At 58.7% G+C, this 115,343-nt stretch carries 93 protein-coding genes and 6 pseudogenes (2 of these 99 only partly in view); 47 read left to right on the top strand and 52 right to left on the bottom strand.

The annotated features are described in order from the left end of the window. Nucleotides 1-188, top strand: partial view of an Lrp/AsnC family transcriptional regulator gene (locus tag LRO94_RS14560; protein ID WP_179178985.1) — the end only. It extends 247 nt beyond the left edge of the window; only the last 188 of its 435 coding nucleotides appear in the window; the start codon falls outside the window, past its left edge; its stop codon occupies nucleotides 186-188. On the opposite strand, the gene LRO94_RS14555 is transcribed toward LRO94_RS14560, so the two are convergent. The 6 genes from LRO94_RS14555 to LRO94_RS14530 form a co-directional block, all read right to left on the bottom strand. Then, a complete protein-coding gene (locus tag LRO94_RS14555; protein WP_179178986.1) occupies nucleotides 185-4,780 on the bottom strand; it encodes a hypothetical protein in 4,596 nt (1,531 codons plus the stop codon). The genes LRO94_RS14560 and LRO94_RS14555 overlap by 4 nt on opposite strands. Nucleotides 4,781-4,927: 147 nt before the next feature. Next, the gene (gene xylB, locus LRO94_RS14550; protein ID WP_179178987.1) at nucleotides 4,928-6,388 is read right to left on the bottom strand and encodes a xylulokinase; all 1,461 of its coding nucleotides are present in this window, start codon (nucleotides 6,386-6,388) and stop codon (nucleotides 4,928-4,930) included. A gap of 16 nt (nucleotides 6,389-6,404) precedes the next feature. Beyond that, the gene (locus tag LRO94_RS14545; protein ID WP_099602468.1) at nucleotides 6,405-7,397 is read right to left on the bottom strand and encodes a LacI family DNA-binding transcriptional regulator; all 993 of its coding nucleotides are present in this window, start codon (nucleotides 7,395-7,397) and stop codon (nucleotides 6,405-6,407) included. Nucleotides 7,398-7,418: 21 nt separating this feature from the next. Next, nucleotides 7,419-8,351, bottom strand: a complete 933-nt coding sequence (locus tag LRO94_RS14540; protein WP_032887376.1) for an ABC transporter substrate-binding protein — start codon at nucleotides 8,349-8,351, stop codon at nucleotides 7,419-7,421. Nucleotides 8,352-8,385: 34 nt separating this feature from the next. Next, nucleotides 8,386-9,363 (bottom strand): ABC transporter permease subunit, encoded by a 978-nt coding sequence (locus LRO94_RS14535; protein WP_032887379.1) that lies wholly within the window; start codon nucleotides 9,361-9,363, stop codon nucleotides 8,386-8,388. Beyond that, entirely contained in the window at nucleotides 9,356-10,888 is a 1,533-nt protein-coding gene (locus LRO94_RS14530) for a sugar ABC transporter ATP-binding protein (RefSeq protein ID WP_122681016.1), read from the bottom strand. Before LRO94_RS14530 ends, LRO94_RS14535 begins: the two co-directional genes overlap by 8 nt. Nucleotides 10,889-11,136: 248 nt before the next feature. Between LRO94_RS14530 and LRO94_RS14525 the strand changes: the two genes are divergently transcribed. The 4 genes from LRO94_RS14525 (at nucleotide 11,137) to LRO94_RS14510 (ending at nucleotide 14,978) form a co-directional block, all read left to right on the top strand. After that, a complete protein-coding gene (locus tag LRO94_RS14525) occupies nucleotides 11,137-11,745 on the top strand; it encodes a hypothetical protein (RefSeq protein ID WP_233896796.1) in 609 nt (202 codons plus the stop codon). A 249-nt stretch (nucleotides 11,746-11,994) separates the two neighbouring features. After that, entirely contained in the window at nucleotides 11,995-13,353 is a 1,359-nt protein-coding gene (locus LRO94_RS14520; protein WP_032887384.1) for a sensor histidine kinase, read from the top strand. After that, nucleotides 13,338-13,721 (top strand): response regulator, encoded by a 384-nt coding sequence (locus tag LRO94_RS14515; protein WP_032887385.1) that lies wholly within the window; start codon nucleotides 13,338-13,340, stop codon nucleotides 13,719-13,721. The genes LRO94_RS14520 and LRO94_RS14515 overlap by 16 nt, the downstream gene beginning before the upstream one ends. A 9-nt stretch (nucleotides 13,722-13,730) precedes the next feature. Next, nucleotides 13,731-14,978 (top strand): EAL domain-containing response regulator, encoded by a 1,248-nt coding sequence (locus LRO94_RS14510; protein ID WP_032887387.1) that lies wholly within the window; start codon nucleotides 13,731-13,733, stop codon nucleotides 14,976-14,978. A 5-nt stretch (nucleotides 14,979-14,983) separates the two neighbouring features. On the opposite strand, the gene LRO94_RS27875 is transcribed toward LRO94_RS14510, so the two are convergent. The 3 genes from LRO94_RS27875 to LRO94_RS14500 all read right to left on the bottom strand — a co-directional run bounded on the left by LRO94_RS27875 (nucleotide 14,984) and on the right by LRO94_RS14500 (nucleotide 15,956). Next, nucleotides 14,984-15,118 (bottom strand): hypothetical protein, encoded by a 135-nt coding sequence (locus tag LRO94_RS27875; RefSeq protein WP_256583459.1) that lies wholly within the window; start codon nucleotides 15,116-15,118, stop codon nucleotides 14,984-14,986. Nucleotides 15,119-15,129: 11 nt separating this feature from the next. Further along, nucleotides 15,130-15,342: a hypothetical protein gene (locus tag LRO94_RS14505; RefSeq protein WP_179178988.1), complete on the bottom strand. Its 213-nt coding sequence runs from the start codon at nucleotides 15,340-15,342 to the stop codon at nucleotides 15,130-15,132. Nucleotides 15,343-15,410: 68 nt separating this feature from the next. Further along, nucleotides 15,411-15,956 carry a hypothetical protein gene (locus LRO94_RS14500; protein ID WP_032887390.1) on the bottom strand — a complete coding sequence of 182 codons (546 nt, stop codon included), beginning with the start codon at nucleotides 15,954-15,956 and terminating at the stop codon, nucleotides 15,411-15,413. A gap of 432 nt (nucleotides 15,957-16,388) precedes the next feature. Between LRO94_RS14500 and LRO94_RS14495 the strand changes: the two genes are divergently transcribed. Together LRO94_RS14495 and LRO94_RS14490 are read left to right on the top strand one after the other, a co-directional pair. Beyond that, nucleotides 16,389-17,798, top strand: a complete 1,410-nt coding sequence (locus LRO94_RS14495; protein ID WP_032887392.1) for a circularly permuted type 2 ATP-grasp protein — start codon at nucleotides 16,389-16,391, stop codon at nucleotides 17,796-17,798. 3 nt (nucleotides 17,799-17,801) lie between these two features. Further along, nucleotides 17,802-18,752, top strand: a complete 951-nt coding sequence (locus LRO94_RS14490) for an alpha-E domain-containing protein (RefSeq protein ID WP_032887395.1) — start codon at nucleotides 17,802-17,804, stop codon at nucleotides 18,750-18,752. Nucleotides 18,753-18,962: 210 nt separating this feature from the next. Here the strand turns inward: LRO94_RS14490 and LRO94_RS14485 are convergent, their stop codons facing one another. From LRO94_RS14485 to LRO94_RS14475, 3 genes are all read right to left on the bottom strand, one after another. After that, entirely contained in the window at nucleotides 18,963-23,405 is a 4,443-nt protein-coding gene (locus LRO94_RS14485; protein ID WP_233896795.1) for a carbohydrate binding domain-containing protein, read from the bottom strand. A gap of 217 nt (nucleotides 23,406-23,622) precedes the next feature. After that, nucleotides 23,623-25,878: an ATP-dependent DNA helicase gene (locus LRO94_RS14480; protein ID WP_179178990.1), complete on the bottom strand. Its 2,256-nt coding sequence runs from the start codon at nucleotides 25,876-25,878 to the stop codon at nucleotides 23,623-23,625. After that, a complete protein-coding gene (locus tag LRO94_RS14475) occupies nucleotides 25,875-27,524 on the bottom strand; it encodes a VRR-NUC domain-containing protein (RefSeq protein WP_179178991.1) in 1,650 nt (549 codons plus the stop codon). The genes LRO94_RS14480 and LRO94_RS14475 overlap by 4 nt, the downstream gene beginning before the upstream one ends. Nucleotides 27,525-27,711: 187 nt before the next feature. Here LRO94_RS14475 and LRO94_RS14470 point away from each other — a divergent pair, with 187 nt between their 5' ends. Further along, on the top strand, nucleotides 27,712-27,936 hold the full coding sequence (locus LRO94_RS14470; protein WP_032888446.1) for a YgdI/YgdR family lipoprotein: 225 nt from the start codon (nucleotides 27,712-27,714) through the stop codon (nucleotides 27,934-27,936). 426 nt (nucleotides 27,937-28,362) lie between these two features. Here LRO94_RS14470 and LRO94_RS14465 read toward each other — a convergent pair whose 3' ends face one another. The 8 genes from LRO94_RS14465 to LRO94_RS14430 form a co-directional block, all read right to left on the bottom strand. Then, nucleotides 28,363-29,787, bottom strand: a complete 1,425-nt coding sequence (locus LRO94_RS14465; RefSeq protein ID WP_095184798.1) for a polyurethane esterase — start codon at nucleotides 29,785-29,787, stop codon at nucleotides 28,363-28,365. Between the two features lie 40 nt (nucleotides 29,788-29,827). Continuing rightward, on the bottom strand, nucleotides 29,828-31,165 hold the full coding sequence (locus tag LRO94_RS14460; protein WP_179178992.1) for a TolC family outer membrane protein: 1,338 nt from the start codon (nucleotides 31,163-31,165) through the stop codon (nucleotides 29,828-29,830). Nucleotides 31,166-31,167: 2 nt separating this feature from the next. Then, nucleotides 31,168-32,469, bottom strand: a complete 1,302-nt coding sequence (locus LRO94_RS14455; RefSeq protein ID WP_032891488.1) for an HlyD family type I secretion periplasmic adaptor subunit — start codon at nucleotides 32,467-32,469, stop codon at nucleotides 31,168-31,170. Further along, entirely contained in the window at nucleotides 32,466-34,217 is a 1,752-nt protein-coding gene (locus LRO94_RS14450) for a type I secretion system permease/ATPase (RefSeq protein ID WP_032891486.1), read from the bottom strand. Before LRO94_RS14450 ends, LRO94_RS14455 begins: the two co-directional genes overlap by 4 nt. A 102-nt stretch (nucleotides 34,218-34,319) precedes the next feature. Beyond that, on the bottom strand, nucleotides 34,320-34,688 hold the full coding sequence (locus LRO94_RS14445) for an AprI/Inh family metalloprotease inhibitor (protein WP_179178993.1): 369 nt from the start codon (nucleotides 34,686-34,688) through the stop codon (nucleotides 34,320-34,322). 49 nt (nucleotides 34,689-34,737) lie between these two features. Next, a complete protein-coding gene (locus LRO94_RS14440; RefSeq protein WP_032891484.1) occupies nucleotides 34,738-36,171 on the bottom strand; it encodes a serralysin family metalloprotease in 1,434 nt (477 codons plus the stop codon). A gap of 367 nt (nucleotides 36,172-36,538) precedes the next feature. Then, entirely contained in the window at nucleotides 36,539-37,642 is a 1,104-nt protein-coding gene (locus LRO94_RS14435; RefSeq protein ID WP_179178994.1) for a DmpA family aminopeptidase, read from the bottom strand. A 9-nt stretch (nucleotides 37,643-37,651) separates the two neighbouring features. Further along, entirely contained in the window at nucleotides 37,652-39,016 is a 1,365-nt protein-coding gene (locus LRO94_RS14430) for an APC family permease (RefSeq protein WP_095184804.1), read from the bottom strand. 198 nt (nucleotides 39,017-39,214) lie between these two features. Between LRO94_RS14430 and LRO94_RS14425 the strand changes: the two genes are divergently transcribed. Then, nucleotides 39,215-40,000, top strand: coding sequence for a helix-turn-helix transcriptional regulator (locus tag LRO94_RS14425; RefSeq protein WP_179178995.1), 786 nt, complete (start codon nucleotides 39,215-39,217; stop codon nucleotides 39,998-40,000). 63 nt (nucleotides 40,001-40,063) lie between these two features. Here the strand turns inward: LRO94_RS14425 and LRO94_RS14420 are convergent, their stop codons facing one another. The 5 genes from LRO94_RS14420 to LRO94_RS14400 all read right to left on the bottom strand — a co-directional run bounded on the left by LRO94_RS14420 (nucleotide 40,064) and on the right by LRO94_RS14400 (nucleotide 44,525). After that, entirely contained in the window at nucleotides 40,064-40,528 is a 465-nt protein-coding gene (locus tag LRO94_RS14420) for a M10 family metallopeptidase C-terminal domain-containing protein (protein ID WP_122757294.1), read from the bottom strand. A gap of 222 nt (nucleotides 40,529-40,750) precedes the next feature. After that, nucleotides 40,751-41,830, bottom strand: a complete 1,080-nt coding sequence (locus tag LRO94_RS14415) for a polyamine ABC transporter substrate-binding protein (protein ID WP_179178996.1) — start codon at nucleotides 41,828-41,830, stop codon at nucleotides 40,751-40,753. 60 nt (nucleotides 41,831-41,890) lie between these two features. Beyond that, nucleotides 41,891-42,232, bottom strand: a complete 342-nt coding sequence (locus LRO94_RS14410; RefSeq protein WP_032891477.1) for a cupin domain-containing protein — start codon at nucleotides 42,230-42,232, stop codon at nucleotides 41,891-41,893. 27 nt (nucleotides 42,233-42,259) lie between these two features. Beyond that, on the bottom strand, nucleotides 42,260-43,666 hold the full coding sequence (locus tag LRO94_RS14405) for an NAD(P)/FAD-dependent oxidoreductase (protein ID WP_179178997.1): 1,407 nt from the start codon (nucleotides 43,664-43,666) through the stop codon (nucleotides 42,260-42,262). Nucleotides 43,667-43,715: 49 nt separating this feature from the next. Beyond that, a complete protein-coding gene (locus LRO94_RS14400) occupies nucleotides 43,716-44,525 on the bottom strand; it encodes a helix-turn-helix transcriptional regulator (RefSeq protein WP_179178998.1) in 810 nt (269 codons plus the stop codon). Between the two features lie 256 nt (nucleotides 44,526-44,781). Between LRO94_RS14400 and LRO94_RS14395 the strand changes: the two genes are divergently transcribed. Then, nucleotides 44,782-45,054: a DUF1652 domain-containing protein gene (locus tag LRO94_RS14395; protein WP_032891472.1), complete on the top strand. Its 273-nt coding sequence runs from the start codon at nucleotides 44,782-44,784 to the stop codon at nucleotides 45,052-45,054. Between the two features lie 11 nt (nucleotides 45,055-45,065). On the opposite strand, the gene LRO94_RS14390 is transcribed toward LRO94_RS14395, so the two are convergent. Then, nucleotides 45,066-47,513 (bottom strand): UvrD-helicase domain-containing protein, encoded by a 2,448-nt coding sequence (locus LRO94_RS14390; RefSeq protein ID WP_233896793.1) that lies wholly within the window; start codon nucleotides 47,511-47,513, stop codon nucleotides 45,066-45,068. A 219-nt stretch (nucleotides 47,514-47,732) separates the two neighbouring features. Between LRO94_RS14390 and LRO94_RS14385 the strand changes: the two genes are divergently transcribed. Beyond that, nucleotides 47,733-48,428, top strand: a complete 696-nt coding sequence (locus LRO94_RS14385; protein ID WP_095184810.1) for a pirin family protein — start codon at nucleotides 47,733-47,735, stop codon at nucleotides 48,426-48,428. Between the two features lie 62 nt (nucleotides 48,429-48,490). On the opposite strand, the gene pgm is transcribed toward LRO94_RS14385, so the two are convergent. The 4 genes from pgm to LRO94_RS14365 all read right to left on the bottom strand — a co-directional run bounded on the left by pgm (nucleotide 48,491) and on the right by LRO94_RS14365 (nucleotide 54,781). Beyond that, entirely contained in the window at nucleotides 48,491-50,134 is a 1,644-nt protein-coding gene (pgm, locus tag LRO94_RS14380; RefSeq protein ID WP_032891469.1) for a phosphoglucomutase (alpha-D-glucose-1,6-bisphosphate-dependent), read from the bottom strand. A gap of 96 nt (nucleotides 50,135-50,230) precedes the next feature. Continuing rightward, nucleotides 50,231-51,637, bottom strand: a complete 1,407-nt coding sequence (locus LRO94_RS14375; protein ID WP_032891468.1) for an aminotransferase-like domain-containing protein — start codon at nucleotides 51,635-51,637, stop codon at nucleotides 50,231-50,233. Then, nucleotides 51,634-53,052, bottom strand: coding sequence for a hypothetical protein (locus tag LRO94_RS14370; RefSeq protein ID WP_032891467.1), 1,419 nt, complete (start codon nucleotides 53,050-53,052; stop codon nucleotides 51,634-51,636). Before LRO94_RS14370 ends, LRO94_RS14375 begins: the two co-directional genes overlap by 4 nt. 706 nt (nucleotides 53,053-53,758) lie before the next feature. Next, nucleotides 53,759-54,781 carry a zinc-dependent alcohol dehydrogenase family protein gene (locus LRO94_RS14365; protein WP_032891466.1) on the bottom strand — a complete coding sequence of 341 codons (1,023 nt, stop codon included), beginning with the start codon at nucleotides 54,779-54,781 and terminating at the stop codon, nucleotides 53,759-53,761. A 247-nt stretch (nucleotides 54,782-55,028) separates the two neighbouring features. Here LRO94_RS14365 and LRO94_RS14360 point away from each other — a divergent pair, with 247 nt between their 5' ends. Beyond that, nucleotides 55,029-55,943 carry a LysR substrate-binding domain-containing protein gene (locus LRO94_RS14360; RefSeq protein ID WP_028616088.1) on the top strand — a complete coding sequence of 305 codons (915 nt, stop codon included), beginning with the start codon at nucleotides 55,029-55,031 and terminating at the stop codon, nucleotides 55,941-55,943. A 138-nt stretch (nucleotides 55,944-56,081) separates the two neighbouring features. On the opposite strand, the gene LRO94_RS14355 is transcribed toward LRO94_RS14360, so the two are convergent. The 7 genes from LRO94_RS14355 to LRO94_RS14325 all read right to left on the bottom strand — a co-directional run bounded on the left by LRO94_RS14355 (nucleotide 56,082) and on the right by LRO94_RS14325 (nucleotide 64,209). Next, nucleotides 56,082-57,416: an MFS transporter gene (locus LRO94_RS14355; protein ID WP_122753280.1), complete on the bottom strand. Its 1,335-nt coding sequence runs from the start codon at nucleotides 57,414-57,416 to the stop codon at nucleotides 56,082-56,084. A 54-nt stretch (nucleotides 57,417-57,470) separates the two neighbouring features. Continuing rightward, entirely contained in the window at nucleotides 57,471-58,232 is a 762-nt protein-coding gene (locus tag LRO94_RS14350; protein ID WP_095184814.1) for a 1,6-dihydroxycyclohexa-2,4-diene-1-carboxylate dehydrogenase, read from the bottom strand. Between the two features lie 10 nt (nucleotides 58,233-58,242). After that, on the bottom strand, nucleotides 58,243-59,265 hold the full coding sequence (gene benC / locus LRO94_RS14345; RefSeq protein ID WP_032891463.1) for a benzoate 1,2-dioxygenase electron transfer component BenC: 1,023 nt from the start codon (nucleotides 59,263-59,265) through the stop codon (nucleotides 58,243-58,245). A gap of 10 nt (nucleotides 59,266-59,275) precedes the next feature. After that, on the bottom strand, nucleotides 59,276-59,764 hold the full coding sequence (gene benB / locus LRO94_RS14340) for a benzoate 1,2-dioxygenase small subunit (RefSeq protein WP_095184815.1): 489 nt from the start codon (nucleotides 59,762-59,764) through the stop codon (nucleotides 59,276-59,278). Then, entirely contained in the window at nucleotides 59,761-61,137 is a 1,377-nt protein-coding gene (locus LRO94_RS14335; RefSeq protein WP_179179000.1) for a Rieske 2Fe-2S domain-containing protein, read from the bottom strand. Before LRO94_RS14335 ends, benB begins: the two co-directional genes overlap by 4 nt. A 107-nt stretch (nucleotides 61,138-61,244) precedes the next feature. Further along, nucleotides 61,245-62,192, bottom strand: a complete 948-nt coding sequence (locus LRO94_RS14330; RefSeq protein WP_032891460.1) for an AraC family transcriptional regulator — start codon at nucleotides 62,190-62,192, stop codon at nucleotides 61,245-61,247. Between the two features lie 208 nt (nucleotides 62,193-62,400). After that, on the bottom strand, nucleotides 62,401-64,209 hold the full coding sequence (locus LRO94_RS14325) for an ABC transporter ATP-binding protein (RefSeq protein WP_122757643.1): 1,809 nt from the start codon (nucleotides 64,207-64,209) through the stop codon (nucleotides 62,401-62,403). Between the two features lie 84 nt (nucleotides 64,210-64,293). Here LRO94_RS14325 and LRO94_RS14320 point away from each other — a divergent pair. Then, a pseudogene (locus LRO94_RS14320) lies at nucleotides 64,294-64,668 on the top strand (ATP-binding cassette domain-containing protein); the annotation flags it as partial. Nucleotides 64,669-64,708: 40 nt separating this feature from the next. Here the strand turns inward: LRO94_RS14320 and LRO94_RS14315 are convergent. Continuing rightward, nucleotides 64,709-65,644 carry a helix-turn-helix domain-containing protein gene (locus tag LRO94_RS14315; protein ID WP_179179001.1) on the bottom strand — a complete coding sequence of 312 codons (936 nt, stop codon included), beginning with the start codon at nucleotides 65,642-65,644 and terminating at the stop codon, nucleotides 64,709-64,711. 568 nt (nucleotides 65,645-66,212) lie between these two features. Here LRO94_RS14315 and oxdA point away from each other — a divergent pair. From oxdA to LRO94_RS14265, 10 genes and pseudogenes are all read left to right on the top strand, one after another. After that, a complete protein-coding gene (oxdA, locus tag LRO94_RS14310; RefSeq protein WP_099602447.1) occupies nucleotides 66,213-67,271 on the top strand; it encodes an aliphatic aldoxime dehydratase in 1,059 nt (352 codons plus the stop codon). Between the two features lie 83 nt (nucleotides 67,272-67,354). Beyond that, a complete protein-coding gene (locus LRO94_RS14305; protein WP_032891456.1) occupies nucleotides 67,355-68,221 on the top strand; it encodes a transporter in 867 nt (288 codons plus the stop codon). 180 nt (nucleotides 68,222-68,401) lie between these two features. Next, nucleotides 68,402-69,916: an amidase gene (locus LRO94_RS14300; protein WP_179179002.1), complete on the top strand. Its 1,515-nt coding sequence runs from the start codon at nucleotides 68,402-68,404 to the stop codon at nucleotides 69,914-69,916. A gap of 78 nt (nucleotides 69,917-69,994) precedes the next feature. Continuing rightward, entirely contained in the window at nucleotides 69,995-70,588 is a 594-nt protein-coding gene (nthA, locus tag LRO94_RS14295) for a nitrile hydratase subunit alpha (RefSeq protein ID WP_032891454.1), read from the top strand. A 63-nt stretch (nucleotides 70,589-70,651) separates the two neighbouring features. Next, nucleotides 70,652-71,314 carry a nitrile hydratase subunit beta gene (gene nthB / locus LRO94_RS14290; protein WP_032891452.1) on the top strand — a complete coding sequence of 221 codons (663 nt, stop codon included), beginning with the start codon at nucleotides 70,652-70,654 and terminating at the stop codon, nucleotides 71,312-71,314. Continuing rightward, on the top strand, nucleotides 71,311-72,567 hold the full coding sequence (locus LRO94_RS14285) for a GTP-binding protein (protein WP_179179003.1): 1,257 nt from the start codon (nucleotides 71,311-71,313) through the stop codon (nucleotides 72,565-72,567). The genes nthB and LRO94_RS14285 overlap by 4 nt, the downstream gene beginning before the upstream one ends. 18 nt (nucleotides 72,568-72,585) lie before the next feature. Then, nucleotides 72,586-73,584: pseudogene (locus LRO94_RS27930) on the top strand (PAS domain-containing protein); the annotation flags it as partial. Further along, nucleotides 73,585-73,869, top strand: a pseudogene (locus tag LRO94_RS28080) (methyl-accepting chemotaxis protein); the annotation flags it as partial. A 78-nt stretch (nucleotides 73,870-73,947) separates the two neighbouring features. Continuing rightward, a complete protein-coding gene (locus LRO94_RS14270; protein WP_179179005.1) occupies nucleotides 73,948-75,588 on the top strand; it encodes an AMP-binding protein in 1,641 nt (546 codons plus the stop codon). Between the two features lie 11 nt (nucleotides 75,589-75,599). Continuing rightward, nucleotides 75,600-76,175, top strand: a complete 576-nt coding sequence (locus LRO94_RS14265) for a TetR/AcrR family transcriptional regulator (protein ID WP_032891523.1) — start codon at nucleotides 75,600-75,602, stop codon at nucleotides 76,173-76,175. 57 nt (nucleotides 76,176-76,232) lie between these two features. Here the strand turns inward: LRO94_RS14265 and LRO94_RS14260 are convergent. After that, nucleotides 76,233-76,400 (bottom strand): annotated as a pseudogene (locus LRO94_RS14260) (DDE-type integrase/transposase/recombinase); the annotation flags it as partial. A 23-nt stretch (nucleotides 76,401-76,423) separates the two neighbouring features. Here LRO94_RS14260 and LRO94_RS14255 point away from each other — a divergent pair. Continuing rightward, nucleotides 76,424-76,813 (top strand): annotated as a pseudogene (locus LRO94_RS14255) (LLM class flavin-dependent oxidoreductase); the annotation flags it as partial. Nucleotides 76,814-76,925: 112 nt separating this feature from the next. On the opposite strand, the gene LRO94_RS14250 reads toward LRO94_RS14255, so the two are convergent. Both LRO94_RS14250 and LRO94_RS14245 read right to left on the bottom strand, forming a co-directional pair. Then, nucleotides 76,926-79,166, bottom strand: a complete 2,241-nt coding sequence (locus LRO94_RS14250) for a putative bifunctional diguanylate cyclase/phosphodiesterase (RefSeq protein WP_032891445.1) — start codon at nucleotides 79,164-79,166, stop codon at nucleotides 76,926-76,928. Nucleotides 79,167-79,458: 292 nt separating this feature from the next. Then, nucleotides 79,459-80,352, bottom strand: a complete 894-nt coding sequence (locus LRO94_RS14245) for a LysR family transcriptional regulator (RefSeq protein ID WP_032891444.1) — start codon at nucleotides 80,350-80,352, stop codon at nucleotides 79,459-79,461. Nucleotides 80,353-80,627: 275 nt separating this feature from the next. Here LRO94_RS14245 and LRO94_RS14240 point away from each other — a divergent pair, with 275 nt between their 5' ends. The 5 genes from LRO94_RS14240 to LRO94_RS14220 all read left to right on the top strand — a co-directional run bounded on the left by LRO94_RS14240 (nucleotide 80,628) and on the right by LRO94_RS14220 (nucleotide 84,300). Next, nucleotides 80,628-82,064, top strand: a complete 1,437-nt coding sequence (locus LRO94_RS14240) for a purine-cytosine permease family protein (protein ID WP_122753271.1) — start codon at nucleotides 80,628-80,630, stop codon at nucleotides 82,062-82,064. Nucleotides 82,065-82,103: 39 nt separating this feature from the next. After that, nucleotides 82,104-83,081: a carbon-nitrogen hydrolase family protein gene (locus LRO94_RS14235; RefSeq protein ID WP_032891439.1), complete on the top strand. Its 978-nt coding sequence runs from the start codon at nucleotides 82,104-82,106 to the stop codon at nucleotides 83,079-83,081. A 68-nt stretch (nucleotides 83,082-83,149) separates the two neighbouring features. Then, complete coding sequence (locus LRO94_RS14230) at nucleotides 83,150-83,302, top strand: hypothetical protein (RefSeq protein WP_177326467.1); 153 nt, start codon at nucleotides 83,150-83,152, stop codon at nucleotides 83,300-83,302. A 6-nt stretch (nucleotides 83,303-83,308) separates the two neighbouring features. Continuing rightward, nucleotides 83,309-83,611: a hypothetical protein gene (locus tag LRO94_RS14225; RefSeq protein ID WP_233896790.1), complete on the top strand. Its 303-nt coding sequence runs from the start codon at nucleotides 83,309-83,311 to the stop codon at nucleotides 83,609-83,611. A gap of 305 nt (nucleotides 83,612-83,916) precedes the next feature. Continuing rightward, on the top strand, nucleotides 83,917-84,300 hold the full coding sequence (locus LRO94_RS14220) for a VOC family protein (RefSeq protein ID WP_099602438.1): 384 nt from the start codon (nucleotides 83,917-83,919) through the stop codon (nucleotides 84,298-84,300). Between the two features lie 43 nt (nucleotides 84,301-84,343). On the opposite strand, the gene LRO94_RS14215 is transcribed toward LRO94_RS14220, so the two are convergent. Next, on the bottom strand, nucleotides 84,344-85,567 hold the full coding sequence (locus LRO94_RS14215; RefSeq protein WP_099602437.1) for a LysR family transcriptional regulator: 1,224 nt from the start codon (nucleotides 85,565-85,567) through the stop codon (nucleotides 84,344-84,346). Nucleotides 85,568-85,722: 155 nt separating this feature from the next. Here LRO94_RS14215 and galB point away from each other — a divergent pair, with 155 nt between their 5' ends. The 8 genes from galB (at nucleotide 85,723) to LRO94_RS14175 (ending at nucleotide 93,764) form a co-directional block, all read left to right on the top strand. Continuing rightward, nucleotides 85,723-86,457, top strand: a complete 735-nt coding sequence (gene galB / locus LRO94_RS14210; protein ID WP_032891429.1) for a 4-oxalmesaconate hydratase — start codon at nucleotides 85,723-85,725, stop codon at nucleotides 86,455-86,457. Then, nucleotides 86,454-87,170, top strand: a complete 717-nt coding sequence (locus tag LRO94_RS14205) for a 4-carboxy-4-hydroxy-2-oxoadipate aldolase/oxaloacetate decarboxylase (protein WP_032891427.1) — start codon at nucleotides 86,454-86,456, stop codon at nucleotides 87,168-87,170. Before galB ends, LRO94_RS14205 begins: the two co-directional genes overlap by 4 nt. 5 nt (nucleotides 87,171-87,175) lie before the next feature. After that, nucleotides 87,176-88,264 (top strand): 4-oxalomesaconate tautomerase, encoded by a 1,089-nt coding sequence (locus tag LRO94_RS14200; protein ID WP_233896789.1) that lies wholly within the window; start codon nucleotides 87,176-87,178, stop codon nucleotides 88,262-88,264. Further along, a complete protein-coding gene (locus LRO94_RS14195) occupies nucleotides 88,264-89,187 on the top strand; it encodes an NAD(P)-dependent oxidoreductase (protein WP_122765104.1) in 924 nt (307 codons plus the stop codon). The genes LRO94_RS14200 and LRO94_RS14195 overlap by 1 nt, the downstream gene beginning before the upstream one ends. A gap of 27 nt (nucleotides 89,188-89,214) precedes the next feature. After that, the gene (locus LRO94_RS14190) at nucleotides 89,215-90,099 is read left to right on the top strand and encodes a LysR family transcriptional regulator (RefSeq protein WP_032891421.1); all 885 of its coding nucleotides are present in this window, start codon (nucleotides 89,215-89,217) and stop codon (nucleotides 90,097-90,099) included. Between the two features lie 112 nt (nucleotides 90,100-90,211). Then, on the top strand, nucleotides 90,212-91,075 hold the full coding sequence (locus tag LRO94_RS14185) for an amidohydrolase family protein (protein ID WP_179179006.1): 864 nt from the start codon (nucleotides 90,212-90,214) through the stop codon (nucleotides 91,073-91,075). 54 nt (nucleotides 91,076-91,129) lie between these two features. Further along, entirely contained in the window at nucleotides 91,130-92,443 is a 1,314-nt protein-coding gene (locus LRO94_RS14180) for a dicarboxylate/amino acid:cation symporter (protein ID WP_050442880.1), read from the top strand. A gap of 91 nt (nucleotides 92,444-92,534) precedes the next feature. Further along, nucleotides 92,535-93,764, top strand: a complete 1,230-nt coding sequence (locus LRO94_RS14175) for an OprD family porin (protein ID WP_032891418.1) — start codon at nucleotides 92,535-92,537, stop codon at nucleotides 93,762-93,764. Between the two features lie 386 nt (nucleotides 93,765-94,150). On the opposite strand, the gene LRO94_RS14170 is transcribed toward LRO94_RS14175, so the two are convergent. The 3 genes from LRO94_RS14170 to LRO94_RS14160 all read right to left on the bottom strand — a co-directional run bounded on the left by LRO94_RS14170 (nucleotide 94,151) and on the right by LRO94_RS14160 (nucleotide 97,402). Then, complete coding sequence (locus LRO94_RS14170; RefSeq protein WP_095184831.1) at nucleotides 94,151-95,695, bottom strand: amino acid ABC transporter permease/ATP-binding protein; 1,545 nt, start codon at nucleotides 95,693-95,695, stop codon at nucleotides 94,151-94,153. A 50-nt stretch (nucleotides 95,696-95,745) separates the two neighbouring features. Beyond that, on the bottom strand, nucleotides 95,746-96,537 hold the full coding sequence (locus LRO94_RS14165; RefSeq protein WP_179179007.1) for an ABC transporter substrate-binding protein: 792 nt from the start codon (nucleotides 96,535-96,537) through the stop codon (nucleotides 95,746-95,748). 109 nt (nucleotides 96,538-96,646) lie between these two features. Further along, a complete protein-coding gene (locus LRO94_RS14160; RefSeq protein ID WP_032891414.1) occupies nucleotides 96,647-97,402 on the bottom strand; it encodes a class II aldolase/adducin family protein in 756 nt (251 codons plus the stop codon). Between the two features lie 176 nt (nucleotides 97,403-97,578). Between LRO94_RS14160 and LRO94_RS14155 the strand changes: the two genes are divergently transcribed. Further along, entirely contained in the window at nucleotides 97,579-98,475 is an 897-nt protein-coding gene (locus LRO94_RS14155; protein ID WP_179179008.1) for a LysR family transcriptional regulator, read from the top strand. A gap of 136 nt (nucleotides 98,476-98,611) precedes the next feature. On the opposite strand, the pseudogene LRO94_RS14150 reads toward LRO94_RS14155, so the two are convergent. The 3 genes and pseudogenes from LRO94_RS14150 to LRO94_RS14140 all read right to left on the bottom strand — a co-directional run. After that, nucleotides 98,612-98,773, bottom strand: a pseudogene (locus tag LRO94_RS14150) (DDE-type integrase/transposase/recombinase); the annotation flags it as partial. A 72-nt stretch (nucleotides 98,774-98,845) separates the two neighbouring features. After that, entirely contained in the window at nucleotides 98,846-100,039 is a 1,194-nt protein-coding gene (locus LRO94_RS14145) for a GGDEF domain-containing protein (protein ID WP_122753264.1), read from the bottom strand. A 108-nt stretch (nucleotides 100,040-100,147) separates the two neighbouring features. Then, nucleotides 100,148-100,630 (bottom strand): Lrp/AsnC family transcriptional regulator, encoded by a 483-nt coding sequence (locus tag LRO94_RS14140; RefSeq protein WP_122753263.1) that lies wholly within the window; start codon nucleotides 100,628-100,630, stop codon nucleotides 100,148-100,150. A gap of 164 nt (nucleotides 100,631-100,794) precedes the next feature. Here LRO94_RS14140 and LRO94_RS14135 point away from each other — a divergent pair, with 164 nt between their 5' ends. Continuing rightward, nucleotides 100,795-101,835, top strand: a complete 1,041-nt coding sequence (locus LRO94_RS14135) for a zinc-dependent alcohol dehydrogenase family protein (RefSeq protein WP_179179009.1) — start codon at nucleotides 100,795-100,797, stop codon at nucleotides 101,833-101,835. A 94-nt stretch (nucleotides 101,836-101,929) separates the two neighbouring features. Here the strand turns inward: LRO94_RS14135 and glyA are convergent, their stop codons facing one another. Then, on the bottom strand, nucleotides 101,930-103,195 hold the full coding sequence (glyA, locus tag LRO94_RS14130; protein ID WP_179179010.1) for a serine hydroxymethyltransferase: 1,266 nt from the start codon (nucleotides 103,193-103,195) through the stop codon (nucleotides 101,930-101,932). 83 nt (nucleotides 103,196-103,278) lie between these two features. Beyond that, nucleotides 103,279-104,574 (bottom strand): benzoate/H(+) symporter BenE family transporter, encoded by a 1,296-nt coding sequence (locus tag LRO94_RS14125; RefSeq protein WP_233896782.1) that lies wholly within the window; start codon nucleotides 104,572-104,574, stop codon nucleotides 103,279-103,281. Nucleotides 104,575-104,856: 282 nt separating this feature from the next. On the opposite strand from LRO94_RS14125, the gene pdxR reads away from it, so the two are divergent. Next, complete coding sequence (gene pdxR, locus LRO94_RS14120; protein ID WP_179179011.1) at nucleotides 104,857-106,353, top strand: MocR-like pyridoxine biosynthesis transcription factor PdxR; 1,497 nt, start codon at nucleotides 104,857-104,859, stop codon at nucleotides 106,351-106,353. On the opposite strand, the gene LRO94_RS14115 is transcribed toward pdxR, so the two are convergent. Continuing rightward, nucleotides 106,350-106,541: a hypothetical protein gene (locus tag LRO94_RS14115; RefSeq protein WP_233897100.1), complete on the bottom strand. Its 192-nt coding sequence runs from the start codon at nucleotides 106,539-106,541 to the stop codon at nucleotides 106,350-106,352. The genes pdxR and LRO94_RS14115 overlap by 4 nt on opposite strands. Before the next feature lie 214 nt (nucleotides 106,542-106,755). On the opposite strand from LRO94_RS14115, the gene LRO94_RS14105 reads away from it, so the two are divergent. From LRO94_RS14105 to LRO94_RS14075, 7 genes are all read left to right on the top strand, one after another. Then, a complete protein-coding gene (locus LRO94_RS14105) occupies nucleotides 106,756-108,012 on the top strand; it encodes a cystathionine gamma-synthase family protein (RefSeq protein ID WP_179179012.1) in 1,257 nt (418 codons plus the stop codon). Nucleotides 108,013-108,123: 111 nt separating this feature from the next. Beyond that, the gene (locus tag LRO94_RS14100; RefSeq protein WP_032891407.1) at nucleotides 108,124-109,548 is read left to right on the top strand and encodes an amino acid permease; all 1,425 of its coding nucleotides are present in this window, start codon (nucleotides 108,124-108,126) and stop codon (nucleotides 109,546-109,548) included. A 47-nt stretch (nucleotides 109,549-109,595) separates the two neighbouring features. After that, a complete protein-coding gene (locus LRO94_RS14095) occupies nucleotides 109,596-110,486 on the top strand; it encodes a LysR substrate-binding domain-containing protein (RefSeq protein WP_032891405.1) in 891 nt (296 codons plus the stop codon). A gap of 17 nt (nucleotides 110,487-110,503) precedes the next feature. Next, nucleotides 110,504-111,883 carry a threonine synthase gene (thrC, locus tag LRO94_RS14090; RefSeq protein ID WP_179179013.1) on the top strand — a complete coding sequence of 460 codons (1,380 nt, stop codon included), beginning with the start codon at nucleotides 110,504-110,506 and terminating at the stop codon, nucleotides 111,881-111,883. Between the two features lie 22 nt (nucleotides 111,884-111,905). After that, nucleotides 111,906-112,343 carry an Lrp/AsnC family transcriptional regulator gene (locus LRO94_RS14085; protein WP_032891403.1) on the top strand — a complete coding sequence of 146 codons (438 nt, stop codon included), beginning with the start codon at nucleotides 111,906-111,908 and terminating at the stop codon, nucleotides 112,341-112,343. A gap of 176 nt (nucleotides 112,344-112,519) precedes the next feature. Then, nucleotides 112,520-113,569, top strand: coding sequence for a homoserine dehydrogenase (locus tag LRO94_RS14080; protein WP_122681046.1), 1,050 nt, complete (start codon nucleotides 112,520-112,522; stop codon nucleotides 113,567-113,569). A gap of 4 nt (nucleotides 113,570-113,573) precedes the next feature. Further along, entirely contained in the window at nucleotides 113,574-114,986 is a 1,413-nt protein-coding gene (locus tag LRO94_RS14075; protein ID WP_179179014.1) for an aldehyde dehydrogenase family protein, read from the top strand. A gap of 60 nt (nucleotides 114,987-115,046) precedes the next feature. Here the strand turns inward: LRO94_RS14075 and LRO94_RS14070 are convergent, their stop codons facing one another. Beyond that, nucleotides 115,047-115,343: the 3' portion of an amidase gene (locus LRO94_RS14070; RefSeq protein ID WP_122681048.1), read on the bottom strand. Its footprint extends 1,152 nt past the window's final position; the window shows 297 of its 1,449 coding nt (coding positions 1,153-1,449); its start codon lies beyond the right edge, outside the window; the stop codon is at nucleotides 115,047-115,049.

Raw genomic sequence — 115,343 nt, 5'->3', positions numbered from 1 at the left:
AGATCCAGGCGATCCCCGAGTTCACCGAGTGCGACAAGGTGACGGGCGAAGACTGCTTTATCGCCCGTCTGCATGTACGCACCATGGACCATCTCGACACCCTCCTTGACCGCCTCAACGTCTATGCCGAAACCAACACGGCCATCGTCAAGAAAACCCCGGTAAAGCGGCGTTTACCGCCCCTCTAGGGTGCGCAGGGCGCCAGCCGTCGCCAAGGTTTGGCGCTGCCTGTGATGACCCAGTTCAAATCCGGCCGTTGGTTTTGCGTCCAGTGCGCCACCTCATAGTTGTAGCGGTCATACGAGACTTTCTCGTTGTTGACCGAATAGGCTTTGCTCGCCACCCACGGCGGCGCGCAATCCCCGGCTTGCTCCGGTGGGCTGATAATCACCGAATGACTGGCGCTGGCCGTGCGGTTGGCGGCGTCGGTGACAGTCAGCCCGATGCTTCGCGCGCCCGCAGTGGTGGGCGCGGTGAACGTTGGGCTGACTGTCACCGAAGCGGCCGGGGTAAAGCCCTCTGCCTGCCATGCGTAGCGTAACGAGAGCCCACTTGAGCCGGTCGCCGACAACGCCAGGGGTTTTCCCGCTTCGACCGTGGTAGGCCCACTGATCTGGGCGACGGGCCTGGCGGACGGTACGACGCTCACCGTCTTGCGCAGGTTCAGGCTGGCGTTCTTGCTGTCTGTGACGGTCAATGACACCGTGGCCGGGGTCACCACGCTGACCTGGGCCGCACGCAGTGTCAGCGACGGGCCATCGACCAGCGTACCCTCCAGTGGCGGCGAAATGGACCACGCGTACTTCAGTTCGCCGCCCGGCGGGTTCGAGGCGGCGTCGGTGGTGAACAGGATGGATGCACCGGTTTCTACGTCGTCCGCGCTGATGATTTTACCCACTGGCGGTAGCGGATCAGGCTCTGGATCAGGCTCAGAGCCGCTGGCCTTGACCAACACCGCGACGGCTTTTTTGACACTGTTGCGGGCCGCGTCAGAAACCGTCACCGCCACGGTGACCACTTGATCGGTGGTCACTTGCGGCACGGTCCAGGTCTGATCGGCGCTGTTGGGCGTGGCGCCGATCAATGAGCCTTTGACCCACGCGTAGTTCAAGGGATTGCCAACGGGCGAGGTAAACGCGGCCTGGTAACGAATGCTTTGGCCACTTACGACTTCCAGAGGGCCGTTCAGTTGACCTTGGGGTGGATTGGCGCCGGACGGCTCTCCAACAACCACGCGAGGCGTGTTGTAAATCACCGATCGAAGGCCGCCGTCGCTGACCGTGGCCTGAACCACCAACCCACCGTTATTACTCGACTTGACCGCCTTCACTCGGGCCATGGGCTGCTTGGGGTCGGCATCCAACAATTCGAAGCTGGCGGTGTTCACCCACCAGCGATAGCTCAGATCCCGGTCTTCAGGGTTATCAATGATCACCCGGGGCTCGAAGATGTCCCCCACGTTGACATGGTTAGGCAAGATCATGCGCCCGATCAAAGGAGGATATTCATACGCCTTGATCTGGATGGTTTTGTTCGGCAGCGATGCGAAGCCCACACCATCTCGGACCAACACCCTGACGTAACCATTCTTGTTAGCCATCAACTTAGGCGCCTTGAGGGTGATCTCCCGCTGATCGCTAGGGCCTATTACCGTCAAGGCGCCTTCGGGCGGCGATGTTACGGTCCATACGTAGGTCAGTTCACGATTGTGCGGGTTGCCGATTTCGACGTGCTGGGTGAAGGCCTGATCGCTCGGAACTTGCGTTTCGCCGACGATGGTTCCCCCGACCAACTGGGTATCTTTTTTGACGATTACGTTTTTGTGCAAATTCAGCGTTGCGCCGTTGCTGTCGCGTACGTCCAGGGCCAACTCAAGCGTCGTGTCAGCCGCGACCGGCGGTGCCGTGAGGGTCACGCTCGCGGTATTGCCCACCTGGCCCGTAAACCCAGGTGGGATCCGCCAGTCATACATCAAGGGCAAGTTGCCGGGGGAGTTGACCAAGGCCGTAAAGGTCGCGGTGGTTTTTTCCACCACCTCCGCCGGAGCGTTCAGCTCGCCTTCGGGCCCGCCTTGTCCCTGGCTGCGCACCACGACCACATGCTCTTCACGGGCCTGGAGCTGCCCGTCATCGACCCGAAGGGCCAAGGTGTACGGCGTCGGCGTGGTCACCGTCGGCGCGTTGAATTGCAGCCGCGCACCGTCGGTGTGTGCGCTGAGTTCGGGCGGTGCTTCCCACGTGTAAATCAGCGGGTTGGCGCCTGGGTTGATGGAACTCGAACCCGCGCCGTCCAGTTGCACGCTGTCACCACTGCTGGCCTCGGTGGGCCCGCTGATTACAATCATCGGCGGCATGGGCGGTGCGGTACCGGGCTGCCCTTCGCTGTCCATCACGTGGCCGACCACTTTCAAGGTGTCCGCGCCCGCATGGGCCAGCAGCAAACTGGCGTCCTGGGCAACGTTGCCGAAGCGGGTGTAAGTGACGGAGTTGGTCGGGATTTTTGTTTTGGTGATCAGACTCCCCCCCACGTTGGCCAGGAAATTACCGTAATCCACCGACGGGTTTACGGTGAAGTCGCTTGCAAGGGACAGCCCCACGGCCCCTTGGTAGTCAATGAACGCTTCCTTGAGACGGACCCAGGGCGTGCTGTCGTCGACACAGGCTTGCAACGTCACTGGCTGATCATTGCCGTTGTTGCGCACACACAGCTCCGGGGTATCCATGGCGTGCAGGCGTCCACTGCCATCGAGCAACCAGCGCGCCGCATTGGGCTCATGGCAAGCCTCCTGCGCCACCAACCTGAGGGGGTTGGCCGCGTCCTTGACCACGCAGTTTTTGGATTCGAACTCGATCGGGCGCAGGCGCCCCGCCGCTGCCGGCACGGGCCAGTCCATGCGTAGTTGCGCCAACAAATTGTGCAGCTGTTGCTGCAAGCCAACAGTCACCGGCGCGTCGCGGTTGACCCTTGTCCAGTGGTCCACCGCCGCCAGACGCTGCTGCAAAGTCCTTGCGTCGTCACAGGTCTTGAACAGCCGCCAGTTCATCGGCGCGACCAATCCGCTCCAGACGGCCGGTGCACGTCGCGCAGAACTACCGCTCGCAGGCACGATGAGACGGTACAGATTGCCTTGGTAGCTCACCGGCTGGCCGGGCACGGAATACACCTGCGCGGGGTCCCATGGCGCCACGTTTTCGCAAGCGTCCCCGAGGGTGCGCGGATACACGCGTACGCTGGCCACGGTGGTGTCCACGGCCCCCGTGGCATTCCTGACGGTGAGGCGAAAGCGATAGTCGGTGGGCACCTGGACTTCAGGGAAATGTGCAACGGCCATGTCCGACTGGCTGTTGTCGATCACAGCCGCCGGGGCACCTTCAAGCTGCGACCATTCGAATTGCAGCGCGTCCACGCCAGGATTGCGTGACGCCTTGGCATTGAGCGTGGCGCGCTCACCGGAAAACGGCAGGTCTTTTTGCCCCAACTCCACGAAGCCACTGGCGATGGGCGCCCCTGTTGGATCGGGAGGTGGGAAAAAGCCGGCGATTACCGAATGCCAGTTGTTGATGGAACGTACATTGTCATTCACGCCCTCCACCCCGGCGGGTAATCCCTGGTACGTCAATTGCGGATTGGAATAGACACCAATACGTACCGAGGACGGTGTGGCACCGCCGCAATACCCCATGAGGGTGTGCCAGTAAGGCAAGACGCTACGCTGGCAATAACCACGGGAATACGGATAGGGCGTCCCGGCATCTTCATGGTGTGCGCCCAATAAATGACCGACTTCATGGGCGTAGGTCTGGGCGCTGTGCATGGTCGCGTAGGCATGGCTCTGTCTCAGCGATGTAGGCCCTGCGGTGGACGCGAGGCCGCCATCGGTATCCAGCATTGCGATGACCACATGGGCCTTTAGTTGGGTGCGAATATCACTGCTTAACGTCCCGACCGGGCTCAGCAACCGATTCATGCAGGGCAAATCGCCCAGGCATTGCTTGGATGGCTGGTTGTAGTCGATGTGCGCCACACCTGCATTTTCAAACACCCCGGTCACCCCACTGAGCTGGGCCACCGTCTTGAAATACTCGAAGTGCTTGATGCCTTGTGCGACGGGATCAACCAACGCATCGCGAACATCGTTGCTATAGACCGTCAGGACACGTATCGGCTGCTGCACCGTGTCGCCGTTGCGCGCAACTGCCTGCACATCGCGTGCGTTCAGGGTGTCGACAAGTGGGGGGTCAGGAAGGTCGGCGTCTTGCCTGCGCGAGACGGCAACCTGGCCATTCTCCATGGGTAAAATTTCATAACTGACCCCGTCCACGATAACGGTGCCGGTGACACGCTCATCATGGGCCACCAGGATCGCCAGGTTCTTGGGGTCTATGGCCAGGTCATGGGACAGGTCAGTACCGGGAGAGATGTAACGACGCCCGGATGCGGAAGGTTGCACCTCACCCACCCACACCGTGGCACCGGACTGCTGGGAAACTCGAAGTTTCTTGACCCTGACCGTCACGCTCCGGTCCAACGGAATGTCCAGCCACTGCTGTGTATCAAGCAACAATTTTGCGTTACCACGGCCCAGGCTGGCGGGCTGGCCCAGCACGGTTTTCGGGGCACCACTGTCAAGGATGATCAGGGAGGGAGCATCGTCAGCCCGGGCGGTGCCGGTCGCAACAGTCACCCACACAAAGGCAATTAATACCAAGGCAGGTAATGCAAGGCGAAGCGCCCCTTTCTGCCACGTTGCAAGGGTGGAAGGATTTTTTTCGGAGCGCATCGTGCTTCTCCCTGAGTAGTCAATTACCCAGTTGCAGCAGCTGATTCCACTCGCTCCGAGACTGCGCCGGCGAAATGCCCGTGGCACAGTAAACTCGCAACTGACGCCAGATTTAACTGTAGTTCAATATGCGCGACAGGCAGCCCTTCAATCACGCAGCGCCTTGGCGGCGGGCAATAACTGCTTGAATTTGGCATAGCGCATTTCCAGTAACCCATGCTGAGCCAAATCAGGCTGATAACGCGCCTTCACCGGCATACCCGCCTGCAACAACTCCGCGCCCTGCCCCATCGCCAGAAACCCCAGCTTCGCCGCCCCAATGCACGCACTCAGTTCGCTGCCGTGCAGGGTATGGACTTCCCGCTGGAGGATGTTGGCCAGCAGTTGGGCCCAGTACTCGCTGCGCGCACCACCGCCCACCAGCGCACAGGCGCCAACACTGGCACCAGCGGATTGCACGGCGCGCAACGCATCCAGCAGGCCAAAGCCCACGCCCTCCATCACTGCATAACCGAGCATGGCGGGGTTGCAGTCGTGACCGAGGTTCATAAACCCACCCCGCAACAATGGATCGTTATGGGGCGTGCGCTCACCGGCCAGGTAAGGCAGAAACAGCGGCGTATCCAACGGCACCGGCTGTCCGATCGGGAATTGCGCCTGCACCTGATTCAACAGCGTTTGCTCATCCGCCGTCCCGGTGAGCCGAGTGACCCAGCGCAGGCAACTGGCGCCGGCGAGCATGGCGCCCATGGTGTACCAGCGGTTGGGCAGCGCATGGCAGAAACTGTGCACAGCGCTGGCCGGGTTACCGGCAGCGTGATCGGTGATCGCGACCAAGGCCGCGCTGGTACCAAGGGTGATAAACGCATCACCGGCATTGATCGCCCCCATACCCACCGCGGCCACCGGGTTATCGCCGCCACCACCGGCGATCACCACGTTTGTCGGCAAGCCCAGGCCACTGAGCGTCACGCACGCACTCGCGGCGCCGCCTTCCACCAACCGGGGCATCTGCGCAGGCGTGAGGCCCGTTGCATGCAGCATCGGGGCGAACCACTCACGTTGCGCCACGTCCAGCCACAGCGTACCCGCCGCATCGGACATCTCGCTGATCCGCTCGCCACTGAGCCGCAAACGCAGGTAGTCCTTGGGCGACAGCACACAGTCAATCGCCTTAAATACCTCAGGTTCGTGCTGTTGCAGCCACAGCAACTTGGGTGCAGTCAGCCCGGCCATGGGCAAACTGCCCGTGACCTCGGCAAAGGTCGGCCCCAACTGTTCGGCTTCGGCCACGGCGCGGGAGTCGTCCCACAGGATCGCCGGGTACAGCACGCGGTCGTCCTCCCCGAGTAAAACCGCACCGTGCATCTGCCCGGACAGCCCGATACAGGCCACTCGGGCAAACGCTTCATGCTGGCGCAATTGGTCCAAGGCCTGCAGGCACGCCTGCCACCAATCTTCCGGAGCCTGCTCGGACCAACCGCTGTGGCGCCGTGACACGCTCAAGCGCACGCCGGCATGGGCCAGTACAGCACCGCCGGTATCCATGAGGATGGCTTTGAGTTCCGAAGTGCCGAGGTCGATTCCGAGGGAAACAGGACTGTTCATACGTGCGTTATTCCAATCAATCACAGCCGCAGGAGTTACGTAATTGCAGGGTGGGTGCCAGTCGTACGCTCTGGGGTGGCGCGCCGGGCGCAGCCATGCGCTGCAGCAGCAACTCGACCGCGCGTGCGCCGAGGGCCTTGACCGGTTGCGCGATCAGGCTCAGACGCGGCACAAATAAATCCGCCCAATCGAAATCATCGAACCCCACCAGGGCCATTTGCCCCGGCACCTCGATCTGCGCCTCCCGCAGTGCCTGCATGGCACCAAGGGTCATCAGGTTATTGCCGGCCATGATCGCCGTGGGCGGCGCAGCCAAGCCCAGCAACTGAACGGTGGCCTGGCGTGCCGGCTCAGTGTTGGAGCCGCCGTCGACCAGCAGTTGCGGATCAAACACCAACCCCGCCGCTTGCAAAGCGGCTTTGTACCCCGCCACTCGCTCATCCGTGGTGCTGAATCCGGCACGTCCGGCGATGAAACCGATACGGCGATGCCCATGGGCAATCAGGTGTTCAATCAGGGCCTGGGTCGGTTGGGCATTCTCCACCCCGACTTGATCGAAGTGCTCACTCATCATGCGATCCACCAACACCGCTGGAATCTCGTTGGCCTGCAAATACGCCAGGGCCATCGAGCCGTTGGACGGCGCCAGGACAATCCCATCGACCCGTCGATGATGCAGCGCCGTGACCACCCGCAATTCCTGCTCCGGGTCATCATGGGTATCGACAAACAGCATCATGTAGCCGTGTTTGGCGCACTCGGTTTCAATCGCGTGCACGGTTTCGCTGAAGTAATGGTTGGACAACGCCGAGATCGCCACGCCAAGGGTGTTGGTACTGGAGCGGGCCAGCGAGCGCGCCAGGGTATTAGGGATATACCCCAACGCCTGGATCGCCCGCTGCACTGCCTGCACCGTGGCCGGGCTGACTTTGCGGGTGCCGTTCAACACGTGGGACACGGTCGACGTCGACACCCCCGCCCTGCTTGCCACGTCATCCATGGTGACCACGGCGCCGTTCCTCTCAATAGATCAATGTTTACTGGACCAACCGCTGTACGTACCGACGTTGTCGCGGGTGATCAGTTTGGGGGTCAGCAGGGTAACCGCTTCGGCCGGGGCTTTGTCATTGAGAATGTCATTGCCCACGTTCACGGCAGTCTGGGCCATGGCCCATGGGTCCTGGCTGGCGGACGCCTGGATCTGGGTGTCGGTCTTCAAGGCGTTCTCGATATCCGGCGCGCCGTCCACTGAGGTAATGATGATGCCGCTGCGCTTGAGCTGTTTGGCCGCCAGGTCGCTGCCGATGGCTTGCGGGTCGTTGATTGCGAACAGGCCGTCAATTTTGGCGAAGCGCGTCAGGTAACCCTGCATCACGTTCAAGCCGCCCTCGCGGGAGCCTTTGCCGTCCTGGTCGTCAGAGAGCACCTTGATCTCTGGCGCCCCGGCCAGTGCAGCCTTGCAGCCTTTGACGCGATCGGTCACAGCGGTCACTTGCGGGCCGTTCTGGATAATCACATTGCCTTTGCCCGAAAGCTTGTCCACCAGGTACTGGCAAGCGAGCTTGCCGGCTTCGACGTTGTCGGTCTGCACGGTGGCATTCACGCCTTTGGCGTCCACATCCACAGCGACCACGACGATACCGGCGTCGCGGGCTTTCTTGATCGCCGAGGCCATGGCGGACGGGTCGACGGCGTTGATCAGGATGAGGTCGACCTTGGACGAAATGAAGTTATCGATCTGCGAAAACTGCTTGCTCAGGTCATAGTCGGCCGACACCGAGGTGACCTTGACGTTGGGGTTGAGCTCCTTGGCACGGGCGGTTGCGCCGTCGGCCAGGGTCACGAAATACGGGTTACCCAGCGAGCCCATACTGATGCCAAGGGCTTTGAGCTCCCGGGCCTCCACGGCTTGCGACATCAGGGCGGCCAAGGCAATGACAGGAAACAGGTGTTTAAGCTTCATGGGAGTCTCTCTTGTGATTGTTGTATGAGTGAAATCAGGTCCGCGCACCGGACTGGCGATAACGATCCAGCGCCACGGCGCCAATGATCACGATGCCCTTGATGATGTACTGCCAGATATCCGACACGCCCAGCAGCACCAGGCCATTGGTGAGCACCGCGATAATCAGCGCACCGATCAGCGTGCCGCCAATGGTGCCCACGCCGCCGGTAAAACTGGTGCCGCCGAGGATCACCGCCGCAATCGCATCCAGCTCATAGGATTGCCCGAGTTGCAGGCCATTGGCGGCAAACAGGCGCGAGGCGCTCATCACCGCGCCAAGCCCGGCCAACGCACCGGACATGGCGTAGACAAACAGCAGCACTTTCCACACCTTGATCCCGGACAGCCGCGCGGCTTCTGGGTTGCCGCCCACCGAGTAGATCTGCACGCCCATCACGGTGCGGCGCAGGATGAACCACGACAACGCCACCACTGCCACGGCGATCACCACCAGCCACGGCACGCCAAGGATCGAATCGTTGCCGATAAACGCAAAGGGCAGGTCGGGGTTGAACACGGTTTTGTCATCCGCCAGCAACCGTGCGAGGCCGCGCATCGCGGTGAGTGCACCGAGGGTGACGATAAACGGCGGCAGGCGCATAAAGGCGATCAGCCCGCCGTTGACCAGCCCCAGCAACAGGCCAAAGCCAATCCCGGCGGCAATCCCGAACATACCGAACTGCGGCGACATTGACGCCTGCAATGCCACCACGGCGGACGCGGCTAGAATCGCCCCCACCGACAGGTCGATGCCCGCCGTGAGGATCACAAAGGTCATGCCCGCCGCGAGCACCACGTTGACCGAGGCCTGCTGGGTGATGATCGACAGGTTTTGCACCGTCAGGAAGTTCTCGCTGGCCAGGGCGAAGCCCACCAGCAGCAATATCAGCACCGGCAACATGCCGACCGTGCGCATCAGTTCGCGCACGCGCTCTGCCTTGCCTGTTGTTGCAATCATCGAATCAGCCATGGGCAACCACCTGATCGCCACCGGTGGCGAGGTCAATAATACGTTCCTGGGAAATAGCGTGGCCGGAAGCCCCGCCGACTTCGGCCACCAACTGGCCTTCGCGCATGATCAGCACCCGGTCGCAGGTGCCGATGATTTCCGGCAGTTCGCTGGAAATCACCACAATGCCCACGCCGGCCTGGGCCAGTTGATTGATGATGCGGTAAATCTCGGACTTGGAGCCGATGTCTACGCCCCGCGTCGGTTCGTCGAGGATGAGCACATGGGGCTTGACCTCCAACAGCCGTGCCAGCAACACCTTTTGCTGGTTGCCGCCGGACAACGCGCCGACATTGACCTTGCCCGACGCGACGCGAATCGACAGGGACTTGATAGCGTCATTCGAGCGCTGCGCCGCATGACCGCGATCCAGCAAGCCGCCGGCATGGGCATCCGGCACACAGGCGCAGACGTTGATGTTGTCGGCCACGCTCATATCCAGGAACAGGCCCTGGGCCTTGCGGTCTTCGGTGAGGTACACCACGCCGGCGCGAATCGCGTCCGCCGGGGTGCGCAGTTGGGTGACGGTCTTGCCCACCACTTCCAGGGTGCCGCTGGTGCGAGGGTCGGCAGCGAAGATCAGCCGCGCCAGCTCGGTGCGCCCTGCCCCCACCAGTCCGGCGATGCCCAGCACTTCACCGGCGTGTAAATCGAAACTGCAGTTGCGCACGCGTTTGCCATCGGCCATGTCGCGCACGCGCATCACCACGTTGCCGGGGTTGTAGGCGGCGTGTTCTTTCTTATAGAAGCCGGACAAGTCACGGCCCACCATCATCTTCACCAGCACCTCGGCCGACAGCGCATCGCGGGTGAGTTCGCCGATGTACTGGCCATCGCGCAACACCGAGACGCGGTCCGACAATTCATAGATCTCGGCCATACGGTGGCTGATATAGATGATCGCCAACCCTTGGCTGCGCAGTTGCTTGATCAGCGCGAACAGCCGGTCGGTCTCGCGGGACGAGAGTGGCGTAGTGGGTTCGTCCATCACCAGGATTTTGGCGTGGGCGTGCAAGGCGCGGGCGATTTCCACCAGTTGGCGCTCGGCAATCGACAGGCTGCTGACCTGAGTTGCCGGCGTGAACTCCGCTCCCAGGCGTTGCAGCACTTCGACGCAGCCGGCCTGCATGCCTTTGCGGTCGATGGTCCAGCCTCGGCGCAGTTCACGGCCCAGGTAGATGTTCTCGGCCACGCTCAGGTTCGGGCACAGGCTCAGCTCTTGATAGATCACGGCGATGCCGAGGGCTTTGGCAGTGGCGGGGTTGTAAGTGGCGATGGTTTGGCCGCTGATGCGAATTTCGCCGCCGGGGTCGGCCTGGTAGGCGCCGGAGAGGATTTTCATCAGCGTCGATTTGCCGGCGCCGTTCTCCCCCATCAAGGCGTGGATTTCGCCGGGGTAGACCTTCAGGCCGACACTTTTGAGCACGCGCAAACCGCTGAAGGTTTTACTGATGCCCTGCATCTCAAGCAAGGGTTCAAGGCTCATGGCTGAGCTCCTGGTTTTATTATTTTTGTGGTTAAGCGAGGCCGACTCTAATCCAGATACATTTTCGTACGCAAGCGCTTGCTTAGGCATTTTTGTCATTGAAGAAACGTTTCACCAAGCTGTTTGGTGAAATTTTGAGGGTAGCAGGATGGATTTGGTTACAACCCTATGCCCGTAGGGTAAGGGGCAAAGACAGATGACCTGACTAGAATGCGCGCCCCTCATTCACGCGGAAAAAATCGAAGACCATGCCCCTTTCCAGCGCCGTCGTTTATATCTGGTTTCCCGTATTTGCTAAGCAAGAGACAAACGTCGGCCACGCCGCCCTGTACATCGGCGACCCACATATCGGAAAAAATATAGAGCGCAATTACTACGCGTATGCAAATAGAGAGGCACGGCATGTCGACAGGGGGGCGATCGAGCATGTCAATACCAACTACGTGAGTTGGTGGCCGGAAAGTGACGCGCAGTGGTTAGGCAAGCAGCCGCAAGGACGCAACCTGTTCCTGGAGTCGGACATAAGCGCCGAAGGCAGCCCTCCCCATCTGGTCTATACAGTTTCCGGACTGGACGTGGCGAACATGCGGGCGGAATGGTTCAAAATCAGGAACAAAACCAACGCCCATTACGATCTGTTCCGCAAAAACTGCTCCACCATCGTTTTGCGAATACTCACGGCGGGCGGAGCCCTGAAAAACTTACCCACTGCCAAGCACCTATGGTTTTCCAACAACCTTTACGTCACGCCGAAAAACATCGCGCAGATTTGCAACGAACTGCGCAATCTCAACATGGCCGTTAAGGCCAGAAGCAGCAATTGCCCACAAAGAGAATTCATGTTCGGTCTGCGCTGAGGTAAACCAGCGCTGGCGCAGGTCGTTTATCCATGAGTGAAACGATTCATTAGCGACAAGCCTCAAAGGCACTCATATGAGTGCCTTCCAATCCGAAGAGATAGACCAAGACATCAAATCGCCATAATGTCTGCTATTGTCCAAGGACCTCATCTCCTCCTCGTCGCTTCATCGCGATCTTCTGTGAGCATGCTCTGCGCCCTCGCCCACTGACGATGGCGGGCCTTACGTTCACGGAACCCCACCACGATGGATAAAAGCTCAACCGACCACCCCAGCGAACCGCAGTCACGCGCTGAAAAAATCGTCGAATTCAAACGCCAGAAAACCCTGCTCAAGACCGGCGCCCTGCAAGACGCCATCTTCAATAGCGCTTATTTCTCCAGCATCGCTACCGATGAAAAAGGCGTGATCCAGATCTTCAATGTCGGCGCCGAACGCATGCTCGGTTATGCCGCTGTCGATGTGGTCAACCGCATCACCCCCGCTGACATTTCCGACCCTGCCGAGCTGATCACCCGCGCGGCGGCCCTCAGCGAGGAACTGGATACGCCGATCACCCCGGGGTTCGAAGCGCTGGTGTTCAAGGCCTCGCGCGGCATCGAGGACATCTACGAGCTGACCTATATCCGCAAGGACGGCAGTCGGCTATCGGCGATGGTCTCGGTGACGGCATTGCGCAATCGCAATGACACGATCATCGGCTACCTGCTGATCGGTACCGACAACACTGCGCGCAAACAGGAAGAAGCCGAGCGCAAAGGCTTTGAGCGCGCCCTGGAAGAAAAGAATCTGGAGCTGGAACACGCCAACCACATGAAGTCCGAGTTCCTCGCGACCATGTCCCACGAACTGCGTACGCCGCTGAACGCGGTGATCGGCTTTTCCGAGGCGCTGAAGGACGGGCTGGTGGGCGACATGACTGATGTCCAGCGCGAGTACATCGGCGATATTTTCACCAGCGGGCAGCACTTGCTCTCGCTGATCAACGACATCCTTGACCTGTCCAAGGTCGAGGCCGGGATGATGGACCTGGAACTGGAGCCGGTGGAGCTGGCGGGTTTATTGGCCAACAGCCTATTGATCGTGCGCGAAAAAGCCGCCCTGCAGCGCATCCAACTCAAACTCGACAGCCAGGACGACCTGGGCACGCTGATCCTGGACCTGCGCAAGACCAAGCAAATCGTCTACAACCTGCTGGCCAATGCGGTGAAGTTCAGCGCCCACGGCAGCGACGTGACCCTGGCGGTGCGTGAGGTCAGCCGCGATGAGGTGGGGCTGGTCGCCGGCGATTGGCCGGTGCATGGCTTTGCCCTGCAACCCAGCGCGCACCGCCGCTTTCTTGAGTTGAGCGTCAGCGACAGCGGTATCGGGATTGCCCCGGATGACATGGGCAAGCTGTTCAAAGCGTTCAGCCAGATCGACAGCAGCCTGGCACGCAAATTCGAAGGCACCGGCCTGGGCCTGGCGATGGTCAAGCAGCTCACCGATCTACAGGGCGGCAGCGTTGCCGTGGCCAGCCGCGAAGGCCTGGGCGCACGCTTTGTGGTGTGGCTGCCGCTGCATCGCGCCGCCGCTACTGTGGAGGCCACATGGCCAACATCCTGATTGTCGAAGACAACGAAGCCAACATGCGTCTTGCGCGCTTACTGCTGGTCAACGCCGGCCACATTGTGCTGTGGGCCGCCGACGCCGAGAGCGGCCTGACCATGGCCCGCGAACACCAGCCGGCTCTGATTTTGATGGACATTCAATTGCCAGGCATGGATGGCCTGGCAGCCACTCGCCTGCTCAAGCAAGACCCTCACACGGCTCACATCCCGGTGATCGCCCTCACCGCCATGGCGATGAAGGAAGACCGGGAAAAAGCCCGACTCGCCGGATGCGACGCCTACGTGAGCAAACCCCTGCGCTACAAGGAGCTGTACCAGGAGATCGACACCCTGCTGAACCCAACCCTCACACCTCCTGAATGAGTCCTCTCCATGGCCAGCTCACCCGCAACGCTGTTGATCGTTGACGACGAACCCCAGGTTCGCAAGCTATTGGAAACCCTGCTGCAACACGAGGGCTACCTGACCCTGAGCGCCTGCAGCGGTGAAGAAGCGTTGCAGTTGGTGGCGCAGCAACCACCGGATCTGATCCTGTTGGACATCATGATGCCGGGCATGGACGGCTATGAAGTGGCCACCCAGCTCAAGGGCAACCCGGCCACGGCGAACATCCCGATCATCATGCTTTCGGCCTTGAGCGACATCAGCGCTCGGGTCAGCGGTTTGGAAACCGGTGCCGAAGAGTTCCTCAGCAAGCCGGTGGAGCACTTGGAACTCTGGCTGCGGGTGCGCAACCTGCTGCGGCTCAAAGCCCATGGTGACCAGTTCAAACAACGCAGCGAGCAGTTGGAGCAACGGTTGCACCAGCACACCGTGCATACCACCCAGGGCAATGTGCATGATCTGGTCCGCGTAGACATGGAGAAGGCCTTGCGTGAGGCCATTGAGCGGGGCGAATTCGCCCTGCACTACCAGCCCAAGGTCGAGTTGGCCAACGGCAATATCTGCGCACTGGAAGCCTTGCTTCGCTGGGACCGGCCCGATTATGGCGCGGTGTCCCCGGCGGTCTTCGTGCCGATCCTGGAAAGCCTGGGCCTGATCGTACCGGTGGGTCGTTGGGTGATCGAGCAGGTGTGCCAGCAGATTGCCGAGTGGCAACGCAGTGACATCGGCGCGGTAGAAGTGTCGGTCAACGTGTCCGGCCATCAGTTAATCGAGGGCGACCTGATTGCCGATATCGCCCATAGCCTGGAGAGCACCGGGGTTGAGGCGCACTGGCTGGAAGTGGAACTGACCGAAGGCTCGCTGATGGAAAACACCCAGCACACCATCGCCAGCCTGCAACGCTTGCGCGCCATGGGCGTGAAGATCTCCATTGATGACTTCGGCACCGGCTATTCAAGCCTGGCGTACCTGCGCAGGTTTCCCATCGATACGCTGAAAATCGACATCGCGTTCATCCGCGAGGTCACTACCAACCCGCAGGATGCGGCGATCACCCGCACCATCATTGAACTGGCGCACAGTCTGAAATTGCGCGTAGTGGCCGAGGGCGTGGAAACCCAGGCGCAACTGGCGTTTTTGAAGGAGGCCGGCTGTGATCAGATTCAAGGGTATCTGTTCAGCCGGCCGTTGCCGGTGGTAACGCTGGAGCGGCTATTGCTGGAGCGTCTTAAGTAACGGGCTCAGTCCTGATCTTCGGTGTTGCCCAGATCGGCTGCTTCATCCAGATCATTAAGCGGGACTTCGGCATCATCCATCAGTGACCCGGGATCTTCATTGCCTGGGTCGTTAAGTTCTTCGTCGAGTTCTTTAGACATGACCTTCTCCTCTAACCGCCTTGGGTGTCGATATCTGCATCCGTTTGAGGCTTGGGCTCGCGCTCGGGCTTGAAATCAGGGCTGTAGTCGTTGTCCTTCGCCTTGGGATCGCTCTTGGCCTTGGGATCCTTGGGGGCGTCAGCGCTGGTGCCGGGGGCCGGTTCGCCGCGGTCAATCGCCGGATCGTTACGGTTACTGACTTGTGGATCGTTGGATGTGCTCATGGGTCACCTCTCACTGGGATCTGTAAGGTTAAGGCGCCGCGCTGCGCGTTGAAGTTCCGTCCAATTGCCTAGCGGATCGGATTGTCGACCTGGATATAAAACGCATAGATGCCCAGCAGCAACCAGAACACCATGAACAGCCACGGAGCGCGCATGGAGAACAGCAGCGACTTGCGGTAGCCCTTATGGGAAGACTCCATCTCGGAAAACAGCGGTGATTCGTCATAGGCCATGCCCATTATCGGTTCGCTGCGCAGCAACTCACTTTGCTTGAAGTGCCAGTGATCGATGATGTCATACGCAGCGCGGATGCCCGGCCAGGCGTTCAAGGAACTGAGAATCCCGAGCGCAGCGAGGAAAACCGGCACCACCAGGGTAAACAACTTGCCCCACTCGGGGTTGAGGTTGCCCATGCCGGAGACAAAGGCAATCACCAGAAACGACTGCGCTGTAAGATAGGCGTCGGTACGGTTGGCCAGGATTGAGGTTTCGTACTGAATTTCTCGACGGTAAAAGTCCAGGCGGTCCTTGGGCGAGCCGAAAATCTTGGCGGTGTGCTCGCTGTGATCGTCCAGGCTCGATTCGGGTGTGTCGGGTGAAATGATTCTGGGCACGGGCGTGCTCCACAAGGATTCGAGTTTCGTTAGAAGAACCGGGCGCGAATGAAGTTCAAGTTTGTTCATGCACCACACCAGGGCGCGCATTGCCTCTTTATGGTGAATGGGCTACGTCAGGAAGGGCTCGCTGCTGGGAGGGGCTGACTCGGCCAGCAGGCTTTATGGCGTTTAGGCGGGCTGTGGCGAGCAGGTTTGCCCGCTCGCCACAGCAAACCCAGTCACCTCAAGGGCATTCCGGCACACGCATTGCTTAACCCATTCATCTGCCCGGATACAGGAGCAATCGTTACCGCCCGACCCAGAGCCGACCCCATAAGAAAGTAAGGACCAGGCCTGCTGGCACTCTGCGCCACAGGCTCATAAAAACATGCGTTTTTTGAAGCGGCAGTGCCACCCCCACGCAACCCTGGGCACTGACAAGGTACTGGAATGGCTCTATCTTTCTTTGACGAAATGAATGACGCAAATGGCGTATGCCGTGCGCACTATCAGGATTTCTCCCGCTGGCTGGCCAACACGCCGCCGGAACTGCTGGCCCAGCGTCGCCGCGAAGCCGACCTGCTGTTTCACCGCGCCGGGATCACCTTTACCCTCTATGGTGACGAGCAGGACACCGAGCGCCTGATTCCCTTCGACATCATCCCCCGCAGCATCCCCGCCAGTGAGTGGAGCGTGATCGAACGCGGCTGTATCCAGCGGGTCAATGCGCTGAACATGTTCCTCGCCGATATCTACCACGACCAACGCATCATCAAGGCCGGGATCATTCCCGCCGACCAGGTGCTGGGCAACGAGGGTTATCAGAAGGCCATGGTTGGGCTGGACCTGCACCGCGATATTTACTCGCATATTTCCGGCGTCGACCTGGTGCGCGACGGCGACGGCACTTACTACGTGCTCGAAGACAACTTGCGTACCCCCAGCGGCGTGAGCTACATGCTCGAAGACCGCAAGATGATGATGCGCCTGTTCCCCGAGGTGTTCGCCAAGCAGCGAATCGCACCGGTGGACCACTACCCCAACCTGTTGCTCAAAACCCTCAAAAGCTCAAGCCGCCTGGACAACCCCAACGTGGTGGTGCTGACCCCCGGCCGCTTCAACAGCGCATTTTTCGAACATGCCTTCCTCGCCCGGGAAATGGGCGTGGAACTGGTGGAAGGCGCCGACCTGTTCGTGCACGACCTCAAGGTGTTCATGCGCACCACCGACGGCCCGAAAGCCGTGGACGTGATCTACCGGCGCATTGACGACGCCTTCCTCGATCCACAGGCCTTCAATCCAGACTCGATGCTCGGCGTGCCCGGCCTGGTGGCCGCCTATTGCGCCGGCAACGTGGTGCTGGCCAACGCCATCGGCACCGGCGTGGCGGACGATAAGTCGATCTACCCGTACGTGCCGGAAATGATCCGTTTCTACCTGGACGAGGAACCGATCCTGCAGAACGTACCGACCTTCCAGTGCCGCAAACCCGATGAGTTGTCCCACGTGCTGGCCCACCTGCCGGAACTGGTGGTCAAGGAAACCCAGGGCTCCGGCGGCTACGGCATGCTGGTCGGCCCCGCGTCTACTGCCGCCGAGATCGAGGACTTCCGTCAACGCATCAAAGCGCGGCCTCACGCCTACATCGCCCAACCGACCCTGAGCCTGTCCACCTGCCCGACCTTTGTCGAAAACGGCATTGCGCCCCGGCATATCGATCTGCGGCCGTTCGTGCTCTCGGGCAAGGAAACCCGCCTGGTGCCCGGTGGCCTCACGCGGGTGGCACTGCGTGAAGGCTCGTTGATCGTCAACTCGTCGCAAGGCGGCGGAACCAAGGACACCTGGGTGGTGGAGGGCTGAATCATGTTGAGTAGAACCGCCGCAGATCTGTACTGGATGTCCCGCTACCTGGAGCGCGCCGAGAACCTGGCGCGCATGCTGGAAGTGAGTTATTCGCTGTCGTTGATGCCCCAGGCCGGACGCAGCGATGGCCTAGACGAACTGGCCATGTCGCTGCTCAGCAGCGGCACGCTGGAGAGTTATCTGGAGCGCCATAAGCAACTGGACGCCGAGCGCATGCTGCACTTCTTCGCCCTCGACGAAGAAAACCCCGCCAGTATCTACAACTGCCTGCGCGCCGCACGGGGCAACGCCCACGCCGTGCGCGGACGCATCACCGCCGACATGTGGGAAAACCTCAACGCCACCTGGCTGGAAATGCGCAGCATCGCCGCCGGCGGCCTCGCGCGGCACGGCATCAGCCACTTCTGTGACTGGGTCAAGCAGCGTTCGCACCTGTTCCGCGGCGCGACCTCCGGCACCATCATGCGCAACGACGCCTATCGGTTCATCCGACTCGGCACCTTCATCGAACGTGCGGACAACACCCTGCGCCTGCTGGATGCGCGCTACGAAATGTTCGGCGAAGAGTCCGAAGAAGTCAGCGACCTCTCGGCACGCGGCTATTACCAGTGGAGCGCCCTGCTCCGCGCATTGTCGTCATTCGAGGCGTACACCGAGCTGTACCCGAATGCGCTGAATGCTCGGTCGGTGTCGGAGTTACTGCTGTTGCGCAGTGATGTACCGCGTTCACTGCATGCGTGTATCGAGGAGTTGAGTCATATCCTCGCGGACTTGCCCGGTAGTTATGGGCGTACGGCGCAACGCCTGGCCGCTGAGTTTGAAGCGCGGCTGAGGTATACGGGGATTGATGAGATTCTGGAGGATGGGCTGCATAGTCGGCTGACGGAGTTTATTGAGACGGTGAGGGAGTTGGCGGGGGCGGTTCATAGTTCTTATTTGGAGGTGGTGTGACACGCCCGGTTATTTTTGTATTTACAGGCTTGCCCAATAAGGCGGTATGCCCGATCAAAAAAAGCTGAATAGAGCCTGTGAACGCTTCCTTTTCTCTTACAAAAAATTTAGAAATCAGCACAGAGCGCATCACAACACAGAGACTAAAGTAGGAAGGCGGATATAAAAAAGGAGCGTATTTCTATACGCTCCCGTTTTTACGAGTCTCCTTCAAACTTGCACGATCGTAATATTATCAATGAAATGTGTGTCATCTAAATTGCCTAAAAGATGAATGGCAATGCGAACTGAGCCTGAGCTAACTGATGGAAATGGCAGCGTAAAATTAGCCCAGCCTCCCCCAGAAGAAAAGGTATCCCATGTCTTCTGACCATTTGCATGATAAACGGCGATTTGAAAACGCTGCATATATCCTCTAGAATTTCTTATATCAATACTAATCTTATAGTTTCGCCCTGGTACAAAAGAAGTGCTTGGATACACTTTCTCTAAGGTAGATGAATTACCACTCCTGCACTGAAGGAATTTAGAATAACCCTCCCCAACACCTTGTCCAAAACCATGAGTTATTAATGTACTCCCCGAAGCTACCCATCCATTATCACGACGATCGTCGAAGTGAGTGCGATCAATGATCACCTCCACTTTTCTTATGGTGTACTCCACCTGCGGAACGATAATGGCGTCAGCCTCCGCTATGCCAGGACCTAAAGCGGCTTTGAAGTCCAATGTCAGTTTCGTGTTGTGCCCTAACTCTTTCAAGTACGACGCATAGGTTATTCCACTTTGCCACCACCCCTGGCTGAACCAAGTAGCATTGACATTTGAAGCACCACCATTCCAGTGAGTGCGGTTGTGCGCCGCGCCTCCATTCTTGAAACCTCTGAACTCAATCCAAACCGGAGAACTAGTCGCAATGAAGGGCCAGTTGCCGACCCGGAGCGTCCTATTAGCCGTACCGCTCGATAGATCCAATACCTTGGTAGTTTGGTTCGCCTCAATCATTTGGATCACGGTTTTTGCCAACTCGGCTTGAGGAATCGGCGTCACCGTCACCGTTACCACCTGCGATGAACGCACGACTCCCGCACGCGTCACTTCATATTTAAGCGTGAACATCTTATTGATATTGCCAATGTTCGCGGCAATCGCAGTTACAGGAATAGCAAATGTCACCACGCCACTGGTCAATCCGGGCTTGGCTGCAATAACTGGCGAACCCGCACCGGCAGTCCCCACCATCGTGACCTTGATGCTGTCGGTGGTATACATCGGCATGTACTCCACCGAAACTGTACCGCCATTTTGTGCGCTCAAGGGCGCGAGGGTCACCGCCGCCCCCGTACCGGTTGCCTGGGTCAATTTGGGCGGCGGGAATTCGGCCGGAAGACTGGAGATCGTGTACGTCACCACAGGGAATACAATCGCATTGGCTTCGACGGTACTCGAACTGAACGTAGCTTTGAATTGCAAGGCCAGTTGGCTGTTGTGGCCTAATCCCAGAAGATATGAGGCAATCACTGTTTTCTCGTAAAAACCATTTGTGATCCAGGTCGAATTGACGGAAGAAACGCTCCCGACAAAATGGGTATGGTTGCTCGTTGTGTTGTCTGGTTTTTTTCCAGAAAGCTCCAACCAAACTCGGTGACCAACAGCAATAAACGGCCATGTACCGGTCTTTAGTTTTCCGCCATTGGTCACGGCAGCTAAGTCCAATACCCGCGTGGTTTGATTAGCCTCGTTGATTTGGTTGATCGTCTTTATCAACTCGCTTGCGGGTATCGGCGTCACCGTCACTGTCACCACCTGCGATGAACGCACCACTCCAGCACGCGTCACATCATATTTAAGCGTGAACGTCTTATTGGTATTGCCAATGTTCGCGGCAATTGCAGTTGCAGGAATAGCAAATGTCACCACGCCACTGGTCAACCCGGGCTTGGCTGCAATAACTGGCGAACCCGCACCGGCAGCCCCCACCATCGTGACCTTGATGCTGTCGGTCGTGTACATCGGCGTGTATTCCACCGAGACTGTGCCGCCACTTTGTGCATTCAAGGGCGCCAGGGTCAACACCGCCCCCGTACCGGTTGCCTGGGTTAATTTTGGGACAGGAAATTCGGCTGGCAAGGTGTTGACCCGGTACTCCATTATCGGAAAAGTCAGGGCCTCAGCTTCGACCTTACTGCTACTCACCGCCGCTTTGAACTCCATCTTAAGCACAGTGCCATGACCCAACCCTTGCAGGTAGGACCGCGGTAAATTGGGTTCCACTTTCCCATTAGCGATCCAGGTCGAGTTAACCGCCGAAGCCCCGGCCCCGTTGTACACCAAGCGATCATGGTCAACGTTGCTGGCTGTTTTGCCCAGCAACCTCAACCACACAGGGTAAGATGCCGTAATAAATGGCCAGATGCCGACCGTGCCTCTGGCGTCTCCAGAAAAGCTGCTCAAGTCCAGTACCTTGGTAGCATTATTGGCCTGGTTGATTTGCAGAACTGTCTTTACCAACTCGGCGAGGGGTATCGCCTTGACCGTTACCGTCAATATGTCTGAATGAACCGTTGCACCTGCGCGCGTCACCCCGTATTGGAATGCCACGGTGGTGTCCTGGTTACGAATGTTGGCGTGAATCGCCGCTTTGGTGATATCGAACTCCACCTTCTGCAGCGCTTCATTACCGGGTTTGGCCGGAATGGTCGGCGAGCCAGCATTGCCTGCACCGATCATGGTGACCTGGATGGAGTCGGTACCCCGCATGCCAAGATAGGTCACCACCAGTTTCGTGCCGTTCTGTACCTTGAGCGGTTCCAGCGTAGCGGTCCCTGGGCCGGTCACCTGTGCTTCCAGCAAGGTCGGCGACGGCAGCTCGCCCACACCCTGGCTCACCAGGACCTCGGTAATTTGTGAGTAACGCGGAATTTCATCGCCGCGCTTGAGCGTGTAGAACACCGTCACCGTTTCATTCAGGTTGCTGGTGACGTAGTAGCTTTCGATGTAATGCTCGGTGGTGGCACCGTCTACGGGCACCTGCACCGGCACCTCGATACGCGCCTTCGGCCCGACCCAGTGCATCCTGATCCAGTCATCGCGTTTTGTTTCTGCAAATGGTGCAAACACTTTGGCATAGGCGCCAATATCATCCGGATTCAACTGACCACTGATCGCCTTCTCAATGATAGGTGCAGGCATCGTGCGTTGAAGCTGGCCCACAACAACTTGCAACCGCAAGGATTCCTGCGGCCGACTGCCAGGACGTGTGTGGGCGTAGAACACTTCCACCAGGTGTCCGTCAAAACGCGAAAGCTCGTCAGGGTATACGATGAACTCCATGTCCCCGTCGGGATTGGCTGGAATATCGTCGACTTCGCGACCTACCCGATGCTCGATGGTGATATCGGGGCTGCTGACCCGGAAAATCACTTCCAGATAGCCGTTTGCCGGCCAAGTGGCTTGCAAGGGGAAATACACGGTTGCAGCGAAATCAGGCTCGATGTGGCCGCCCAGGTCCTCCTTGATCTGCGGCGCCGGCCATCTGACGATTTCGCCGACCACATCCAGGTAAAGCTTTTGAGAGGGCTGCTCAATCGTCCCTTGTTGAAACACGATATGCACGCTGACGGAGCCGTCGGCGATGGCAGCCACCAGCGCATTAGGCACATTGAATGTGTAGAGCCCTGCCGAATTCAGCGACCTGGTTTCTGTATAAGGAATTGAGTTCCCTTCGCGGTCCACACCCGCCCAGATCAGCGTCAGTATTGAATAGGCGACGACCTCTGCGCTGGTGATCCACGCTTGGATTTGTGCATCCAAACTGCCCAGTTCGGCCAGGTCAATCTCCGTGTCGGTGCCGGTGCCTGGAAATGCCAGCCACGGCGCTTCCGGGCGGATCTGATTCAGGTGCACATCAATCAGCGTTGTCGCCGACCAACGTGCCCATTCATCCGGCTGGTTACCCCCGGCGTCGCGGACCTGATAACCCACTCTTGTGTCCCGGCTGTTGCCTGCGGCACTGATAGTGGCGTAGTCAACGGTCAACGTAATATCACGGCCTACTTCGTTAGGCTGCACACGATGGAGTACCCGCTGAGACCCCCAGACCAGAATGATCAGGTCGTAGGCATGCATGTGAATCCAATGGCGGATGATGATATTGACCCCTGCCAATGCATCGACTTCGCTGACGCCATTCAACAATATGGAGGGTGGAACCACATACACCAGCCCCTGGTGGCCGGGCAATATGCTATTGGGGTCACGGTCCCCAGGACGCGTCAGGCTAACCCGGTACTTGGGCTCTTCGGTAAACGACTCATTGCCACTGGCACGTCTTAATTTGCCGAATACCGGGTTGGCCCAATATTGGACGACTTTGTGCAGAGGGACCGTCAAAGGGATACGGTCCAGGTGTTCCTCACCCTCGCGAATCTGGGTAGACGCTACGGGAACATTGCGGTTGCCCCAATAGAGATACGCAACGCTACCGGGGTTGACACCGTCTTTGGGGTTTCTGAGGTAAACAACGAAATCACCCTCCGTATGCCGAAGGCCGATACCACCGTGGGCGCCGTCAGGATCGCCTTCGAAGGGAGACTCCAAAAGCGACACTTCAATGGGGGGTAAGAGGGCTTTAGGTTTTTTTTTCCGGGTCATGGCAAAAGTACTCGCAGGGCGCCGTGAGGGAGGCTTACCTGCATCAAACGCTTCAAACCCTGGGTTGCCTACTGTCAGAACTAACAGGTGGCGACGGGTGGTAATGACCCGATGATTGAACAGTGCGCTCGCTATCAGCACCTGTTAATTCTGAATGAGCACGTAGTTGTGAGCGCTCTTACTATGCTTGGCGCCAACCATACGCCGGGTCTAACCATCAGCCGACTACCCACCATTTCGGCAACAACTGACGCACCCGCCCTTCCCCAAACCGATCATCCATCAACATCACCACTCCCCGATCGTGCTGGCTGCGGATCACCCTGCCCGCCGCCTGCACCACCTTTTGAATACCGGGATACAGGTACGTGTAGTCGTACCCCGCGCCAAAAATCGCGGCCATCCGCAGCTTCATCTGCTCGTTCACCGGGTTGAGTTGCGGCAGCCCCAGGGTGGCGATAAACGCGCCGATCAAACGTGCACCGGGTAAGTCGATGCCTTCTCCGAAAGCACCACCGAGTACGGCAAAGCCAATACCCTGGCTGTGTTCGGTGAACTGGTCGAGAAACGCCTGACGCTCGGTTTCGGCCATGCCCCGCGATTGCTGCCACAGGGTGATGTACGGGTGTCGTTCGGCGAGCAGTTGAGCCACCTGCTGCAGGTAATCGAAGCTTGAAAAAAACGCCAGGTAGTTACCCGGTTGCTGCCCGAACTGGCGGGCTATCAGCTCGACAATGGGGGCCAGCGAGGCCTCGCGATGCACGTAGCGGGTGGAAATTTCATCGATAATCCGCACCTGCAATTGCTCGGCCTTGAACGGTGATTCCACATCGATCCAGGCAGTGTCCGTCGGCAGGCCGAGCAGGTCGGCGTAATAGTGCCGAGGGCTAAGGGTGGCCGAAAACAGCACGCTGCTGCGGGCGGCGGTGAGCCGGGGGCGGATGAATTCGGCGGGCACCACGTTGCGCAGGCACAGGGTGGAACTGCTGCGTTTGCCGCCGAGCTGACGTTTGTGGATGTCGAAGATGAAGTGTTCATTGAACAGCTCGGCGACTTTGGCAAATTGCAGCGCTTCAAAGTAGAAAGCTTGCAGGTCACCGCTGAGGGCTTCGGGGTGGTCGTTGAAGTAATCGCCCAGGGCGCTGGTGCACAGGCTCAAGGCCTGGAGCAGCTTTTCCGGGCGCGCAGCGTAGGCCTGGTACGGCGCGAGCTGGTCTTTGTGAAGGGCATTCCATTCGCGATTGAGGCGCTGCAAGGGTTTCTTCAGGGGCTCGGGCGCTGTGTCGCGCAGGCCCTTGAGGCTGTACTGGTCGAGGCTTGCGCTGTACATGGAGCGTGCGCGTTCTACCAGGTTATGGGCTTCGTCCACCAGCACCGCGACGCGCCATTGGTTGAGTTGGGCCAGGCCGAAGAGCATGGCGCCGAAGTCGAAATAGTAGTTGTAGTCGGCGACGATCAAGTCGGCCCAGCGTGCCATTTCCTGGCTGAGGTAATAAGGGCATACGTCATGGGCCAGGGCGACCGCGCGCAGGTTGCGCTGGTCGAGCAGGCTTACCTTGGAGGCGGCAATGCGCGCGGCGGGCAAACGGTCGTAGAACCCCTTGGCCAAGGGGCATGAGTCGCCATGGCAGGCTTTGTCCAGGTGTTCGCAGGCTTTGTCCCGCGCCACCAATTCGAGCACACGCAGTTGCAAGCCGGGGCTGCTGGTGAACAGCACCTGCGATGCGTCGAGGGCAAGTTTGCGGCCCGGGGTCTTGGCGGTGAGGAAGTACACCTTGTCCAGTTGCTGCGGCGCAAAGGCCTTGAGCAGCGGGAAGATCGTGCCGATGGTCTTGCCGATGCCAGTGGGCGCCTGGGCCATCAGGCAGCGTCCGGTGCTGGCGGCTTTGTATACCGTCTCCGCTAATTTGCGTTGGCCGGGGCGAAAGTCAGCATGGGGGAAACTCAAGGCTTGCGCGGCGGTGTTACGCGCTTCGCGGTGCTGCATTTCCTGTTGAGCCCAGCCGAGGAACAGCGTGCATTGCTGGTTGAAGAACCTCTCCAGATCAGGCGCGTGGAAGCGTTGATTGAGCAGGGTCTCGCCCTCGCCAACGATATCGAAGTACACCAGCGCCAGGTCGATTTCCGTCAACCCTAGCTTCTGGCACATCAGCCAGCCGTACACCTTGACCTGGGCCCAGTGCAATTGCCGGTGGTTGGCGGGCTGGGCATCAAGGTCGCCGCGGTAGGTTTTGACTTCTTCCAGGCGATTGGCATCGGGGTCGTAGCCATCTGCCCTGCCCCGTACCTTGAGTTGTTGGTACTCGCCTTCCAGTGCTACTTCGTTTTGGTAGTGCGCACTGCGTCGCGACGCGACTGTGCGGTGGCCCACGATACCTTCCTGGGCGCTGGGCGACGGGGTAAAGCGCAGGTCCAGGTCGCCGACCTTGGCCGTGAACTCACACAATGCGCGCACGGCCACGTTGTAGCTCAAGCCGGTTGCTCCGCCCAGCGCACGTAGCAGACGGTGACCGGCATCTGGTTCTCGCCACAGAACTCCAGCCAGCGCAGTTGGTTGTCCTGCAGACGGTCGCCCGGACCTTTGACCTCGATCATGCGGTAGGACTTTTGCGCAGGCCAGAACTGGATCAGGTCCGGCATGCCCGCGCGATTGGCTCGGATGTCCAGGAGCAGGCGTTCAAACCAGTAGCGCAGGTGTTCGGCGGGCAAGCATTCCAGGGCCTGCTCTAACAGGTCTTCACTGAGCAGATTCCAGAATACGAAGGGCGATTGAATGCCCCACTTGGCGGCGTAGCGCTGGCGAATGAGGGCCTTGTACCGATCATCCTGCAGTTGCTCGAAACACGCGGCGAACAATGGCGCGCGGCGCTGGTGGAAGTCTTCGCTGTGCAAGTCGGCCGGGCCACGCTGGAACGGGTGGAAAAACGCTCCCGGCAGCGGTGCGAAGATCGCGTCCCAGCACAGCAACCCGAACAGCGAATTGATCAGGCCGTTTTCCACGTAATGCACCGGCGCATCGGGCGCGCTCAAATGAGCCTGGACGCAGTACTCCACCGACATCAAGGGTTCCGGCAGTGCCAGTTCCAGGTCCAGGCGCATGACTTCCCGTGGTCTGAGCCTGGGCAGCTTGGGCTCACCCAGCTTGCGACGCAGGCGCGGCATGACGCGCAGCAGGTGTTGCTGTTCGGCGGCACTTTCCGGCGCCTGTTGCGCGGTACTCGCCAGAACCAAGGCCTGGGCGTAGTCCTCCTGGCGCTCCAGCACGCGGATCAATCGCGCACGGGCGCCGGGGTAGGCGCAGGCACGGTAGATTTGCTCGGCCAAGGCCAACTCGGCGCTGCGCTCACAATACTGCCCCATCTGGAACAGCAGCTTGGCCCGGCGTTTTTCCAGCCAGGGGTTGTCGGTCGTCAGCGTGGCCACCTGCGCCAGCACGTCGTGCAGCGCGGTGCCGGTTTCAAACGCGTGCTGGCATTGGTGCAGGAACAGCACGCCGTGCACGTCGTCACGGCTGCGCAAACCCCGGGATTCAGCGCAGAACGCCACTTTTTCGTAGGTGTAGATACCGAGGTCCGCCAGCACGAATTCCGACCAGTCCTGGTGCAGATTGCCGAAGAACATCAACCGCAGCCGGTCACACAGGTCCATCACGGTGAGGCTGTACAGCCGTTCGGCAAGCTGCGGGCACCACTGGACAAAGCTGCGGGTTTCGCTGAACTGCGCCGCCAGGCCCTCAAGCCAGTCGGCCTTCTTGCCTTTGGGTTGGTCGATCCACGGCTTGAACGTGCTGAGGATTTCGCCTTTTTGCAGCAAGGCGAACACCTCTTCAAAGGCCAACAGGCATTGATCATCAACCCAACCCAATTGCCGCAATGGCGTTGCAGCCGCGTGGGTACAACCGACCTCCTGATAGCTGAGTTTCCCCGCGCGAAAGTGCACGCCCTTGCGCATTACCATGCGCACTAACAACGCCTGGGACGGCTGCGGCAAGCTGTCGAATTGCTGAATGAAATGCTGTTCGTCAGGATCCAGCAGATCGGCATAGCGCTGCCCCAGCCATTGCAGGACCTGGCGGAAGTTGTGCAGGTAATAGAGCGGGTCGTCGAGGGGGTTGGTCATGGCGCAAGCGAGTCAAATACTGGTTATGCATACAGAGTGCCGGTCCCGATGCTGTGTTGCAATCGGTAATAGATAAATGGCTCACGCAACTTTTTGTATAAAAGTGATCAGATGGTGGAGTCGATGGCGTAACATTTGCGGCCCGCAGCCGCACGCTGCGGGACTTTTCAGGGTTAAGGTAAGGGTTATGAACATGAAGAATTTGGGTCTGCCACTGGTTGCACTCACATTTCTGGTATTGGCCGGTTGCGCGACGCAAACCGTAGTGACACTGCAAAATGGCACGCAGTATTTGACCAAAGACACCCCAAACGCCAAGACCGCCGATGGCTTTTATGAGTTCACCGACATCGCTGGCAAACGCGTTCGTGTCAAAGCCGCCGATGTGGCGACGGTGCGCAAGGAAAAGTGAAGTGGTTCTTCAGTCGATATCTTTATTGACTGAGCCACCGCCATCGGGGGCAAGCCCCCTCCCACAGGGTTGACCGCGTTCCAATTTGACCAATAGCGTCCGCTGCCCACTGATGCGCAAGGAAGACGGATTCTCCGCTGCCAACACTGCCCAAATGTGGGAGGGGGCTTGCCCCCGATGGCGGGCTTCCAGTCAACATCTCCATTGACTGAGCCACCGCCATCGGGGGAAAGCTCCCTCCCACAGGGTTGACCGCGTTCCAATTTGACCAATAGCGTCCGCTGCCCACTGATGCGCAAGGAAGACTGATTCTCCGCTGCCAACACTGCCCAAATGTGGGAGGGGGCTTGCTCCCGATGGCGATCTTCCAGTCAACATCTCCATTGACTGAACCACCGCTATCGGGAGCAAACCCCTCCCACCGTTTTAACTGATGACAATCCCCTCCCCCGACAACCCAACCACTCCCACCAGCGTCACTGAATCCCCGCCAAAACTGATCACGGTATCTCCGCCCACCACCTTGGCGTGATCACGATAATCGCCACTGCTCTGCACGTCCGTAAACACCAATTTGTCCGTCGGCTGATAGCCAATAATCCGGTCCTGGCCAAACTGCCCGCTGAATAAAAACGTGTTGTGCCCGCTGCTGTCACGGATCGTGTCGTTACCCTTGCCGGCCTCGATAAAGTCCGCGCCCTTGCCGCCCTGGATCAAGTCATTGCCAGCGCTGCCAATGATGAAGGTGTCGCCTTTGTGGGGCTCGGCGTTGCGATTGAGGTCCTGCACCCACGTGTTGGCCCGCGCAGGGTCCGACAGGTTGGCGACAATAATCGTCGAGTCGCGAGTCATCACCTCATAGAACCCGGACTCCAGAACACGCGTCATGCCGTCGCCATATCCGGTGGGCAAATGGGAGATCCAAGTCGGCAGGTTGGTGATGGAAAACGGCAGCACGTTCCACAGCGTCGAGGCGTAATGGTCGTTGAAGCTGACGATATTGTCGGTGGTCGATTCATGGGGCTTGTCATGCACGCCCAACGACGACCAGTTGACGGATGAGCCGTCCAGCGCACGGAAAACCGGATCGTTTTCATAGCCGACATTGAGCACCTTGTCGCCGCTGCTCTGGGTCGGCGAGGCGTAGGCCACATAGTTGGCGTCCTTGAAGAAGCCCGCCCATTTGCCGTTGCTCAAGTCAGCCATGCTGTTCACCGCCAGGCCGCCCAGGCTGTGGCCGCTGACTACCACGTCGTGGCCGCTGAGGCCGTGGGCACTGGCGTAGTCGGCGATGTTCTTGAGCAAACCGCCGAAGGCTTCGCCGGCGTAGTTTTTCGCGTAATCCTTGGGCCCCAGGGCCGCGAGCAGATCGCTGACCAGATCGCCGATGGAGTCGCTGATCAGGCTTTCCCGTGGGCCTGAAGTACCACGAAAACCGATGCCGATTTCCAGCAGTTTGCCGGCGTCATCGTACTTGCCGAGCACTTCGACCTGGGCCGTGGTGTAGCCCGGTTTTTCGCCAAAGAAGGTGCCCCTGGCGTCGACCTTGCCGGTATAGCCCAGGGCGCTGGCGCTGATAGGTGTCCAGCCGGCTTGTTGCACGGCCTCCAGGGCGGCTTTTTCCGAGTCGGGGTTCCAGGGAATGCCGGGGATCACGCCCTGGGAATCACTGCTGCCCAACAGCGCGCCGACCAGGGTAGCCGGCAAGCCAAAGCCCAGACCGTTGTGCTGATAACCCACGGCAAAGCCGTTATCCAGGTTGTGGTAGGTGTACAGCGTGATCGCCATGGCATCGGCGAACAACGCTTTGGAGCCTTCGGCGCCCAGGTTTTTATAGTCGAATACACCCATGGTACTGCCTCTCTTTTGTTGGAGTTGTCGAGAAAGCTGGTTAACGCTGTGCGGGCCCGAACGCTTCGTCCACCTTGGCCAGATCGGTGTCGCGCAAGTTGCCGGCGTAGTAATGCAATTTGGTCCAGGCCATCAAATAGTCGTAGCGAGCCTGGGCGAGGTCGCGTCGGGTGCTGTACAGCTGCTGTTCGGCATTCAATGCATCGAGATTGACCCGTTCACCACCGAGGATGCTCTGCTTGGTCGACACCACCAGCGCCTCCGCCGAAGCCAGCGCCTTTTGGTACGCACGCAGCTTGCTCACGCCCGACAAACAGGCACTGAACTGCCGACGCAGTTCGATCAGGGTTTCCCGGGTCTTGCCCTCCAGCTCGTACTCTGCCTGCTCCATGGCGCGACTGGCCTGGCGAGTAGAGGCCGATATGCCGCCACCCGCGTACAGCGGCAGGCTGACTTCCACGCCAATGGTGTTGGTGTCATAGCGCTGGTTGTAGGTGTTGCCGCTGTCGGACTCCTGCTGGCGTGAACTCGCGTACGCCGTGACCTTGGGCAGATGCCCGGCGCGATTGCGCTCCACTTCGTAGCGCGCCACCTCCAGGGCCTGGCGTTGAGACGCGAGGGTGGGGTTATTACTGATTGCCAGTTCATGCCAAGTGTCGTAATTGGCCGGGGTCAGGGCGAATGCGGCGAAATCCTGGTTAAGCGGCGCCAAGTCGTGGATGTTGACGCTCTGCACGCCGATCAAGGCGCCCAATTCCCTTAACGACGCGTCTTGTTCGTCCAGCGCTTCGATCTCTTCGGCGGTGGCCAGCTCGTAGCGCGACTCGGCTTCGAGAATGTCAGTACGGGTGCCCTCACCCTGCTGGAATAGATGCTGGTTCTGCTGAAACTGCTGCTCGAAGGCCTTTTTCTTGGCGCGGGCGATGTCGATCTGGTCCTGGGCGAACAGTGCTTGGGTGTAGTAGGTCAACACCCGCACCAGCAGCGCCTGGCTCTTGTCACGAAAACTTTCGTCGGCAAACAACGCCTGGGCCACGCCTTTGCGGTAGTTGGCATAAGCCTCATAGTCAAACAGCGGTTGTTGCAGGCTGAAGGTGGAACCGTAGCTGTTGTAGTTGCGGTCGTCGTGATAATTGCCGCCGCGCCCGTCGGGCAAGGTGGCCTGGGAGTTGTTGCGGCCCTTGTTGTAGTTGTACGACAGCTTGGGCAGCAAGCCAGCACGGCCGATGGTGCGGTTTTCCAGGCCGGCGTCGCGCTCCTTGATCGCGCCAAGAAACACCGGGTCGTTGCGCAGGGCTTGCTCGTAGACATCAAACGGACCCATGGCAGCCTGGGCACTGGCGCAGCAGAACAACAAGGCGATGAACACAGGTTTCATGTTCATTCCTCGGTCAACGCTGAGCCGGCGCGATCCAGCAGCGGTTTGAACAGGTAATTGAGCAGCGAGCGCTCGCCCGTACGCACGAACATCTCGGCGGGCATCCCCGGCTTGATCACCAGACCCTGGAGTTTTTCCAACGCTGCCTCGCTCACCGTGGTACGCAGCACGTAATAGGGCGCACCGGTTTTCTCATCAAGCATTTGGTCAGCAGAAATCAGGCTGACCTCCCCCGGCACGCGCGGCGTACGGCTCTGGTTGAACGCGGTGAAGAGAATATCCACCGGCAAGTGCGTGCCGACCTTGTCCACCAGATGCACCGGTAGATGCCCTTCCACCTCCAGGCGTGTGCCTTGAGGCACGATCTCCAGCAGGGTTTCACCGGCACGCACCACTGCGCCTTCAGTGTGCACGCCGAGGTTGACCGCGATGCCGTCGGCCGGCGCGTTGATTTCGCTGTGTTGCAGGTCGAACCCGGCAGAGGTCAGTTGTTGCTCCAGGGTCAGGCTGCGCAGTTGCGCGTCGGCCAATTGGCTGCGCACTTCCTTCTGGTACTCCTCGCTGTGCTGCTGCAACTTGAGACGCGACTCGACGATGCCCTGCTCTACCCGGCCGCTTTCCCCGGTGTTTTGCGCCAGGTCTTGTTGCACTTGGGACAATTGGCGCTGGTACTCCATCAGCCGATTGCGCGGGATGTAGCCGTTGTCGGCCAAGGGTTGCAGGTTGCTCAGTTGATCACGCAGGGATTGGGCCTGGGCGGTCAAGTCGCTGCGGGCACGACGCATGCCGCCGAGTTGCGCGGTGGCGCCGTCGATATTCGCGCGAATGCCGGCTTGCTCGCGGGCGAAGGCCTCGCGGCGACTGCTGAACAGCTGACGCTGGCCTTCGAGCACCAAGGCCAAGGCAGGCTCGGGATTGCTGCTCAGCTCGGCGGGAAAGGTGATGGAGGATTGATTGTCGCGCTCGCTCTGCCAACGCGCCACACTGGCCCAGGCCATGCGGTACTGGGCTTGCAGCGATTGCACGTCGGCCTGGTTCTGGGTCTGGTCGAGACGGAACAACGGCTGGCCTTGTTTCACCAGCTCGCCTTCACGCACCAGAATACGGCTGACCACACCGGGACTGAGGGTTTGCACAGCCTTGCGCTTGCCGGACACCACCACCGTGCCTTGCACGGGAATCCCTTGATCCAGCGGCGCGAGGCTGGCCCACAGGAAGAAACCACCGGCACCGACCACTGTCAGCAGCCAGCCCATGCGGGCGAAAAAACCCGCGTCGCGTTGTTCGAAAGTGATGCTGCTCATGCGCCTGGATTCCTTCCGGCTTGATACTGACGACTGAAACTCACACCCGGTTTGTCCTTCGGCGCTTCCTGCTGGCCGGACAACGCCCTAAGCACGTCCTGGCTTGGCCCGAACGCCTGCAAACGGCCTTCGTTGAGCACCAGCAACTTGTCGGCCTGGGCCAACGCAGAAGACCTGTGAGTGACCAGCACCACGCTGCTGCCCTGGGCTTTCATCTGCACAATGGCAGTGGCCAAGGCCGCTTCGCCCACGGTGTCGAGATTGGAGTTGGGTTCATCCAGCACAATCAACCGTGGCCCGCCATACAGCGCACGGGCCAGGGCCACGCGCTGCTTCTGGCCGCCGGACAGGCCGCCGCCGTTATCCCCCAGCACCGTGTCGTAGCCTTGGGGCAGGCGCAGGATCAGTTCATGCACGCCGGCTTGTTGTGCGGCCTTGACGACAAGCTCAGGGTCCGCCTCGCGAAAGCGCGCAATGTTGTCGGCGATGCTGCCGCTGAACAGTTCGATATCCTGGGGCAGATAGCCGATGTGCGGGCCGAGGTCGTCGCGGTCCCAGCGGTGTATGTCCGCGCCATCCAGGCGCACGGTGCCGGCCAGGGTCGGCCACACGCCCACCAGCACACGGGCCAGGGTGGATTTTCCGGAGCCCGAGGCACCGAGCACGCCGAGCACTTCGCCCGCTCCTAAGGTAAAGCTGACTTGATGCAACGTCGCCACGCGCTTACCCGGCGGGCCGGCACTGACCTGTTCGAAGCTGACTTGGCCCTTGGGTGCGGGCAGTTTCATCTGCTCCACTTCCGGAGGGAACTCGCGCAGTAATTCGTCCAACCGCTGGTAGGCCAGCTTCGCCGAACTCCACTGCTTCCACACCGCAATCAACTGGTCGATGGGGCTGAGCACACGCCCCATCAGGATCGAACCGGCGATCATCATGCCTGCCGTCATATCGCCCCTGATCACCAGCAATGCGCCCAGGCCGAGTACCAGTGATTGCAAGCATAGCCGCAAGGATTTGCTCAACGAGGTGATCACCGAACCGGTGTCACTGGCCTTGTTCTGCAGGCCGAGGAACTGCGCATGCACCGCAAACCAGCGCTTGCGCAGCGCGCCGAGCATGCCCATGGCCTGGATAGTTTCGGCGTTGTGCAAATGGCTGGTGGCCAGTTGCGTCGACTGTTGGGAGAAACCACTGGCCTCACCCAATGGCTTCTTCGTCAGGTATTCGTTGAGGCACGCGAGGCCGATCAACAGCACAGCACCGGCGGTGGCCAGCACCCCAAGCCAGACGTTGAACAGGAAAATCACAAACAGGTAGATCGGAAACCACGGCGCATCAAAAAACGCGAACAGCGCCGGCCCCGTGATGAATTGGCGGATATGGGTCAGGTCGCCCAGGGATTGCCCGGCATGCCCCTGGCCGCGTTGCAGATTGCGTTCGAATGCGGCCTTGTACACGCGTAAGTTGAAACGCCGTTCCAACTGACTGCCGATACGGATCACGATGAAACTACGGATCACTTCCAAGGTGCCAATAAACGCAAAGAAGCCCACGACCATCAGCGTCAACATCACCAGGGTAGTTTCGTTCTGGGAGGACAGCACGCGGTCGTACACTTGCAACATGTAAATCGACGGCACCAGCATCAGCAGGTTAATTAATGCCGTGAAACAGCCAACGCTGATCAAGATGCTCTTGTATTCACCCAGCGCCTTGAATAAGGGCGCTACCGCAAAGGGCTTGGCCATATGTTGTGATCTTCCTTAAGCCAAATTTCGCGCATAAGTTGCCCGAGCCCCTGATAAAGGCCGGCCAACTAATAAAATCGAGTTATAAAGTTATAGCGATAACTAAGGCATTCGTTTTAATTCAACCACGACGCCCGCCTGGGTGCGGGCTTGATACTCCCCGTCTTTCTGGCGATTCAAATGAGTGATCCCGCTGCCTTCGGCATTGAATAGCCAGATACCGTCCGGAGTGGGCGACCATGTCAGGGGGGTATCGCCCAGCCATTGGGCGGCACAGGCCACATCACCGCTCAACGCGTTGGCCTGTTCGAGCAGGTCGAGGGCGCACACCTGATCCTGCTGGTGCAGTTGCCAATGCCCGGCCAATTCAGCGCTGGAAGGTAAAACAAGACTGCTCGCCATTGCGTGGGCTCCTGCCGACACGAACATCACCTGCAATACGCAGGCGATAAAATTGAAAAAACGCTGCATCTTCACGCTCCATCCTGGAGGCGCGACGCCGAAACGCCGCGCCTTTGTATCACGCCACGATGTCGCTGACGGCTGCCTGGCCTACGGTGGTGACGAGGAAATCCGCCACGCCGTGCCCGGAGAAGTCGACGGCCAACGTACCCAGATTGGTACCGGCTGCGTAGGTCAATACCGCGTCGCCGGCATGCCCGGTGAACGCGTTGACGAAGGTCAGGCCAGCACCTTTGGTGATGCCGCTGAGGTCGATCTTGTCCGAACCTGAGGTGAAGTCAAAGATCTTGTCCGCCGCCCCTGGCTTGGAGTCGGAACTGGCACCGAACACAAAGGTGTCATTGCCGGCGCCGCCCCACAGTTGGTCCGCACCGCCAGCACCGTAGATCAGGTCGTTGCCGGCCCCACCCTTGATAATGTTGGCGGCGTTGTTACCGATGATCAGGTCATTACCCGCACCACCGAAGGCGTTTTCGACCGTCACGCCCTTGGCGATGGACACGTTGCCCACCAGGCCGCCTACGTCGGAGAACGAGGCTTCATTGAGGTTGATCTTCTGGTTCTGAGTGAAACCGGAGAAGTCCAGGGTGTCGTTGCCGCCACCGTCCCACACCGAGAACACCAGCTTGTCGGCGTTGGAGGTAGCGCTGAGGAAATCACGCCCGGTGTTGGAATTGAAGCCGTAGGTGGTGTCGCCGGCGCGTGTGTTGTAGTTGGCGCCGTATAGCTTCTGGATTGCTGCGATGTCGTCGATCAGCGGGCCGGAAGCGTAGGCCTCGACGCCGCCTTTGCTGAAGTTCTGGTTGGTGTTGCTCTCGCTCCAGTAACTCATGAGGCTGTAGCCGCGCGTGTCCTGTCCATAGGTCGCGTCTTTGTAAGTCGGCGCGCCTTCGCCGGCGTTGTAGTCGCCAGGGTGAGCCAGGCCGAGGGTGTGCCCGATTTCGTGGGTCAGGGTCTGCCGGCCGTAGTTGTTCAGGTCCGGAGTCTTGTTGGGCGTGTAGCTGTTGTTGGTCAGGTACCACGAGGTGCCGTCGTAGCCTGCACCGGTGCCGGGCAGGTAGGCGAAGGCCGCTGCGCCATCCTGGCCGCTGCTGTAGTTGCCGAACGTCATGTGGCCGTCACCGCCGGTGGCTTTCTCGGTGAAGGTGACGTTGGCCACGTCCGACCAGGATTGCATGGCCAGTGCGGCCTGTGCTTTCTGCTGGGCGTTGAACTGGCTGAAGCCCGAGATGCCATGTTTGTTCATGGTGCTCGACGACGCCGAGGTCAGGAAGGTGTAGGTAAGGTCGATCTTGCCGTTGCCGTCAAAGTCCCGGTACGCGGCGCCGTCGCGCAGCAGCTGGGTGGCGGCCTGGTCGACGGTGTAGGACGGTTTGCCGTTGATCGTGAGGTTGCCGCCACGGTCATACAGATGGCTGAAGCTATCGATTTGCGAGTAAGCGGTGCTGGCTTGCGCCGCCGACACGATAGCCTTGTCTTTTACTTTGGACATAAACGTACTTCCTTGTTTGCAAGTGCATCAGTCTTTGATCGATAGGAACCCCGCGGGCGAGATCGTCCTATCACTCGCCTCTTTTGAAGGCGTAAGAAAACTGACACAACTTGAAATCTTTCGTCTACATCTATTTCCGCCGTAAAAAAGTAGCAAACTGCCAACTAGTGAAACTTTTGTGCCGGGTTTATTGGGGCAACTTGGCTTTGTCCGACAAAAAGCAGTGGGCACGTATTTAAATATTAAATAGCACCGATGCCGCTCAAGTTGAGCGGCACAGTTAATAATTGGATCCACTATATTGCCACGGTGTCATTGGCAACATTAAACAGCCATTACTTCAACTAATAATAGGCGTTGTCCCCCATTACCGGGACACACTCCACCCCGTATCGTGTAATGCCTGTAACAGCGTCTCACCCATCAAACCCGGGACTTGCACGCCATCGTCGGTGTTCATGGTTTCACCCGCCAGAATGGCGTTGATGATTGCCTCTTCCACCGCCTCTGCTGCGGCGCTGAACAGCGGCGAAATGTGGTCGTTATTGACCATCTGCAACGCACTGCTGAACGGCAGGCCCTTGCGGCCGTAATCCGCGGCAGGCAGGTCCTGGTTCCCGGTGGCGAAAGCCAGGAACAGATCGCCACTGGAATCTTCGGTGCCGCCGCCGGTACGGGCGATGCCGATGGAGGCGCGTTGCGCCAGACGCTGGCATTGATGCGGCAGCAACGGCGCGTCGGTGGCCAGGATCACCACAATGGAGCCCATGCCCGGCGTACCGCGCTCGGTGAAGGGCGATGGGATGTCCATCAACCGGCGTCCTACCGGATAGCCATCCACCCGCAGCTCCTGGCGCTTGCCATGGTTGGCCTGTACCAGCACGCCGACGGTCCAACCGCCCTGCTCCGCCGGCAAACGCCGCGAAGCCGTGCCGATACCGCCCTTGAACTCATGGCAGATCATTCCGGTGCCGCCCCCTACCGCGCCCTCTTGTACCGGGCCGGCTTCGGCGTTGACGACGGCTTCGCGCACATGTTCGGGTTTCACATGTTGGCCCCAGATATCGTTGAGCAGGCCGTCATAGGTCTCCATCACCACCGGCATGCACCAATACACCGCCGGGTCCGCGAGGCGCTCGCGCTCCAGGGCGATCAACGTGTCGCGCACAATGCCGATGCTGTGGGTGTTGGTGATGGCCAGCGGTGTGGTCAGCAGCCCTGCTTCACTGATCCACTCCAGGCCCGTGGCATCGCCATTGCCATTGAGCACGTGGTAGCCGGCGAAGCAGGGTTGCTGGCGCGCTTCCCCGGCGCGCGGCTGGATCACCGTCACACCGGTGCGCACTTGCTTACCGTCGATACGGGTGTTGAGGGTACTGTGGCCCACCCGCACGCCCGGTACATCGGTGATGGCATTCAACTCACCGGGTGTGCCCAGCCCCAAAGTGATGCCCAATTGACGTGCGCGCATAACCGCTCCTTACAATTTCTGGAAGACCGGACTCGACCGGCCGCTGATGCAATAGAAGATCACCGACAAGGCCAGCAAGCCGAGGATGATCATGATGTCGCGCACAGACGCCGCATAGATCAAGGTCCCCAGCAAGTAACCTGCACCGATGACAGCCAACAGAGCCGGCAACGGCCACAGCGGCATGCGATACGGGTGTTCGCGGTCGCGCAGCAACACGCGGCTCATCAACGCGCTCAACGCCACTACCAGGTACACCAGCATGATCAGCAACACGCTGAATGAGGTGAGGTCCGCCAGGTTGGAACTGAAGCTGAGCAGCGCCGACGGGATCGCCAGGAACAGCGTCGCCAACCAGGGCGAATCCCAGCGCGGGTGAATGCGGGTGAATAGTGTGTTGATGGTCGGCGTCCACAGCGCATCGCGCCCGCTGCTGAATACCACGCGGCCGATCTGGATCACGATGGCGACAATCGCGTTGAACACCGAGAGGAAGATCCCGGCACTGACCAAGCGCGACAAGGTTTCATTGCCGTGGCTGGTGAGCAAGTAGCCGATGGGGTCTGGGCTGCTGATCATTGCGCTCAGGGACGGCGCGCCGATCAGCAGTGCGGTGATCGGTACCAGTTCGATCACCACCACCAAGCCCAGGGACCACAACACGGCCTTGTGCACGCCTTTGCCGCCGCACTTCATGTCTTCGGCCAGCAGCACTGCGGGGCCGTAGCCATTGTAGGAAAACAAACCTATGCCCACCGCACCGATCACCAAGGCCCACGGCGCGAGATGCAGCACGCCGTTTTCGACGATCTGGGGCTGGAACAACACACTCGCCGGCTGCACCGGGTTACCAAACCCGATAAATACGATTACCAGTAGCGCCGCCACTTCCAGCAGCAAACAGGTGCCGGTAATCCAGGCATTGAGCTTGATATTGAGAATGCCCAGGGCGTAGCTGCACACCACAATCACCAGGGCGACGGTTTGCGAGTCGAACGTCGTGCCCAAAGCGTTGTTGAGATAGGTCGCGGCCCCGGTGGCCAATACCGGCGGGATGAATAGCAACATCACCAGCACCGTGAGAAAGGTCGCATAGCCAGCCATGCCACCGAACACACGCTTGGCGTACACATATTCACCACCGGCACTGTTGTGGGCGCGACCCAGTTCGGCATAACAAAACGCGAACATCAGCGCGAGCAGGCCGGCCATCACAAACGCCAGGAACACACCACTGCCCGCCTGCTGGATGGCAAAGGGCGCGATCACAAACACGGAACTGGCCGGCGTCACTGCGGAAACGGTGATGGCCACTACATCGAAAACGCTAAGGGTAGGTTTCAACACGCCGTCAGGCGTGGGGGAAGTGCTCATATCGTTATCCTCTGTCGTTGTTCTTGGTGTGAGGCAGAAACGAAAAATGATGTTTTTCGGGATATGTTTCCCGTTGGATGATGAAGACGTTATCGCCCAGGAGCTTGTCAGCCAATTCCCCTATTGGCGTACTCCCCTTGACGGTTCCTGGCAAAAGCCGAACCCTTGAGCGATCTTTTGCTGGCGGGAGCCTGTGATATGAGCCTGTTCCGTGAGGTTGGCATGCACGCTGGCTTGGGCCGTACCGTCGCGCACATCGGTACCCAGGGTTTCTGGAAACAGTTGGTGCTGTTGTTGCACCAATGCCTGCCCTTCGATAACGCGTTGGCGATTTTCTACCCGTTGGAGGGCGCGCCCCAAGCCCTTGAGGAATACGACGCTCAGCCCAGCAGCAAACCGGCGTCGATGCTGACGTACCTCAATGGCCTGTATTTGCTCGATCCGTTTTTCCAGGCGTGTCGCGAAGGGTACTCCAGCGGTGTATACCGCCTGGAAGAAGTGGCGCCGGACCATTTCCGACAGAGTGAATACTTCCTCAATTACTTCCATGACAACGTGCTGGAAGACGAGGTGCAATTGATCCTGCAACTGCCGGGGATGGGGACATTGTCACTGTCGTTGGGGATGCAGCGGCGGTTCAGTGCAGAAGACACTGGGATGATGACGATGATGGCGGCGTGGGTACTGCCGCTGATGCAGCAGCATTGGCAGCAAAGCACCCAGCGCGCCCCGGCCATGGACAGCCAGATCAGGGATGCCTTGAGCCAGTTCGGCTGTGGCGTGCTGTCGGACCGAGAGCTGGAAATCGCCCGTCTGGTGTTGCGCGGATTTTCCTCTAAGGCCATGGCTGAACGCCTGAATATCTCGCCGGACACGGTGAAAGTGCACCGTCGGCATTTGTACGCAAAGCTGGATATTTCATCGCAGCCGGAGCTGTTTTCGTTATTTATCCAGTCGCTGGGGCATGATCTGGAAAATCCGTAGAGCGATATCGACGTAAAACGGCCGGGCAGCACACGCTGCCTGACCATTTTGCGGTGAGTGGATTTAACTAAAGAATTTAACGTGATCGGCCAACAACTTTACATTATCAATACGGATGGAGAAGTTAGGCCCCTGCGCATTGACTTTCATATCCAGCGTACTCCAACCAAAAGGGCTGTGCTTTAACTGTACATCGCCTACTTCAGCGGGTGCGCGAGGCCGAATATGAATTATCTTTATTTTGTTATTCTTTACCATGTCAGACAAATCAACTTTATCCTCCCTTGGATTGAAGTTGAAAATAGTATCCGGATCATTGCTCGTAGAGTCTGTGAAGTGTTCGTACTTGAAGGTATTCGCACCTCGCGCGCCGACCAACTGGTCACTGCCCCCGCCACCGACAAGCACCGAAGCCTCGTCGGGCCTGGCGTTCAGGCGTTCGCGAGCGTCTGTGCCACGCAATACAGGAAGGCTGTTTTCGGGACGAGTCCACGTTCCGCCATTTGGCAAACTTTGTACTGAAGACATATGAGGTACCTTTTCATGTAATGATCAATAAAGAAGCTTCGTGAATTGCGGACGAGAACTTCTCACACTGATACCTCCCTTCCAACTCGAACTGTTTTTCCTGTCGTTTCCGAAAAACAGCAAAACATCCCTTAGTCTAATAATTCAACTGAACGTTGCTGGCCACGCTTCGTAGACCAGCAACACTTTCAAATATATTTTGCAGTACTCGACAGCGTTTGATCAGCGGCCCATACGAATCGTATTCCACACCCGCGTGCGAATCCGGTCGATATTCAGCGGCATTGATTCCAGCGCGAACAACTTGCCCATCATGGCTTCGCTTGGGTAGATCTTGGTGTCCGCCTTGATCTCTGGATCGACCAGGCTGTCCGCAGAGCTGTTGCCATTGGCGTAATGCACGGAGTTAGTAATGTCCGCCATCACTTGGGGCTCAAGCAGGTAGTTCATGAACGCGTAGCCGGCCTTTTCATCGGGGGCATCCGCAGGCATGGCCACCATGTCGAACCAGATAGCGGCGCCTTCCTTGGGGATCTGGTAACCGATTTTCACGCCGTTCTTGGCTTCCTTGGCGCGACTCTCGGCTTGCAGCACATCGCCGGAGAAGCCGACGGCCACGCAGATGTCGCCGTTGGCCAGGTCGCCGGTGTATTTCGAGGAATGGAAATACGCCACGTAAGGCCGCACTTTCATCAGCAACGCCTCGGCCTTTTTGTAGTCTTCGGGCTCCTTGCTGTGGGGCGGCAAACCCAGGTAATTGAGGGCGATAGGCAACAGCTCCGGGCCATTGTCGAGGATGGCTACGCCGCACTTGCTGAGTTTTTCCATGTATTCGGGCTTGAAGATCAAGTCCCAGGAGTCCACTGGGGCGTTATCCCCCAGCACGGCCTTGACCTTGTCGATGTTGTAGCCGATGCCGGTGCTGCCCCACAGGTACGGAAAGCCATGGGCATTACCCGGATCATTGTTTTCCAGGGTTTTGAGCAGCACCGGGTTGAGGTTTTTCCAGTTGGGCAACTGGCTCTTGTCGAGCTTTTTGAGGGCGCCGCCCTGGATCTGCCGGGCCATGAAATGGTTGGACGGAAACACCACATCGTAACCCGAGTTGCCGGTCATGAGCTTGCCGTCGAGGGTTTCATTGCTGTCGTACACGTCGTAGCTGAAACCGATCCCGGTCTGCTTCTGGAAGTTCTTCGTGGTGTCTGGCGCAATGTAGCTGGACCAGTTGTAGATTTTCACCGTCTCGGCGGCCTGGCTGATAGAGGCCACCAACATCAAGGGCAACAGGGCAATGGCTTTCATGGTTCGATTTCCTGGCGGTTTTAGGGCTGTTTTTATGGCAGGCGATCAAGGATCAAAGCGTTACAGAATCAGTACGTAGGTCTTGCGCACGGTTTCCTGGATATCCCAGATCCCGGTGCTATTGGCCGGCAACATCAGTGCGTCGCCGGCTTGTATGTGGACGATTTCACCGTTGTCGGGGGTGAAGGTGCAGCGGCCCTGGATAAAGTGACAAAACTCCTGGGATTTGATCTGCCGACGCCAACGACCCGGCGTGCATGCCCAGATGCCGGTTTCGACGCCGTCGCTGCGCTCTACGCTCAAGGTCGAGGCCACCGCAATCGGCTCGCCCAGGGGCACGGCCACGGGTGACGAGTCCGGCAGGTGGGCATTCAGCGTGTCTTTGAAGTGCGTGATGCTCATGGGTTTTTCCCGTGTAAGTGAAACGACTCAGTGCATGAACCCTTCCATGAATCCGGCCAAGCCGGTCGCCAGCTTGCGGCGCCAAGGGGCGGTGTTGGGGTTGGCCAGCACTTGGTCTTCATGGACAAAACTGCGAATGATCGCGTTGTAACCCAGCCAACGGCAGGGTTCCGGTTCCCAGGCCTTGAGCGCATCAAGGCCGCGCTCGCGGATCACCCAAGGTTGATAGGTCAGTGGCGTGTCGCGACGGAGGATCAAATCCGCCAGAGTGCGGCCACCCAGGTTGGTGGCTCCAACGCCCTCCCCGCCATAACCGCCGGACAGCGCGATGCCGGTGGTGTGATCACAGAGCATGTGCGGTCGAAAATGGCGCGACATACCGAGGTTGCCGCCCCACGAATGGGTAATCCGCACGCTCTTGAGCTGTGGGAAGAGTTCGCCGAACAGATAGCGACGTAGCTCCACTTCGCTATCGGTCAAATCGAAGTTGTGGCGAAGTTTGCCGGCGAACTGGTAACCGCCGCGGGCCCCGAACACCAGTCGGTTGTCTGCCGTGCGCTGACCATAAGTGACCTGGCGGCTACTTTCGCCAAATGCCTGGCCGTGACGCAGGCCAATCTCGTCCCAGGTGCTGGCGGGCAGCGGCTCGGTGGCGACGATCAGGCTTTGCACCGGCAACTGGTAGCGGCCCAACGGCGGCAAGGTGTTCGCGTATCCCTCGACGGCGGGCACTACCCAAGCGGCGCGGACACTGGCCTTATCAGTGCACAGGCTGCCGGACTGCCACTGGGTGACCGGACTTTTTTCGTAAATCGTAACGCCCATGCGCTCCACTGCCCGCGCCAGGCCGCGCACTAGCTTGGCCGGGTGGATCGTGGCGACGTGAGGTGCATAGATACCGCCATAGGGTTTGGCAATGCGGATCTGTTCGGCCAACTGCTGTGGGGTCAGCCAGCGATAATCGGCTTCGGTGAGGCCTTGGGCGTAGAGCTTGTCCAGGTAGGCACGCAGGCTGCTCTCCTGCTCGGGGTAACGGGCCGCGCAGTACAGCGCGCCGCCCTTGCGGTAGTCGCAGTCGATGCCTTCGCGGGTCAACACGTGGGCGACTTCATCCGGAATGCTGTGCAGCAGGTCGAATGAGGCCCGGCGTTGTTCAGGTGCCAGGCCGGCCAGCAGGCGATCTTCACCCAGCAGGTTGCCCATCAGCCAGCCGCCGTTGCGGCCCGATGCACCGAAACCGGCGGTTTGAGCCTCGATAATCGCAATCTTCAGCTCGGGCGCCTGGCGTTTGAGGTAGTAGGCGGTCCAAAGCCCGGTGTAGCCAGCGCCGATAATCGCCACATCGACGTCCAAGTCGTGTTCCAGGGTCGGCCGCGCCACCAGCGGGTCGTCCAGTTGGTCCATCCATAAACTGATGTTGCGCCATGCCGGCATGCCAAGCTCCCCAACCACGTTTCGATGGGGCTGATCCTAGGGCCGGCGGTTATTGGTTGTCTTGCGCGCGTGCACGCAGGGAAATTTGTTTGACGTAGGCCTTGGGCGACTGGCCGGTGTGCTGGCGGAAGGCACTGTAGAACGCCGACAGCGAATTGAAACCGGCGGCAAAGGCCAGGTCGTCTACCTTGATCGGCGGGCGCGCGTTATCCAGCGCGGCGAGCAAGTGCTGCAGGCGCGCCTGGTTGACGTAGCGATAGAAGCTTTGACCCAGCACTTGGTTGAGCAGGTAGGAAATCTGATTGCGGCTGTAACCGCACTCCTTGGCGACTCGCTGCAGGTCCAGTTCCGGGTCCAGATAAGGCTGCTTACGTTCGAAATACTGCTGCAGGTCATTGGCCATATGCCCCAATTGCTGGGGCGACAGGCCCAGGCGGCTGACGCTGGGGCGTTGGGCCTGGGACGGTTGTTCGTGCACCAGTGACGCGTATTCATTGACGCGCCAGATCAACCCATCGCGCACGGTGATGGCCTCGCTGGTACGGAATGACACCAGCCCGTGGCCACCACGCAGGGTGATGCGGTACTGGATAAAGGCGGTATCGCCGTCGGCGCGGATGCGGTCGGTGTGTTCAATCGCTTCGTCAGCTTCGCGTGGCATGCTGGCTTGCAGGTAATCGCGCAGCTCGGCGTAACCGACTACGCGGTTCTGGAAAAAGTCGTGGTACTGGATGTCCGGGTGGTAGTAGGACATCACCCCGTCCAGATCGCGATGGCGCCAACACAGGTGATGGCGTAATACCAGGTCGCCCGTGGCTTGGGTATGCAGGCAATCATCGTCGGGAGCGATGTCAGGCATGGTGAGCTCTGCAGCGGGAAAACCGTGGAGATTGCCGAAATTCGGTGGTGCGTTCAATGGCCAGGTGCAACTTCGGACTAATGGCCACTTGCCCATTTCTGAGCAGGACATGACCCACATCAACCGTTAGGAAAACAACCGCCGAACGGGAGGAAAAAAGTCACCTCCGGTTAAGAGCGAATGCTATTTTTAAGCTCTACAACGCCAAGACCAGTGACGGTCATGGCCCCCTGCCGCGAGCTAAAGGAAGCGCTCAATGAACAAGGTGGGCAACATGAATAAAGTGACGTTCCCCAACGCCTGCCAGCTGATGCGCTGGCATTTTCATCCAATGGGCTTCGAGGGCAGCATGGACGCGCCCGGCAGCATGATCGCCCGCCTGTTTGACCGCGTCAGCGGCGAAACCCTGATTGCCATCGCCGGCATCCCTTGTGCCACGGTCATGAATGCCGCTGACGTAGAGCGGATTATCGAGGCGGTGGAGGATGAACTGGCGTCGTTTGTGCCACCGCTGTCACTGCGGGCCTGAGCCATCAGCCATCAGCCGCGCTGATCGTCAAAAAACGCTTTCTTTCCATCTACATGCTCCGAGGCCTTCGGCATATTCACGGCCTGGCCTTCGGGCTTCTCCACATACCAATAGCAATGGCTGACCGCCCGGGTAATGCCGACGTAAGCCAGACGCAGCGCTTCGTCTTTTTGTGCCGTGTCATAGGGTTCGCTGTCGCCAGACTTGCCCAGACCGGCCATGCGATAGACCTGGTTTTTGTAGGGGGAACGGGTGAGGTGTTGGCAATCCCCAAGCAGGAACACGGCGTCCGCCTGTAAGCCTTTGGCACTGTGATAGGTCAGCTGTTTCAGCCTGCGAGCTTGAATCGGCAAATTAGAATCCACATTAACTACAGACTGAATACGCTCTTGAATCAGTAACTTATCGCTACTTTTTCGATACAGCATTAACACCGATTCGCCCTTCTGATAATGCTCCAGCAACTGACGGCCCAGCGCCGCGTCGTCACGCTCCAGCACCTTGACCGGCTGCAACGCCTTGGGCACGCCGCTGGCTTTTGCCTTCTTTCCGGGGATCGCCGGCGCGGTGCGCACGATGTGCTCGGCAGCATCGATAATGTGTTGGTGGCTGCGGTAATTCTCGCCCAGCATCACCCGCGTGGTGCTCGGCGACGGGAATTCCTGATTGAACTCCATGAAATACTTGGGTGAACTGCCCCGCCAGCCATAGATCGATTGCCAGTCATCGCCCACACACAACAGCGAAGAATGCTGGGCACCACGGCCCACGTGCATCGCGGGGCCACGGCTACGGATTTCTCGCAGGCTGGCGCGGATCCACGAGACAATCTGCGGCGACACGTCCTGGAACTCATCGATCATCAGATGCGACAGCGGCCGTAACAGCGGGTCGCTGAGCAGCTTGAGGTTTTCCGGAGTGTTTTCACCGAACAACGAGAACATGCGGTTGTAGGTCATGATCGGCGGTGACTGGTCAAGCAGATGGTCTTCCAAGGCCTTCCAGAAAATGCTCAGCGCCTCGAAGAAGAAGCGGTCCGGATCGTCCTTGGCGAAAGTCATCTGACCCACGGCGGTGGGAACGTCCAACCCAAGGTTTTCAATAAAGCCGGCCGCCATGACAAAACTGTCGAGCAACGGGGCACCAGCCAGTTCACCTTTAACCTTGTAATCAAACCCGGGGCCGGAGGACGCATCCCCAGCCAAGCTGCTTAAAAGACGCTTGGATGATTCATAATTATCCAACCAAATTAGAGGCTTACGACAGAAAGCTTGAAATAAGGTTCGCTTCACTGCCCACTCCGCACGCAGTGACAGCTTGGCGTTGGGCCGACTGAGCTGGGCGTTTTCCCGCGAATCGAAACCCAGCACTACCCACGCGTCCAGCTCAGGGATATAGCCATGGCAATGGAACTGCGCGCCATTGATCTCAATGGTCTGGCGACTAGGCTCAATGCCTTTGATCGGCCAGGCACCTGCGCGAAACCATAGATCTTCGATTGCATCGCACAGTTCTTCATCTCGTTTAGCTGCTAGTTCGGTCACCGCCACGCGCTTTTGCACATCCGGGTGGTCACGTTCCAGCTCCTTGAGCTGCAAGCCATGCCGAGCCAGGGGCGCGATCAACGCTTGAAAGCGCGGGTGCTGGCCGTAAAGTCGGTGGTAGCAGGCATTCATTTGTTGGCGCTGGGCGTCGTTGATGCGCAGGTCGAACGGATTACTGTCGGCATCCTCGAAACCTGAACTCAGGTTCTCAAACGCTTGCAGGCGCTCAAAACCCGGCAGGCTGCGGACCATCGGCAGGATGCGCGAGTGAAAGGTGCGCACCACCGCCTGGGCTTCTTTCATGCCAAGCGGTCGACCCCACAAGCTGAGAATATCCATAAGCTTGTTGATGAAATCCTTGCGCGACTCGCGGGTGAAGGTCACCACGGTCATCGAACTCAATTCAAAGCCCAGGTAATGGGTAAGCAACAATATGCGCAGGACCAGCGAGGTGGACTTACCCGCACCGGCCCCGGCGATCACTGAGGTGGACGGCGTGTCACTGAAGATCATCTTCCATTGCGCCGCACTGGGCTGGGCATGGGCCGGCAGCAAGCGGGCCACGTCGGCCTTGATGCGTTTCTTCACGTCCGCCGTCAAGGGCAATCGCCAATCATCGAACAAACTGTCATCGACACCGGGCGCACGATGCTCTTCGGGACGAAAGTCGCGTATCAACAGGACTTGTCGACCTTCCTCGATACCATCGGCCTTGCCCTCACGATAGCCATACTCCACACCCGCTTCGTGACCGCTGCGAAAACCATCGGCCTGACCGTGCAACCAAGAAAACCGGTGCTGTGCGCGCAAACGGGTCAAGCCATGGCCAAACAGGCGTGCAGCCAGGCGTTTCAACAGAGGCATTTGCGCCAATGGGAGCAGTTCGGGGGGCAGATCAGGCTTTTGTTGCGGCACGCGGACTCCTGCGGTGAGCTGGTTTGTGACAAGTGCGCCATGGTCGCCGGAATCGGCGCTCAGTTCCAGGCAATTGCTTTGCTGTCATGCAGTTAGCCGATGAAGTGAAAGTCAAAACACCGTTAACCAATCGCTTTACCTGATAGGAATCAGGCATTTTTTACGCTTTTTATCGATCATGGCCTACGGGATCATAAGCGCCATCAACAGGAGACGATCATGCTTGAACTTCGACCTTTCAACTCCCTGGGCGGCGCCCACCATGGCTGGCTTGATGCCCATCACCACTTCTCGTTCGCCGAATACCACGACCCCAAGCGCATGCACTGGGGCAACCTTCGCGTGTGGAACGACGACATTATCGCGCCAGGTACGGGCTTTCCACAGCATCCGCACCGTGACATGGAAATCATCACCTATGTGCGCGAAGGCGCCATCAGTCACGCCGACAACCTGGGCAATAAGGGCCGGACTGAAGCCGGCGACGTGCAGGTTATGAGCGCAGGCACTGGGATCGCCCATAGCGAATACAACCTGGAAGCGACGCCGACCAAGATTTTTCAAATCTGGATCATCCCGAACGAGGCCGGTTTGCCGCCCTCCTGGGGCGCAAAGCCATTTCCGAAAGGTGACCGCGAAGGGTTTGTCACCCTGGCCAGTGGCAAAGCCGGTGACAGCGAAAGCCTGCGCATTCGGGCTGATGCACGCTTGGTGGCAGCCAACCTGAAAGCTGGGGAAACGGCAGAGTATCGCTTGGACAGTGGCCGCCGTGCCTATCTGGTGCCAGCCACGGGAGTGATTGAAGTCAATGGCTTGCGTGCGCAAGCGCGGGACGGTGTTGCGATTGAAGATGAGCGGGTGTTGCGGGTCACGGCGATTGAAGACAGCGAGATCGTACTGGTCGATCTGGCCTGAGTTGAGTCTTCGTCCCGATAAATGTGGGAGGTGGAATGTCCCCTCCCACATGGTTTTCGGTGTTACTGGGAAATGGCGCCGTCTACCAGTACCTGAGCCTCTTCTACCAGCTGTTTGAGGTGATCTTCGCCTATAAAGCTCTCTGCGTAGATCTTGTAGATGTCTTCGGTACCCGATGGCCGTGCGGCGAACCAGCCGTTTTCGGTCATTACTTTCAGACCGCCAATGGCTTGATCGTTGCCCGGCGCGTGGCTGAGGATCTGCTGGATGCTTTCCCCAGCCAGTTCGGTGGAGGTCACCTGCTGTGGGGACAGCTTGCCCAGCAAGGCCTTCTGCGCCGGGGTGGCCTTGGCGTCGACGCGAATGGCGAACGGCTCGCCAAGGGCGTCAGTCAAACCACGGTAGATCTGGCTCGGGTCCTGGCCTTTGCGCGAGGTCATTTCCGCAGCCAGTAGCGCTGGGATCAGACCGTCTTTGTCGGTGCTCCACACCGTACCGTCTTTGCGCAGGAACGACGCGCCGGCGCTTTCTTCGCCGCCAAAACCCAGCGACCCTTCAAACAAGCCATCGGCAAACCACTTGAAGCCTACCGGCACTTCATACAGCCGACGGCCAATGCGCGCGGCCACACGATCAATCAGGCCGCTGCTGACCACGGTCTTGCCCACGGCTGCATCCGCGCGCCAGTCGGGACGGTTCTGAAACAGGTAATCGATGGACACGGCCAGGTAGTTGTTCGGCGCCAACAGGCCGCCGGACGGGGTAACAATACCGTGGCGGTCGTGGTCCGGATCGCAGGCGAAAGCGACGTCGAAACGCTCCTTTAGCCCGATCAAACCCTGCATGGCGTAGCTGGAGGACGGATCCATGCGGATCTGGCCGTCCCAGTCGACGCTCATGAAGCGGAAGGTGGAATCGACTTCAGTGTTCACCACGTCCAGGTTCAGGCGGTAGTGCTCGGCAATCGCCGACCAATAGCGCACTCCTGCTCCGCCCAATGGATCCACGCCCAGGCGCAGATCAGCGCTGCGGATAGCGTCCATGTCGATCACATTGACCAAGTCGGCCACGTAGCTGTTGAGGTAGTCGTGACGATGGGTGGTGTCAGCCTTGAGTGCCTGGGCGTGTGTGATGCGTTTGACCCCGGCCAGCTTATTGGCCAGCAACTCGTTGGCTTTGGCTTCGATCCACTTGGTGACGTGGGTATCAGCCGGGCCACCATTGGGCGGGTTGTACTTGTAACCACCACTTTGCGGCGGGTTGTGGGACGGCGTAATGACGATGCCGTCCGCCAGCCCGCTGGTACGGCCACGGTTGTAGCAGATGATGGCGTGGGAAATCGCCGGGGTCGGCGTGTATTCGTCACCCTCCGCCAGCATTACGTGGACTCCGTTGGCCGCCAAGACTTCCAAAGCGCTCGCGCCGGCAGGCGTCGACAGCGCATGGGTGTCGAGCCCGACAAACAGTGGACCGTTGATGCCTTGGGCTTCGCGGTACAGGCAGATGGCCTGGCTGATGGCGAGTACGTGCCATTCGTTAAAGCTCAGCTCGAAGGAGCTACCACGGTGCCCCGAAGTACCGAAGGCCACACGTTGGGTGGAGATCGCTGCATCAGGCTGGCCGGTGTAATAGGCCGTAACCAGTCGCGGGATATCCACCAGCAACTGGGCCGGCGCCGGTTTGCCCGCAAAAGGACTGATTGTCATGCATAAACCTCGGATAGAAGGATCTGGAAAAATGGCAGTTTACTGAGAGTTCGACTACGGCGCGACGGTATCGATCCTACAACCGTAAGAGAAATTTCACCCAGTCTGCGCCTGCCGCAGTGCGTCACTCAACGCTGCCAGTGCAATATCCAGATTAGGCTGCCCGTGAAAGGTGTGACTCAAGCGCAGGTTTTGTTGATGCAGCCCGCTGACACTGAACAACTCGCCGGGCGAGATCACTACCTGCCGGCCCAGCAACCGCTGGAATGCCTGACGCATGTCCACCGCACGGCTGGAGGCCAGCCAAAAGGCGGCACCGGCGGCAGGCATCCGATAGGTCACCTGGTCGCCCAGGTGCTGCTCCAGGCGCTGACTCATTTGCACGGCCTGCTCGCTCAACTGCTGGCGCAGTACGCGCAGGTGCTGGTCCAGTCGCCCGCTTTGGTACAGGCGGGCAATCGCTCGCTGACGGATCGACGATAAGCGGAATGAGCGCAACAAGAATTGGCGCTGTAACTCGTTGCTCATGCGTCGGGACAGCAGATACCCATAAGGAGCTTCAGAACCAAGCACCTTCTCGAACGAAGAAAATACAATCAGCCGCTCAGGGTTCACTAATTCGCGCAATGCCGTGTGCGGCGCTTCGAAACCCAGCTCACCGAAGGTGTCGTTTTCCAGCAACCAGCAACCGTGTTGTTCCAGCAGTTGTGCAACGTAAAGACGCTCGTCAATGGACATAGCCACCCCTGACGGCAGGCTGACCGAAGACGAGAGCAACACCAACTGCACCGACTCATCGCGTAGCAGTCTGGCCAACGTGTTCCGGTCAATACCGCCCTCCTTCGTCCAGGGCAACTCGATGATGCGCACCCCAGCGCCCTGCAACAACCGCAGGATCACCCAATCACAGGGTGACTCCACGATGACGGTAGTGCCCCGCAGGCCCAGCACTTCGATCAGAATATCCAGCACACCACGAAGGTCGGCACCGATATACACATCGTCGGCATGCCAGCAGCGCGTAGCTGAAGAGGTATAACGTGCCGCCAGCGCCGCACGTAACTCCCACACACCACATGGCTGGGACCATGGCTGCAACTGCGGCGGATACTGACGCACCAACTCCCGCTCCAGTCGCAGCAGCGTTTCATCCAGCGCTCCCAGCAAGGCCGGCTCGTCACCGCTGAAGACCGCCATGCCAGGGCGCCGAGCGGCAGCGTACAAGCGGTCGAGCAAATCCCCTCCCGCCCACGGCATCGGGTTTGCGGACATTGGCCAGGCGTAATAACCGGACTTGGCCACCGAATAGACCCTGCCCTCCTTCTCCAGCAGCGCATAGGCATACTGAATCGTCGAAATCGATACATTCAGGCGCCCGGCCAACTGCCGCAGGGACGGCAGTTTTACCCGGGTGTCGGTGCTGACTTCGTTGATCAGACTGATCATGTAGCGATAGACCGCCTGATACGCGAAATCCGCCTGACGCTCGCCACGCAGCGTCATCGACCGAACAATGGCACGGCCTGAGCCGCACTTTGGACCGCACCGTCTTGGCGTACGTCTTTCGCACTGACCACCTGCCGTTTGCGGTACAGATGCTGCAACAAGGGCAAGGGCAAGCCGCTGGTGTCCATTACCCACTGCTGCAGCATCTCAGCGCAGGGCTTGCCTTGCAGGACTTTGTGCAATTCGGGCAGTGCCACCAGCATGCCCGGATGGCATTGGCGCAAGTAACCCTCCAAGCGCTGGCCGTGATCAAGAAAGGGGGAGAACAGCATGCAGATCAGCTGAGTTTCATCCAGGCCAAAAAATTGCTGGGCGTAGGTGCTCGACAGCATCCGCCCTTCAGGGGTCCCAGCCTGAGCCAGCACGTCTTCGGGCATACGCAGGCGACGCATGTAGGCATCGGCCTGCTGGATAAAACCGTCGACACCGTCTTCATAATCCAGTTCATGCAGAAACTCGGCCTGCAGCCCGCGCAGATGAGCCATCAGCAACGGATTGGAATAGGCCGGATGGCTGAAGTGAAAGCCCAGCGGGTCTGGAACGTAAGCCATGAACTCAGTCAACAAGGGGGCCGACGCCATGTCGACATCTTCCAGCAGATCGGCGATGCCGATGTAGGCCAAGTGACGGTGCCCGGCTTTGCTGGGATTATCGTTGGCGGTGTATTCCTCACCGAATACATCACGGTAGTAACCGGTGCTGCACTCGTCCATGCGCGCAAACAGCGCGTTGAGCGACAGCGAACTGCTCTTGGGAACAGCGATACCCGCACTTTGAGCAGTTTGCTTGAACCAGGCTAAAAACTGACTCTGCTTACGCGGTGAATCACCGCTGACCAGCGCATGGACGCCTCCGTTGTAAGTGGTGACGCGCTGGTAAAAATCACCGACCGCCAAGTAGGTGTCGTTGCACAACGTAGCGCGACAGTCCCCGGCACTCACGTGGCCCACCATCAACATATTGCGCTGGCTGACCTCCCGCCCGATCGCTGACGCGGGGCGCAGATGGTTGAAGGGCTGCACTTCCCGATTTTCCACCATCAATAACTCCACGCGCGGGTCGTCGTGGAGAAACAGCCGGCCGTAGCCGCGATTGAGGGTATCGAGTTGGCCCTCGGTCATGCCTGCGTGCCGTAACGTCGCGACCCTGAGATGAAAGGTACGGGGTGCCCGACCGGCAATGGTCAATTGGGCGGCGCGCAGCAATGCCAGGGAATAACTGCTGACTTCACCGCCACCATGGGCCACCAGCACTTTGAAATCCCCAACCTGCTCCATGCCCCCTGCTGCAACAACGATTCGCTGCACCAATAACTGCAGGGCGGTACGGCCTGCGCGAGTGAAGTGCCCAATCAAACGTTGCAGAACTTGCTGGTAGACATGATTCATAGCCTGTTCGTGAATAGTGCTCATAGTTCTACTACCTGAGTTGAAATATCAGTTTCAAGCAACTGCTGACAGTGTTTGCTCGACCTATTTTGCGTGTAGGAAAATCGCGCACCGCATTGTGCGCCGATGATTAAACACTAGCACCGCGCAACAAAACGACAGGGATCGCCAGGGGTTTATCCCTCACCCTTAAAACCCATAACCAAATGAATCTAAAGGGGAATCCAGAAAAAAAAACTAGACTTAGGACTCTTCCGACAAGTTCCTACACATTTTTAATCAGCCTTTTAAAGAGGCGTCCGACAAATAGACTCAAACAACTTTCCCTTTTGCAGGGCAGGTACGACTTATGAAGGCTCCTTCCGTCACGAGCCCGTGTGCGCGCCACACTCATAGTTCGAATAAGTATCTGCAGAGTTTTCATAGATTCAATCATTGCTCAATCCTTGAGATGAAAGTGAAGACGCAATTATCAAGGCTGGAATAATGATTAATAGATACAGAAGCCCGCCTAAAACCAGTTCAGATGAGCGCGCGATGTCGCGTACGGGACGCACAAACAACAACGCCGCACTGGGATTCAGCGCGGCGTCAGGGAGGAAGAGCAGGATTTGGGGGCTAAAGTGCCGAATCGGCACCTTCTGGGGCGAGCGGGTTAAGCCCTGTCAAATGGCGTATTTGCCCCATTCACTCAGGCACCGGAACACTCATTTACGAATACTCCTACAGCTCAAACAGCCGCAACCTGCAAAGCAACTCGCTCGCGGCACGGGCATTCGTCCATATAACGGTGCGCTTCCACGAACTGGTTGAACGGAAACACCGTGGTTTTCAGTGGAAGCAGCACGCGGTCGGCGGTGAGTTGGTTGATATCACGCAACGCACGCTGCAATGCCACCTGGTCCTGAATGATGCCCAGCTCCGGTTTACCGGTGAAATTACCGATGCAGTGCACGAAGAACTGAATGTTCTTCTGGAACGCCGCACACGCGGGGAATGGCGTCTGGTTGCCGCCCTGCAAGCCATACAGCACCAAGCTGCCACGGGGCGCCAGCACATCGCCGAGCAATGACATCTGCGGGCCACCCAAGCCATCGAACACCACGTCAACGCCACGGTTGTCGGTGAACTTGTTGATTTGCATCAGCAGGTCCTGCTCTTCGGTGACGATCACCTTCTCGGCCCCGAGGGACAGCAGGTACTCACGCTCAGCGCTGTCCTTGGTTGCGGCAATCACCCGCACACCCAGGGCCTTACCCAGCTGGACAAAGGAAGGGCCTGCGCAATGGCTCGCATCGGTGACCAGGGCAAATTGCCCCGGTTTGACCCGAGCCAGATCCATATAAGCAAAGTAAGCAATCAACAGCGGCGTGTAATGCACGCTCGCTTCAATAGGGCTCAGCACGTCCGGGTAGCGAGTCAGGGCTGAACGGGGCATGACGATTTGTTCGCCATACACCGGGTAATCATTGGGGCTCTCGGCCGGAAAACTGGCCACCTTATCGCCCACAACCAAGTCGTCCACGCCCTCGCCAAGGGCGACCACCACCCCAGCCATCTCGTGGCCAAGGCCAGATGGAAGACGGGCGTGGGAAGACGCCAGGTTCTGGCGCCACAAAATGTCATACCAACTGATGCCAATCGCCTCGACACGCACCTGCACTTCGCCCGGTGCAGGCTGCGCGGCTGCATGCTCTTCGCATTTGAGCACCTCGGCCGGACCAAACTTGTGAAAACGGATCGTGCGGGACATCGCAAACCTCGTCAAAGTAACCTCTAATGCCATGAACTTTATCTGGGCTTTGCGGGTAAGACCACAGGTCGCCATTAATAGTCGACATGCCTGTCATCGATTCCACGCCTGAGGAATAGACCCCAACTATCGTAGGAAAACTCAATTATCCTGTGCAGAGTACCAGCCTTTCCCCGTAAGATTAATGCTGGTCATCGTTTCCATGTGGCCGCTCACGTCAAGCTAGCTGACTCTTCCAGGACACAAGATGAACCGTAACGACCTGCGTCGTGTCGACCTTAACCTCTTGATCGTATTCGAAACCTTGATGCATGAGCGCAGTGTGACCCGTGCCGCCGAGAAACTCTTTCTCGGCCAGCCAGCCATCAGCGCGGCGTTGTCGCGGCTGCGTGGTCTGTTTGACGACCCGCTGTTTGTACGCACCGGGCGCAGCATGGAGCCATCGGCCCGAGCGGTGGAAATCTTCGCCCTGCTCTCGCCGGCCCTCGACTCAATCTCAACCGCCGTCAGCCGCGCCGCCGAGTTCGACCCGGCAACCAGCACCGCCGTGTTCCGCATCGGCCTGTCCGACGATGTCGAATTCGCCCTACTGCCTCAACTGCTCAAACGCCTGCGAGCTGAAGCCCCAGGCATCGTGCTGGTGGTGCGTCGCGTCAACTACATCCTGATGCCGGGCCTGCTGGCCTCTGGCGAAATCTCCATCGGCGTCAGCTACACCGCCGACCTCCCCGCCAACGCCAAGCGCAAAGTGTTGCGCCGCAGCCTGCCCAAACTGCTGCGCGCCGACAGCGTGCCCGGCTCCCTGAGCCTGGACGACTTCTGCGCCCGCCCCCATGCCTTGGTATCGTTTGCCGGTGACTTGAGCGGGTTTATCGATGAAGAGCTGGAAAAGCTCGACCGCAAGCGCCATGTGGTGCTTGCCGTGCCGCAGTTCAACGGTCTGGGCACCCTGCTGGCGGGCACCGATATCCTCGCGACCGTACCGGATTATGCGGCTGAAGCGCTGACATCCGCCGGCGGCTTGCGCGCCGAAGACCCACCGTTACCGGTGCGCTCGTTTGAACTGCACATGGCCTGGCGTGGGTCGCAGGACAATGATCCGGGGGAGCGGTGGTTGCGGTCGCGGATTCAGATGTTTTTTGGCGACCCTGACAGTCTTTAGGGTTCGCCTGACAGGCTGTCCGGCCGATCAACCCCACCTCCATGCTCACGTCCTTTCAGTGCATGTGGCCAAAGTACGACACCACACGCCACCGAGTTCGCGCTGCGCACTGGACCATTGCCCATGAGCATTTGGCAGTCACAGCGCCACGGCGTCGGGCATGGCGATACGGGTGCGCCGCTCATTCAGGGCAAATACCGTCATCGCCAGCGCCGCAATCGCGCCGGGGATGGCGAAGGCCATGAAATTCAGTTGCAGAGGCAGTTCGATCGCCATCAGCGCGCCGCCTAACAGCGGGCCGACAATCGCGCCATTGCGACCGATGCCGGACGCCCAGCCCAGGCCTGTGGCGCGAATCGACAAGCCGTAGAGCTGCGCAGCCCCCGCGTAGAGCAGGATCTGCGTACCAATGGTGGTGGCACCCGCGACGAAGATCAGCAGGTACAGGACCGGCATCGGGCTGTTGATGCCCAGCAGGCTGATCGAGACCATGGCGGCGGCGAAGAAGCAGATCACAACTTTCACCAGGTTCAGGCGGTCGCCCAAACGGCCGCCGAGCAGCGCCCCGGCCATGCCGCCCAGGTTCAGCGCGATCAGGAACGACAGGCTCGACCCCAGGCTGTAACCGGCGCCGGCCATCAGCTTGGGCAGCCACGAACTCAATGCATAGACCATCAGCAGGCAACAGAAAAACGCGACCCAGATCATCGCCGTACGCACCGCCAGGCCATGGCGGAACAGCTCCACCACCGTGGCGCCTTTACCTTTGCTGTCGGCGATCACCAGCGCATCTTCGACCTCGATCCTGGTGCCTGGCGACAACCGATTAAGCAGCGCGCGAGCCTTGTCTTGTTGGCCCTGGCGGATCAGGAAGCCGATGGATTCAGGCAGCCAGTAAACAATCAGTGGCAACAGCAGCAGCGGAATCACCGCCACAAAAAACATCGACTGCCAACCATAGGCCGGCAGCATGAAAATCCCAACGCTGGCGGCGAGCATGCCGCCCAGGGAATAGCCGCTGAACATGAAGGCCATCAGGGTGCTGCGGAATTTCTTCGGCGCGTATTCGTTGATCAGCGCCGCCGCGTTGGGCATCAACCCGCCGCAGCCGAGCCCGGCGATAAAACGGCAGATACCGAACTCGATTGGACTGCTGGCAAAGCCATTGGTCACGGTGGCCAGACTGAACAGGGTGAAACAGAACACGATGCCTTTCTTGCGCCCGAAACGGTCCGCCAGGGTGCCGAAAATCAGCGCACCGAACATCATGCCGAACAGCGCATAGCTGCCCAGGGCGCCAGCCTGCAACGGCGTCAGCCCCCACTCGCGCATGATTGACGGCAGGACCACGCCGTAAATAAACAAGTCATAGCCGTCAAAGATCAACAGCAAGGCACACAGGCTCACGATCAACCAGTGGAAGCGGTTGAATGGGGCATTATCGATAATCGAATGGACATCATGGCTACGCATGGCAGTGCTCTCTTTATTGTTGTTGTGAGTCAGTGTCAGCAGATGGAAAAAGCCTTAGCCGAGGTCGCCGCCGCCCACCGGCAAGGTCACGCCGGTGATGTAGGAAGCCTCGTCGCAGGCCAGGAACAGAATCGCGCCAGCTTGTTCGTCGATGCTGCCGTAGCGTTTCATCGGGCTGCTGTCGAGCGTCTGGTCGACGATCTGCTGGTACCACACGCGCTCCTGCTCGCTCTGCGGCTGGCTGTTGCGCGGGATGCGCCGTGGCGGTGCCTCGGTCCCGCCGGGCGCGGTGGCGTTGACTCGAATCCCGCTGCCGGCAGTCTCCAGGGCCAGGCAGGCCGTCAAGGCATTCACGCCGCCCTTGGCCGCGCCGTACGGCACGCGATTGACCCCACGCGTAGCCACGGAAGACACGTTGACGATGGCGCCTTCGCCCTGCTCCAGCATGTAGGGCAGCACGCAATGGCAGCACCACAACGTAGGGAACAGCGAGCGGCGCACTTCGGCCTCGATTTCGGCCTCGGCGTAATGCTCGAAAGGCTTGGCCCAGATGGTCCCGCCGACGTTATTGACCAGCACGTCGATGCGCCCGAAACGGGCCGTGGCGGCGGCCATCACCCGCGCGCACTCGCTGTATTGTTCCAGGTCGGCGGTCAGCAGCAGCGCTCGCTCATGCTGCAATTCATGCACAAGCTCGGAGCGATCCACCGCGACCAGCCAGGCGCCCTCCTCCAGCAAGCGCTCGGCGACACGCCGACCGATCCCTTGGGCAGCGCCGGTGACCAGCGCGACCTTGTTGTTAAACCGTTGAGTCATGGGGCAGTCCTCAGGCGGCATCGCACGTGGCGACGGCGTTAGGGGTGAATTTCTCGTAATGGAAGCTGGCCGGGGTCACGCCCTGCTGCTTGAAGTGCTCGCGCACCGCATCGACCATCGGCGGCGGGCCGCACAGGTACACGTCGACATCGCCGCCATTGAGGGCTTCGTCAGCCATGTGCTGAGTCACATAGCCCTGGCGCGGGTGAGTGGTGTGCGGATCAGCCACGCAGGTCACCAAGTTGAAGTCAGGCAAACGCGCGGTAAAAGCCTGCAACGCTTCGACCATCACCAGGTCCTGATCCCGCGTTACGCCGTAGATCAACCGGATCGGGCGGGTTTCCTGGCGCTGCGCGAGCACTTCAAGCATCGACAGGAACGGCGCCAGGCCGGTACCACCGGCCAGTAACAGCAGCGGCCGCACCACCTCACGCAGGTAGAAACTCCCCAGCGGGCCGGTGATCGCGACGCTGTCGCCCGGCTGGGCGCGCTCGAGCCAGCTGCTCATCAACCCGCCGGGCACGTGCTTGATCAGGAAGCTGGCGCGCGTGTCGCCCGGGCGACTGCTGAAGGAGTAAGCGCGTGTCTGCCCACTGTCGGGCACGCTGATATTCACGTACTGGCCGGGCAGGAATACCGGCGCCTGGTCCAGCTCGAAACTCGCCTCCAGCGCGGCATCGGCATGTCGGGTGATGCCGGCCAGCGTCGCGGTAAAGTGCGTAGTGCCGGTCTTGCAGGCGCTGGACGGCACCGGCACAGCGATCACGCAGTCGGACTGCGGCACCATCTGGCAGGTCAGTACCTGGCGCGCCTGCGCTTCGTCGGCGCTCAGGGCGTCGTCGATATAGTCGTCGCCCAAGTCGTAGGCGCCGGTTTCACAGCGGCATTTGCAGGTCCCGCATACACCGTCCGAGCAGTCCATGGGCAGGTTGATGCGTTGGCGGAAGGCGGCATCGAGCACCTTTTCCCCCACTTTGCAGTCGATGAAGCGGGTCACCCCATCCTCGAAGTTCAGGGCGATGGCATACGTCATGGCGGTGTCCTCAGATGTGGTAGATGTCGATGACTTGGTGGATGTAGTCGTTTTTCAGCACTACCTTCTTGCGCGTGATCAGCGGCTGCTCGGCACGGATGTCGAGGCGATAGAAGGAGGTACCGAAATAACTGTCGGTGGTTTTGTAGCGGTGGCTGAGGGTATGCCAGTTGAAACGCAGGTCCACCTGCACGCCGTCGTCGGCCAGCACTTCGAGGTTGCACAGCATGTGCACGGTGCGCGGCTCGGGCGTGCTGGCACTGGAGCGCTCGGTCTTGATGCGGAAGATACGGTCTTCCAGGCCGTCACGGTTGGGGTAGTAGATCAGCGAGATTTCGCGCTGCGGGTCTTCGGTGAGGGTGTCGTGATCGTCCCAGGCGGGCATCCAGAACTCGGCCTTGGGCGAATAGCAGGCCAGCCAGTCATCCCATTGTCGGTCGTCGAGCAGGCGCGCTTCACGGTAGAGAAAATCCAGCAGGTGGTCACGGGCAAGGCTCATGGCTGCACCTCGCGGTCGCTGGCAATCAGCCCTTGCTGTTCGCGCTCGATCGCACGCTGCAGGCTTTGGGCCCAGTGCGCATGCTGGCGCACAAACAAGCCCTCGTCCTCGGTCTTGACCCCGCTGAGCTGCGGTTGCATGCCCATGGCCAAGGCATTTTCGTCCGCGCCTTCGACCCACTGCCTGGCGCCACGGCTCAAGTCATTCCACAGGGTGCTCGCGCCCTGGTAACCGGTCTGGCAGGCGCGGAATTCTTCGAGGTCATCCGGGGTGCCCATGCCGCTGACGTTGAAGAAGTCTTCGTACTGGCGAATCCGCGTGGCGCGCTCCTGGGCGTTTTCGCCGATGGGCGCCATGCAATAGATTGTCACTTCGGTTTTATCCACGGCGAGGGGGCGCACCACGCGGATCTGGGTCGAGAACTGGTCCATCAGGTACACATTGGGGTAGAGGCAGAGGTTGCGGGTCTGGTCGACGATAAAGTCGGCGCGCGCCTGGCCCAGGCGTTCGGCCAAGGCCTCGCGGTGAGCGTGCACCGGGCGCACTTCGGGGTTAAGCAGGCGCGTCCACAGCAGGATATGCCCGTGGTCGAAGGCGTAGACGCCGCCCAGGCTTTTCGACCAGCCATTGGCGTCGACGGTGCGCGTGCCTTCGGCTTCGTAATTGCGCCGGCCCATGGTCGCCGAGTAGTTCCAGTGCACGGAGCTGACGTGGTAACCGTCGGCGCCATTTTCGATTTGCAGCTTCCAGTTGCCGTCATAGACATAGGATGAGCTGCCGCGCAGCACCTCCAGGCCCAAAGGAGCCTGGTCGACCATCTGGTCGATGATGACGCGGGTTTCGCCCAGGTAATCGCTGAGTTCCGGGACCGCACCGCTGAGGCTGCCGAACAGGAAACCGCGGTAGTTTTCAAAGCGCGCCAGGCGCTTGAGGTCATGGGAGCCGTCGCAGTCGAAACTGTCCGGGTAGGCGCCGGTCTTCGCGTCCTTTACCTTGAGCAGCTTGCCGGCGTTGCTGAACGTCCAGCCATGGAAGGGGCAAGTGAATGAGCCCTTATTGCCTTGTTTGCGCCGGCACAGCATGGCGCCGCGATGCGCGCAGGCGTTGACCAGACCATGCAGCGCGCCGTGTTTGTCACGGGTGATGACCACCGGCTGGCGGCCGATCCAGGTGGTGAAGTAATCGTTGATCTCCGGCACCTGGCTTTCATGGGCCAGGTAGATCCAGCCGCCTTCGAAGATGTGTTTCATCTCCAGGGCAAACAGGTCGGGGTCGGTAAAGATGTCGCGGCGGCAGCGGAATACCCCAGTGGCGGGGTCTTCCTGTACGGACTCGCGCAATTGGCAGGCGAGTCGGTCGAGTGTACTGATCATGGGGCGGGCCCTCCGTTGTTCTTGTATCAGGCACCCTCACCGTACGTGTTCGCCCTGCGCGTCAATATCCGCTGCCTGCACATCGCTATCCGCCAGGCGCACGTCGCTTAACGATGGCGTTTCCAGGTCTGCGACGGCAGTTCGCCGAAACGTTTGCGATAGGCCTCGGAAAACCGCCCCAGGTGCATGAAGCCATGGTCCAAAGCCACCTCGGTCACGCTGCGCGTGCTGCTCAGTTGCAAGCGTGCGTGCACCCGTTCGAGCTTGCAGCGGCGTACATAGTCGCGCGGTGACAGCCCCACCTGGCGCGCAAACAGGCTGTACAGCGAACGTTCGCTGACGTTGGCCACGGCCATTAACTGCTCGACGCTGATGTCATCGCCCAGGTGCTGCTGGATAAATTCGCGCACCGCTTCAAACCCACCGCCGTGGGCAGCCTGGGGGATCACCCGCAACACGTTGCTGCCCAGCAATGCCAGCAGCTTGTTGGCCAAGATGCGTTCGTACAGGCCCTGCATGTGGGGCTCGGCAGCGTTTTCTGCCTCATGACAGATCAGCCCGAGCAACGGCAGGAAGCCGCCCATTTCACTGAGCGCGTGGCGGGCCGTCGCGAAGCGGATACCCACCTGCGGCAGGCTCCAGTGCTGCTCCAGGCAGGCGTTTTCCAGCAGGCGCACCGGCAGTTTGATGATGAATTTCTCGCAGTCGGCGGAATAGGTCAGGTCTACCGGGTCGTCCGGGTTGATCAGCAGGATTTCCCCCGGCCCGAACACGTTATTCTCGCCACGGGAGCTGGAGCGGCAATGCCCGCTCAACAGGATCTGCAGGTGATAGATGGTCTCCAGCGCCACCGATGTGACCCGTACCGGTGCGCCGTAGCTGATGCGGCACAGGTCCAGGCTGGCGAAGGTGCGATGGCTGATACTCGCCCGGGGCCGGCCCTTGGGAGGCAGGCGAATGCAGTGGCTGCCCACGTGCTGGTTGACGTAGTCCGACACCGCGTAGGCATCGGCGCCCTGGAAAATCTGGCTGCGCTCACTCAATAGCACGGTCATGGTTGCGGCTCTTTTATAGTTATTGGGCTCAGGCTGACGCCTGGGTAGGGGGGCGTCCAATATGGATAAAGTCTGAAGGGATACCCTGGAGGTATTGTCGGGCGTTCTGCGCCAGGCTTTCAGCGCTGCGTCGGGGCGCGCAGGGCTTGAGGTGAGAATGTTGGCCTAAAACTTTGAAACAATACGCTTGGCCGGATTGGACGGGGACCTAGCGATACCCCCGCGCCTGAACATCGAACAACTCGGCATAGCGCCCACCCGCTACCATCAGCTGTTGATGGCTGCCCTCCTCCAGGATTCGCCCGCCGTCCAGCACGATGATGTGGTCGGCATTGCGCACGCTGGAGAATCGATGGGAAATCAACAACGTCATGCGGCCCTTGGCGTGTTCGCGAAAGTGCTCGAACACCGCCGCCTCGGCGCCGGCGTCCAGCGCAGCCGTCGGCTCGTCAAGAATCAGCAGATCCGCCTCCTGGCGCATATACGCGCGTGACAAGGCGACTTTCTGCCATTGCCCTCCCGACAACTCCTGGCCACCAAGCCAGCGCCCTAACTGTGTGCCGTATGCCCTGCTCAGGCGCTCGATGAATTCGGCGGCCACCCCCTGGGTGGCGGCCGTGCGCCAACGCGCCTCATCGTTCAGCGCATCGACGTCACCCACTCCAAGGTTCTCGCCGACGGTCATCTGGTAGCGGATGTAATCCTGGAAAATCACCCCAATGCGCTGGCGCAGTGTCTGTTCATCCCAGTCTTGCAAGTCGCTGCCATCCAGCAGAATGCGCCCCTCGTGCGGGGTATACAGGCGCGTTAGCAGTTTGATCAGGCTGGTTTTGCCCGAGCCATTCTCGCCCACCAGGGCCAGGCTTTGCCCCGGCGCCAAATGCAGGTTGATGTCAGTCAATGCCTGCCGCTCAGCGCCGGGGTAACTGAACCCTACGTGCTCGCAGCGCAGACCGTCGCCGGGACGCGCGCCCTGGGTAAGGCGGCCACTCGGCACGACCACAGGGGTTAGCAGGTACTCATAAAGGTCCGACAGAAACAGACTGTCGTCATACAGGCCGGCAATCGCGCTGAGGCTGGCGGTGATCGCGCTTTGCCCCTGCTTGAACAGCACGATGTACATGGTCATCTGTCCCAGGCTGGTCTGGCCGCGCACGGTGTCCAGCACCACCCAGGCGTAAGCCACATAAAACGCCGCGGTACCGAGCAGGCCCAGGGCAAAGCCCCAGGCATCCCGACGCACCGTCAACTGGCGGTCTTCGGTGTACAAGCGCCGGGCGTTGTCGCGGTAGCGCTTGAGGAACAGCGGCGCCAGGCCGAACAGCTTGACCTCTTTGGCATGAGTCTCGTGGGACAGCAGCGATTCCAGGTAATTCTGCTGACGGGTCTCGGGCGCGCGCCGGTGGAACAGGCGAAACGCATTGCCCGAGAAATGCGTCTCGGCGAAGAACACCGGTAAGGCGCCGACCACCAGAATCACCAGCGCCCACGGCGAAAAGTGCACTAACAGCACGGCAAAGCTGATCAGCGCGATCAGGTTCTGCACGAGCCCCAGGCCCTTGGTGACCAGGCTCAGCGGCCGTGTCGACGCGCCCTGACGCACGCGCACCAGCTTGTCGTGGAACTCGGCGTCTTCAAACTGCAGGAGTGAGAGGGTCTGGGCTTTCTCCAGAATCATCAGGTTGACCTTCACCCCCAACTGCACCCGCAGCAACGATTGCTGCATTGACAGCGCGCGCTGAGCGGCGGCCAGCAGCGCCAACACGCCCGCCTCGGCCAGCACGTACTGCATCACTGGCCACACGGGCGCCTGGCTGCCGGCTGCATGAATCTGCATCGCGTGCACCACGCCATCGACAATACGCTGGCCGATCCAGGCAGCCAGCGCAGGCAACAGACCGGCAACGATGGTGGCCAGCAGCAGGCCTATGAATAAGGGACGCGACGTCCCCCACACCAGCTTCAGTGCCCTGCGCGCCTGGATGGAAAACGCGCTCAATCGATTGAACAGCACCATGAATGGCATGGACTCCGTGTGGGGGCTGGGGTGAGATGGGCGGATTATGACAGGCGATGACGTTGCGCACATCCAACGGCGAGGCGACAGGGGCAAGTGGTGGAGCAAGGGGCAACCACGGCAGTTTCTCGGCGCGCCGCAGCATGACTACCCCCGCGCCTTGATCGCCGCCGCGCCGGCGTTCGACAAGCGCCGCCAGCCAGTGGCCCGGCCGGACCCGACGTAGCCGCCGATCCTGCAACTGCAAAACGTTGGCAAGACGTTCGCGCTGCCCAAGGTCAGGGCGAAGACGCGACCTTTGTGGCGCTGGAGGACCTGAGCCTGCAGGTCTACCCCGGGCAGACCCTGGCGATTGTCGGCGAGTCAGGCTCAGGCAAAAGCACCGCGCTGCGCATCGACCTCGGCCTGGAAAAACCCAGCCGCGGGTGGGTGTGGTTTGAGCAACAGGACGTCACCGAGTAAGCACCCCTTTTCTCAACGATTTGCTACCCCGGCAATTTCAATTGCGGCGTAACAGCGTATTCGGCGCCACACCAAATGCCTTGCGAAACGCATGGCTGAAATGGGAAAAGTCAGAAAACCCGAAGTCCAGCGCCGCCTCGGACACGCTGCGTACCTGGCCGCGCTCAATCGCTTCTCGACTGGCATTCAGGCGCTCTTTCCAAATCTCTGCAACGGGGGTTTTCTGGTAGCGTGCGAAGGCCCGTGTAACGGTTCGGGTGGACACATTGTGGGCTTTGGCGATGGCTTCAATCGACAGGTCCGGCTCGGTCAAGTGTCGTTGTATGTACTTCATGATGCGGCCGTAGAGGTCCATCTCCTGGTGGCTTGTTTTCAGCTCCTGGAGTTCCAGGCTGATCACAAGCAGATCAAGCAACGTACTTGAGTAACGATTCGAGATGCGCTCATCCTGCAGCGACGCAGGCGTGCTCGCGGCCTGATGCAGCATTTCGCGTAAGGGAACTACGCCGGGACGCCGGTCGTCGAGGACCATCGCGGTGTACTCGGCAATACGCGGCAGGCGCTCGGTGAGCAACGCTCTGGGAATACGGATCAAGTGGTTTTCGGTACCACCCAGGCTGAAGCGAAACGCCTGAGTTGCGTCATAAAGAAACAAATTGCCAGTTGCCAGGCTGGCTTTTCTTGAGCCTTGTTCTATTTGCCCATGACCATTTCGAGCGAAACCCAACCATAAATCTTCGGCCGGACCGCTGCGCAGGTGCTGCTCGGAACGCTCCCAGTAATGCAGCGGCGAAGACAGCGAGCAGATGTCCAATTCGCCGACTGTATTAACGGTGAGCGAGCCATCAAAGCTGCTCTGGGACATGGGTTTGCTATCGGCCGCCAGGCAGTGGCGACAGACCACTTCTTTCCAATAATCAAACCGACGTGGTGCCGGAACAGCAAGGGTCGAATACTGAGAGCTTGGGTTCATGACACTGACCTCGACAACGATGCAAGAGGCGCTGGAGACGTTGTAACGTGCGACCAATTTTCAGCTATGAAAGGCAATTAACAGGCCAAGCGCAGTAGCAGGCCTGCTTGAGTACGCTGCCATGTGATGCCCCTCGCGACTTTCGGCAGCCTTCGGAGGCTGTCGCACGGTGCAGCCATCACCATTTAAGGGCATCGCACGTCACTCGGTCGGCTCACGCGCACCAGCGCGGATCACGGGTGAACGTCAGCCTCAGCCTTGTCTTTTCCAACCAAATGGTTGTCTCGCCGAACAAAGCGCCCCCTCCTCGCCCAGCCTAATTTCCACCTCACAGCAGCTCATTCATTCGCTGATGAGGCACGCCATGCATCGACACGACTCAAAACGATTGGCTGATTCCTCCTGGCTTCTGCAGAGGCGCGACCTTGCGCCTGAAGAGTCGGCTTATTGGTTGATTGAATGGAGTGCCATGCAACTGCTGCAGCGACGGCAGATCGCCAAGCGCGACCCACCACCGACGCGCTGACGCCCAACCGTAGGCCTGAACGAAAATAACGAGGAGCTCAAGATGGAATCTGCAATCGACACACATCTCAAATGCCCGCGCACCCTGTCCCGCCGTGTACCGGACGAGTATCAACCGCCGTTCCCTATGTGGGTCGCACGCGCTGACGAGCAACTGGAACAAGTGGTGATGGCCTATCTTGGCGTGCAATATCGCGGCGATGCCCAGCGCGAGCCTGCATTGCAGGCAATGCGTCACATCGTCAGCAGTTTCAGCCTGCCAGATGGCCCGCAGACTTACGATTTGACCCACCACACCGACAGCAGCGGCTTTGATAATTTGATTGTGGTCGGGTACTGGAAAGACCCAGGCGCCCACTGTCGCTGGTTGCGTTCCCCCCCAGTGAATGACTGGTGGAGTTCGGCGGATCGGCTCGGTGAAAGCCTTGGTTATTTCCGTGAAATCACCGCGCCGCGCACCGAGCAGTTCGAGACGTTGTACGCGTTCCAGGAGAACCTGCCCGGTGTCGGCGCGGTAATGGATACGACCAGCGGAGAGATCGAAGAGCACGGTTACTGGGGTTCAATGCGCGACCGTTTCCCGATCTCCCAGACGGATTGGATGAATCCCACGAGCGAGCTACAGGTGATCGCGGGTGACCCGACCCAGGGCGGACGGGTCCTGGTCCTGGGGCATGACAACCTCACACTGATTCGCTCCGGCCAGGACTGGGCGGATGCCGAGGCAGAGGAGCGCTCACTCTACATCGACGAAATCTTGCCGACGTTGCAGGACGGCATGGACTTCCTGCGTGACAACGGCCAAACGTTGGGCTGCTACAGCAACAGGTTCGTGCGCAATATCGACCTGGACGGCAACTTTCTCGACCTGAGCTACAACATCGGTCACTGGCGCTCGGTTGAGAAACTCGAACGCTGGGCTGAGTCTCACCCGACTCACCTGCGTATTTTCGTGACGTTTTTCCGCGTGGCCGCAGGTTTGAAGAAGTTAAGGCTGTACCACGAAGTATCCGTGTCGGACGCCAAGAGCCAGGTATTCGAGTACATCAACTGTCACTCGCAGACCGGTATGTTGCGCGACGCGCTGCCACCAACGACCTGAGCGCCATCGGCGTTTACCTCCCCAACTTTTGCCGCCTTGCCACCCTCCTCGGGTGGCCGGTCTCCCTGTGCGAGGAATAAATGATGAATAAGATCCGCCTGTTGACGCTCTCTACTCTGTTGCCCGTGCTTCACGCCAACGCCGGTGAAGTAGCGCCCGGCGATTATGAGCAATATCCGGTCGGCGCTACGATCGGGGCGATTTACTACCAGCACGCCACCACGGACTCGGCTTATAGCAACGGACACAAGGTCAGCTCTGACTTCAACGTGAGCTCTGACGTCGGCATCCTGCGTCTACTGCATGTCTACGCACTCTCTGACACCGTCACCATCGACCCGCAATTTCTTTTGCCTTTCGGACACGTCTCCAGCGCAGGTGACGCCTCAGCGCTGGGCAGTACTCGCGGCGTTGGCGACTTGATCCTCACCGCACCAGTCAAATGGCGGTTCAACGAGGCCCGCGACACCCTCAGCATCGCCCCCTACCTGTATGTGCCTACTGGTACGTATGACAAGGAGGACGCGCTCAATCTCGGAGAGAACCGCTGGAAATTCGAACTGCAGAGTGCGTACGTCAAACACTTCACAGAAAAATGGGCGATGGACCTGGTTGGCGGTGCTACCTGGTATGGCGACAACACTGATTACGGCGCAAATGCAGACCGTATGAAGCAGGACGTTTCCTACGCAGCACAGATCATGGGGCGTTACATGCCAGACGCCAGCACCGCATTTGGTATCGGCTTCGGGCGTACCTGGGGGGGCGAGACGAACATTGAGCACGTCAATCAGGATAACGAGTTGGGCACCACCAACTTTCGTCTCACCGCGACCAAATTCGTCACCCCCCAAGACCAGATTCAACTGCAGTTGGGCAAGGACCTTTCGGTGGACAACGGCACCAAGGAAGACTTCCGCATGAACCTGCGTTATGCGCGCATTTTTTAACCCAAGGATCTGCGACCGCGTGCGCTTTGCGCCTTTGCACAGCGGTGTCCGGCTCAGCCAAGTCGATGTCTTTCTCAACCAAGCCTGCGACTTGAGGCGCGGACTATCTTGAGCGCCAGGCCCACTGAATTTGATGAGCCGCAGCGCTCTTCGGCCACTTACGATAAGGACAGCCCAACCATGCCAATTGTTCGCCCCACCCTTGAACAGCTATTGGATGTATCGACCAGCCTGCACATGCAGATAAGTGCGGAGCAAGCCCATGAATACCTGGCTCTTATGCAGTCAAGCTTCGACGCTTATGACCTGATTGACGAGCTGCCTGACTTCATTCCGCCGGTACGTTACGAACGCAGCTCGGGCTATCGACCCTCGACTGCACACAACCCACTCAACGCCTGGTACTACCGAACGGAAGTCAGCGGCGCCCGCGAAGGCAAGTTGGCGAATAAAACCGTCGCACTCAAGGACAATATTTCACTCGCTGGCGTACCGATGATGAATGGTGCAAAGCCCCTTGAAGGCTTCGTTCCCTCATTCGATGCCACCGTTGTCTCCCGCTTGCTGGATGCCGGCGCAACCATCCTCGGCAAGGCAACATGCGAGCATTACTGCCTATCCGGTGGTAGTCACACCTCCGATCCGGCGCCGGTGCACAACCCCTATCGCCACGGATTTGCCTCGGGTGGGTCGTCTTCCGGCAGCGCAGCACTGGTTGCCGCGGGCGAGGTCGACCTGGCAGTCGGCGGTGACCAGGGCGGGTCAATCCGGATTCCTTCCGCATTCTGCGGCACTTACGGAATGAAGCCGACCCACGGACTGGTGCCTTACACCGGGATCATGGCCATTGAGGCGACTATCGATCATGCCGGCCCCATCACGGCAAACGTACGGGACAACGCCTTGATGCTGGAGGTCATGGCGGGAGCGGATGGGCTCGACCCGCGACAAGCCGCGCCCCAGGTCGACGCTTACTGTGATTACCTGGAGCGCGGTGTAAGCGGGCTGAGGATCGGCGTCCTGCGCGAAGGCTTTGAACTGCCCAACCAGGATCCGCGTGTTGCCTCGTCTGTGCGCAATGCCATCGACGCATTTGCACGGATGGGCGCGCACGTCGAAGAGGTGTCAGTGCCTGAGCACAAGATTGCCGGTTCGCTGTGGCACCCCATCGGCTGTGAGGGCCTGATGATGCAGATGATGCACGGCAATGGGGCCGGCTTTAACTGGCAAGGGCTATATGACCTCGGGTTGCTGGACAAACAAGCCGGATGGCGCGATCAGGCGAATGACCTGTCCGCCTCTCTCAAGCTGTGCATGTTCGTCGGGCAATACGGTCTGGAGCGCTACAACGGTCGCTTCTACGCCAAGGCACAAAACCTCAGGCGCCTGGCACGCTCCGGGTATGACGCCGCATTGGCGCGCTATGACCTGCTGGTGATGCCCACCGTGCCGATCATTGCCCAACCCCACCCGGAGCCCGGTTGCTCGATCACCGAGTACGTGGCCCGAGCGTTGGAAATGATCGGCAATGCCTCCGCACAGGACATCACTGGCCATCCGGCCATGTCGATTCCCTGCGGCCTGGTAGACGGTTTACCTGTCGGGCTGATGCTAGTGGGCAAACACTATGCCGAAGGCACGATTTACCAGGCTGCGGCGGCTTTCGAGGCATCGGTTGACTGGAAAAACAGCTAGTAGCCGATGCGTCCCATGCAGCGCAAAAGAATAAGCCGCCGGGCGCTGCCTAGAAGCTCAACGATGAGGAACCAACTGATGACCACACCTGAAATAAAACCATCAACCCCGGGTGAGCGAGCACAGGCGTTACTGCAAGTGCTCAAACAAAAAGACCTGATCCCCGACGGTTACATCGAGCACATGACACAGCTCATGGCACACGAATGGAGCCCGCAGAACGGTGCTCGGGTAGTGGCCAAGGCATGGGTGGACCCACAGTTTCGCGAACTGCTGCTCAAGGACGGTACCGCTGCGTGCGCTCAATTTGGCTATACCGGCCCGCAGGGTGAATACATTGTTGCGCTGGAAGACACGCCCAGCGTGAAAAACGTGATTGTGTGCAGCCTGTGCTCCTGCACCAACTGGCCCGTCCTGGGCTTGCCGCCGGAGTGGTACAAGGGCTTCGAGTTCCGCGCCCGACTGGTTCGCGAAGGGCGCACCGTGCTGCGGGAGCTGGGCACGGAGCTGCCGGACGGGGTCTCCATCAAGGTGTGGGACACCAGCGCCGAAAGCCGCTATCTGGTGCTGCCTCTGCGGCCAAAGGGCAGCGAATCCATGGATGAAGAGGCGCTTCGAAAATTGATTACCAAGGATGTCCTTATTGGCGTGGCGCTACCGTACGTCGCGTAACCGGGGTGCTTTGTTTCTTTCAATTTTTATTCTCTATTCATTCTCTATTAAGAGGTATCCACGATGGATGGCTTTCACGATCTCGGCGGTTTCCAAGGCTTTGGCAAAGTCCCTCACACCATCAACAGTCTGAGCTACCAACCCGTGTTCAAGCAGGACTGGGAGCACCTGGCGTACAGCTTGATGTTTATCGGTGCCGATCACTTGAAGAAGTTCAGCGTGGACGAAGTGCGCCACGCCGTCGAGCGACTGGACGTGCGTCAGCATGTCGGCACCCAGTACTACGAACGCTATGTCATCGCCACCGCCACCCTGCTGGTCGAAACCGGCGTCATCACCCAGGCGGAGCTCGATCAGGCCCTGGGTTCTCACTTCAAGCTAGCGAATCCCGCGCATGCGCAGGGCCGCCCGGCGGTCACTGGCCGAACGCCTTTTGAAGTCGGCGACCGGGTAGTCGTGCGCAACGAGTATGTAGCCGGGCATACCCGCATGCCGGCCTATGTTCGCGGCAAGGAAGGTGTGGTCCTCCACCGAACTTCAGAAAAATGGCCTTTTCCGGACGCCATTGGTCATGGCGACTTGAACGCTGCGCATCAGCCAACCTACCACGTCGAGTTTCGCGTGAAAGACCTGTGGGGGGATGCGGCCGATGAAGGTTTTGTGGTGGTCGACCTGTTCGAAAGCTACTTGGACAAGGCCGCCAGCTCACATGCGGTGAACGTATGATTGACGGCGCCCAGGCGAGCCGACTGCCGGTGACCGTGCTTTCTGGTTTCCTCGGCGCCGGCAAAACCACCCTGCTCAATCATATCTTGCGCAATCGCGACGGCCTGAGAGTGGCAGTCATCGTCAATGATATGAGCGACGTCAACATTGATGCCGAAGAGGTGCAGCGCGACGTGGCGCTGCACCGTGGTCGAGATGAGTTGATCGAGATGAGCAATGGCTGTATCTGCTGCACGCTGCGCGCCGATTTGCTCGAACAGATCAGTGCCCTGGCACGCCAGCAACGTTTTGACTACCTGCTCATTGAGTCCACGGGAATCTCCGAGCCGATGCCGGTTGCCGAGACGTTCGCATTTCTTGACGCAGAAGGCTTCAGCCTCAGCGAACTGGCGCGGCTCGATACCTTGGTGACGGTGGTCGATGGCAGTCGTTTTCAGACGTTGCTCGAATCGCCGGATATCGTAGCGCGCGACGACGCACAAGTGGACACACCCAAACGCCATCTGGCAGATCTGCTGATTGAGCAGGTGGAGTACGCCAACGTCATTCTCGTCAACAAACTGGACCTGATCGACGAGCCCGGTTATCAGGCCGTGCACGCGGTCCTCACCGGCCTTAACCCGACCGCGCGGATCATGCCGATGACACACGGCAACGTTGAGCTATCAGGCATTCTCGGTACCCATCTGTTTGATTTACCCAGCCTGGCTGCATCACCCGGCTGGATGAAAAAAATGCAGGCCGATGACACACCGGCCTCCGAATCGGACACCTATGGCGTGACGTCATGGGTGTACCGCGAGCGTGCCCCCTTTCACCCACAGCGATTACTCGATTTTCTGCAACGCCCCTGGCGCAACGGGCGGCTGTTGCGTAGCAAGGGTTACTTCTGGCTCGCCAGCCGGCACCTGGAAACCGGCCTGCTGGTGCACAGCGGCAGGCAGTTCCAGTGGGACTATGTCGGGCACTGGTGGAACTTCATCGAGCAGTCGCAATGGCCACGGGATGAATATCGGTTGCGAAGCATCATGACCAAGTGGGACAGCATTGTCGGTGATTGCCGGCAGGAGTTGGTCTTTATCGGCCAGGATCTGGATACCCACGTGTTACAGCGCGCCCTCGACGACTGCCTGCTGAGCGCCCAGGAAATAGCCGCCGGCCCATCAGCCTGGCAAACGCTGCCGGGAGCGAAAGTCTTTGACGCCCAGGCCTTATCGGCCCCGATGCAGTCCTTGCAGGCTGTTCCCATTTGACCGAGGTAGAGGTGCCCCATGCTCTTTTTCAGCCGAACCACACGCCGGGTATTGGCGCAGCTCGCCGACCGACTGGAGCAGCCTGATCAGGCGAGCACGCCATTGTCGTCGAACAACCGGTTGGTGCGCCGCATCCTGGCAAGCGTCGAGCGACTGCTGCAAGAGCGGCAAGCCGTTAAGGAGCAGGCCTGCGCACTGGCGTTTCGCGTCAGCCAACTGGAACAGCACCTGGCCTGCCGTGACACGCTGTTGCGGCAATGGGAGGCGCGCTGGGTACTGATCACACAGGGCGCAGATGAACTGTTCTGGGAACTGGAGCTGGATGGAACCGCTGCTCCTGGGCCGGAATGTTCAATGACGTGGACGGGGCCAGCGTCGAACCAGGCCCAGGCTATGAATCAGCTCGGCGCGTGGAGTGAACAGTTGCACCCGGATGACCGGCAAGTGCATCTGGCAGCGCTCGCCAGGCACCTTGCTGATCGCAGCGGGCGGACGGCATTTGCGCTCCAGGTGCGGATGAAACCTGCACCCGGCGACGACTATCGCTGGTGCAGCATAAGCGGTGCCTCGCGTCGCGATGCGCAAGGCGCAGCGCTCTGCATCGCTGGGACCGTTCGTGACATTCATGACCAGTACCTGCACAACGAGGCGCTCGAACTGGCGGCCACACGTTTCGACATTTCCCGGGAAATGCTGCATGACGGGCTTTGGGATATCGAGGTGGTAGCAGGCGACCCAGCGAACCCGAAAAATACCATTTGGTGGTCTTCGCAAATGCGCCGACTGCTGGGGTGCAACACCGTTGAGGAGTTCCCCAACACCCTGGAAAGCTGGACCTCGCGCTTGCATCCCGACGATAGCGCGCGGGCCATCGGCGCATTCGTCGCCCATGTGGACGACCGCAGCGGCAAGACGCCGTTCGATGTGGATTATCGACTCAAACATAAAAACGGTACTTACCGCTGGTTTCGCGGTCGTGGGCAAACGCGCCGCGCGCAGGACGGCTCCCCGCAACGGGTGGTGGGTGCCATCACCGACATACATGCCCACCATGAAGAAAGCACGATGCGCGAGGCGCAGGCGCAACAACATCGGGTGATGCAGGAAACCCTCACCAAGCTGACGCAGATTGTTGCCACCATTCAGGGCATTGCCAGCCAGACCAACCTGCTGGCGTTGAATGCCGCCATTGAGGCGGCGCGAGCAGGCGACGCCGGTCGCGGGTTTGCAGTGGTCGCCGATGAAGTGCGCAAGCTAGCCACGCGGACCAGCCAGGCGACCCAGCAAGCGGCAGAGATGATGGACAACTAGCAACATCCCTGCGCCTGCGCAGCTTGCGTGGGCGTAGGGCAAATTCCAACAATAATAATCAGGTACGTTATGCGCGATTACGACTCAGCAGTGTCAACCTTCGACTATCTACAACTGGCTGCTCAAGACTTGCACGGCGAACCGGGAGCCTTGAACGCCTGCATCGAGTGCTGCGACCGGCACGCTCATGGCAATGCCGTGGCGCTGTACTGCGAAACGCGGGATGGTCGCGCCACGCACTACACGTTCAGCGAACTGCAGGTGCACGCTGCGCGCTTTGCCAACTTTCTGCGAGCGCAAGGGGTACAACCGGGAGATCGTGTCGCCGGACTCATGCCACGCACGGTTGAACTGGTGATTACTATCCTCGGGACCTGGCGCATCGGTGCGGTCTACCAACCTCTCTTTACCGCATTCGGGCCCAAGGCGATCGAGCAGCGATTGGATTGCTCCGGGGCACGCTGGATCGTGACCGATGCCCACAATCGTCCCAAGCTGGATGACATCCCCGACTGCCCTCGCGTCATCGTGACAGACGGCCCCCCACAGCACCCGAGCGATTACGGTTTCTGGGACGCCCTCGGTCGCCAACAGGCCGACTGCACGCCTGAGCTGCTGGACGCGAGTGCGCCTTTCCTGCTGATGTGTACCTCGGGCACTACAGGACCTGCCAAGCCGCTTGAGGTGCCTTTGAGCGCCATTCTGGCCTTCAAAAGTTATATGCGCGATTCAATCGACTTGCGCGAAGACGACCATTTCTGGAACCTCGCCGACCCCGGCTGGGCCTATGGCTTGTATTACGCAGTGACCGGGCCACTGGCGTGCGGCCGAGCCACGCTGTTCCATGACGGCCCTTTCACCGTGGAAAGCACCTGCCGGATTATCGCCAAGTATGCGATCAGCAACCTGGCCGGCTCGCCCACGGCCTATCGCCTGCTGATTGCTGCCGGGGCCGAGTTCGCCGACGCCGTGCGTGGCCAGTTGCGTATCGTCAGCAGCGCCGGGGAACCGCTCAACCCGCAAGTCATCCGTTGGTTCGCCGAACAGCTCGGGGTGGTCATTCACGACCATTACGGCCAAACCGAAATTGGCATGGTGCTGTGCAATCACCATGGGCTACGCCATCCGGTACGTGAGGGTTCTGCCGGTTATGCGGTGCCCGGGTACCGGATTGTCGTGCTGGATGATGCGCATCGGGAACTACCGACGGCTCAGCCGGGCGTACTGGCGGTGGATCGCGCGCGCTCGCCCCTGTGCTGGTTCAATGGCTACTTTCACATGCCCACCAAGGCGTTTGTCGACCGTTACTACTTGAGCGGCGATATCGTTGAGCTCAATGAGGACGGCAGTATCAGCTTTGTAGGCCGTAACGACGATGTGATCACCACGTCCGGCTACCGCGTGGGGCCTTTCGATGTCGAGAGCGCGCTGATCGAGCATCCGGCAGTCGTCGAAGCCGCGGTGATCGGCAAGCCCGACCCGCAACGCACCGAGCTGATCAAGGCGTTTGTGGTGCTGAACCGTCAGTACCTGCCCAGTGCCGAGTTGGCGGAAGCCCTGCGTCTGCATGTCAAACAGCGCTTGGCCGCGCATGCGTACCCACGGGAAATCGAGTTCGTCGAACAACTGCCCAAGACCCCGAGTGGCAAGTTGCAGCGGTTCATTCTGCGCAACCAGGAAATTGCCAAACAGCAGGCACTCGACACATGACTCACGGACGTATGGTTCCCACGCTGAGCCGCTCGGAGTTTCAGCGCAGAGCCCTGGAGCTGTTCAAGGAACGTAGTTTCAGCCAGGTCAGCATGCGGGAATTGGCGGCGCATGTTGGAATCAGCCCGGGAGCGATTTATCACCATGTAGAGAGCAAGGAAGCAATGTTGTTTGAATGGCTGACAGAGCTCTATCAGGCGCTGTTGTCGCACGTCGACCTGATCAAAACCCGAAGATTGACGCCCACGCAGCGCCTGACAAAACTGATCGAAGGCCATCTTAAATTGCATGAACAGATGACCGGGCACTTCAAGTTAGCGGTCATGGATGCCAATTGCCTGGGCGCTCCGATGCAGGCACGCGTTGAGCGATTGAGGCTAGCCTATGAGTCAGAAATCATGAAGTTGGTCGGCCAGTTGGGCCATCAACCCGGCGGCCCGTTGCGCGAGGGGGCGCTTACTGCGATTTTGCCCATGCTCAACAGCCTACCCATATGGCTGAGCCCGAAGGTTGATAACAGCCAGCGTCGGCTTATTACAAAGACCATCGCCGATGCGGTAATTCACGCAATAAACGCCCTACCTTGAGTGCCCCTGCCCTGCTCTGGATTTCAAACCTGATGCCCATCATGGCGTGGAAAGCCGCTTCTGCATCGGCGCATTGTCCCAACAGTTTCCACGACGACTCATGCTTTGGCGCATGCGGTAACGCCAAAGCCGTTGACGAAACTGGCGATTGCCCTATTGCGAGCCTTGATCCGAGTGCAATAACAATCCTTGAGGCCTGCCCCGCTGCTTGTAAGCTCGGCCGAGCACGATTCCTTAGCAGCGGCATCGAGGGTTCAGCAAGCGTCGATCAGTTGAGCTCAGGTCGCATGATTCTGGGGGAGGCTTCCGGCGATCGTCCGATAGAGTTTTCGGCTTTTGGCGTCGATCCCGAAAGACGCGGAGAAATCTTTCGAGAGCACTACGAGGTGATTTGCCGACCCCACAGCACAAGTTTTGAGCCCATCCACTGGAGCGCTGTTGAAATGCGCGGCGCAGACCTGATTCCTAAACCCACCACCTAACGCCTTCCAATGCTCGTGACCGGCGATAGTCGCCAGTCACTGGATTGGATCGCGCGCGCGAGCACCGGATGGGTCAATTACCCACGCATACCGAACATGCAGCGGCTGGTCGTGGAAGTTTGGCGGCTGGACGTCATGAAGCAATGTAGTTCCGTCTAGAGGCCCTTCACTCAGTCGCATTACACTGACCTCGATCAGAATCCGTTGAAGTGTAGTTCAGGACAACCGGCGTCGTCTGAATCTGAAAATTCGCTTTGGCGTTTGATTTTCATGCCTGGGACAAGACAGGATCGGGCGTCAGGGTCCGGCACGCGCGATGACTCAGGAAAGCTTCGAGGTCTGCAAAGGGCATCGGTTTGGCAAAGTAATACCCCTGAAAAATATCGCAGCGACTGCCTTTAAGGAAATCCACTTGAGACGTGGTTTCCACACCTTCGGCGACCACCGTCAGGCTAAGGTGATGGGCCATGGAAATAATGCCTTGGGTGATCGCCGCATCGTGACGATCGGTAGCAATTTCCTGGATGAACGAGCGGTCGATCTTGATCTTGTCGATCGGCAAACGCTTTAGGTAACTGAGGCTGGAAAAGCCAGTGCCGAAATCATCCAACGCAATGCGCACCCCCAACGCCTTGAGCCGATGCAACGTGTCGATCGCCTGTTCAACGTTATGCAGCAGAAGCGACTCGGTAATCTCCAGTTCCAACTGTCCGGTGCTGAGGCCGTATTTGCTCAGCACTGCCTGGATAGACTCGACGAACTGGCCACGCTGGAAATGCATCGGCGAAATATTCACAGCCATCGAAATGTCCTTTATGCCCTGCTCACCCAGCAGGCGTAATTGCGCGCAGGCCGTATCGAGCACCCAGAGGCTCAGCGGGATGATCTGCCCACTGTCCTCTGCCACCGGCACAAACACTGCAGGTGAAATAAATCCTTTTTCAGGGTGCTCCCAGCGCAGCAACGCTTCGATCCCGACCACCCGCCCAGTGCGCGCGTCTATCTGCGGTTGGTAATGAAGCTGGAATGACTGAGTTTCGATAGCCTTTTGCAGGTCATTGCGCAGGCTCGCGTGCTCGCAAACAAGCTGATTGAGGTCGCTGGTGTACCACTGAAAGTTATTGCGCCCTTGCTGCTTGGCTTTGTACATAGCCATGTCAGCTTGCTGGATCAGTTGCATCGGCTGCTCGATGTGACCATCGCTCAGGGTGATTCCGACACTTGCAGTCACATGCAGGTCAATACCCTGGATGCAGTAGGGTCTGGCAATGCCGGCCATCAGCCGCTCGGCCACCGGTACAACGTCCTCATCACGAAGCAGGTCGGGCAGCAGCACGATGAATTCGTCACCGCCCATACGCAAGATGGTGTCACCGGGACGAACTTGCTGGGTCATACGTTGCGCCACTTCGATCAGTACCTGATCGCCGAAGTAATGCCCGATCGAATCGTTGATGGATTTGAATCCATCCAGATCAATGCACATCACCGCCAGACAACGCTTATGCCGACGACTGATGTGGCAATCCAGAGCAAGCCGTTCTTCAAGCGAAACACGGTTAAGCAAACCGGTTAGCCGGTCATGGCTGGCATTGAAGCGCAATTGGCGCTCGAAATGTTTCTGTTCGCTGATATCTCGGGCAATGCCGAATACTCCGACGATCTCTCCGTTGACCATGATGGGCAGGTTGGAGATATCCATGGTCAACAGTCGCTCACTTTCGTCGCGAAGCTGTGCCTCGAAGCGCTGAGGCACTCCGGCACGGGCAGCGCAAAAATGCTGACTGACCCGTTGCAGATCCTCATCGAGCACCAGTTGGGAAAAATGATGGCCAATGAAATTGATTGCAGTGTGCGGTTTCAGCTTCAGGCCTGCAGGATTCACGCTCTGGATGTTGCCGGCCAGATCGAGGGCGAACACTGGGTTGGGGTTATAGGTGAACAATGAACGAAAATGTTGTTCGCTTTCCTCCAGTCGCCGTCCGTCACGCTCGTGGCGGATTGCAATGACTGCAAGTTGGGCGGCAAAGACCAATTGTTGAATCTGCGCCTCGTCCGGCGCATGGGTACGCTTTTGGTACAGGGCAAATGTACCCAACACGGTACCTTGATGGGAAAGCAAAGGGACTGACCAGCAGGAACGCAGGTTATGTCCCAGAGCCAGGCTGCGGAAGCGCTCCCAGTTCGGGTCATGGGCGATGTCTTCGGTGACCACAAGCTCGCGCCGAAACGCTGCGGTGCCGCATGTCCCTTCTTGTGGACCAATGGCCATACCATCAATCGCCTCGGTGTACTCGGCCGGTAGGCCGGGTGCCGCGCCGTTGAACAAGTGCTTACCCTCAGCATCCGTCAGCAGGATAGAGCAGAGGCTTTCGGGGGACTGTGTGTCGAGCATCTGGCAGATGGCACAGAGTACGTCGCCCAGATGCTGATCGGTCGCGATCATGCCAAGAATGTCACGTTGCGACTCGGGGAAGGTCTTGCAGTGAAAGCTCGGACGGATGTTCATGGTAATTCCTGAAGACTCTCGAGGTCGTCCGGTCTTCAGAGAGCCAGAAATAGTGGCGGCCGATCACTGTCCACTTGTGCGTCGGATATACACTCTATAGAGCGTAGCCAAGTTAAATACAGACTCAGATCCAACATAAAAAACAGTATCAGATGGCCGCCATTTGGCTAACTTCGCTTTCTCGACTCGTAGCAATTTCCACCTCCTCCTATCCGGCATCGCGCTTGCCGTACGAACGGGTTTGTTTGTCTGATTTTCGAACTTGCGTGCTCGGCTTCAATGTCACCAATGACTATGCCGTCTGCAACGCCTGCAGCAGCTTGGCCAGTGACTCCGTCGGCACTTGCCCTTGCCGGGTGATGCAGTGAAATGATGCGCTATACCTTAACCGCTGCGGTGCAATTACACGCAGCATCCCACGCGCGACCCAGATATCGGCATAGTGGGTTGGCAGGAAGCCGATGCAGGTACCGGATGCAATCAGCGTGGCGATGGCTTCCATGGAAAAAGCGCTTACCGAGTTACCGAAACGCAATTTGTGTGGCCGGCGGCTTTCGAGCATATAGCCACGGTCGACGTAATCTGCAGCACCGATTTCCTCGTCCGTAAAGTGCTCGTCGGGACGCTCGAAGAAAGGGTGTCCGCGCCCGCAATACAGATTTTGTTCTTCCTCGAATAGCTCTTGGTAGTGCAGGCCCGAAAGCTGGTGGTTAAAACAACCAATCGCGAGGTGCAGACGTCCTTCGAGCACGGCTTGCTCAAGCTCGTCGGCGCGCATTACCTGCAGGTCGATGCGTGTACGAGGCGAGACTAGTCGAAAGGAAGCGAGGGCCCGCGGTAGCGGTGCCTGGTCGAGCGAAAGCAGGTTATCGACGCTGCCTATCTGCAAGAACTCTGGATACTTCTGGTTAAGCATGACTACCCGCTGATGAAAGCGGTCGATATCAGCATACAGCTCCTGCGCCGCAGCATAAGTTTGGGCGCCTTGCTCAGTAAGTTGAAAACCGCTCTTGCCGCGACGGCAGAGGGTGAAGCCAAGGCGAACTTCCAGATCTCGCACCAATGTGCTCAAGCGGGGCAGGCTGGTATTTAGGCGTACCTGCGCGGAGGTGAAGCCTCCAGCCTCGACGATAGTGCAAAAGATGCGCAGTTTGCGCAGATCCACGTCTGAGAAATTGGTAAGCATCAAGACCTCCGGTGCAGATTCACAAATGCCATAGGCACAGCCCTTATACCAGTAAATTTGCCTTGCGAATCAATGCGCCTGAACGGTACCGAAAGAGGCCGTGCTTTAGTTGCGATTTCAAGCAAGTCAGGTTCTGTACTGGAGGATTTACCGGCCATTTCTTTCTTTCGATACTCGCAGTGCTGCTGGGCAGAAGTCCTGCAGGAAGGGGAGCAACTGCGGCCCACGCGAGCACGACTTCCCCCAGAAGAAAAATAATGTTTACGGAGTGCGGTATGACAACTCAACGACGTAGAGGGTCGGGCAGACCCACCATTGAAACTCGCTCAATCGATTATGTGCCTAGTACAGAGCGACACGGTAAGGTCTGGCACCAAGGCCCGTTCTGGTTTACCGGAAACTTTGTGTTTCTCACCATGATGGTCGGTTTCGTTGGGCCGAGCATGGGGCTCAGCATTCTGTGGAGTGTACTGGCGGTTATCATAGGTGCTGGCTTCGGCACCGTGTTCATGGCCTTGCACGCCAACCAGGGCCCGAAGATGGGCATGCCGCAGATGATCCAGTCACGCGCGCAATTCGGCAGCCGTGGGGCCATTGTGCCGTTTGCGGCGACCATCTTTGTTTACATCGGTTTTATAGTGTTCGGCGTCATTTTGGTAACCCAAGCCATACAGTTGGTTCTACCGGGCTCTACGTGGTTTTGGTACCCCACGTTGATTACGATCAGCATTGTGATTGCAGTGGTGGGCTATGACCTATTGCACTTTGTGCAGCGTTGGCTCACATACCTGCTAATTGCGGTGTTTGGCATCGTGACATTGATGGCTGTTACTGCACTGCCAGCGGCGGCCCCAACACCGGTTGGTTCGGGCTGGAACACCACTGCGTTTCTAGTGCAGTTGTCACTCGCAGCGGGCTATAACATCAGCTACTCGGTTTATGTCTCAGATTATTCGCGCTACCTGCCCCAAGACTCGTCCAGCTCCAGGCTGATCTTCTGGACGTACCTGGGCGCGGCTGCTTCGGCGGCCTGGCTGATGTCTCTGGGGGCGGTGTTGTCCAGCTATATACCGGGCGCCGATGGCATCGTTTCGCTGGTGCAAACCGGCAATTATTTATTCCCTGGCTTTGGCATATTCGTCGCGCTGGTAGGCGCCGTCGCACAGTTGTCGGTCACCGGCATCAACTGCTATGGCGCCATGCTAACCGGCATCAGCGCAGTGGACGGTTTCCGACCAGTGCGCCCAGGTGTCCGCGTGAGAGTGATCGGCCTGAGCACAGTTGGCCTGTTGTCGCTGGTGATCGCGTTGACGTTACCGGATGCCTATATGGCCAGCTTCAACGGCTTTGTGCTGCTTATGCTGTACTTCTTGATCCCATGGACGGCGGTCAACCTTGTCGACTTTTATGCGATTCGCAAAGGTGAATACGCCATCGCCGAAATATTCAATCCGCACGGCGTATATGGCCGTTGGGCCTGGCGCGGCGTGCTTGCCTATCTGGTCGGGTTTGTCGCGATGGTGCCGTTCTTCTCTATCCCGTTTTTCGTTGGCCCGGTAGCTGAAGTAATGGGCGGTGCGGATATCGCATTCATCCCCGGCCTGCTGATTTCCGGTGGCCTGTATTTCGTGCTGACGCGCAACCTCGAACGTTCCTCGGAGATTGCCGCGCAACGCAAAAGTCAACTGGCGCTTGAAGGTATTGCCGGCTGAGCACTCACCGATAAACGACCAAAAGAAAAAGGTTTTTAAATGACCAGCAAACGCGAAAAAACAGTCGCCATTGTGCAAATGCCTGCGGCTCTCCTTGATCGAGCCGAGTCGATGCGTCGGGCAGCCGAACATATCAAAAAGGCAGCACTCCAGGAGGCTCAACTTGTGATATTTCCGGAAACCTGGCTGAGCTGCTACCCAGCATGGGTATTTGGAATGGCGGGCTGGGACGATGCGCAAGCAAAGTCCTGGTACGCCAAGCTACTAGCAGACAGCCCGGTCATTGGCCAGCCTGAAGACATGCACGATGACCTGGCGGAGCTTCGCGAGGCTGCGCGCGTTAACGCAGTCACCGTGGTTATGGGGATGAACGAGCGCTCCCGACACCATGGCGGTTCGCTGTACAACTCACTGGTCACTATTGGCCCCGATGGCGCCATTTTGAATGTGCACCGCAAACTGACGCCCACCCACACCGAACGGACGGTATGGGCCAATGGTGATGCCGCAGGGCTAAGGGTGGTCGACACCGTGGTTGGTCGCGTAGGCGGATTGGTGTGCTGGGAACACTGGCACCCGCTGGCGCGCCAGGCTCTGCATGCACAGGACGAACAGATTCATGTGGCGGCCTGGCCGGACATGCCGGAAATGCACCATGTCGCTGCCCGTTCCTACGCGTTCGAAGGGCGCTGCTTTGTGCTCTGCGCCGGCCAGTACCTGGCCGCTGGGGATGTGCCGGCCGAGTTGTTGGCGGCTTACCGGCGTGGGGTTGGCGGCAAGGCACTGGAGGAAGACGTACTGTTCAATGGCGGATCTGGTGTGATCGCCCCTGATGGTTCCTGGGTGACGGCACCGCTCTTCGGAGAGCCTGGAATTATACTGGCAACCATCGACCTAGCGCAGATCGATGCCCAGCACCATGACCTCGATGTGGCCGGGCATTACTTGCGTCCGGATGTTTTCGAGCTCTCGATTGATCGACGCGTACGCACCGGGTTAACGCTGCGCGACGCCTGAACTCTCGCCTCAACCATATGTTCCGGGCGGCCGTGCATAGGCCGACCCGGAATCAGTAAGGCTAATTGATGGTTCATGCGCTTCTGGCTACCGCTCTGTTATCCATCGCGCCGGGGGCGCTCTGCGGTTTCGCCGTTCTGGCTTCTGTCGACTACCCGGCCCAGCTTCGCGCCCTGGGCATGGCCAATCCGATACGCGTGCGGCAGGCGCATCTGGACTGAATCATCATGGGGACGGTGATGGCGGTCACCGCGCTTTCCAATCCGCAGCTTCCTGACTGGGTCGCTGCACTGGTGATGTTCGGTGGAGTGGTAAATCCGCTGACGTTTGTGCCAATGGTGTTCTCCACCACCATGGAGACCACCAAGGCGTTTCAATGGGTGTCGTTTGTGTCGTTTGTTTCGCTGAGTTTGGGCCTGGACGCGCAACTTCACGACTTAGATTTGGCAGGCAACTATTCAAGACCTGACATCTTTGAACTTTCAATTGATCGGCGCGTGCGCACTGGTATCACCATTAGTGACAAGTAACGCTGTTGAGACTACGAAGGGACCAAAACTGCATGGACGCGTAATTTGCGGTCACGACGCTTTCAGCTTCCATGCATCTCGACTGGATTGCTGGCCTCTTGCTCTTTCACAGCGCTGGCGTCGATAACCCCGTTTACATTCGTGCCGATGCCAAGACAACTTCCTTCACCACATTTTTTGCAAAGGCTCGGATTGTGCGAAGAAATCTCGGACCCAACAGGCTTGTCGACGGAGGCCAGGGCTCATCTCGCAACGGGACAAACAGCAATATCCACCTGCCGTTTTTCACCAAAAAGGATACTTAAATGCCTATCTTCACGCACATCACCGTCGGCACCAATAATATGCAAAAAGCCCGCGATTTTTACGACCATGTATTGGGTGCGCTGGGACAAAAACGCATCATCGATTTAGAAGATGATGGCTCGGCCTGGGGGGAGAGCACCCCATCGTTCTACGTTCTGAAACCAGCCAACGGTGCTCCTGCAACCGTGGGTAACGGTGTCACTATTAGCTTCGCAGCACCCGACCGCGCAGCCATCGACTCCTTCCACGCCGCAGCGCTGGCCAGTGGGGGAACTGACGAAGGTACGCCGGGGCCACGAGACTGGGCACCCAACGCGTATGCTGCTTACGCGCGTGATCTCGACGGCAACAAGCTGGCCGCCTACTGTTTCACGCCAGCGTAGGGGTCAAGACACCTTGCTGACGAATAACTACGTTGAACCTGCGTCAGGATACCTCTGCCATTTTCATCGCCGCCTCCCCTACCACCTCCCGAATCTTATCCATCAACGCCTGCGCCGCAGGCGATTGAAGCGCCCCCGCTCTGGAGATCAGGCCAATAGGTCGCGTGGTGTGGCTAAGGGAAAGCGGCAGTCGCACCAGCTCACCGCTGACCATTTCGTGTTCCAGTTGATGCGCCGAAACGGCAGCGAGCATGTCTGAGCGCAGCAACACACCGCGCAAAATCGCCAGGTCGCCCGTTTCAATCACTGGGCTGGGTGCGGCGATGCCGATGTGGGCAAAAAACGCGTCTAGCAGTTGCCGTGCCGGAGAGCCGGCGCGAGGCAAGATCCAGCGGGCGGCACTCAAGTCCTCATAGGAAGGCGTCCGCTCCAGCCAAGGGTGGTCGCGGCGTACCAGGATCACCATTTCCTCCCGCAGCAAGGCTTCGCTATGCAGATCGCTGGCGTAGGCCGACGGGCGCAGAGCGCCGAGTACAAAATCCACATCGCCAGCGCGCATTTCACTGGCTAGCAGGTCAAACGGGCTTTCGTTTGTGACGACTCGTACGTGGGGGTGTTGCAGGGTCAGGCGCACGATGGCTTCTGGCAGTATTCCCGTGCGCCCGAGCGGCAAGGCCCCTACGTGCACGGCACCTTGAAGAGAACCACTCAACGCAGCGATATCCGCATCGATGTGACGCAGTTCATTCAGTGCTCGCCGAACTCGCAGCAACATTCCAAGGCACGCGCGGGTCGGCAGCAAACCGTGAGGCGTGCGTTCAAACAAGCCAGCACCACTGCCCTGCTCCAGCACTTTGATGGCGGCACTGATCGCGGGCTGCGAAACGCCAAGCGCACTCGCCGTGGTTTGCATATGGTGGGTTTCACAGAGTTTCGCGAACATTTCCAGGCGGCGGGTCTGGAACAGGTAAAGCGGCTCGGCGGAGTGGCCCAATACCTGCCCCAGCAAAGACGGAACGGCCAGCAGTTCCTCCAAGGCCCGGCGAGCCCGAGGAATGACACGGTCTCCGTAATCGGTCAGACGCATACCATTGACGGTGCGTTCGAACAGCAAGGCGCCGAGGCGCTTCTCCAGCGCCAGGATGGCGCGTGTCACGACAGGCTGTGCACGAAATAGCACGGCAGATGCCTTGGATACGCTGCCGTATTCGACAACGCGAAGGAACGCGCGAACCTGCATCAAATTGGGCAACTCAGGACTGTGCATGCCTACCTGCCGAGTTTTTGAGAAAGCGGGTGCACAGCATGCATAACTCATCCCGATAAGTAAAACGCATACCTATTGCCGCCGAACGCATTATTCAACCTCCCCCTCAAATGCGACTGTGGGTGCTCTCAAACAGCCGCAAGAAGAGCACTTCGATGATCAATAAAACAAAAACTGCATTAGTCGTCAGCGCCCACTCTGCCGATTTCGTTTGGCGCGCAGGTGGCGCCATCGCTCTGCACGCCCAACAAGGTTATGCCGTACACATCGTGTGCTTGTCCTATGGCGAAAGAGGTGAGTCGGCCAAGCTCTGGCGCAAAGGCGAGATGTCTGAAGACAAGGTCAAAACCGCGCGTCGCAGCGAGGCTGAAGCCGCAGCGGAGATACTTGGCGCGAGCGTGGAATTCTTCGACATCGGCGACTACCCGATGCGCGCCGATAAAGAGACGCTGTTTCGTTTGGCCGATGTGTTTCGCCGCGTGCAACCGGAGTTCGTCCTCAGTCACTCGATCAAAGACCCCTACAACTACGATCACCCGCTGGCGATGAACCTGACGCAGGAAGCGCGCATCATCGCTCAGGCCGAAGGCTACAAGCCTGGCGAAAAAATTGTGGGGGCCCCACCCGTTTACAGCTTCGAACCCCACCAGCCGGAGCAATGCGAATGGCGCCCGGATGTGCTGTTGGACATCACCGAAGTCTGGGACAAGAAATACGCCGCCATCCAGTGCATGGCTGGTCAGGAACATCTCTGGGAGTACTACACCCGTGTCGCCCTGCAACGCGGTGTGCAGGCCAAACGCAACGTGGGTATCGCCTCTACCCGTAACATCGTTTACGCCGAGGGCTATCAAAGCATCTTCCCAAGGGTGACGGAGAACCTGGCATGAGCACACTGATCGGAAAAACTGGAGTTGTCGTGCGCAACATTCCCCGTGGCGATTCGGCGCTGATCGACGAACTGGATCGCTTTGGTGTTGCTACCGTGCATGAAGCCCAAGGACGTAAAGGTTTGTTGGAATCGGCCATTCGTCCCATCCAGCAGAACCAGAGCATCAGCGGAACGGCGGTGACCGTGTTGGTTGCGCCGGGTGACAACTGGATGTTTCACGTGGCGGTCGAACAATGCCAACCCGACGATATCCTGGTGGTCGCGACATCGTCTCCCTGCACCGATGGATACTTCGGCGACTTGCTCGCCACCTCGTTGATGGCCCGAGGGGTACGTGCCCTGATTATTGACGCCGGGGTGCGCGATACCCGAACGCTTCGGGAAATGGGCTTCAAGGTATGGTCGCGGGCTGTGCATGCCCAAGGCACGGTCAAGGAAACCCTGGGTTCGGTCAACGTGCCCATCATCTGCGCCGGCCAATTGGTCGAGCCCGGGGACGTCGTAGTGGCAGACGATGACGGCGTGGTCATTGTGCGCCGCGAAGAATTGCCCGACGTGTTTGAAACCAGCCGAAAACGCGCCCAAATCGAAGAGCAGAAACGCGTGCGCCTGGCGGCTGGCGAGTTGGGCCTGGATATTTACGCGATGCGTCAGAAGCTCATCGATCGGGGCCTGACTTATTACGACAGCCTCACTGACGTACAAGGATGACCTTCATGCGCCAGACCCGAATTCCATGCCTCATGATGCGTGGAGGCACCTCCAAGGGCGCTTACTTCCTGGCTGACGATCTACCGCCGGAAGGTAAGCTGCGTGATCAAGTATTGCTGTCCGTCATGGGCTCACCCGATGCACGCCAGATAGATGGCATCGGCGGCGCAAATTCGCTGACCAGCAAGGTCGCCATCATCCGCCGCTCGGATCGCCCGGATGCTGATGTCGATTATCTGTTTGCTCAGGTTTCAGTCGAACAGGCTCAAGTTGATTACGGTCAGAACTGCGGAAACATCCTTGCCGGCGTCGGCCCCTTTTCAATCGAGCGTGAGCTGATCAGCGCAGACGAGTTGTTGACGACCGTGCGGATTTTCATGGTGAACACCGGGCAGATCGCGGTGGCTAAAGTCCCCACTCCAGGCCGCATCGTCGAGTACGCAGGTGATACCCGCATCGATGGTGTTCCTGGCACCAGTGCTTCTCTGATTGTCGAGTTCGAAGACATTGCCGGCTCCAGTTGCGGAGCGCTCTTGCCTACCGGAAATGCCATTGACCGCTTCGATGGCATTGAAGTGACGTGTATCGACAATGGAATGCCTGTTGTGCTGATCAGGGCGACTGATGTGGGGTGCACGGGCGATGAAAACCCCGAGCAACTGGACGCCGACATGGCGCTCAAAGCGTTGCTGGAATCGATCCGGCTGCAGGCGGGCCCGTTGATGAATCTGGGAGATGTGCGCGAGCGCACAGTACCGAAAATGTCCCTGATAGCAGCCCCCCGCAACGGAGGCGCTATTGGCAGCCGTACCTTCATTCCTCACCGCTGTCACACATCAATAGGGGTGTTCGGCGCTGTCAGTGTCGCCTCTGCCTGCCTGATTCAAGGGACAGTCGCGAGCAGTTTGGCCCAAGTAGAAACAGGTGATCGAGTCCAATTGTCTGTCGAGCATCCAACCGGCGAGTTCACGGTGGAGCTGCGTGTAATTGACGGTCAGTTAGCCGGTTGCGGGTTGGTACGCACGGCACGGCTGTTGTTCGAAGGCAACGTGCTCATTCCTGGCGACGTCTGGCAAAAACCGGTGAAATCGTAATGACCACGACCGTATCTATGATCGGCTTCGGCGAAGCCGGTGCCATTCTGGGCGAGGATCTTGCAGCACAGGGCGTGAAGATCTACGCCTATGATCGACTCCTTGAAGACCCGGCCAAACGAGCCGCGCTGCATGAAAAAGCCCAGCGGTGTGGCGTTCAACTGTTCGAGGGTGCGGCTCAAGCGATAGCGCTTGGCGAGTGGATCATTTCAGCCGTCACAGCGGATAACGCACTCGAAGTCGCACTGAACGCGGCGCCACTGATGAAGCCCGGACAACTGTTTATCGACATCAACTCGGTGGCGCCCTCTACGAAGCGGGCAGCAGCCAAAGCGATGGAGCTGCATGGCGTCGATTACATTGATGCCGCAGTCATGGCGCCGGTACCGCCACAACGCTTGAAAACACCCATCCTGTTAGGCGGCCAACACGCCACCCTGGTCGCTGAACGATTAAGCGGGCTAGGCATGAACGTGCGGGTAGTGGCAGATGTGATTGGCGTAGCTTCAGCGATAAAGATGTGTCGAAGCATCATGATCAAAGGCCTGGAAGCGCTCACCACCGAATGCCTGAGTACCGCTCGCCAGTACCATGCCGAGGGTGAGGTGCTGGCGTCATTGCACCAGAGTTTTCCGCAGATGGGTTGGGACAGCGCCCTACCCCACTACTTGATCAGTCGCGTGGCCGAGCACGGTCGGCGTCGCGCAGAGGAAATGAAAGAGGTCGCAAAAACCGCTCGCGACGTCGACGTGGTTCCGAACATGAGCCAAGCCATCGTCAGCGCTCAGCTCGGGCTCGTCGATGCCATGCTTGATGCCGATATTGATTACTCACACCTTGAGCCATTCGACTGGATAAACCTGATCGACACGGTGTATGGCAGCCCAATCGCTCATGAAAGCACTGTCCGGGAAAAGCGGTAACATAGCTTTTTTCCCAGAGTCGCACTCATGGATCTAAAACAGCTCGAATGTTTCGTACGGGTGGCCGAGTTCGGCAGCTTCACCAAGGCCGCCGCCGTACTGAACATTTCTCAGTCGGTCGTTAGCCGTCAGGTCAGGCAGCTTGAAGTCGAGCTGCAGGAGCATCTGCTCTTGCGAAATGGTCGAGGCGTCTTACTGACCGCTTCCGGGCAACGCTTGTTCGATCACGGCAAAGGCATCTTGCGGCAGGTGCAGGTGGCGCGTGAAGACCTGCGCGAACAACGCGATACGTTGTCTGGCAAGGTCGTCGTCGGGCTTCCTCCCAGTATTTCCCGACGCCACACTGTGGCAGTGGTCTCTGCCTTCCGAGAGCGCTTTCCTGACTGCATATTGGGGATCAAAGAAGGCCTGACTCATTCGATGCGCGAGTGGCTGCTCCTGGGTCGCCTCGATTTCGCACTGCTCTTCAATCCTGGCCACAGTGCACAACTGCAGTATGAGCACATACACTCAGAACCATTGATGCTCATAGGTAGCCAGCACTCGAACCTCCCTTCCCAGGTAGCGATGAAAGACTTGGGCCAATACCCTTTAATCACTCCCAGCGAACCTCACTCCATACGCCGCCTCATCGAGAATGAAGCGTCGAGGCATGAGGTGCATCTGAACGTTTGCCTGGAGGTCGATAGCATCCCGTCGCTATTGGAATTGATCAATCTCAACATGGGCTACGGCGTACTGTTTCGCTCGGCCTTGGCCAACGGCGACGGAAAACTCGAAGGACTCAAAGCTGCACAGATCGTTGATCCATCAATCCAGACGCACTTATTTATCGCAACGTTTGAGCAGCGCCCGCTGTCTCGCCTGGCACAACAGACCATGTCATTGGTTCGTGAGATCTGCATAGACTGAATAGACGCATGCAAAATCCGCATAACTGCTAGAGCCTGTGTCTTGTTGTTGTAAGGCGTCGAGGCGGCCACCATCGGCTATCGCTTCCGCTAACGATAATAAAGGACACGAGATGAAAAGCTGCCTCGCCCCTGACGCCAACCCAACAAAACCAAAGCAGCCGCTTCCTGTCGGTGCGTGGGATGCGCACTGCCATGTATTCGGTCCTGCGGCTGATTTCCCTTATGCCGATGATCGTAGCTATACCCCACCAGACGCCCCATTTGAAACATTGCAGGCATTGCACAACCACTTGGGATTCACGCGCGGTGTAATTGTCCAGGCCAGCTGTCACGGCAGTGACAATCGCGCAATGCTCGACGCTATTGCACGGAGTGAAGGACGGTATCGAGGCGTAGCAATCGTTGACGGCAGCGAAACCGATGAACAGCTTGCCGAGATGGACGCCGGCGGTGTTCGTGGCGTGCGGTTCAACTTCGTTGCACATCTGGGTGGCGCGCCAGACCTGGACGTCTTTGATAGCACTGTGGATCGCCTTGCGGATTTGGGGTGGCATGTCGTCCTGCACCTGGATGCACAAGACATCCTGACTTATGCCGAAAGATTGGCGCGGATACCCGTACCTTTCATCATCGACCACATGGGTCGCGTCAAAGCGCAGGATGGTATTGAGCAGCAGTCCTTCCTGGCATTGCAGCAACTGATTGAAAATCCGCTTGCGTGGGTCAAGGTATGTGGCGCAGAGCGTGTATCGGTCGGGCGGCGACCATTCGAAGATGCCGTTCCGTTCGCGCAGAAGCTGATTGAGCTAGCGCCGGAACGCGTCCTGTGGGGCACTGATTGGCCGCATCCAAACATCAGTAAAGACATGCCCAACGACGGCGGGTTGGTGGATCTGATGTTCAACTTCTGTACCGATCCTCTGCTGCGTCAAAAACTGCTGATCGATAACCCGATGAAGCTCTACGGCCGTTAAGTGCACCCAGCTTTGTTGCACCTCCAAAAATAAGACTTACAGTGAGTGAAAGCCATGAACCCCAGCCCTGCATCTGCTGAGGCAGAAGTAACCCTTCCCGCCAAGGTGAAAACCAAGCCGCCGTTCTATCGCGCGATGTACTTTCAAGTCCTGCTGGGTATTCTCGCGGGAGTCGCCGTCGGCCATTTCTGGCCAACCTTTGCGGCCGATCTCAAGCCGCTGGGCGATGCATTCATCAAGCTGATCAAGATGATCATCGGCCCTGTAGTTTTCTGCACAGTCGTCACCGGCATCGCCGGTATGCGCGACCTGAAAAAGGTCGGTCGGGTCGGCGGGAAAGCACTGCTCTACTTCGAAGTCATTTCGACGGTATCGCTGCTGATAGGCCTTATCGGTGGGCACCTTTTCAATCCAGGGGCAGGCTTCAATGTCGATGTGAATACCCTGGACGCGTCGGCAGTCACCGGGTTCGCCGAGAAAGCTCAGCACATGCACATGGTCGAATTTCTGATGGGGATCATTCCCTCGACGTTTGTGCAGGCCTTTGCCGAAGGTAACGTGCTTTGCATATTGCTGGTCTCCGTGCTCTTCGGGTGCGCGCTGTCAGCTATGGGCGAGAAAGGCAAACCGGTCTACGACATGATCGAAGGGCTGTCTGGCGTGTTCTTTCGCATTGTTCACGTCATCGCCAAGCTTTCCGCCATCGGCGCGTTCGGCGCCATCGCTTTCACCGTCGGTACTTACGGTGTCAGTGCGCTCCTGCCGCTGATGAAACTGGTCGGCAGCTTTTATATCCTGTGTGCATTGTTTGTCATCGTGGTGTTGGGTGGCGTGGCGAAAGTTTGCGGGTTCAGCATCCTGCGCTTTATCGCTTACATCAAAGAGGAGTTGCTGGTCGTGCTTGGCACCAGTTCATCGGAAGTGGTGCTGCCGCAGATCATGGAAAAGATGGAGCGACTCGGGTGCTCTAAGCCCGTCGTCGGGCTGGTCATTCCCACCGGCTACTCCTTCAACCTCGACGGTACCAACATCTATTTGACGATGTCGGTGCTCTTCATCGCTCAAGCGCTGAACATCGACCTGTCACTTTCTCAACAACTGACGTTAGTCATCGTGGCCATGCTCACTTCCAAGGGTGCCAGCGGTGTGTCAGGCGCCGCCTTTGTCATGCTGACCAGCACCTTGATGGTGGTGCCGCTTGTACCGGTGGCAGGCATGGTGTTGATTCTGGGTATCCACCGCTTCATGGGCACCGGACTCGCCATGACTAACCTGGTGGGTAACGGTGTCGCCGCGCTGGTTGTCTCAGCGTGGGAAAAAGAACTGGATCGCGACAAGCTCGCCCAGGAACTTGGCACCAAGCCGTAAACCTTCTGCTCTATCGATCACACCATTTCTAAACAGTCACTGTTCGGTCCAGCACCGAGCAGCGACTCCCTGCGTCAGGAAAATAATAAAAATGAACCGCGCCTTATATGTTGCTTTGCTCACACCTGCACTTATCTCCATCGACACCTCAATGGCCGATGATTTTATCGCGGACAGCAAGATTCGCCTGGAAGCACGAAACTTCTACTACAACGGGGATTTTCGTCAGGGAACGGGCGTATCCAAAAGAGAAGAATGGGCCCAAGGTTTTTTGCTCAACTATGAGTCGGGATACACGCCGGGAATCATCGGCTTTGGCGCCGACGCACTGGTATTTGCGGGTTACAAACTGGATTCGAGCCCAGACCGTTCCGGTAGCGGCCTGCTCCCCAAACGAGCTTCCGGTGAGGCCGTTGATGAATACTCAAAAGCAGGCTATGGCGTCAAACTCAAAGTATCTCAAACATCACTGCGCTACGGCATGTCATTGCCAAAGGTTCCAGTGCTTCAGTACAACAACAGCCGGCTGCTTCCTCAGACGTTCCAGGGCTGGCAGATCAACTCTACCGACGTAGATCGCCTGACCCTGAACCTGGCGCAGTTCGATAAGACAATCACACCCGACTCTACCGACCTTCAGGACATAACCCTCGCAGTGAAAGATGGTCGCTATCGTGCAACCGGTATCGGCGACAACTATCGATATGGCGGCGGGACCTACAAGCTGACGCCAGAACTGAGTGCAACGTACTTTTATGGCGAACTTGATGACGTTTACCGTCAGCAGTTCGCTGGATTGATACACAACACGCGCCTCGGCAAAGGCATGTTGACCACTGACCTGCGTGCCTTCTCAAGTCGTGATGTTGGCGCAGCCAAAGCGGGAGAGGTTGATAACCGCGCATATGCTGCCGCGCTCGGCTACGCCTTAGACAATGGGCATAGCGTCATGGCGTCCTACCAAGTCATGGGCGGTGCTACGGGCTTTCCTTACATCAATAACCCCTACCTGCCCAACTACGTTCAATACCACGACTTCGGAAGCGCAGGCGAACGTAGCTGGCAGCTGCGCTATGGCTACGACTTCGCAGCCATGGGTATCCCAGGGTTGAGCTTTTTCACGGCCTATATCCGGGGAGACGGCCTGAAGACGGTCGGTGCCGAGAAAGAGTGGGAACGTGATGTGGACGTAAACTACGCCTTCCAGGGATCGTTAAAGGGGTTCTCTGTGCGATTACGGAATGCAACCTATCGAAGTGACGCTGCCAGAGATATTGACGAGACACGCTTGATCGCAAGCTACTTGTTCACATCCTTTTAAACTTGGATCGAGTATCGATGTAAAGAAGTCAGTTCGAACGGGTCAAGTGATCTTGTAAGCCGGCTAAGGTTTCACGCCGCAAGCTTTTCCCTGACGTCGGGTGACCGAGAGTCGTTGAAGCTTTGAGGCCTGGCGATTTGTAGCGCGATACGCAGCGCCACACGTCCGCTCGGGCCTCATGCTCCGATCTGTAGCCAGTTTGGGTACCCACTCTGAATTCAAACGACCAAAGTAGTGCCTCATCGGAGCGTTGCACCCAACACTCCCCTTTATCGCTCATGCTCTGCCTGAGCCGATCTTGCCCAAGGTACGACGCACGCAGACTTCGAAGCCCTGTGATGCTTGAACGCTAAAAACTCTGTCTTGCTGAACTTACCTGTGAGCGATTAGGCAATTGCATTCTTGGTTAAGACGGTCGGTTCGGGTATCCCCATGAACCTTCTGACTCTCTCAGCAGAGTCCGCTTCTCGAATCTCTTGGGGAGAAGCATCAAGCTGGACTTTTCCATTTTCCATGAAAATGACTCGGTGAGAAATTGACATCGCGAACTCCATTTCGTGGGTGACGATCAGCAATGTCATGCCGTCATCAGCCAATCCCTTGATCACCTCCAGCACTTCTCCAACCAGCTCTGGATCCAGTGCTGAAGTGGGCTCATCGAACAGCATGATGTCTGGCGACATCGCCAGCGCGCGTGCAATTGCCACTCGTTGCTGCTGACCTCCTGAAAGCTGATGCGGGTACTTGTGGGCATGCTCAAGCAGTCCAATGCGATCAAGGAGGGAATAGGCGTTAAGCTGACATTCATTCTTCGAGCCGCCGTGATGCAATGGTGCGAGCGTTACGTTATCGACCAGCGTTCGATGGGGGAACAAGTTGAAGCTTTGGAAAACCATTCCTATGTGTTTTACGCGTCGCCGAAAGGCACGCAGGTTACCGCCATCCAGTGTGTCCTTTTCGATGAAGTCGGCGCCAAAGAGCTTGATGCTTCCCTTATCAATTTTTTCCAGCCCGTTAATGGTTCTGATAAGAGAGGTTTTGCCTGAACCAGATGGGCCAATAATGGAAAGAACCTCGCCCTTTCTGATCGACAAGTCGATTCCTTTCAGAACCTCATGACTCCCATAGCTCTTATGCAAATCCTGAAGATGCAGCACTGTATCGCCCTCGTATGAACGGCGCAGGCTTTCCTGTTTAAAGTTCTCCGTGGATTTTCTTAAAGCGTTGGCCTGGTCACTACCCAGGGTATGCGGCTTACGCAGGCTAAGATCCAGTGAGCGCTCGAAACGCTCAAGCATGTATCCGAACACCGTAACGATTAACACGTAATACACCGCAACAGCTGCCAACGTCTCCATCACCAAAAAATTCTGGGAGTACAAGCGCTGACCGACCGTGAGAATCTCTGTGAGGGAGATGACGGATGCCAGCGATGTCAGTTTTACGATGGTGACGTATTCGTTGATCATCGTCGGCAGCGATATACGAATGGCCTGAGGGATGACAATAAGCCATTGCGCGCCGACCGTACCGATGGCCAGCGCCTTTCCGGCCTCCTTTTGCCCCTTGGCAACAGAAATCAGTCCCCCTCGATGAATCTCAGCCATGTACGCCGCTTCGGTGATCACCAGGGCAATGAGGCCCGAATAAAACGGATTCGAAAGCAGTCCACCGGAAGAAGGAATCAGTTGCGGTAGGTTGTAGGTAAAAACGATCAAGACCAACAGGGGAACGCTGCGGAAAAACCATATGTACACCGAAGCTGAGCCGCGAAGTAATGGGGAACTCGACATCTTGGCCAATGCCAGAAGAAACCCCAGAAGACCGCCCAGCAGCCATGCCGCAGTACTGAGCTTGATGACCTGAAGACAGGCTACCCAAAACGAATCCACCGCGAAGAGGGAGACGAAGTAACTCCAATCAAATGACATAGTTGCCCCTTGATAACCCCACCGCTATAAACAGCGGTGGGCTATGCTTGTTATTCTGAGATGGGTTCAAGGCTGTACTTTTTGAGGATGATCTCGTATTCGCCGCTTGCTCTGCTTAGCGACAATGCTTTCATCAGAGCTGCGTGCGTGGCGCTGTTGCCTTTCTTGACGAAGATCCCCAGAGTTTCAGGGTAAATGAGTTCTTTAGAGCTGATGACTACTCGACCTTTGGTTCGCTCGGAAATGATGTGAGCCGCACCTGCGATCTCTACTTGAGCCTGCACGTTGCCGGAAAGCAACGCTTGGGTCGCCTCTGGCGCAGATGGATACTCGCTCACCATCACTGCGGCTTTATTATTGGGTATGCAGTATGCCTCAGACAGTTTTTGCAGCTTCGGAAGCCACGAGTTCCCTTGCTCCAATCCAATCTTTTTGCCACATAGATCTTCCGGAGATTGAGGCTGAAATACGCTGTCCCGTGCCACTAAAATGGCTGATCCTGTTTTGGCGTAGGGAATGACCAGCGCCTGGGTCTGACGCTCGGCTGTGATGTACATACCTGAGATAATCGCGTCGTATTTTCCCGCGTTGAGTCCGTTGATCAGGCTCAGAAACTTTGTGTCGATGAACTCCACTTTCCTGTCCAAAGACTTTCCTATCGAAGCGGCAAGCTCAGGGTCCGCCCCCACAATATTGTTCTCGGCGTCGTAGTATTCAAACGGTGGGTAGGTGATCTCCATGCCAAACTTCAAAGGAGATTGTTCTTCAGCGTGGACTAGCGGCACTCCAAATCCAATGACTGCAACTAAAGAAAAGCTTTTCACGAGGGCGTGCTTGTTCATGGCGTTTCCATTATTGAGAGGGCAGGAACGAAAAGGGCTCTTATATTTTTCTTGTTATGCGCAATAACGGATATAGCAGAAGCCTATTTTTAAACCTATCACTACGCAATCAACGACAGTAGTAATCTTTTTGAGAGGAAATTATGTGCAACCCACCCTGCCAGGCCAGTTCCACGATCCCGTGATCATAATCGCCTGCAAACGTATCATAAGTTTTTTTACACATATGCGGATCCGGAGTAACAATATTTTTATTCATACTGCGGATTTGCACATGTATCTGGCAGGCGCGCTCTAACATATAAATACTGTGAAAAGCTTCGCCAATAGTCCGCCCGCCGACGATGATTCCGTGATTTCGCAAGAGCATGGCGTTGGAATCACCAAGGCTATTAATCATATTTTGCTGTTCCAATTTGGTATCTATGAAAGAGCCGTAGGTGTGGTATTTAAGTTGCTCGTAAAACTTCATTGCATGCTGAGACAATGGCGGCAACCCTTCTTCAAGTGCCGAAACTGTAATTCCTGCCGCAGTGTGGGTATGTATTACGCAGGCCATATCGGGCCGGGCATTATGAATCGAAGAGTGGATCAAGGCACCTGCGATGTTCATCGCTTCGGACGTACCATTGGTACCAACACACAGTCCATCGAATCCAACTTTCACAAGATCACTCGCCTGCATCTTTTCAAACGGCACACCGTAGCGATTGATGAGAAAGACTCCCGGTTCTCCAGGAATGCATGCCGAGGCATGGGAGTCGACGAGGTCTGTCATGCGGTAGTAGGCCAGTAGACGGAAAAGAGCCGCAAGGTCACAACGAGTTGACCACTCCTGCGCGCTGATACCTTCGAGTGTGTTCATTTATTGGGCGCTCTCACAGTGTTGTTATTGGCTGACACCATATGAAATTAACTTTTCAGTGCCTATTCGCATTTTGTTATATTGGGTATTGGGCAAACCAATACGAGTACTATTTCATGGGTTTCCGACCGACCACCGCGATAAATTCCGGCGAATTGCGTTCTGTGAGCGAACGAATGGACTGGAATCTGCTGAAAACATTTTGTGTCGTGGCGATCGAGAAAAGCATAAGCAAGGGAGCAGCACGGCTAAATTTGTCTCAGCCCGCCGTGAGTCAGGCGATCAAACGCCTGGAGGAACAGCTTGGAGCTACGTTGATCGAGAGGGATAGTCACAGATTTGAAATTACCGAAGTAGGAATTTCGCTTTTAAAGATCGCTCTAGCGGCCAGAAAAAATATTCAGGAAGTTGATGCAGTCCTGAATGAAAAACGAGGCAACATTAAAGGCGCCATACGCATACTCACGGTCAGTGGTGTAAATTCCCCACTATACGACAAAGTTTTACGAGAAATGCATTCGGACTTTCCAGAGATCACATTCAACATTGAAGTTGCAACCACTCAGGAAATAATCAGCGCAATACAACGCAACGTAGTTCCGTTTGGCATTGGAATCAGTCAGCCCGGGGAGGTTGACATAAAACAATCCATACTTACCCGCGAGGAGACATTTTTCTACTGCAGTAACTATCACCCACTTTTCAACGAAGAGTCGGTGACACTTGATCAAATCAAAGCCACAAAACTGGTCAGTTTTTCAGGGGAGTCCTTGGGAGGCACCCTATCTAAGTTGTCTGAGCACTATGGCAGTCATTATATACACCAGCAGATATCTGCCTCATCAGCGAATACGGCAGAGATGTTGCGGCTTGTACTGGCGGGGATAGGGATAGGTTCTCTCCCCGAGCACCTAGGTAGGGAGTATGAGGAGCGAGGGCTTCTGCGAAAGCTCCTACCAGAAACGAGCGTTTGTGAGGTCTTGATTGTAATGATGTGGAGCCCCCATCAAGTACACACTGAAGCCGAGGCTATTTTTCTCGACAGAATGCGGGCTGCATTAAACTTGGAGTGATATCGGCAATATCAGAAATAAGCCATGGATCATCAAGCTTTGCATATTGGCTCAACTTGCATAAGCCGCAGAAGTCGACGACGCTAAAGTAGTCGCAGCCGTGTTTTCATTAAGGGCGGCGCCTCAAAGCTACCTACTGCTTCGCTTTACGTCTCCAAACCGCCATCAGTAACCCATCAATGACCAAATCGCTGGTCATCTGCGACGTCATTGACCAGCCAACGACTTAACGAGAAAACAGATCCAGCACCACAGCCAAATATAGGCAGCGCTCATACGTGCGAATGCAGGTGATGTCCGGCGATCCGGACAGTCTCCAGGCTCCCTCAGGCACACTGTTCATCTGATCATTTCCGCCTTGGCCTGCCGTTCAATACTCAATGATATCCATGGCGGCAGTTTCCCCGCGATGCACCTGCGGTGCTGCCAAACACAAGGTATTGCGCCCCAGGCCCTTGGCTTCATACAGAGCGGCATCTGCCCGTGCAAGCAGGCTGGCCGTGGTGTCATCCGGGTTTGGCACCACGCAGCAGACTCCGATACTGATGCGCGCCGAGATGGTTGCCTCGCCAAACCGAGCCGGTGAATCAGCGACCGATGCGCGCAATTCGTCCAGAACCTTCACCGCGTCTTCGGGGCTGGTGCGGGGAAGTAACACCAGGAATTCCTCACCCCCATAACGACCAATACTGTCGGACTCACGAATTCGCTGGGTGAGATGATTGACGCAATGGCAAATCACCTCATCGCCCGCCAGGTGTCCATACACATCATTGATCTGCTTGAAATGGTCGATGTCGACCATCGCCACGGCCAGGTAGGCAGCGTCTCGGCGCGCGCGCTCCAACTCTTTGGAAAACTGTTCCAGCACGGCTCTGCGATTGAGAATACCGGTCAGCACGTCGCGTAACGCCAGGCGCTGGAATAACGACTCGCTGCGTTCTTTGGCCAGCAGCACCAGTCCGAGGGAGATCATCATCGCGGTGAACGTGCCGATACTGACGGAGATGGTTTGCTTGAGGTTGCTGACGTCATAGCGCATCTCGGCGGCTCCCCCGCCGATGATGGCGACCACCCGCATGCCAAGGCCGATCAGGCTGATACTTGATCCGATGATCAACAGCATGCGCGCACGCCCCTGAGCGGGTATGTAGCGGCGCGTCCAATAGATGATCAAGGCGCATTGCACCATCAACACCAGCGTGGCGGCGAGCATGCGCGGTTCCAAGGTGTCGATCAGGCTTGCCATCAAGGCAAGCATCAAGGCAGCAGGCGCAAATATCCGCCACCAGGAGACGCGCAACTCAACGATCCGAAAGATGCTGGCCCCATAAAAAGCCAGCGCCACCGCCAGCAATGTGTTGGCAGCTCCATAGGTCAACCACAACGGGGCGTGGCCGAACAAGGTGTATCCAATGTAAGCCAGGGCATGTGCCGCCAAACCAAAGCCAATGGTCAGCAAACCGTCGCGCTGGTTGAACTGGCCGACCAATATCAGACAAAACGCCATGATCGTCGCCACTAAGGCGACGCAGGCAAAAAGCGTGGGGGTATGGGCAATCATGACGTCTCACCAGGCGCTGTCAGGAGCAGCTCTGGTGCAGTTTAGTTGAGTACTCTGTCAGTTTGTCGGCCATCTGCAGCCTTGTCTTCGCGCCTGTCAGGGCAGCGCTTAGATACTCAAGAGCTCGGCTACGGGCAGTCGATTGGTAGTCTTCACTTCTCGCAGGGACAGGTTCGAGCGAATACTCGAAACGCCAGGAAGCTTCCTGAGTACTTTTTCGACAAAGCGGCTGTAGCTGTCCAAGTCCCTTGCAACCACCTCAAGTAGAAAGTCCGCCTCGCCTGTTGTGTTATGGCAACTCAAAACCTGAGGTGCCGCCTGAATAATCTTTTCAAACGTTGCCGTGGCTTCTTCGCTGTGATCGGTGCAAGAGATCTGGACAAACGCCTTCAGGCCCAGCCCTAGTTTCTTTCGATTGAGAATGGCTTGATATCCCTCGATAACCCCGCACTCTTCAAGCCGGCGTTGCTTGCGCCAGCAGGACGCTTCGCTGAGGGACAGCTGCTCAGCCAGCTTGACGTTCGACAGCTTGCCGTCGCGCTGCAAACGTTCCGATATTGCAATGTCCGCCTTATCAAGCTGCTCAAGCATGAAATAACTCCTCAAATTAAGACTTAAAAATGAAGGTTAATTTCAATTTCTGGGTGACGTCAATTGCAACTTGAAGGGTAATTTCAAGGGGTTCATCCATAATAGAAATGCCTGGATCGTGACACTTCAACGTCACATCGCCCATCCAAACATAGGTCATTTGAATGAAAGCAGTCGTCTACGAAGCCTTTTCCAAGCCGCCGCGCCTGATGAACGCGGCAGACCCGTCCCCGGAACGTCATGGTGTGGTTATCCAGGTGCTTGGCACAGGGGTATGTCGCAGCGACTGGCATGGTTGGAAAGGTCATGACCCCGACATTGAGCTGCCCCATGTACCGGGTCATGAGCTGGCGGGCATCGTGGCCGAGGTGGGCAACGACGTCACGCAATGGAAGGTCGGCGACCGTGTGACCGTGCCGTTCGTGGGCGGATGTGGTGCCTGCGCCGAGTGCAATAGCGGCAATCAGCAGGTATGCCACACGCAGTTCCAGCCAGGCTTTACTCATTGGGGTTCTTTTGCCGAATACGTCGGTATCCATCAGGCCGATCTGAACCTGGTCGCGTTGCCTGAGAGCATGGATTTCGCTACCGCTGCAAGTCTGGGTTGTCGGTTCGCCACCTCGTTCCGCGCAGTCGTTGACCAAGGAAAAGTCAGTGCCGGTCAATGGGTCGCGGTTCACGGTTGCGGAGGCGTAGGCCTGTCTGCCGTGATGATCGCCCAAGCCATTGGCGCGAACGTGATCGCCATCGATATTTCCCAGGACAAACTCGACCTGGCACGCGCGCTCGGCGCTGTCGCCACGATCAATGCCCAGTGCGTGGCGGACGTCGCCGAAGCCGTGCTGGAAATCACTCAGGGCGGTGCCCACGTATCGCTGGACGCATTGGGCCACCCAACCACCTGCTTCAACTCCATCAACAACCTGCGCCGTCGCGGCAAGCACGTTCAGGTGGGGCTGATGCTCGCTGATCACGCCACGCCGGCAATCCCCATGAGCAAGGTCATCGCCCACGAACTTGAGATCTACGGGAGCCACGGCATGCAAGCGCACCGCTATGACGCCATGATCGAGATGATCACCTCCGGCAAGCTGGCGCCTGAAAAACTCGTGGGCAAGACCATCAGCCTGGAGCAGTCGATCGACGCATTGATCCATATGGACCGGTTTGAGACGGCGGGCGTCACCGTCATCACCGAGTTTTAATGCATGGCGCCACATTGAGCGGTGCTGAATTCACAGCGTTCACATGGGTGATCGCGCCCGCTGAAAACACGCGGACACCCTCACCCTTACTGACTCAGCGATAGACCGGAAAACGACGACACAGCGCGACCACGTGTTCGCGCACACGCTGCCCGACCTTGTCGCTGTCGCCGTTTTCCAGTGCGTCCAGCACGTCGCACAACCAGCAAGCCACTTGCTTGCAAGTCTCCACGTCAAACCCGCGGGTGGTCACCGCCGGGGTGCCGATGCGAAGGCCGGAGGTCACAAACGGTGAGCGCGGGTCATTGGGCACCGAGTTTTTGTTGGTAGTGATGTAGGCACGGCTCAGCGCCGCGTCGGCGTCCTTGCCGGTGTAGGGTTTGTCGGACAGGTCGATCAGCATCATGTGGTTGTCGGTGCCGCCCGACACGATTTTGTACCCGCGCTGTTGCAACACTCCGGCCATGGCCCTGGCGTTGATTACCACGCGGGTCTGGTAGACGCTGAACTCCGGCGTAAGCGCCTCCTTGAATGCCACGGCCTTGGCCGCGATCTGGTGCATCAGCGGGCCGCCCTGCACGCCGGGAAACACCGCGGAGTCGAGCTTTTTGTAGAAGGCTTCATCCTGACCTTTGGACAAAATCAAACCGCCCCGTGGCCCGCGCAGGGTTTTGTGCGTGGTGCTGGTGACCACATGCGCATGGGGAAGTGGGTCCGGGTATTCGCCCGCAGCGACCAGCCCGGCGACATGGGCCATATCGACCCAGAAAATCGCCCCGACCTTGTCGGCAATGCTGCGCATGCGTGCCCAGTCCTTGTAGCGCGAATACGCGGAAAAACCACCGATCAACATTTTGGGGCGCGCTTGCAGCGCGATTCGCTCCATCTCGTCATAGTCGAGAAAGCCGGTTTCCGGGTTCAGTCCGTAAGGCACGATGGTGTAGTGACGCCCCGAGAAATTGGCGGGGTTGCCGTGGGTCAAATGACCGCCCTGGGCCAGGTTCATGCCCATCACCGTATCGCCGGGGTTGATCAGTGCGAGGAAGACCGCCGCGTTGGCCTGGGCGCCCGCATGGGGTTGCACGTTGGCGTAGTCGCAGTTGAACAGCGCCTTGGCCCGCTTGATGGCAAGCCGCTCGGCGACGTCGACGTACTCGCAGCCGCTGTAATAGCGCTTGCCGGGGTAGCCTTCGGCGTACTTGTTGGTGAGCACCGAGCTCTGGGTTTTCATCACTAGCGGGCTGGCATAGTTTTCCGAGGCTATCAGCTCGATATGGTCTTCCTGACGATGTTCTTCGTTCTGAATGGATTCATACAGCTCAGAGTCGAAAGCGTTCAGGGTCAGCGTCGAGTCGTACATGTGCAAAGTGTCCTTGGTCAAGAATTCAAACGGTCGGTGACAGCAGGCGCGTGATGCGTACGGCGATGTCGTCGATCTGTGCGTCATTGCAGGTCAGCGGCGGCATCAGGCGCACGGTGGTGCCCCGTCTGACGGTGATCAGCAGACGTTGTCGCAACCGTTTCGGCCTGTGGGGCCACCGTCTTTTCACGGCGCGGCAACTGTCCATTGAGCACGGCGTAGGCTGCCAGGCCGATGACCAGGCCCCAGAACGCGCCGCCGATGCCCAGCACGGTGATATTGGCCGCGCAGGCCAGGAAGGTGATCAGCGACGCTTCCCGGGATTTCACGTCCGCCATGGCATTGGCCAGGCTCGCGCCGAGTGTGCCCAACAGCGCCAGCCCGGCCAGGGTGGTGATGAAGGTCGCCGGGAAGGCCATGAACACCGCGGCCAGGGTCACGCCGAAGATCCCCACCAGGATGTAGAAGATGCCCGCGGCCACGCCTGCGGCCCAGCGCTTGGACGGGTCTTCGGAGGCTTCCTTGCCCGTGCAGATGGCGGCCGTGATGGCGGCGATGTTGAAGGCATGGGAACCGAACGGCGCCATCAGCAGAGAACCCAGCCCGGTCACGCTGAGGATCGGGTTGGCACTCGTGTTGAAGCCGTCACTGCGCAGCACCAGCATGCCCGGCATGTACTGCCCCGTGAGGGTGATCAGAAACAGCGGCAGCGCGACGCTCAACAACGCATTGACCGAGAACTCGGGGCGTGTGAACACCGGAGTCGCGAACTCCAGCGCCAATCCCGTGAAGTTAACGCGCTCCTGCATCAGCAAAAAGCCAAGCCCCAGCACCAGAATGCCGACCACCGCGTAGCGCGCACTCAAGCGCTTGAACAGGATGTAGGCGCCGATCAACACGCCGACCAATAGCGGGTCGACGCTCATGCTGGCGAACGCACCGATGCCGAACTGCAGCAAGATGCCGCCCAGCAAGCCCGCTGCCACACCTGGCGGGATCAGCCGCACGGCTTTCTCAAAGTAACCGGACACGCCCAACAGCACGAACGCTGCCGCCGAAATCATGTAGGCGCCGATGGCCTCGGCGTAGGGCGTGGTCCCCAGGGCGACGATCAAAAACGCCGCCGCAGGCGTCGACCAGGCGGTGATGATCGGCTCGCGGCTCACCCCACTGAGAAACAGCCCGGTCACCCCTACCCCGATCGACACAGACCAAACCCACGACGCCGTCAATTCAGGGCTGAGCCCGGCAACCTTGGCGGCCTGAAACACCAGGATGAACGTGCCGCCGTAATTGACGATCACTGAAATCAACCCGGCAACCACCGGGTGCAGCAGGTCCCGCAGATGCACGGACGAGGGGGATTGAGTAGATGACATAGGTCTTGGCTCCTTGCTGGACGATGTATCCATCCGGTCGCTGTTAAGCGGTCATTTATAGCGTTTGAATGGCAGGTTTAACCCCTACGCTTTAGCGCAGCCGACCAGACCACTTGGCGTGGTCGGTCAAGCATGCTCTCGCGCAAACGCGCTCATGAACCCCCATAACGCCTCGAACGCCGGCACTGAAACGGCGTTGAAACCGCGGGATGGCGAGGGCCAGAGTCTACGGATAAACTGGCCTGCCCCTACCTGCCATTTCATGGAAAGAGAGCAGACCACATGGCAAAGACCTTCGAGCTTGAAACCCTGAAGATGCGCCTCAACGACGCCGAGTTTCAGCTGCTGGATCTGCACCAGCGGATCCAACGTGCATTACGTGCGCTGATCCTCGACGGCGCCCTCAGCCCCGGCTTGAAACTGCCCGCCACGCGGGTGCTGTCCAAGTCATTGGGGTGCGCCCGCGACACCGTTGAGAACGCCTATGTGCAGCTGCATCGGGACGGGTTTATCGTGCGCCGCGAAGGCGCCGGCAGTTACGTCTGCGACACGGTGGGCGTCGAATTGCGCGGTGCCGGCCGCCGACGCCTCAAGGCTCAGGAAACCAGGAGCAGCGTCGCCGCACCGGGCGCCGAACTCAGCCAGCGCGGGCGGATGATCTTCGACACCGGCGGCGTGCGCGATCAGCAAGTCATCAAGGCATTCGCCACCGGCCTGCCGGAAACCCGCAGCTTCCCGACGGATGTGTGGGAGCGTTTGCAGCGCCAGGTCATGAAGGACTATCGCGCCAGCGTGCTGCTGCATGGCGACCCACAAGGCGCCGAGCCCCTGCGCAAAGCGATTGCCACCTACCTGAACCTCGAACGCGGCGCCAAATGCTCACCCGACCAGGTGCTGGTGTTGAGCAGCACACGTCAGGCGTTGTACCTGTGCGCGCAATTGCTGGTGGACGCCGGCAAGCCGATCCTGCTGGAAAACCCCGGCTATTACGGCGCCCGCAAGGCCTTCCAAATTGCCGAAACCAAGGTGATGCCCATTGATGTCGATGAACACGGCATCCGCACCGACCTGCTTTATGCCGACCGCAGCGGCGCCAACTGTGTGTATGTCACGCCCTCTCACCAGTACCCCACCGGCGCGACCTTGCCCCTGGAGCGGCGACTTGAGTTGATCAATTGGGCGGCGCAAAAAGGCAAGTGGATCATCGAGGATGACTACGACAGCGAGTTCCATTACGACGGGCAACCCACGGCCTGCGTGCAGGGCCTGGACAAGTATCAGCGCACGCTCTACATCGGCACCTTCAGCAAGACCCTCTACCCCGGCTTGCGCATGGGGTACATGGTGCTGCCCTCTGAGCTGGTGAAGCCCTTTGCCTATGCCCGCAGCATGATGGACGGCCACACACCGCAAACACTGCAACTGACCCTGGCGCGTTTTATGGAAGACGGTCATTACAACGCCCATGTGCGGGCCATGCGCAAGCTGTATGCCGGACGCCGCTCGATCATGCACGACGCGATCGGCAAGTACCTGAGCACCGTGGTCACCGCCGAATTGCCGCCGGGCGGGTTGCAGATCCCCTGCCTGCTGAAAGCCGGATGGTCCGAGGAGAAAACCATCCGCCAGGCGGCTACTGCCGGCGTGCAACTGTCCGGCCTCAGCGGCTTGTACGCGGGCGAACCGAAGCAACAAGGCTGGCTGCTGGGCTACTCCTCCCTGACCGCGCATGAAATAGAAGCCGGCATGTTGCGCCTGGCCAGCGCCCTGAAAATCTAATGGCCCAGCGCGCAGTTCAGCAGCAGTTGCCGGGCTTGTGCGGCCATCCGCGCGCCGTGGCAAGCGCCTGGGATGATCAGGCGTGGACGTTCCTGTCGGGCGATCTGCTCGACCTGATCCAGTCGACCCTGTGCGTCACCGGATGCACGCCATAGTTGAGGGCTTGGACAAGTTGAACGCAGCGCCATGGGACAAATGCCCTCCTGACTTGAGGTCCAGGCCCAGGATCTTTTCCCCGGTTCCAGCAAAAACAAAACCAGCATATCCCCCCCGCCAACCATTAAAAAAAGCAGCCCTTTGGCACCGATAACATCGTTTCTCGGGGGCACCGCTTATCCCTATATTGATCCGCACTATCTGTGTGAACGACTCAACGTTCACCCCTCAGTGCGAGTAGTCTCAATGAACAAAAAACCTGACAGCGCAGGGCTTGATAATGCGGGCGCCGGGACACGGGCGGTCTGGGGTGGAGAGCAAGTCAGGCATCCCTATAACGCCACGCAGGCGCCTATTGTGCTCAGTGCGGCGTATGGTTACGACGATATCGACGTCTGGTACGACGTCGCCATGGGTAAAGCTCCGGGCTTTATCTATAGCCGCATGAGCAACCCGACGGTCGAGACCCTCGAAGCCAAGATTGGTGAGTTGGAGAAAGCCGAATCCGCAGTCGCATTCAGCAGTGGCATGGCGGCTATCAGCAGTGTGCTTTATACCTTCCTGGCCCAGGGTGACCGCATGGTGTCGACCAAGGACAGTTACGGCGGCACCAACAAGATTTTCGAGGAGTTCCTGCCGCGCACGGGTGTGGAGGTGACCTTGTGCGAGACGTTCGATCACGAGGCGATCGAACGGGAAATCGCCAGGGGCTGTCAGGTGGTGTACCTGGAAACGCCGACCAATCCGACCCTGAAGATCCTTGATATCCAACGCCTGGTTGCGGCGGCGAAACGCGTGGGCGCGCTAGTGGTAGCCGACAACACGTTTGCCACACCACTCAATCAGAACCCCTTGGCCCTGGGGGTCGATGTGGTCATTCACAGCGCGACCAAATTCCTCAGTGGTCATGGTGACGTATTGGGCGGCCTGGTCTGCGGCAGTGAAGCCCTGATGGCCAAGGTTCGGCATTACCGTGAAATCAACGGTGCCACCCTTGATCCACTCTCGGCTTACATGATCATTCGCGGTATGAAAACCCTGGTGCTGCGCATGCGTCAGCAGCAACACAGCGCCCGTGCCCTGGCAGAATTTCTCTGCACAGAGCCGCTGGTGGCTTCGGTCAATTATCCCGGCCTGGCCGACCACCCGAACCACGCGGTGGCGTGTGCGCAGATGGGCGGTTTTGGCGCCATTGTCAGCTTCGTACTTGTTGGCGGCATGGACTCGGTCAAGCTGCTGCTGCCACGCCTGCGATTTGCCCACTGTGCGGGCAATCTCGGTGCGGTGGAAACCATTTACGGCCCTGCGCGCACCACCAGTCATGTGGAAAATACGCTGGAGGAGCGACAGGCGCTGGGCATCTCGGAAGGATTAGTACGGGTTTCGGTGGGCATCGAAGACACCGACGATCTGCTCGACGATTTAAAGCAGGCGTTCGCATTTGTCAGGGGTTTGCGCGATGAAAAAAGTCAGCAGCCCGCCTTCAGCGAGGGCGTGAACTGACCTTTCAAACCTCACGACAGGGCCGTCTGTGAGGCGTTTCATGAAGAGGAATAATAATAAAACTGTGTGCCGACGCTTCTATCTGTCCTCACTACTTTCATGAGAACAACCATGTCCATAACAGAAGAAAAAACCAACACGCGTGCCGGCTTCAAACAGGAAATGCAGACGCGCCACATTGTCATGCTGGCCTTGGGTGGCGTGATTGGCACCGGACTCTTTCTAACCTCCGGCTATACCGTTAACCAGGCAGGCCCGCTGGGTGCGGTGATCGCCTACATCATCGGCGCACTCATGGTGTACATGGTGATGATGTGCCTCGGCGAACTGGCAGTGCAGATGCCGGAAACCGGCTCGTTCAGCACGTACGCGACCCGTTTTCTCGGCCCAGGCACCGGCTACACCGTGGCCTGGCTGTATTGGCTGACGTGGACGGTGGCCATTGGTTCGGAGTTCACCGCCGCCGGCATCCTGATGACGCGCTGGTTTCCTGACACGCCCGTGTGGATCTGGAGTGCATTGTTTGCCGGGGCGGTATTTTTTACCAACGTGGTCTCGGTCCGTTTGTTCGCCGAGACTGAGTTCTGGCTGTCCCTGATCAAAGTGGTGACGGTCGTGGTGTTCCTGATCATCGGCGGCGGCGCCATTCTCGGCCTGCTCAATATCGATCAGGCCCACAGTATCGGCCTCGGTAACTTCACACGCGAAGGCTTGTTCCCCACCGGTTTCATGTCGATTGCCATGACCTTGCTGGCGGTGTCGTTCGCGTTTTCAGGCACCGAGCTGATCGGTATCGCCGCCGGTGAAACCAAGGACCCGCAACGCAATGTGCCACGGGCCATCCGCACCACCGTGCTGCGCCTGGCTATCTTTTTCGTCGGGACCATTTTCGTGCTGGCGACGTTGCTGCCGCGTGAGCAGGCCGGTCTGGTCGAAAGCCCCTTCGTCACCGTGTTCACCTACATTGGTATCCCCTACTCCGCCGACATCATGAACTTCGTGATCATCACCGCGCTGTTGTCGGCGGCCAACTCCGGGCTGTACGCCGCCTCACGGATGCTCTGGACCCTGAGCGACCAAGGGCACCTGCCCAAGCAGTTCTCCCACTTGACCCGCATGGGCACCCCATTGAACGCCATCGTACTGAGCATGGTCGGTGGCGGCGCATCCCTGCTCAGCAGCGTGTTTGCCGCCGACACGGTGTACCTGGCGCTGGTGTCGATTTCCGGGTTGGCGGTGGTGGTGGTGTGGATGAGCATCGCCGCGAGTCAAATTGCATTCCGCCGTCAGTTCGTGGCCAATGGCGGCGACGTGCGCGACCTCAAATTCAGGGTCCGGGGTTACCCATGGGTGCCTTTGGGCGCACTGGTGTGCTGCAGCCTTGCTTGTGTGGGGATCGCGTTCGACCCGGAACAGCGCGTCGCGTTGTACTTCGGTTTGCCCTTCATCGCCTGGTGCTACTTCGTGTATTACATTACCCGTAACAGCCGCGAACGACGCTTGTCGCTCGCCACCACGGTTCAGCCGTCCCCCTAGACGGTGTGGGCAAGCGTGCTGAGTACCGCGTCAATAAGGTCCAGACCATGAAGCAAAAGCCGCTCCCTCCGTTGAACTGGCTGCGCGCGTTCGAGGTGTCCGCCCGGAGCCTGAACTTTACTCACGCCGCCGACGAACTGTGCCTGACCCAGGGCGCGGTCAGCCAGCAGATCCGCCAACTGGAAAGTCATCTGGGCGTGGCGCTGTTCAAGCGCCTGCCCCGTGGACTGGGGCTGACCGAAGAAGGCCAGGCTTATCTGCCGGTGGTGCAGGATGCAATTACACGGCTGGCGGTGGGCACCAACGAGATTTTTGGCCAGCACAAACGGCGGCCGATCAAGGTGCGTGGCAGCCTGGCGTTTTTCGTCCACTGGCTGGCACCCAAGCTGGTGGACTTTCGTCAGGCTCACCCCCACGTCGATATCCGCTACATCAGCAATATCTGGATCAAGGAACTGGATGGCGAAGACGATATGGAAATTCGCTGGGGCCATGGTCAATGGCCTGGCCTCGTGTCCCAGCGGCTGACCTGGGACACCTTGTTCCCGGTCTGCTCACCCGCCCTGATGGCGCGATCACCGCTGACAGTGGCGAGCGACGTTGCGCGGCATACGCTGTTGCATGTGCTGGGTTACGAAGAGGGTTGGGGATACTGGCTGAAGATGGTCGGCGCGGACGACGTCGATTCGTCCCGTGGCATGCAGTTCGACACACTGATCTCGACGTTGCGCATGGCCGAACTTGGGCAAGGGATTGCGCTGGCACGCTCCTCAATGGTTGACGAGATGCTCCAGGACGGGCGTTTGATCGAGCCCTTCGACCAGCGCATCGAAGCCAGCGAGTCGTTCTACCTGGTACGCGGCTCCGGGGCAGACCAGCACCCCGACGCCATGATGTTTTCTACCTGGCTGGTCGAGCAGGCCCATCGCTACAAATAAATGGCCGGAGCCAAACCATGCACTACATAAGCACTCGAAGTTCGACCGTGCAGGCCGACTTTGAAAAGGTCGTGTTGTCCGGCCTGGCCGACGACGGCGGACTGTTCGTACCCACCGACCTGCCGCTGTTCGAGCCCCAGGATATCGCCAACTGGTCAACCTTGCCCTACGACGAACTGGCGTATCGGATCATACGTCCGTTTGTTGGCGGGACCATCCCCGAAGCGGACCTCAAGCGCCTGCTCAAAGAAGCCAGCAGTCAGTTCAAGCACCGTGCGGTGGCGCCGCTGCATCAGGTCGATCGCAACGAATGGGTGCTTGAGCTGTTCCACGGCCCGACCCGCTCCTCGAAGGATTTCGCCGCGCAGTTGCAGGCGCAACTGGTGCAGTACTTTCTGCATAAGCACCCGCGACGCGCAGTGGTGCTCGGCGCCACCAACGGAGACACCGGACTCGCGGCGATCGAGGCGTTCAAACACAGTAACGACACCCACGTGGTGCTGCTATACCCGGAGTCCGCGGTCGCGCAGCATCAACTGCACGAGTTGCAGGGGGTTGCGCATCCCAATGTGCATACGTTCGCAGTCGCCGGTAGCTTTGACGACTGCCAGCAGCTCGCGAACCGCTTGTTCAGGCATTGGCCCAACCCGCGCCATGAGGCGATCAGCTTCAATTCCAGCAACTGGGTCAACGTGCTGGCGCAGCTCGTGTTTTATTTCTACGCCGTGCTGCAATTGGGCGCAGGTCAACGATCTGTCGGCTTCAGCGTGCCGGCGGCGAGTTTCGCCGAAGTCTACGCTGGCTACATCGCGCAAAAAATGGGCCTGCCGATTACCCAAATCATCGTCGCGACCAACAAAAATGACGCGCTGCATCAGTTGTTCCTCAAGAACCATTACAGCCGCCAGCGCGCTGACAAGACCCTGTCACCGGCCATGGACTTGTCGATTTTCTCCAACCTGGAACGTTTTCTATGGGAGTTGTATGGACACGACGCTGCGGCAGTCAGTGCGCTGATGGCTGAATTCGAAGCCAGCGGCGAGATGACCATCGCCAACGACTGCTGGTTGCAGGCCCGGATGATCATCGACTCCTATGCGGTAAGCGATGAAGAAACCCTGGCCGAAATCGCCTCGCTCTACCGTGACACGGGCTACCTGATTGACCCCCACACGGCCACCGGAGTACTGGCCGCAAGGCTTTATCGGCGCAGCCTGGTCGCGCCAATGGTCACCCTCGGGGAAACTTCACCGGCCAAATCCGCTGCGCTGCTCAACGAACTGGGCATCAATGTGCCGGGGCAACACGGCCAGGCGACAGCGCACTTACACGCGCAGCGTTACCGGATAACGCCCGACGACGCCGGCCTCCTTTATCAACTGCTCGATACGCTGTGAACGACGGGAGGCAGGGGGCCACATGAAGCGCATTCTGGATCCGCTCGATGAGCGCATCATCGCCGAGTTGCGGCTCAATGCCCGGGCCGCCCACGCTGAGCTGGCGGCCAAGGTCAACCTGTCCCGCAACGCCGTGCGCCAACGGATCGAACGGCTGGAGCGTGACGGTGCAATCCTGGGCTATACGGTACTGACCGGCGACGGGCGCCAAGCCTCATCCCAGATCAACGCAGTGATTTTCGTCTATCGCTATGACCGCATGCGCGGCGAGGATGTCTTGCAGGCCCTGCGGGCAATTCCTGAAGTGATCCAGTGCGACGTCATGAGCGGCGAATTCGACCTGATGCTGCGCGTCGGCGCATCAAGCCCGCAGCGGGTGCATCAGGTCTGGACTCAAATCTCGGCCCTGGCGGGGGTGGAAAATACCGTGACGTCATTCGTTCTATCCTCCGTTGTCTAAACCGGTTTCGCGGTAAAAAAAAGCCAACGATCGTTGACTTTTTTTGTTCCCCACGCAGCACCTACCCCTTGGTCAAAACGCCCATGAAATAGAGCAAATTGGCATATTTCACTGCCATGGTCGCGCCCCTAATCTTATGCCAGACCACTCATCACACAGATCAAGGGCATAAAAAAATGACTGAATATAAAATTGCGCTGGTGGGCTTCGGTGGCGTCAACCGAGCGTTGGCCCAGTTGATTGCCGAACGCAACGAAGACTGGAAAAACGCACTGGGTTTTACCCTGAAAATCGTCGGTGTCACCGACCTCTTCCTCGGCTCACTGATCAACCGCCAAGGGCTGGATGCCGCCTCACTGGCCGCGCTGCCGGTGACCAAGGGCGCCCTGGCAAACCTACCGGGGGGCGACGCGGTCGCGCGCACTGAAGCCGTGATCAAAGACTCCGGCGCAGACATCATTGCCGAAGCGACCTTCACCAACCCGGTGGACGGCGAACCTGCGACCACGTTCTGTCGCTGGGCCCTGGAAAACGGCCAGCACGTGGTGACCACCAACAAAGGACCGATTGCCTTGCACGGTGCGGCGCTGAAGGCCCTGGCTCAGCGCAACCACGTGGCGTTTGAATACGAAGGCTCGGTGATGAGTGGCACGCCTGTGATCCGCCTGGCCAGGCAATTGCTGGCCGGCAGCAGCATCAACAGCTTCGAAGGCATTCTCAACGGCACCTCCAATTTCGTCCTGACCCGCATGGAAAATGGCCTGGGCTTTACCGAAGCAGTCGAGCAGGCACAGGCCCTGGGGTACGCCGAAGCCGACCCGACGGCGGATGTCGAAGGCCATGATGTACGTCTCAAGGTGGTGATCCTGGCCAACGAGCTGCTGGATGCATCACTCACCGTCAGCGATGTGCGCTGCAACGGTATCAGCGCCCTCACCCTTGAGGACATCGATCAGGCCCGCCAGAACAATGCACGCTGGAAACTCATTGGCGCCGCCACACGGCATGCCGATGGCTCGGTCAGTGCCAGCGTCGAACCGCGCCTGTTGGGCAACGATCATCCGCTCTCCAGCATCGGCGGCGCCACGAATGCAGTGTCGTTCAGCAGCGACCTGATTGGCACGGTGACGGTTTCGGGACCGGGCGCCGGTCGTACAGAAACAGCCTTTGCGCTGCTGTCGGACATCATCAGCCTTCATCAATCCGCTGCACAGGGTCGGGAGTAAGCCAATGAACGTATCGAATTTGGCCCGTACGGTTGGGGCAGCACAAATACAGGTGTTCAATCCCTTTGACGGTGCGCTTGTCGGCACCGTAGCCGACGTGTGTGCGTCCCAGGTTCCGCACTTGCTGGAACAGGGTCGCCAGGGCGTTCGGGCCAGTGCGGGCTTGCCGCGTTATCGCAGGGCACAGATTCTCGAACAGACGGCGTTGAACATCGAACGCGATGCATCGGCATTTGCCCGACTGATCGTCGACGAAGCCGGCAAGACCCTCAAGCAGGCGCAAAAAGAGGTCAAGCGCTGCGTCAACACCCTCAAGCTGTCGGCCGAAGAAGCCCGGCGCAATGCCGGCGAGGTGATCCCTTTTGATGCCTATGAAGGTTCAGAATCGCGCCAGGGTTGGTTCTCCCGCGAGCCCCTTGGCTTGATCGTCGCCATCACGCCATACAACGATCCCTTGAACCTGGTGGCGCACAAGCTCGGCCCAGCCATCGCCGGCGGCAACGCGGTGATTCTCAAACCGTCGCAATTGGCGCCGTTGTCAGCCATGAAACTGGTGGCGTACCTGATCGACGCTGGCTTGCCCGAATCGGTGGTCACGGTTGCCACCGGTGGCGCCGAACTGGGCAAAGCCCTGGTCGCGGCCCGTGACGTACGCATGATTTCCTTCACCGGAGGCTTTGTCACCGGTGAGCAGATCTCCCGCACCGCAGGCTTGAAGAAACTGGCAATGGACTTGGGCGGCAATGCGCCCGTAATCGTCATGGACGACTGCGACCTTGAGGCCGCAGTGGCGTGTTGCGTGTCCGGCGCCTTCTGGGCGGCAGGACAAAATTGCATCGGCACTCAGCGACTGCTGGTTCATGGGTCCGTTTATGCCGCGTTCCGCGAACGTTTTGTCAGCCAGGCCCAGGCCCTGTTGGTCGGCGACCCGTTGCTTGCCAGCACCGATATCGGCCCGATGATTACCCGGCAAGCGGCGCAGAATGCCGAGCGCGTGGTAGCCGACGCGTTGGCCCAAGGCGCAACCTTGCTGTGCGGGCACACACGAAAGGATTCGTGTTACGCCGCCACCGTATTGGAAAACGTCGATCACGCCAGCGCACTCTGGCGCAACGAGGTCTTTGCGCCCGTGGTGGTATTGCAACGGGTTGAGTCCTTCGATGAGGCCATCGCGCTGGCCAACGAGCCTGACTACAGCCTGCACGCCGGTATCTTTACGAGCGACCTGGCGACGGCCTTGAGCGCCGCCCGCAGGATTGAGGCGGGAGGTGTGATGATCAACGACTCGTCCGACTATCGCTTTGATGCAATGCCCTTTGGCGGTTCCAAATACGGCAGCCTCGGCCGTGAGGGCGTGCGTTTCGCCTACGAGGAGATGACCCAACCCAAGGTGGTGTGCCTGAATATCCGGGCTTGATCGATCCAAGGTAGTCAGCAGTGGGAGCGGCTGCCTCCCATTGCCAACCGTCCCAGGCACTCACCGCTGACAGGCATTGATCGGCGGCACTCGCCGACGCCAGGGTTGCGCACGCTCCAACTGCGCAGCAAGGGCGAACAGCGTACTTTCCTCGCCAAAACGGCCCGCGAAGTGGGCGCCCATCGGCAGGCCGGCGGCGCTCCAGTACAGCGGCACCGACATCGCCGGTTGCCCGCTGGCGTTGAACAACGCGGTAAACGGTGAGTAGCTGTGAAACTGCTCAATCAGTTCATCCAGGCTCAAGCGGTCGTCCTGCACATCCAGCTCGCCAATCGGTGCCGGCTCACGGGCCAGGGT

The organism is Pseudomonas sivasensis (genome assembly GCF_021391435.1).
In the GTDB taxonomy this organism is placed as follows: Bacteria; Pseudomonadota; Gammaproteobacteria; order Pseudomonadales; family Pseudomonadaceae; genus Aquipseudomonas; species Aquipseudomonas sivasensis.
This window is presented reverse-complemented; position numbering and strand designations above follow the sequence as displayed.

What these genes read in the sequence shown, in the direction of transcription:
- LRO94_RS14555 (WP_179178986.1), bottom strand. Translation starts at nt 4,780, where the DNA reads ATGCGCTCCGAAAAAAATCCTTCCACCCTTGCAACGTGGCAGAAAGGG.
- xylB (WP_179178987.1), bottom strand. Translation starts at nt 6,388, where the DNA reads ATGAACAGTCCTGTTTCCCTCGGAATCGACCTCGGCACTTCGGAACTC.
- LRO94_RS14540 (WP_032887376.1), bottom strand. Translation starts at nt 8,351, where the DNA reads ATGAAGCTTAAACACCTGTTTCCTGTCATTGCCTTGGCCGCCCTGATG.
- LRO94_RS14535 (WP_032887379.1), bottom strand. Translation starts at nt 9,363, where the DNA reads ATGGCTGATTCGATGATTGCAACAACAGGCAAGGCAGAGCGCGTGCGC.
- LRO94_RS14530 (WP_122681016.1), bottom strand. Translation starts at nt 10,888, where the DNA reads ATGAGCCTTGAACCCTTGCTTGAGATGCAGGGCATCAGTAAAACCTTC.
- LRO94_RS14525 (WP_233896796.1), top strand. Translation starts at nt 11,137, where the DNA reads ATGCCCCTTTCCAGCGCCGTCGTTTATATCTGGTTTCCCGTATTTGCT.
- LRO94_RS14520 (WP_032887384.1), top strand. Translation starts at nt 11,995, where the DNA reads ATGGATAAAAGCTCAACCGACCACCCCAGCGAACCGCAGTCACGCGCT.
- LRO94_RS14515 (WP_032887385.1), top strand. Translation starts at nt 13,338, where the DNA reads ATGGCCAACATCCTGATTGTCGAAGACAACGAAGCCAACATGCGTCTT.
- LRO94_RS14510 (WP_032887387.1), top strand. Translation starts at nt 13,731, where the DNA reads ATGGCCAGCTCACCCGCAACGCTGTTGATCGTTGACGACGAACCCCAG.
- LRO94_RS27875 (WP_256583459.1), bottom strand. Translation starts at nt 15,118, where the DNA reads ATGTCTAAAGAACTCGACGAAGAACTTAACGACCCAGGCAATGAAGAT.
- LRO94_RS14505 (WP_179178988.1), bottom strand. Translation starts at nt 15,342, where the DNA reads ATGAGCACATCCAACGATCCACAAGTCAGTAACCGTAACGATCCGGCG.
- LRO94_RS14495 (WP_032887392.1), top strand. Translation starts at nt 16,389, where the DNA reads ATGGCTCTATCTTTCTTTGACGAAATGAATGACGCAAATGGCGTATGC.
- LRO94_RS14490 (WP_032887395.1), top strand. Translation starts at nt 17,802, where the DNA reads ATGTTGAGTAGAACCGCCGCAGATCTGTACTGGATGTCCCGCTACCTG.
- LRO94_RS14485 (WP_233896795.1), bottom strand. Translation starts at nt 23,405, where the DNA reads ATGACCCGGAAAAAAAAACCTAAAGCCCTCTTACCCCCCATTGAAGTG.
- LRO94_RS14475 (WP_179178991.1), bottom strand. Translation starts at nt 27,524, where the DNA reads ATGACCAACCCCCTCGACGACCCGCTCTATTACCTGCACAACTTCCGC.
- LRO94_RS14470 (WP_032888446.1), top strand. Translation starts at nt 27,712, where the DNA reads ATGAACATGAAGAATTTGGGTCTGCCACTGGTTGCACTCACATTTCTG.
- LRO94_RS14465 (WP_095184798.1), bottom strand. Translation starts at nt 29,787, where the DNA reads ATGGGTGTATTCGACTATAAAAACCTGGGCGCCGAAGGCTCCAAAGCG.
- LRO94_RS14460 (WP_179178992.1), bottom strand. Translation starts at nt 31,165, where the DNA reads ATGAAACCTGTGTTCATCGCCTTGTTGTTCTGCTGCGCCAGTGCCCAG.
- LRO94_RS14455 (WP_032891488.1), bottom strand. Translation starts at nt 32,469, where the DNA reads ATGAGCAGCATCACTTTCGAACAACGCGACGCGGGTTTTTTCGCCCGC.
- LRO94_RS14450 (WP_032891486.1), bottom strand. Translation starts at nt 34,217, where the DNA reads ATGGCCAAGCCCTTTGCGGTAGCGCCCTTATTCAAGGCGCTGGGTGAA.
- LRO94_RS14445 (WP_179178993.1), bottom strand. Translation starts at nt 34,688, where the DNA reads ATGCAGCGTTTTTTCAATTTTATCGCCTGCGTATTGCAGGTGATGTTC.
- LRO94_RS14440 (WP_032891484.1), bottom strand. Translation starts at nt 36,171, where the DNA reads ATGTCCAAAGTAAAAGACAAGGCTATCGTGTCGGCGGCGCAAGCCAGC.
- LRO94_RS14435 (WP_179178994.1), bottom strand. Translation starts at nt 37,642, where the DNA reads ATGCGCGCACGTCAATTGGGCATCACTTTGGGGCTGGGCACACCCGGT.
- LRO94_RS14430 (WP_095184804.1), bottom strand. Translation starts at nt 39,016, where the DNA reads ATGAGCACTTCCCCCACGCCTGACGGCGTGTTGAAACCTACCCTTAGC.
- LRO94_RS14425 (WP_179178995.1), top strand. Translation starts at nt 39,215, where the DNA reads ATGAGCCTGTTCCGTGAGGTTGGCATGCACGCTGGCTTGGGCCGTACC.
- LRO94_RS14420 (WP_122757294.1), bottom strand. Translation starts at nt 40,528, where the DNA reads ATGTCTTCAGTACAAAGTTTGCCAAATGGCGGAACGTGGACTCGTCCC.
- LRO94_RS14415 (WP_179178996.1), bottom strand. Translation starts at nt 41,830, where the DNA reads ATGAAAGCCATTGCCCTGTTGCCCTTGATGTTGGTGGCCTCTATCAGC.
- LRO94_RS14410 (WP_032891477.1), bottom strand. Translation starts at nt 42,232, where the DNA reads ATGAGCATCACGCACTTCAAAGACACGCTGAATGCCCACCTGCCGGAC.
- LRO94_RS14405 (WP_179178997.1), bottom strand. Translation starts at nt 43,666, where the DNA reads ATGCCGGCATGGCGCAACATCAGTTTATGGATGGACCAACTGGACGAC.
- LRO94_RS14400 (WP_179178998.1), bottom strand. Translation starts at nt 44,525, where the DNA reads ATGCCTGACATCGCTCCCGACGATGATTGCCTGCATACCCAAGCCACG.
- LRO94_RS14395 (WP_032891472.1), top strand. Translation starts at nt 44,782, where the DNA reads ATGAACAAGGTGGGCAACATGAATAAAGTGACGTTCCCCAACGCCTGC.
- LRO94_RS14385 (WP_095184810.1), top strand. Translation starts at nt 47,733, where the DNA reads ATGCTTGAACTTCGACCTTTCAACTCCCTGGGCGGCGCCCACCATGGC.
- pgm (WP_032891469.1), bottom strand. Translation starts at nt 50,134, where the DNA reads ATGACAATCAGTCCTTTTGCGGGCAAACCGGCGCCGGCCCAGTTGCTG.
- LRO94_RS14375 (WP_032891468.1), bottom strand. Translation starts at nt 51,637, where the DNA reads ATGACGCTGCGTGGCGAGCGTCAGGCGGATTTCGCGTATCAGGCGGTC.
- LRO94_RS14370 (WP_032891467.1), bottom strand. Translation starts at nt 53,052, where the DNA reads ATGAGCACTATTCACGAACAGGCTATGAATCATGTCTACCAGCAAGTT.
- LRO94_RS14365 (WP_032891466.1), bottom strand. Translation starts at nt 54,781, where the DNA reads ATGTCCCGCACGATCCGTTTTCACAAGTTTGGTCCGGCCGAGGTGCTC.
- LRO94_RS14360 (WP_028616088.1), top strand. Translation starts at nt 55,029, where the DNA reads ATGAACCGTAACGACCTGCGTCGTGTCGACCTTAACCTCTTGATCGTA.
- LRO94_RS14355 (WP_122753280.1), bottom strand. Translation starts at nt 57,416, where the DNA reads ATGCGTAGCCATGATGTCCATTCGATTATCGATAATGCCCCATTCAAC.
- LRO94_RS14350 (WP_095184814.1), bottom strand. Translation starts at nt 58,232, where the DNA reads ATGACTCAACGGTTTAACAACAAGGTCGCGCTGGTCACCGGCGCTGCC.
- benC (WP_032891463.1), bottom strand. Translation starts at nt 59,265, where the DNA reads ATGACGTATGCCATCGCCCTGAACTTCGAGGATGGGGTGACCCGCTTC.
- benB (WP_095184815.1), bottom strand. Translation starts at nt 59,764, where the DNA reads ATGAGCCTTGCCCGTGACCACCTGCTGGATTTTCTCTACCGTGAAGCG.
- LRO94_RS14335 (WP_179179000.1), bottom strand. Translation starts at nt 61,137, where the DNA reads ATGATCAGTACACTCGACCGACTCGCCTGCCAATTGCGCGAGTCCGTA.
- LRO94_RS14330 (WP_032891460.1), bottom strand. Translation starts at nt 62,192, where the DNA reads ATGACCGTGCTATTGAGTGAGCGCAGCCAGATTTTCCAGGGCGCCGAT.
- LRO94_RS14325 (WP_122757643.1), bottom strand. Translation starts at nt 64,209, where the DNA reads ATGGTGCTGTTCAATCGATTGAGCGCGTTTTCCATCCAGGCGCGCAGG.
- LRO94_RS14315 (WP_179179001.1), bottom strand. Translation starts at nt 65,644, where the DNA reads ATGAACCCAAGCTCTCAGTATTCGACCCTTGCTGTTCCGGCACCACGT.
- oxdA (WP_099602447.1), top strand. Translation starts at nt 66,213, where the DNA reads ATGGAATCTGCAATCGACACACATCTCAAATGCCCGCGCACCCTGTCC.
- LRO94_RS14305 (WP_032891456.1), top strand. Translation starts at nt 67,355, where the DNA reads ATGAATAAGATCCGCCTGTTGACGCTCTCTACTCTGTTGCCCGTGCTT.
- LRO94_RS14300 (WP_179179002.1), top strand. Translation starts at nt 68,402, where the DNA reads ATGCCAATTGTTCGCCCCACCCTTGAACAGCTATTGGATGTATCGACC.
- nthA (WP_032891454.1), top strand. Translation starts at nt 69,995, where the DNA reads ATGACCACACCTGAAATAAAACCATCAACCCCGGGTGAGCGAGCACAG.
- nthB (WP_032891452.1), top strand. Translation starts at nt 70,652, where the DNA reads ATGGATGGCTTTCACGATCTCGGCGGTTTCCAAGGCTTTGGCAAAGTC.
- LRO94_RS14285 (WP_179179003.1), top strand. Translation starts at nt 71,311, where the DNA reads ATGATTGACGGCGCCCAGGCGAGCCGACTGCCGGTGACCGTGCTTTCT.
- LRO94_RS14270 (WP_179179005.1), top strand. Translation starts at nt 73,948, where the DNA reads ATGCGCGATTACGACTCAGCAGTGTCAACCTTCGACTATCTACAACTG.
- LRO94_RS14265 (WP_032891523.1), top strand. Translation starts at nt 75,600, where the DNA reads ATGGTTCCCACGCTGAGCCGCTCGGAGTTTCAGCGCAGAGCCCTGGAG.
- LRO94_RS14250 (WP_032891445.1), bottom strand. Translation starts at nt 79,166, where the DNA reads ATGAACATCCGTCCGAGCTTTCACTGCAAGACCTTCCCCGAGTCGCAA.
- LRO94_RS14245 (WP_032891444.1), bottom strand. Translation starts at nt 80,352, where the DNA reads ATGCTTACCAATTTCTCAGACGTGGATCTGCGCAAACTGCGCATCTTT.
- LRO94_RS14240 (WP_122753271.1), top strand. Translation starts at nt 80,628, where the DNA reads ATGACAACTCAACGACGTAGAGGGTCGGGCAGACCCACCATTGAAACT.
- LRO94_RS14235 (WP_032891439.1), top strand. Translation starts at nt 82,104, where the DNA reads ATGACCAGCAAACGCGAAAAAACAGTCGCCATTGTGCAAATGCCTGCG.
- LRO94_RS14230 (WP_177326467.1), top strand. Translation starts at nt 83,150, where the DNA reads ATGGTTCATGCGCTTCTGGCTACCGCTCTGTTATCCATCGCGCCGGGG.
- LRO94_RS14225 (WP_233896790.1), top strand. Translation starts at nt 83,309, where the DNA reads ATGGGGACGGTGATGGCGGTCACCGCGCTTTCCAATCCGCAGCTTCCT.
- LRO94_RS14220 (WP_099602438.1), top strand. Translation starts at nt 83,917, where the DNA reads ATGCCTATCTTCACGCACATCACCGTCGGCACCAATAATATGCAAAAA.
- LRO94_RS14215 (WP_099602437.1), bottom strand. Translation starts at nt 85,567, where the DNA reads ATGCACAGTCCTGAGTTGCCCAATTTGATGCAGGTTCGCGCGTTCCTT.
- galB (WP_032891429.1), top strand. Translation starts at nt 85,723, where the DNA reads ATGATCAATAAAACAAAAACTGCATTAGTCGTCAGCGCCCACTCTGCC.
- LRO94_RS14205 (WP_032891427.1), top strand. Translation starts at nt 86,454, where the DNA reads ATGAGCACACTGATCGGAAAAACTGGAGTTGTCGTGCGCAACATTCCC.
- LRO94_RS14200 (WP_233896789.1), top strand. Translation starts at nt 87,176, where the DNA reads ATGCGCCAGACCCGAATTCCATGCCTCATGATGCGTGGAGGCACCTCC.
- LRO94_RS14195 (WP_122765104.1), top strand. Translation starts at nt 88,264, where the DNA reads ATGACCACGACCGTATCTATGATCGGCTTCGGCGAAGCCGGTGCCATT.
- LRO94_RS14190 (WP_032891421.1), top strand. Translation starts at nt 89,215, where the DNA reads ATGGATCTAAAACAGCTCGAATGTTTCGTACGGGTGGCCGAGTTCGGC.
- LRO94_RS14185 (WP_179179006.1), top strand. Translation starts at nt 90,212, where the DNA reads ATGAAAAGCTGCCTCGCCCCTGACGCCAACCCAACAAAACCAAAGCAG.
- LRO94_RS14180 (WP_050442880.1), top strand. Translation starts at nt 91,130, where the DNA reads ATGAACCCCAGCCCTGCATCTGCTGAGGCAGAAGTAACCCTTCCCGCC.
- LRO94_RS14175 (WP_032891418.1), top strand. Translation starts at nt 92,535, where the DNA reads ATGAACCGCGCCTTATATGTTGCTTTGCTCACACCTGCACTTATCTCC.
- LRO94_RS14170 (WP_095184831.1), bottom strand. Translation starts at nt 95,695, where the DNA reads ATGTCATTTGATTGGAGTTACTTCGTCTCCCTCTTCGCGGTGGATTCG.
- LRO94_RS14165 (WP_179179007.1), bottom strand. Translation starts at nt 96,537, where the DNA reads ATGAACAAGCACGCCCTCGTGAAAAGCTTTTCTTTAGTTGCAGTCATT.
- LRO94_RS14160 (WP_032891414.1), bottom strand. Translation starts at nt 97,402, where the DNA reads ATGAACACACTCGAAGGTATCAGCGCGCAGGAGTGGTCAACTCGTTGT.
- LRO94_RS14155 (WP_179179008.1), top strand. Translation starts at nt 97,579, where the DNA reads ATGGACTGGAATCTGCTGAAAACATTTTGTGTCGTGGCGATCGAGAAA.
- LRO94_RS14145 (WP_122753264.1), bottom strand. Translation starts at nt 100,039, where the DNA reads ATGATTGCCCATACCCCCACGCTTTTTGCCTGCGTCGCCTTAGTGGCG.
- LRO94_RS14140 (WP_122753263.1), bottom strand. Translation starts at nt 100,630, where the DNA reads ATGCTTGAGCAGCTTGATAAGGCGGACATTGCAATATCGGAACGTTTG.
- LRO94_RS14135 (WP_179179009.1), top strand. Translation starts at nt 100,795, where the DNA reads ATGAAAGCAGTCGTCTACGAAGCCTTTTCCAAGCCGCCGCGCCTGATG.
- glyA (WP_179179010.1), bottom strand. Translation starts at nt 103,195, where the DNA reads ATGTACGACTCGACGCTGACCCTGAACGCTTTCGACTCTGAGCTGTAT.
- LRO94_RS14125 (WP_233896782.1), bottom strand. Translation starts at nt 104,574, where the DNA reads ATGTCATCTACTCAATCCCCCTCGTCCGTGCATCTGCGGGACCTGCTG.
- pdxR (WP_179179011.1), top strand. Translation starts at nt 104,857, where the DNA reads ATGGCAAAGACCTTCGAGCTTGAAACCCTGAAGATGCGCCTCAACGAC.
- LRO94_RS14115 (WP_233897100.1), bottom strand. Translation starts at nt 106,541, where the DNA reads ATGGCGCTGCGTTCAACTTGTCCAAGCCCTCAACTATGGCGTGCATCC.
- LRO94_RS14105 (WP_179179012.1), top strand. Translation starts at nt 106,756, where the DNA reads ATGAACAAAAAACCTGACAGCGCAGGGCTTGATAATGCGGGCGCCGGG.
- LRO94_RS14100 (WP_032891407.1), top strand. Translation starts at nt 108,124, where the DNA reads ATGTCCATAACAGAAGAAAAAACCAACACGCGTGCCGGCTTCAAACAG.
- LRO94_RS14095 (WP_032891405.1), top strand. Translation starts at nt 109,596, where the DNA reads ATGAAGCAAAAGCCGCTCCCTCCGTTGAACTGGCTGCGCGCGTTCGAG.
- thrC (WP_179179013.1), top strand. Translation starts at nt 110,504, where the DNA reads ATGCACTACATAAGCACTCGAAGTTCGACCGTGCAGGCCGACTTTGAA.
- LRO94_RS14085 (WP_032891403.1), top strand. Translation starts at nt 111,906, where the DNA reads ATGAAGCGCATTCTGGATCCGCTCGATGAGCGCATCATCGCCGAGTTG.
- LRO94_RS14080 (WP_122681046.1), top strand. Translation starts at nt 112,520, where the DNA reads ATGACTGAATATAAAATTGCGCTGGTGGGCTTCGGTGGCGTCAACCGA.
- LRO94_RS14075 (WP_179179014.1), top strand. Translation starts at nt 113,574, where the DNA reads ATGAACGTATCGAATTTGGCCCGTACGGTTGGGGCAGCACAAATACAG.